The 112,684-nt window shown below is 75.3% G+C and carries 116 protein-coding genes (2 of these 116 cut by a window edge); 41 read left to right on the top strand and 75 right to left on the bottom strand.

The window, feature by feature from the left end; translation table 11 throughout:
• From nuoF to ACI782_RS08610, 8 genes are all read right to left on the bottom strand, one after another.
• A protein-coding gene (gene nuoF / locus ACI782_RS08645; protein WP_456908117.1) for an NADH-quinone oxidoreductase subunit NuoF crosses the window boundary here: on the bottom strand, positions 1-972 show its 5' portion. It extends 357 nt beyond the left edge of the window; the window shows 972 of its 1,329 coding nt (coding positions 1-972); it begins with the start codon at positions 970-972; the stop codon falls past the left edge of the window.
• A gap of 3 nt (positions 973-975) precedes the next feature.
• Positions 976-2,043 (bottom strand): NADH-quinone oxidoreductase subunit NuoE, encoded by a 1,068-nt coding sequence (gene nuoE / locus ACI782_RS08640; protein ID WP_456908115.1) that lies wholly within the window; start codon positions 2,041-2,043, stop codon positions 976-978.
• Entirely contained in the window at positions 2,040-3,359 is a 1,320-nt protein-coding gene (locus ACI782_RS08635; protein ID WP_456908113.1) for an NADH-quinone oxidoreductase subunit D, read from the bottom strand. The genes nuoE and ACI782_RS08635 overlap by 4 nt, the downstream gene beginning before the upstream one ends.
• Before the next feature lie 25 nt (positions 3,360-3,384).
• On the bottom strand, positions 3,385-4,122 hold the full coding sequence (locus ACI782_RS08630; protein ID WP_456908112.1) for an NADH-quinone oxidoreductase subunit C: 738 nt from the start codon (positions 4,120-4,122) through the stop codon (positions 3,385-3,387).
• Entirely contained in the window at positions 4,119-4,799 is a 681-nt protein-coding gene (locus ACI782_RS08625) for a NuoB/complex I 20 kDa subunit family protein (RefSeq protein ID WP_456908110.1), read from the bottom strand. The genes ACI782_RS08630 and ACI782_RS08625 overlap by 4 nt, the downstream gene beginning before the upstream one ends.
• Before the next feature lie 13 nt (positions 4,800-4,812).
• On the bottom strand, positions 4,813-5,175 hold the full coding sequence (locus ACI782_RS08620; protein WP_456908108.1) for an NADH-quinone oxidoreductase subunit A: 363 nt from the start codon (positions 5,173-5,175) through the stop codon (positions 4,813-4,815).
• Between the two features lie 49 nt (positions 5,176-5,224).
• On the bottom strand, positions 5,225-6,484 hold the full coding sequence (locus ACI782_RS08615) for a geranylgeranyl reductase family protein (protein WP_456908106.1): 1,260 nt from the start codon (positions 6,482-6,484) through the stop codon (positions 5,225-5,227).
• 202 nt (positions 6,485-6,686) lie between these two features.
• The gene (locus ACI782_RS08610) at positions 6,687-7,412 is read right to left on the bottom strand and encodes a demethylmenaquinone methyltransferase (RefSeq protein ID WP_456908104.1); all 726 of its coding nucleotides are present in this window, start codon (positions 7,410-7,412) and stop codon (positions 6,687-6,689) included.
• A 61-nt stretch (positions 7,413-7,473) separates the two neighbouring features.
• Here ACI782_RS08610 and ACI782_RS08605 point away from each other — a divergent pair, with 61 nt between their 5' ends.
• Positions 7,474-8,745, top strand: coding sequence for an isochorismate synthase (locus tag ACI782_RS08605; RefSeq protein ID WP_456908102.1), 1,272 nt, complete (start codon positions 7,474-7,476; stop codon positions 8,743-8,745).
• Between the two features lie 13 nt (positions 8,746-8,758).
• Here the strand turns inward: ACI782_RS08605 and ACI782_RS08600 are convergent, their stop codons facing one another.
• From ACI782_RS08600 to ACI782_RS08590, 3 genes are all read right to left on the bottom strand, one after another.
• Positions 8,759-9,307: a 2,4'-dihydroxyacetophenone dioxygenase family protein gene (locus ACI782_RS08600; protein WP_456908100.1), complete on the bottom strand. Its 549-nt coding sequence runs from the start codon at positions 9,305-9,307 to the stop codon at positions 8,759-8,761.
• A 565-nt stretch (positions 9,308-9,872) separates the two neighbouring features.
• Positions 9,873-11,582, bottom strand: a complete 1,710-nt coding sequence (menD, locus tag ACI782_RS08595) for a 2-succinyl-5-enolpyruvyl-6-hydroxy-3-cyclohexene-1-carboxylic-acid synthase (RefSeq protein WP_456908098.1) — start codon at positions 11,580-11,582, stop codon at positions 9,873-9,875.
• A complete protein-coding gene (locus ACI782_RS08590; RefSeq protein WP_456908096.1) occupies positions 11,579-12,526 on the bottom strand; it encodes an o-succinylbenzoate synthase in 948 nt (315 codons plus the stop codon). Before ACI782_RS08590 ends, menD begins: the two co-directional genes overlap by 4 nt.
• 40 nt (positions 12,527-12,566) lie before the next feature.
• On the opposite strand from ACI782_RS08590, the gene menE reads away from it, so the two are divergent.
• A complete protein-coding gene (gene menE / locus ACI782_RS08585; RefSeq protein ID WP_456908094.1) occupies positions 12,567-13,700 on the top strand; it encodes an o-succinylbenzoate--CoA ligase in 1,134 nt (377 codons plus the stop codon).
• A gap of 3 nt (positions 13,701-13,703) precedes the next feature.
• Positions 13,704-14,576 carry a 1,4-dihydroxy-2-naphthoate polyprenyltransferase gene (locus tag ACI782_RS08580; RefSeq protein ID WP_456908092.1) on the top strand — a complete coding sequence of 291 codons (873 nt, stop codon included), beginning with the start codon at positions 13,704-13,706 and terminating at the stop codon, positions 14,574-14,576.
• A gap of 61 nt (positions 14,577-14,637) precedes the next feature.
• Here the strand turns inward: ACI782_RS08580 and ACI782_RS08575 are convergent, their stop codons facing one another.
• Positions 14,638-14,955: a DUF4229 domain-containing protein gene (locus ACI782_RS08575; RefSeq protein WP_456908090.1), complete on the bottom strand. Its 318-nt coding sequence runs from the start codon at positions 14,953-14,955 to the stop codon at positions 14,638-14,640.
• The gene (locus tag ACI782_RS08570; RefSeq protein WP_456908088.1) at positions 14,939-15,454 is read right to left on the bottom strand and encodes an Lrp/AsnC family transcriptional regulator; all 516 of its coding nucleotides are present in this window, start codon (positions 15,452-15,454) and stop codon (positions 14,939-14,941) included. Before ACI782_RS08570 ends, ACI782_RS08575 begins: the two co-directional genes overlap by 17 nt.
• A gap of 57 nt (positions 15,455-15,511) precedes the next feature.
• Between ACI782_RS08570 and ACI782_RS08565 the strand changes: the two genes are divergently transcribed.
• On the top strand, positions 15,512-15,712 hold the full coding sequence (locus ACI782_RS08565; protein ID WP_456908086.1) for a hypothetical protein: 201 nt from the start codon (positions 15,512-15,514) through the stop codon (positions 15,710-15,712).
• A gap of 95 nt (positions 15,713-15,807) precedes the next feature.
• On the opposite strand, the gene ACI782_RS08560 is transcribed toward ACI782_RS08565, so the two are convergent.
• The 15 genes from ACI782_RS08560 to ACI782_RS08490 all read right to left on the bottom strand — a co-directional run bounded on the left by ACI782_RS08560 (position 15,808) and on the right by ACI782_RS08490 (position 30,528).
• Positions 15,808-16,089: a hypothetical protein gene (locus ACI782_RS08560; RefSeq protein ID WP_456908084.1), complete on the bottom strand. Its 282-nt coding sequence runs from the start codon at positions 16,087-16,089 to the stop codon at positions 15,808-15,810.
• A gap of 116 nt (positions 16,090-16,205) precedes the next feature.
• Positions 16,206-17,156: a c-type cytochrome biogenesis protein CcsB gene (ccsB, locus tag ACI782_RS08555; protein WP_456908082.1), complete on the bottom strand. Its 951-nt coding sequence runs from the start codon at positions 17,154-17,156 to the stop codon at positions 16,206-16,208.
• On the bottom strand, positions 17,146-18,690 hold the full coding sequence (gene resB / locus ACI782_RS08550; RefSeq protein ID WP_456908080.1) for a cytochrome c biogenesis protein ResB: 1,545 nt from the start codon (positions 18,688-18,690) through the stop codon (positions 17,146-17,148). The genes ccsB and resB overlap by 11 nt, the downstream gene beginning before the upstream one ends.
• A 266-nt stretch (positions 18,691-18,956) precedes the next feature.
• Positions 18,957-19,793, bottom strand: a complete 837-nt coding sequence (locus ACI782_RS08545) for a cytochrome c biogenesis CcdA family protein (RefSeq protein WP_456908079.1) — start codon at positions 19,791-19,793, stop codon at positions 18,957-18,959.
• Positions 19,793-20,368: a TlpA family protein disulfide reductase gene (locus ACI782_RS08540; RefSeq protein ID WP_456908077.1), complete on the bottom strand. Its 576-nt coding sequence runs from the start codon at positions 20,366-20,368 to the stop codon at positions 19,793-19,795. Before ACI782_RS08540 ends, ACI782_RS08545 begins: the two co-directional genes overlap by 1 nt.
• A complete protein-coding gene (locus tag ACI782_RS08535; RefSeq protein ID WP_456908075.1) occupies positions 20,365-21,012 on the bottom strand; it encodes a histidine phosphatase family protein in 648 nt (215 codons plus the stop codon). The genes ACI782_RS08540 and ACI782_RS08535 overlap by 4 nt, the downstream gene beginning before the upstream one ends.
• Positions 21,012-22,385, bottom strand: coding sequence for a glutamate-1-semialdehyde 2,1-aminomutase (gene hemL, locus ACI782_RS08530; RefSeq protein ID WP_456908073.1), 1,374 nt, complete (start codon positions 22,383-22,385; stop codon positions 21,012-21,014). Before hemL ends, ACI782_RS08535 begins: the two co-directional genes overlap by 1 nt.
• Positions 22,382-22,870 carry a hypothetical protein gene (locus ACI782_RS08525; protein WP_456908071.1) on the bottom strand — a complete coding sequence of 163 codons (489 nt, stop codon included), beginning with the start codon at positions 22,868-22,870 and terminating at the stop codon, positions 22,382-22,384. Before ACI782_RS08525 ends, hemL begins: the two co-directional genes overlap by 4 nt.
• Entirely contained in the window at positions 22,870-23,859 is a 990-nt protein-coding gene (hemB, locus tag ACI782_RS08520; protein ID WP_456908069.1) for a porphobilinogen synthase, read from the bottom strand. The genes ACI782_RS08525 and hemB overlap by 1 nt, the downstream gene beginning before the upstream one ends.
• Positions 23,860-23,932: 73 nt before the next feature.
• Positions 23,933-25,483 carry a uroporphyrinogen-III synthase gene (locus tag ACI782_RS08515; RefSeq protein ID WP_456908067.1) on the bottom strand — a complete coding sequence of 517 codons (1,551 nt, stop codon included), beginning with the start codon at positions 25,481-25,483 and terminating at the stop codon, positions 23,933-23,935.
• Between the two features lie 85 nt (positions 25,484-25,568).
• Positions 25,569-26,516, bottom strand: a complete 948-nt coding sequence (gene hemC / locus ACI782_RS08510) for a hydroxymethylbilane synthase (protein WP_456908065.1) — start codon at positions 26,514-26,516, stop codon at positions 25,569-25,571.
• Complete coding sequence (locus ACI782_RS08505; protein ID WP_456908063.1) at positions 26,513-27,877, bottom strand: glutamyl-tRNA reductase; 1,365 nt, start codon at positions 27,875-27,877, stop codon at positions 26,513-26,515. Before ACI782_RS08505 ends, hemC begins: the two co-directional genes overlap by 4 nt.
• The gene (locus ACI782_RS08500) at positions 27,874-28,539 is read right to left on the bottom strand and encodes a redox-sensing transcriptional repressor Rex (protein WP_456908061.1); all 666 of its coding nucleotides are present in this window, start codon (positions 28,537-28,539) and stop codon (positions 27,874-27,876) included. Before ACI782_RS08500 ends, ACI782_RS08505 begins: the two co-directional genes overlap by 4 nt.
• Positions 28,540-28,744: 205 nt before the next feature.
• Positions 28,745-28,990: a glutaredoxin family protein gene (locus ACI782_RS08495; protein WP_456908059.1), complete on the bottom strand. Its 246-nt coding sequence runs from the start codon at positions 28,988-28,990 to the stop codon at positions 28,745-28,747.
• The gene (locus ACI782_RS08490; RefSeq protein WP_456908057.1) at positions 28,987-30,528 is read right to left on the bottom strand and encodes an AMP-binding protein; all 1,542 of its coding nucleotides are present in this window, start codon (positions 30,526-30,528) and stop codon (positions 28,987-28,989) included. Before ACI782_RS08490 ends, ACI782_RS08495 begins: the two co-directional genes overlap by 4 nt.
• Positions 30,529-30,705: 177 nt before the next feature.
• Between ACI782_RS08490 and ACI782_RS08485 the strand changes: the two genes are divergently transcribed.
• The 3 genes from ACI782_RS08485 (at position 30,706) to ACI782_RS08475 (ending at position 33,763) form a co-directional block, all read left to right on the top strand.
• Positions 30,706-31,440, top strand: a complete 735-nt coding sequence (locus tag ACI782_RS08485; protein WP_456908055.1) for a sigma-70 family RNA polymerase sigma factor — start codon at positions 30,706-30,708, stop codon at positions 31,438-31,440.
• Positions 31,441-31,561: 121 nt separating this feature from the next.
• Complete coding sequence (locus ACI782_RS08480) at positions 31,562-32,752, top strand: DUF5667 domain-containing protein (RefSeq protein ID WP_456908053.1); 1,191 nt, start codon at positions 31,562-31,564, stop codon at positions 32,750-32,752.
• A gap of 96 nt (positions 32,753-32,848) precedes the next feature.
• Entirely contained in the window at positions 32,849-33,763 is a 915-nt protein-coding gene (locus tag ACI782_RS08475; RefSeq protein WP_456908051.1) for an HAD family hydrolase, read from the top strand.
• Positions 33,764-33,898: 135 nt separating this feature from the next.
• On the opposite strand, the gene ACI782_RS08470 is transcribed toward ACI782_RS08475, so the two are convergent.
• From ACI782_RS08470 to ACI782_RS08445, 6 genes are all read right to left on the bottom strand, one after another.
• Positions 33,899-34,807 carry a lysophospholipid acyltransferase family protein gene (locus ACI782_RS08470; protein WP_456908049.1) on the bottom strand — a complete coding sequence of 303 codons (909 nt, stop codon included), beginning with the start codon at positions 34,805-34,807 and terminating at the stop codon, positions 33,899-33,901.
• Complete coding sequence (locus tag ACI782_RS08465; RefSeq protein ID WP_456908047.1) at positions 34,800-35,906, bottom strand: NAD-dependent epimerase/dehydratase family protein; 1,107 nt, start codon at positions 35,904-35,906, stop codon at positions 34,800-34,802. Before ACI782_RS08465 ends, ACI782_RS08470 begins: the two co-directional genes overlap by 8 nt.
• Positions 35,907-35,916: 10 nt before the next feature.
• Positions 35,917-36,015, bottom strand: a complete 99-nt coding sequence (locus ACI782_RS08460; RefSeq protein ID WP_012854759.1) for a 30S ribosomal protein bS22 — start codon at positions 36,013-36,015, stop codon at positions 35,917-35,919.
• 304 nt (positions 36,016-36,319) lie between these two features.
• Positions 36,320-36,667: a helix-turn-helix domain-containing protein gene (locus ACI782_RS08455; RefSeq protein ID WP_456908045.1), complete on the bottom strand. Its 348-nt coding sequence runs from the start codon at positions 36,665-36,667 to the stop codon at positions 36,320-36,322.
• A gap of 251 nt (positions 36,668-36,918) precedes the next feature.
• Positions 36,919-37,752, bottom strand: coding sequence for a pyrroline-5-carboxylate reductase (gene proC, locus ACI782_RS08450; protein ID WP_456908043.1), 834 nt, complete (start codon positions 37,750-37,752; stop codon positions 36,919-36,921).
• On the bottom strand, positions 37,749-38,486 hold the full coding sequence (locus ACI782_RS08445; RefSeq protein ID WP_456908041.1) for a hypothetical protein: 738 nt from the start codon (positions 38,484-38,486) through the stop codon (positions 37,749-37,751). Before ACI782_RS08445 ends, proC begins: the two co-directional genes overlap by 4 nt.
• Positions 38,487-38,546: 60 nt before the next feature.
• Between ACI782_RS08445 and ACI782_RS08440 the strand changes: the two genes are divergently transcribed.
• Entirely contained in the window at positions 38,547-39,116 is a 570-nt protein-coding gene (locus ACI782_RS08440; RefSeq protein WP_456908039.1) for a type 1 glutamine amidotransferase domain-containing protein, read from the top strand.
• Between the two features lie 3 nt (positions 39,117-39,119).
• Here ACI782_RS08440 and ACI782_RS08435 read toward each other — a convergent pair whose 3' ends face one another.
• Together ACI782_RS08435 and ACI782_RS08430 are read right to left on the bottom strand one after the other, a co-directional pair.
• Positions 39,120-39,920 (bottom strand): hypothetical protein, encoded by an 801-nt coding sequence (locus ACI782_RS08435; protein WP_456908037.1) that lies wholly within the window; start codon positions 39,918-39,920, stop codon positions 39,120-39,122.
• The gene (locus ACI782_RS08430) at positions 39,917-40,864 is read right to left on the bottom strand and encodes a Ppx/GppA phosphatase family protein (RefSeq protein ID WP_456908035.1); all 948 of its coding nucleotides are present in this window, start codon (positions 40,862-40,864) and stop codon (positions 39,917-39,919) included. Before ACI782_RS08430 ends, ACI782_RS08435 begins: the two co-directional genes overlap by 4 nt.
• Positions 40,865-40,998: 134 nt before the next feature.
• Here ACI782_RS08430 and ACI782_RS08425 point away from each other — a divergent pair, with 134 nt between their 5' ends.
• From ACI782_RS08425 to ACI782_RS08415, 3 genes are all read left to right on the top strand, one after another.
• Positions 40,999-41,835, top strand: coding sequence for a hypothetical protein (locus tag ACI782_RS08425; RefSeq protein ID WP_456908033.1), 837 nt, complete (start codon positions 40,999-41,001; stop codon positions 41,833-41,835).
• 61 nt (positions 41,836-41,896) lie between these two features.
• Positions 41,897-44,077, top strand: coding sequence for a bifunctional MFS transporter/dTMP kinase (locus ACI782_RS08420; protein ID WP_456908031.1), 2,181 nt, complete (start codon positions 41,897-41,899; stop codon positions 44,075-44,077).
• Between the two features lie 5 nt (positions 44,078-44,082).
• On the top strand, positions 44,083-44,928 hold the full coding sequence (locus ACI782_RS08415; protein WP_456908029.1) for a class I SAM-dependent methyltransferase: 846 nt from the start codon (positions 44,083-44,085) through the stop codon (positions 44,926-44,928).
• On the opposite strand, the gene ACI782_RS08410 is transcribed toward ACI782_RS08415, so the two are convergent.
• A complete protein-coding gene (locus ACI782_RS08410; RefSeq protein WP_456908027.1) occupies positions 44,929-45,930 on the bottom strand; it encodes a helix-turn-helix domain-containing protein in 1,002 nt (333 codons plus the stop codon). It abuts the gene before it with no gap.
• An 81-nt stretch (positions 45,931-46,011) separates the two neighbouring features.
• On the opposite strand from ACI782_RS08410, the gene ACI782_RS08405 reads away from it, so the two are divergent.
• Together ACI782_RS08405 and ACI782_RS08400 are read left to right on the top strand one after the other, a co-directional pair.
• Positions 46,012-46,239 carry a hypothetical protein gene (locus tag ACI782_RS08405; RefSeq protein ID WP_456908025.1) on the top strand — a complete coding sequence of 76 codons (228 nt, stop codon included), beginning with the start codon at positions 46,012-46,014 and terminating at the stop codon, positions 46,237-46,239.
• Between the two features lie 43 nt (positions 46,240-46,282).
• A complete protein-coding gene (locus tag ACI782_RS08400) occupies positions 46,283-46,492 on the top strand; it encodes a DUF3072 domain-containing protein (RefSeq protein ID WP_456908023.1) in 210 nt (69 codons plus the stop codon).
• Between the two features lie 106 nt (positions 46,493-46,598).
• Here ACI782_RS08400 and ACI782_RS08395 read toward each other — a convergent pair whose 3' ends face one another.
• Together ACI782_RS08395 and ACI782_RS08390 are read right to left on the bottom strand one after the other, a co-directional pair.
• The gene (locus ACI782_RS08395) at positions 46,599-47,279 is read right to left on the bottom strand and encodes a winged helix-turn-helix domain-containing protein (protein WP_456908021.1); all 681 of its coding nucleotides are present in this window, start codon (positions 47,277-47,279) and stop codon (positions 46,599-46,601) included.
• Positions 47,276-48,532: a sensor histidine kinase gene (locus ACI782_RS08390; protein ID WP_456908019.1), complete on the bottom strand. Its 1,257-nt coding sequence runs from the start codon at positions 48,530-48,532 to the stop codon at positions 47,276-47,278. The genes ACI782_RS08395 and ACI782_RS08390 overlap by 4 nt, the downstream gene beginning before the upstream one ends.
• Before the next feature lie 230 nt (positions 48,533-48,762).
• On the opposite strand from ACI782_RS08390, the gene phoU reads away from it, so the two are divergent.
• Complete coding sequence (phoU, locus tag ACI782_RS08385) at positions 48,763-49,422, top strand: phosphate signaling complex protein PhoU (protein ID WP_456908017.1); 660 nt, start codon at positions 48,763-48,765, stop codon at positions 49,420-49,422.
• Positions 49,423-49,584: 162 nt separating this feature from the next.
• On the opposite strand, the gene ACI782_RS08380 is transcribed toward phoU, so the two are convergent.
• The gene (locus ACI782_RS08380; RefSeq protein WP_456908015.1) at positions 49,585-50,346 is read right to left on the bottom strand and encodes a phosphoglyceromutase; all 762 of its coding nucleotides are present in this window, start codon (positions 50,344-50,346) and stop codon (positions 49,585-49,587) included.
• Positions 50,347-50,381: 35 nt separating this feature from the next.
• Positions 50,382-50,681 (bottom strand): hypothetical protein, encoded by a 300-nt coding sequence (locus ACI782_RS08375; protein WP_456908013.1) that lies wholly within the window; start codon positions 50,679-50,681, stop codon positions 50,382-50,384.
• A gap of 147 nt (positions 50,682-50,828) precedes the next feature.
• Between ACI782_RS08375 and ACI782_RS08370 the strand changes: the two genes are divergently transcribed.
• Positions 50,829-51,587 carry a class I SAM-dependent methyltransferase gene (locus ACI782_RS08370; protein WP_456908011.1) on the top strand — a complete coding sequence of 253 codons (759 nt, stop codon included), beginning with the start codon at positions 50,829-50,831 and terminating at the stop codon, positions 51,585-51,587.
• Here ACI782_RS08370 and ACI782_RS08365 read toward each other — a convergent pair.
• From ACI782_RS08365 to mshA, 3 genes are read right to left on the bottom strand one after another with little or no spacing between them, the layout of a single operon-like run.
• Positions 51,560-53,155, bottom strand: a complete 1,596-nt coding sequence (locus tag ACI782_RS08365) for an MFS transporter (RefSeq protein WP_456908009.1) — start codon at positions 53,153-53,155, stop codon at positions 51,560-51,562. The genes ACI782_RS08370 and ACI782_RS08365 overlap by 28 nt on opposite strands.
• Positions 53,152-53,694, bottom strand: a complete 543-nt coding sequence (locus tag ACI782_RS08360) for a YbjN domain-containing protein (protein WP_456908007.1) — start codon at positions 53,692-53,694, stop codon at positions 53,152-53,154. Before ACI782_RS08360 ends, ACI782_RS08365 begins: the two co-directional genes overlap by 4 nt.
• The gene (mshA, locus tag ACI782_RS08355) at positions 53,691-55,040 is read right to left on the bottom strand and encodes a D-inositol-3-phosphate glycosyltransferase (protein ID WP_456908005.1); all 1,350 of its coding nucleotides are present in this window, start codon (positions 55,038-55,040) and stop codon (positions 53,691-53,693) included. Before mshA ends, ACI782_RS08360 begins: the two co-directional genes overlap by 4 nt.
• 80 nt (positions 55,041-55,120) lie before the next feature.
• Here mshA and ACI782_RS08350 point away from each other — a divergent pair, with 80 nt between their 5' ends.
• A complete protein-coding gene (locus ACI782_RS08350) occupies positions 55,121-55,903 on the top strand; it encodes an SDR family oxidoreductase (protein ID WP_456908003.1) in 783 nt (260 codons plus the stop codon).
• A gap of 76 nt (positions 55,904-55,979) precedes the next feature.
• On the opposite strand, the gene ACI782_RS08345 is transcribed toward ACI782_RS08350, so the two are convergent.
• Positions 55,980-56,987, bottom strand: coding sequence for a UDP-N-acetylmuramate dehydrogenase (locus ACI782_RS08345; protein ID WP_456908001.1), 1,008 nt, complete (start codon positions 56,985-56,987; stop codon positions 55,980-55,982).
• 33 nt (positions 56,988-57,020) lie between these two features.
• Here ACI782_RS08345 and ACI782_RS08340 point away from each other — a divergent pair, with 33 nt between their 5' ends.
• The 3 genes from ACI782_RS08340 to ACI782_RS08330 are packed head-to-tail and all read left to right on the top strand — an operon-like array spanning position 57,021 to position 59,570.
• Positions 57,021-57,926 carry a class I SAM-dependent methyltransferase gene (locus tag ACI782_RS08340; protein ID WP_456907999.1) on the top strand — a complete coding sequence of 302 codons (906 nt, stop codon included), beginning with the start codon at positions 57,021-57,023 and terminating at the stop codon, positions 57,924-57,926.
• A gap of 28 nt (positions 57,927-57,954) precedes the next feature.
• On the top strand, positions 57,955-58,713 hold the full coding sequence (locus ACI782_RS08335; protein WP_456907997.1) for a maleylpyruvate isomerase N-terminal domain-containing protein: 759 nt from the start codon (positions 57,955-57,957) through the stop codon (positions 58,711-58,713).
• Positions 58,710-59,570 (top strand): spermidine synthase, encoded by an 861-nt coding sequence (locus tag ACI782_RS08330; RefSeq protein ID WP_456907995.1) that lies wholly within the window; start codon positions 58,710-58,712, stop codon positions 59,568-59,570. Before ACI782_RS08335 ends, ACI782_RS08330 begins: the two co-directional genes overlap by 4 nt.
• Here the strand turns inward: ACI782_RS08330 and ACI782_RS08325 are convergent.
• Positions 59,560-60,087 carry an O-acetyl-ADP-ribose deacetylase gene (locus ACI782_RS08325; RefSeq protein ID WP_456907993.1) on the bottom strand — a complete coding sequence of 176 codons (528 nt, stop codon included), beginning with the start codon at positions 60,085-60,087 and terminating at the stop codon, positions 59,560-59,562. The genes ACI782_RS08330 and ACI782_RS08325 overlap by 11 nt on opposite strands.
• 23 nt (positions 60,088-60,110) lie before the next feature.
• On the opposite strand from ACI782_RS08325, the gene ACI782_RS08320 reads away from it, so the two are divergent.
• Positions 60,111-60,311, top strand: coding sequence for a PspC domain-containing protein (locus ACI782_RS08320; RefSeq protein WP_456907991.1), 201 nt, complete (start codon positions 60,111-60,113; stop codon positions 60,309-60,311).
• 4 nt (positions 60,312-60,315) lie between these two features.
• Here ACI782_RS08320 and ACI782_RS08315 read toward each other — a convergent pair whose 3' ends face one another.
• From ACI782_RS08315 to murD, 11 genes are all read right to left on the bottom strand, one after another.
• Positions 60,316-60,603: a DUF2516 family protein gene (locus ACI782_RS08315; RefSeq protein WP_456907989.1), complete on the bottom strand. Its 288-nt coding sequence runs from the start codon at positions 60,601-60,603 to the stop codon at positions 60,316-60,318.
• 207 nt (positions 60,604-60,810) lie between these two features.
• A complete protein-coding gene (locus ACI782_RS08310; RefSeq protein ID WP_456907987.1) occupies positions 60,811-61,578 on the bottom strand; it encodes a hypothetical protein in 768 nt (255 codons plus the stop codon).
• Complete coding sequence (locus ACI782_RS08305; protein ID WP_456907985.1) at positions 61,575-62,081, bottom strand: helix-turn-helix domain-containing protein; 507 nt, start codon at positions 62,079-62,081, stop codon at positions 61,575-61,577. The genes ACI782_RS08310 and ACI782_RS08305 overlap by 4 nt, the downstream gene beginning before the upstream one ends.
• A gap of 88 nt (positions 62,082-62,169) precedes the next feature.
• The gene (locus tag ACI782_RS08300; protein ID WP_456907982.1) at positions 62,170-63,114 is read right to left on the bottom strand and encodes an asparaginase; all 945 of its coding nucleotides are present in this window, start codon (positions 63,112-63,114) and stop codon (positions 62,170-62,172) included.
• Positions 63,115-63,194: 80 nt separating this feature from the next.
• Positions 63,195-63,752, bottom strand: a complete 558-nt coding sequence (locus ACI782_RS08295; protein WP_456907981.1) for an RsiG family protein — start codon at positions 63,750-63,752, stop codon at positions 63,195-63,197.
• Positions 63,749-64,609, bottom strand: coding sequence for a 3-keto-5-aminohexanoate cleavage protein (locus ACI782_RS08290; protein WP_456907979.1), 861 nt, complete (start codon positions 64,607-64,609; stop codon positions 63,749-63,751). The genes ACI782_RS08295 and ACI782_RS08290 overlap by 4 nt, the downstream gene beginning before the upstream one ends.
• Positions 64,606-65,715 carry a CAF17-like 4Fe-4S cluster assembly/insertion protein YgfZ gene (gene ygfZ, locus ACI782_RS08285; protein WP_456907977.1) on the bottom strand — a complete coding sequence of 370 codons (1,110 nt, stop codon included), beginning with the start codon at positions 65,713-65,715 and terminating at the stop codon, positions 64,606-64,608. Before ygfZ ends, ACI782_RS08290 begins: the two co-directional genes overlap by 4 nt.
• Complete coding sequence (locus ACI782_RS08280) at positions 65,712-66,179, bottom strand: Fur family transcriptional regulator (RefSeq protein WP_456907975.1); 468 nt, start codon at positions 66,177-66,179, stop codon at positions 65,712-65,714. Before ACI782_RS08280 ends, ygfZ begins: the two co-directional genes overlap by 4 nt.
• 10 nt (positions 66,180-66,189) lie before the next feature.
• A complete protein-coding gene (locus ACI782_RS08275) occupies positions 66,190-67,080 on the bottom strand; it encodes a glutamate cyclase domain-containing protein (RefSeq protein WP_456907973.1) in 891 nt (296 codons plus the stop codon).
• Positions 67,077-68,408 (bottom strand): hypothetical protein, encoded by a 1,332-nt coding sequence (locus ACI782_RS08270; protein WP_456907971.1) that lies wholly within the window; start codon positions 68,406-68,408, stop codon positions 67,077-67,079. The genes ACI782_RS08275 and ACI782_RS08270 overlap by 4 nt, the downstream gene beginning before the upstream one ends.
• Complete coding sequence (murD, locus tag ACI782_RS08265; protein ID WP_456907969.1) at positions 68,401-69,750, bottom strand: UDP-N-acetylmuramoyl-L-alanine--D-glutamate ligase; 1,350 nt, start codon at positions 69,748-69,750, stop codon at positions 68,401-68,403. Before murD ends, ACI782_RS08270 begins: the two co-directional genes overlap by 8 nt.
• Positions 69,751-69,964: 214 nt before the next feature.
• Here murD and nhaA point away from each other — a divergent pair, with 214 nt between their 5' ends.
• Together nhaA and ACI782_RS08255 are read left to right on the top strand one after the other, a co-directional pair.
• Positions 69,965-71,290 (top strand): Na+/H+ antiporter NhaA, encoded by a 1,326-nt coding sequence (gene nhaA, locus ACI782_RS08260; RefSeq protein WP_456907967.1) that lies wholly within the window; start codon positions 69,965-69,967, stop codon positions 71,288-71,290.
• A gap of 322 nt (positions 71,291-71,612) precedes the next feature.
• Positions 71,613-72,335: a hypothetical protein gene (locus ACI782_RS08255; RefSeq protein ID WP_456907965.1), complete on the top strand. Its 723-nt coding sequence runs from the start codon at positions 71,613-71,615 to the stop codon at positions 72,333-72,335.
• 60 nt (positions 72,336-72,395) lie between these two features.
• Here the strand turns inward: ACI782_RS08255 and ACI782_RS08250 are convergent, their stop codons facing one another.
• The 3 genes from ACI782_RS08250 to ACI782_RS08240 form a co-directional block, all read right to left on the bottom strand.
• On the bottom strand, positions 72,396-74,123 hold the full coding sequence (locus ACI782_RS08250; RefSeq protein ID WP_456907963.1) for a DUF885 domain-containing protein: 1,728 nt from the start codon (positions 74,121-74,123) through the stop codon (positions 72,396-72,398).
• Positions 74,120-74,653 carry an FABP family protein gene (locus ACI782_RS08245; protein ID WP_456907961.1) on the bottom strand — a complete coding sequence of 178 codons (534 nt, stop codon included), beginning with the start codon at positions 74,651-74,653 and terminating at the stop codon, positions 74,120-74,122. Before ACI782_RS08245 ends, ACI782_RS08250 begins: the two co-directional genes overlap by 4 nt.
• 211 nt (positions 74,654-74,864) lie before the next feature.
• On the bottom strand, positions 74,865-75,794 hold the full coding sequence (locus ACI782_RS08240) for an NAD-dependent epimerase/dehydratase family protein (protein ID WP_456907959.1): 930 nt from the start codon (positions 75,792-75,794) through the stop codon (positions 74,865-74,867).
• Positions 75,795-75,926: 132 nt separating this feature from the next.
• Here ACI782_RS08240 and ACI782_RS08235 point away from each other — a divergent pair, with 132 nt between their 5' ends.
• Positions 75,927-76,619: a TetR/AcrR family transcriptional regulator gene (locus tag ACI782_RS08235; protein ID WP_456907957.1), complete on the top strand. Its 693-nt coding sequence runs from the start codon at positions 75,927-75,929 to the stop codon at positions 76,617-76,619.
• 640 nt (positions 76,620-77,259) lie between these two features.
• On the opposite strand, the gene ACI782_RS08230 is transcribed toward ACI782_RS08235, so the two are convergent.
• The 6 genes from ACI782_RS08230 to ACI782_RS08205 all read right to left on the bottom strand — a co-directional run bounded on the left by ACI782_RS08230 (position 77,260) and on the right by ACI782_RS08205 (position 81,331).
• On the bottom strand, positions 77,260-77,553 hold the full coding sequence (locus ACI782_RS08230; RefSeq protein ID WP_456907955.1) for a DUF1416 domain-containing protein: 294 nt from the start codon (positions 77,551-77,553) through the stop codon (positions 77,260-77,262).
• Positions 77,554-77,555: 2 nt separating this feature from the next.
• Positions 77,556-78,389, bottom strand: coding sequence for a sulfurtransferase (locus ACI782_RS08225; RefSeq protein ID WP_456907953.1), 834 nt, complete (start codon positions 78,387-78,389; stop codon positions 77,556-77,558).
• Positions 78,390-78,660: 271 nt separating this feature from the next.
• Entirely contained in the window at positions 78,661-78,978 is a 318-nt protein-coding gene (locus ACI782_RS08220; RefSeq protein ID WP_456907951.1) for a thioredoxin family protein, read from the bottom strand.
• Positions 78,979-79,071: 93 nt separating this feature from the next.
• Positions 79,072-79,761, bottom strand: a complete 690-nt coding sequence (locus tag ACI782_RS08215) for an LmeA family phospholipid-binding protein (protein WP_456907949.1) — start codon at positions 79,759-79,761, stop codon at positions 79,072-79,074.
• Positions 79,761-80,582 (bottom strand): hypothetical protein, encoded by an 822-nt coding sequence (locus ACI782_RS08210; RefSeq protein WP_456907947.1) that lies wholly within the window; start codon positions 80,580-80,582, stop codon positions 79,761-79,763. The genes ACI782_RS08215 and ACI782_RS08210 overlap by 1 nt, the downstream gene beginning before the upstream one ends.
• Positions 80,579-81,331, bottom strand: coding sequence for an alpha/beta hydrolase (locus ACI782_RS08205; RefSeq protein ID WP_456907945.1), 753 nt, complete (start codon positions 81,329-81,331; stop codon positions 80,579-80,581). Before ACI782_RS08205 ends, ACI782_RS08210 begins: the two co-directional genes overlap by 4 nt.
• Before the next feature lie 128 nt (positions 81,332-81,459).
• On the opposite strand from ACI782_RS08205, the gene ACI782_RS08200 reads away from it, so the two are divergent.
• From ACI782_RS08200 to pstB, 6 genes are all read left to right on the top strand, one after another.
• Positions 81,460-82,203 carry a winged helix-turn-helix transcriptional regulator gene (locus ACI782_RS08200; protein WP_456907943.1) on the top strand — a complete coding sequence of 248 codons (744 nt, stop codon included), beginning with the start codon at positions 81,460-81,462 and terminating at the stop codon, positions 82,201-82,203.
• Positions 82,204-82,210: 7 nt separating this feature from the next.
• Positions 82,211-83,152 carry a mycothiol synthase gene (mshD, locus tag ACI782_RS08195; protein WP_456908182.1) on the top strand — a complete coding sequence of 314 codons (942 nt, stop codon included), beginning with the start codon at positions 82,211-82,213 and terminating at the stop codon, positions 83,150-83,152.
• 211 nt (positions 83,153-83,363) lie between these two features.
• Complete coding sequence (gene pstS / locus ACI782_RS08190; RefSeq protein WP_456907941.1) at positions 83,364-84,476, top strand: phosphate ABC transporter substrate-binding protein PstS; 1,113 nt, start codon at positions 83,364-83,366, stop codon at positions 84,474-84,476.
• A 107-nt stretch (positions 84,477-84,583) separates the two neighbouring features.
• A complete protein-coding gene (gene pstC, locus ACI782_RS08185) occupies positions 84,584-85,534 on the top strand; it encodes a phosphate ABC transporter permease subunit PstC (RefSeq protein WP_456907939.1) in 951 nt (316 codons plus the stop codon).
• Positions 85,534-86,607 (top strand): phosphate ABC transporter permease PstA, encoded by a 1,074-nt coding sequence (pstA, locus tag ACI782_RS08180; RefSeq protein ID WP_456907938.1) that lies wholly within the window; start codon positions 85,534-85,536, stop codon positions 86,605-86,607. Before pstC ends, pstA begins: the two co-directional genes overlap by 1 nt.
• Before the next feature lie 24 nt (positions 86,608-86,631).
• Entirely contained in the window at positions 86,632-87,411 is a 780-nt protein-coding gene (gene pstB / locus ACI782_RS08175) for a phosphate ABC transporter ATP-binding protein PstB (protein WP_456907936.1), read from the top strand.
• Between the two features lie 102 nt (positions 87,412-87,513).
• Here the strand turns inward: pstB and ACI782_RS08170 are convergent, their stop codons facing one another.
• Complete coding sequence (locus ACI782_RS08170) at positions 87,514-89,673, bottom strand: LytR C-terminal domain-containing protein (protein WP_456907934.1); 2,160 nt, start codon at positions 89,671-89,673, stop codon at positions 87,514-87,516.
• Positions 89,674-89,854: 181 nt separating this feature from the next.
• On the opposite strand from ACI782_RS08170, the gene ACI782_RS08165 reads away from it, so the two are divergent.
• Positions 89,855-90,820 carry a hypothetical protein gene (locus ACI782_RS08165; RefSeq protein ID WP_456907932.1) on the top strand — a complete coding sequence of 322 codons (966 nt, stop codon included), beginning with the start codon at positions 89,855-89,857 and terminating at the stop codon, positions 90,818-90,820.
• A 10-nt stretch (positions 90,821-90,830) separates the two neighbouring features.
• On the opposite strand, the gene ACI782_RS08160 is transcribed toward ACI782_RS08165, so the two are convergent.
• Entirely contained in the window at positions 90,831-91,262 is a 432-nt protein-coding gene (locus ACI782_RS08160) for a DUF2795 domain-containing protein (protein WP_456907930.1), read from the bottom strand.
• A gap of 22 nt (positions 91,263-91,284) precedes the next feature.
• Positions 91,285-91,494: a DUF2945 domain-containing protein gene (locus ACI782_RS08155; protein WP_456907928.1), complete on the bottom strand. Its 210-nt coding sequence runs from the start codon at positions 91,492-91,494 to the stop codon at positions 91,285-91,287.
• A gap of 277 nt (positions 91,495-91,771) precedes the next feature.
• Here ACI782_RS08155 and ACI782_RS08150 point away from each other — a divergent pair, with 277 nt between their 5' ends.
• The 7 genes from ACI782_RS08150 to ACI782_RS08120 all read left to right on the top strand — a co-directional run bounded on the left by ACI782_RS08150 (position 91,772) and on the right by ACI782_RS08120 (position 99,009).
• Positions 91,772-92,641, top strand: a complete 870-nt coding sequence (locus ACI782_RS08150) for a siderophore-interacting protein (protein ID WP_456907926.1) — start codon at positions 91,772-91,774, stop codon at positions 92,639-92,641.
• 100 nt (positions 92,642-92,741) lie between these two features.
• Positions 92,742-93,464 (top strand): response regulator transcription factor, encoded by a 723-nt coding sequence (locus tag ACI782_RS08145; RefSeq protein ID WP_456907924.1) that lies wholly within the window; start codon positions 92,742-92,744, stop codon positions 93,462-93,464.
• Positions 93,461-95,032 (top strand): sensor histidine kinase, encoded by a 1,572-nt coding sequence (locus tag ACI782_RS08140; RefSeq protein ID WP_456907922.1) that lies wholly within the window; start codon positions 93,461-93,463, stop codon positions 95,030-95,032. The genes ACI782_RS08145 and ACI782_RS08140 overlap by 4 nt, the downstream gene beginning before the upstream one ends.
• A 20-nt stretch (positions 95,033-95,052) precedes the next feature.
• Entirely contained in the window at positions 95,053-95,766 is a 714-nt protein-coding gene (locus ACI782_RS08135; RefSeq protein WP_456907920.1) for a PaaI family thioesterase, read from the top strand.
• Positions 95,763-96,509 (top strand): inositol monophosphatase family protein, encoded by a 747-nt coding sequence (locus tag ACI782_RS08130; RefSeq protein WP_456907918.1) that lies wholly within the window; start codon positions 95,763-95,765, stop codon positions 96,507-96,509. The genes ACI782_RS08135 and ACI782_RS08130 overlap by 4 nt, the downstream gene beginning before the upstream one ends.
• Before the next feature lie 248 nt (positions 96,510-96,757).
• On the top strand, positions 96,758-97,666 hold the full coding sequence (gene cysD, locus ACI782_RS08125) for a sulfate adenylyltransferase subunit CysD (protein ID WP_456907916.1): 909 nt from the start codon (positions 96,758-96,760) through the stop codon (positions 97,664-97,666).
• Positions 97,666-99,009, top strand: a complete 1,344-nt coding sequence (locus ACI782_RS08120; protein WP_456907915.1) for a sulfate adenylyltransferase subunit 1 — start codon at positions 97,666-97,668, stop codon at positions 99,007-99,009. The genes cysD and ACI782_RS08120 overlap by 1 nt, the downstream gene beginning before the upstream one ends.
• Positions 99,010-99,215: 206 nt before the next feature.
• On the opposite strand, the gene ACI782_RS08115 is transcribed toward ACI782_RS08120, so the two are convergent.
• The 5 genes from ACI782_RS08115 to ACI782_RS08095 form a co-directional block, all read right to left on the bottom strand.
• Positions 99,216-100,046 (bottom strand): FAD binding domain-containing protein, encoded by an 831-nt coding sequence (locus tag ACI782_RS08115; RefSeq protein WP_456907913.1) that lies wholly within the window; start codon positions 100,044-100,046, stop codon positions 99,216-99,218.
• A gap of 73 nt (positions 100,047-100,119) precedes the next feature.
• Positions 100,120-100,623, bottom strand: coding sequence for a (2Fe-2S)-binding protein (locus ACI782_RS08110; RefSeq protein ID WP_456907911.1), 504 nt, complete (start codon positions 100,621-100,623; stop codon positions 100,120-100,122).
• Complete coding sequence (locus tag ACI782_RS08105) at positions 100,620-102,905, bottom strand: xanthine dehydrogenase family protein molybdopterin-binding subunit (RefSeq protein ID WP_456907909.1); 2,286 nt, start codon at positions 102,903-102,905, stop codon at positions 100,620-100,622. The genes ACI782_RS08110 and ACI782_RS08105 overlap by 4 nt, the downstream gene beginning before the upstream one ends.
• A 166-nt stretch (positions 102,906-103,071) precedes the next feature.
• A complete protein-coding gene (locus ACI782_RS08100) occupies positions 103,072-104,445 on the bottom strand; it encodes a cytochrome P450 (protein ID WP_456907907.1) in 1,374 nt (457 codons plus the stop codon).
• Positions 104,446-104,526: 81 nt separating this feature from the next.
• Positions 104,527-104,691, bottom strand: a complete 165-nt coding sequence (locus ACI782_RS08095; protein ID WP_456907905.1) for a hypothetical protein — start codon at positions 104,689-104,691, stop codon at positions 104,527-104,529.
• A gap of 189 nt (positions 104,692-104,880) precedes the next feature.
• On the opposite strand from ACI782_RS08095, the gene ACI782_RS08090 reads away from it, so the two are divergent.
• The gene (locus ACI782_RS08090; RefSeq protein WP_456907903.1) at positions 104,881-105,246 is read left to right on the top strand and encodes a hypothetical protein; all 366 of its coding nucleotides are present in this window, start codon (positions 104,881-104,883) and stop codon (positions 105,244-105,246) included.
• A gap of 93 nt (positions 105,247-105,339) precedes the next feature.
• Here ACI782_RS08090 and hrpA read toward each other — a convergent pair whose 3' ends face one another.
• On the bottom strand, positions 105,340-109,383 hold the full coding sequence (hrpA, locus tag ACI782_RS08085; protein WP_456907901.1) for an ATP-dependent RNA helicase HrpA: 4,044 nt from the start codon (positions 109,381-109,383) through the stop codon (positions 105,340-105,342).
• Between the two features lie 217 nt (positions 109,384-109,600).
• Here hrpA and ACI782_RS08080 point away from each other — a divergent pair, with 217 nt between their 5' ends.
• From ACI782_RS08080 to ACI782_RS08070, 3 genes are all read left to right on the top strand, one after another.
• Positions 109,601-110,116, top strand: a complete 516-nt coding sequence (locus ACI782_RS08080) for a MarR family winged helix-turn-helix transcriptional regulator (RefSeq protein ID WP_456907899.1) — start codon at positions 109,601-109,603, stop codon at positions 110,114-110,116.
• A complete protein-coding gene (locus ACI782_RS08075) occupies positions 110,113-111,900 on the top strand; it encodes an MDR family MFS transporter (protein ID WP_456907897.1) in 1,788 nt (595 codons plus the stop codon). The genes ACI782_RS08080 and ACI782_RS08075 overlap by 4 nt, the downstream gene beginning before the upstream one ends.
• Before the next feature lie 103 nt (positions 111,901-112,003).
• Positions 112,004-112,684: the 5' end (the start) of an acyl-CoA dehydrogenase gene (locus ACI782_RS08070; RefSeq protein WP_456907895.1), read on the top strand. The gene runs 1,113 nt beyond the window's last position; only the first 681 of its 1,794 coding nucleotides appear in the window; its start codon is at positions 112,004-112,006; its stop codon lies off the right edge, out of view.

The following is a 112,684-nucleotide window of genomic DNA, read 5'->3' as shown; positions in this document are numbered from 1 at the left end:
CGCGGTGGTGCCCAGCATCGAGCCCGCGGCGGCCACCGAGTCGAAGTCGAGCGGGACGTCGAGGTGCTCGGGGGTGAAGTACGGCGTCGACGAGCCGCCCGGCGTCCAGAACTTCAGCTCGTGCCCGGGGCGGATGCCGCCGGCCATCTCCAGCAGCTCGCGCATCGTCGTCCCCATGGGCGCCTCGTACTGGCCCGGCCGGACGACGCGGCCCGACAGCGAGTAGATCTTCGGCCCGGGCGACTTCTCCGGACCGAACTCCTTGAACCAGTCCGACCCGCCGCGGACGACGAACGGCACGCTGGCCAGCGTCTCGACGTTGTTGATGACCGTGGGGGCGCCGTAGAGCCCGGCGACGGCCGGGAACGGCGGCTTGAGGCGCGGCTGCCCGCGGTAGCCCTCGAGGCTGTCGAGCAGCGCGGTCTCCTCGCCGCAGATGTAGGCACCCGCCCCGGCGTGGACGATCAGCTCGAGGTCGTAGCCGGAGCCGAGGACGTCCTCGCCCAGGTAGCCGGCCGCGTAGGCCTCCTCGACGGCGTTGACCAGCCGGCGGTGCGCGTGCACCGCCTCACCCCGCACGTAGATGACGGCGAGGTGCGAGCGGATGGCGTAGGCCGCGATGACCACGCCCTCGATGAGCGAGTGCGGGTCGGCCATCATCAGCGGGAGGTCCTTGCAGGTGCCCGGCTCGCCCTCGTCGGCGTTGACCACGAGGTACTTGGGCATCGCCGCCGGGCCGGTCGGCGTCTCGCCGGGCTTGGGCTGCGGGATGAAGCTCCACTTCATGCCGGTCGGGAAGCCGGCGCCGCCGCGGCCGCGCAGGCCGGAGTCCTTGACCAGCGAGACGAGCTCGTCGGGGCTCATGCCGAGCGCCGTGCGCAGCGCGGTGTAGCCGTCGAGCCGCTCGTAGGTCGACAGCCGCCAGGACTGCGGCTCGGCCCAGCGGGAGGTGAGGACGGGGGCGAGAGGCACGGGTCAGGCCTCCTTGCTCTCGGTGGGGGTGGTGCCGGTGGCCGGTTCGGCCGCAGGCGGGTTCTCCGTGCCGGCCCGCTGCCGCCCGCGCGGCTGCCCGTACTCGGCGCCCTCGTCGGGGTGGGCCTGCGCGGCGCCGGCCCGCTCGGCCGGCGTGTCGGCCGCGGCGACGCGGGCGTCGGCGGCCTCCTCCGCTGGGGTCTTCCCGGCCCCGCCCCGTCGGCCCTCCTGCAGGGTCCCGCCGCGCGCCGGCGAGTGGCGGGGGGCAGGAGGACCCTCCTGCTCGCGCGGCTCGCCGGTGTCGGCCGGCGGCTGCTCGGGACCGGGCATCGGCGGGGCGCTCTCCCCGCGCTCGGCGGCCAGCCGCAGCCCGGCCAGCGTCGGGCCGATCGCGCCCTCGGCGTCGATCGCGGCCCGCCGGGTCCGCTCGCTGCCGAACTGGTCGAAGCCGGCCAGCTGCCGGGAGACCCCGCGGAAGTCGGTGAGCGGCGCGCCCCGGGTGGGGTGCGGCTTCTCCCCGCGCCGCAGCGCCGCGACCAGCGCGCGGGCGCTCTCGACGTCCTGCTGGTCGTAGAACTCGTAGTCGACGGTGACCACGGGGGCGTAGTCGCAGGCGGCCAGGCACTCGGCGTGCTCGAGGGTGACCGAGCCGTCGGCGGCGGTCTCGTCGTGGTGGACGCCGAGGTCGGCGGCCAGGGCGTCGAAGATCCGCTGCCCGCCGAGGACGGCGCACAGCGTGTTCGTGCAGACGCTGACAAGGTGCCGACCGGTCGGGCGGCGCTTGTACATCGTGTAGAACGTGGCGACCGCGCCCACCTCGGCCTTGGTCAGCCCGAGCTCCTCCGCGCACAGCGCCACCCCCTCGGGCGTGACGTAGCCCTGGTAGCTCTGGACCAGGTGCAGCATCGGCAGCAGGGCCGAGCGCGGCTGCGGGTAGCGGGCGATGATCTCCCGCGCCTCGAGCCGGGTCTGCTCGGTCAGCGGCGGCAGGTCCGCGGGTGCGGGCTCGACCGGGGAGCTGTCGAAGCCGGTGACCGCCGTGCCCTCGGGAGAGCCGGGCAGTGCACTCACCGGTCCACACCTCCCATCACCGGGTCCAGGGAGGCGATCGCCGCGATGACGTCGGCGATCATGCCGCCCTCGCTCATCGCCGCCGTCGCCTGCAGGTTGACGAAGCTGGGGTCGCGCACGTGGACCCGCCACGGTCTGGTCCCGCCGTCGCTCACCACGTGGTAGCCGAGCTCGCCGCGCGGGGACTCGATCGGCACGTAGACCTGCCCGGCCGGCACCCGGAAGCCCTCGGTGACCAGCTTGAAGTGGTGGATCAGGGCCTCCATCGACTGGCCCATGATGTGCCGGACGTGGTCGAGGGAGTTGCCCATGCCGTCGGGGCCGAGGGACAGCTGGGCGGGCCAGGCGATCTTCTTGTCCTGGACCATCACCGGGCCCGGCTCCAGCCGGTCCAGGGCCTGCTCGATGATCTTCAGCGACTCGTTGATCTCGGCCATGCGGACCAGGTAGCGCCCCCACGCGTCGCAGGTGTCGGCGGTCGGCACATCGAAGTCGTAGGTCTCGTAGCCCAGGTAGGGCTCCACCTTGCGCAGGTCCCACGGCAGGCCCGTGGCCCGCAGCACCGGGCCGGTGATGCCCAGCGCGACGCACCCGGTGACGTCGAGGTACCCGGCGTCCTTGAGTCGGCGCTGCCAGATCGGCTGCCCGGTGAGCAGCTTGTGGAAGTCGGCCACCCGGGCGGGCATGACCTCGAGGAACTCGCGGATGTGCTCGACGGCGCCCTCCGGGAGGTCCTGGGCCAGACCGCCGGGTCGGATGTAGGCGTGGTTCATCCGCAGCCCGGTGATCTCCTCGAGCAGGTCGAGGACCAGCTCGCGCTCCCGGAAGCCGTTGGTCATCCCGGTGAGCGCGCCCATCTCCATGCCGAAGGTGGCCAGGGCGACCAGGTGCGAGGCGATCCGGTTGAGCTCCATCACCAGCACGCGGATGGTCTGCGCCCGCTGCGGCGCCTCGACGCCGAGCAGCTTCTCGACGGCCATGCAGTAGCCGGCCTCGTTGAACAGCGGGGACAGGTAGTCCATCCGCGTCACGAAGGTCGTGCCCTGCGTCCAGGTGCGGTACTCGGTGTTCTTCTCGATGCCCGTGTGCAGGTACCCGATCACCACCCGCGCCTTCGTGACCGTCTCGCCCTCGAGGTCGAGCACCAGGCGCAGGACGCCGTGGGTGGACGGGTGCTGCGGCCCCATGTTGACGACGAGCCGCTCCTCGCCGTACGCCTCGGTGCCGAGCGTCTGGTCCCAGTCGCCGCCGGTGACGGTGTAGACGCGTCCCTCGGTGGTCTCGTACGAGCCGGCGTACGGGTCGGTCGTGGTCATCGTCGGCCCCTCGTCCGTCGGGCGCTCATCGGTAGCTCCGTCGCGTGTCGGGCGGCGGGATGGTGGCGTCGTGGTACTCGACCGGGACACCGCCGAGCGGGTAGTCCTTGCGCTGGGGGTGGCCGTCCCAGTCGTCGGGCATGAGGATCCGGGTCAGCGCCGGGTGGCCGTCGAAGACGACGCCGAACATGTCCCAGGTCTCCCGCTCGTGCCAGTCCGCCGTCGGGTAGACCGGCACGACCGACGGGACGTGCGGGTCCTCGGCGGGGACGGCGACCTCCAGCCGGATGCGCCGGCGGTAGGTCATCGACGTCAGGTGGTGGACCACGTGCAGCCGCGGTCGCCCGGGGGCCACCGCGGGGCCGCCGCTGTCGAGGTAGTCGACCCCGGAGACGCTGCTGCACAGCTCGAAGCGCAGGGCCTCGTCGTCCCGCAGCGCCCGCACCAGCGTCAGCAGGTGCTCCCGGGCGACGAAGTAGGTGATCTCCCCGCGGTCGACCAGCACGCGCTGCACCGCCGCGTCGTAGGTCGCCTGGCCGACGGCCTCGATGAGCGCGTCGGTGACCTCGTCGAAGTAGCCGCCGTAGGGCCGCTCGGTCGAGTGCAGCGCGATCGCCCCGCCGGGCTCGACGCGGACCAGGCCACCGAAGCCGGAGGTGTCCCCGCTGCCGGAGACGCCGAAGGCGCCCTTGCGGAAGCCGCCCGAGGGAGCGCCCGCCCCCTGGCTCGCGTCCGTCCCGCTGCGGTCGCCCGGCCCCGTCACGACTTGCTCCTGACGTACGGCTCGGGCAGTAGCACCGCGTGGCCGCCGCGCTGCTCGATGGCGAACTGGCCGGTGCGCCGTTCGGCGGCGGCCCGCTCGTAGGCCGCCCGCGCCGCCTTGTCGACCCGCACCGTGGAGGGCATCTCGACGTGGAGGTCCTCGGCCCGGCCCTCGGCCCGCGCCTGCTCCAGCTCGCGGGCCCGCTTCTCGCCGAGCGGCTCGTTCATGATCTTGTGGTGCAGCTTGAGGATCGCGTCGGTGAGCATCTCCGGCCGCGGCGGACAGCCGGGGAGGTACATGTCCACCGGGACGATGTGGTCGACGCCCTGCACGATCGCGTAGTTGTTGAACATCCCGCCCGAGCTGGCGCAGACGCCCATCGCCAGCACCCAGCGGGGCTCGGGCATCTGGTCGTAGATCTGCCGCAGGACCGGCGCCATCTTCTGGCTCACCCGGCCGGCCACGATCATCAGGTCGGCCTGGCGCGGTGAGGCCCGGAAGACCTCCATGCCGAAGCGGGCCAGGTCGTAGCGGCCGGCGCCGGTGGCCATCATCTCGATGGCGCAGCAGGCCAGGCCGAAGGTGGCCGGCCACAGCGAGGACTTGCGCGTCCAGTTGACCAGCTTCTCGACCGTCGTCAGCAGGACGCCGCTCGGCAGCTTCTCCTCGAGTCCCATGGATCGGCTCCTGTCAGTCCCAGTCGAGCCCGCCGCGACGCCACACGTAGGCGTACGCGATGAAGACCGTGGCGATGAACACGACCATCTCGATCAGCCCGAAGACGCCGAGCGCGTCGTTGGCGACCGCCCACGGGTAGAGGAAGACGATCTCGATGTCGAAGACGATGAACAGCATCGCGACCAGGTAGTACTTCACCGGGAAGCGGCCGCCGGTCAGCGGCTGGTCCACCGGCTCGATGCCGCACTCGTAGGCGTCGAGCTTTGCCCGGTTGTAGCGGCGCGGGCCGACGTACGGCGCGACCGTCACCGAGAACAGCGCGAACGCAGCGGCCAGCGCGAACAGCCCCACGATGGGGACGTAGGTCGAGAGCATCAGCAGCGCCCTCCGGTGCGGGGGGTCTGGGGCGGTCCGGCGCGCACGGTCAGACCGCCGGTGCCAGTCGGGTGAGCACGGAGACGACCCGGTCGAACCGGTCGCCGTCCCGGCCGTCGGAGAGGTTGCCCATGAGGCGGAGCGCGGCCTCGACCATCGCGGGCCGCCTGAGGCCGTGCGCGGTGGCGAAGCGGACGAGCCCGGGCCGGTCGAGCAGCGCCAGGAAGGCCGTGCCGAGCCGGTGGTGGCGGCCGTAGTCCTCGCGCAGCCGGGCCGGGTAGGACCGCAGCGCCGCCTCCCGGGCGAGCCCCTCCGGGCGGGCGAGGGCCTCGACCGCCGCCTCCGCGGCCATCCGCCCCGTCTCCAGCGCGTAGCTGATGCCCTCGCCGTTGAACGGGTTGACGGTGCCGGCGGCGTCACCGGCCAGCAGCAGCCCCCGCGTGTAGGCCGGCCGGCGGTGCAGCGCCATCGGCAGCCCGGCGCCGCGCAGCGGGGTGACCGCGTGCTCGTCGCCGAACTGCCACTCCGGCGGCAGCGTCGCCAGCCACTCGCGCAGCACCGCGCGGGGCTCGGCACCGGTGCCCCGGCGCTGGTCGAGCAGGCCGAAGCCGACGTTGCTCGTGCCGTCACCCATGCCGAACGCCCAGCCGTAGCCGGGCATGGAGTCCGCGCTCGGGCCGGAGGCGGACAGGTCGAAGGAGATGTCGAGGTAGTCGTCGTCGGTCCGTGGGGAGCGGACGTACCGGCGGACGGCGACCCCGAGCGGACGGTCCTCGCGGCGGACGAGGCCCAGCGCCTTACCCAGCCGCCCGGACAGCCCCTCCGCCGAGACGACCAGTGCCGCCGTCCAGCGGACCGGCGTGCGGTCGGACCCCTCCGCCGCGTGCACGCCGGTCACGCGCCCGGCGTCGTCGAGCAGCGGGCCGGTGACGGTGACGTCCTGGACCACCCGGGCGCCGGCGGCCTCCGCGTGCGCGGCGAGTCGGGTGTCGAGGTCGCGGCGGTTGCGGACCAGGCTGTACGACGGCCAGGAGGCCAGCCGCGGCCAGTCCACCTCGACGACCTGCCCGCCGCCGGTGACCCGCAGCCCCTTGTGCCGCACCCACCCGGTGGTGTCGACGCCCATGTCGGCCAGCGCCTTCACGCCCCGGGGGGTGAGTCCGTCCCCGCAGACCTTCTCCCGCGGGAACCCGGCCTTCTCCAGCACGACGACGTCGCGGCCGGCCCGCGCCAGGTGCCAGGCCGCCGAGGAGCCCGCGGGACCGGCCCCGACGACGAGCACGTCAGCTCGCCGGTCGCCGTCGTCCACCTCGGCCTCCTCGCGTCGAGTCCGTGTGACTTTGTGAATTGCTTCACAAAGTCCTCGGTCCCTACCTTATGCCGGGGTGTGACATCGGTGACAAGTGGCCTTCCGTGAACCGCACGTCACGGTTCCATCAAGGACCCCGTCCTCCTCACCGCTCGCACGCTCGCGGCGAGCCTCCGGACGGGGCCGAGGTGCGCCCATGGCGTCAGGCCCGCGGCTTGCGCCCCCGGTGCAGGGCGACGACCCCGCCGGTGAGGTCCCGCCACGAGACGTCGGCCCACCCCGCCGCCTGCAGCCGGGCGGCCAGCGCCGGCTGGTCGGGCCAGGCCCGGATCGACTCGGCCAGGTAGACGTAGGCGTCCGGGTTGCTGCTCACCGCGCGGGCGATCCGCGGCAGGGCCCGCATGAGGTACTCGGTGTAGACGGTGCGGAACGGGCGCCAGGTGGGGCTGGAGAACTCGCAGACCACCAGCGTCCCCCCGGGCCGGGTCACCCGCGCGAACTCGCGCAGCGCCGCGTCGGGGTCGGCGACGTTGCGCAGGCCGAAGGAGATGACGACGCCGTCCACGCTCTCGTCGGCCAGCGGCAGGGCCATGGCGTCGCCGGCCACCTTGGGCACCGACCGGTCGGCCCCCGCGCGGAGCATGCCCTGGGAGAAGTCGCAGGCGACGGCGCGCACGCCGCCGGTGGCCAGCTCCACCGTGGACACCGCCGTCCCCGCGGCGACGTCGAGCACCGTCTGCCCCGGGCGGGCACCCAGGGCCTCGCGCGTGGCCCGGCGCCAGGCGGCGTCCCGGCCACCGGAGAGCACCGTGTTGGTGAGGTCGTAGCGCCGCGCGACCCGGTCGAACATGGCCGCGACGTCGGCCGGCTGCTTGTCCAGACCGGCCCGCCGCCCCGCGGTGTGTGCGCCCTCTCGCCGGTCTCCCACGGCGGCTGACGTTACAAGCCGTCTCCGGCGGCTGAGCCGGCGCGCCGCATACGCTGGGTCCGTGACCGCGGCAGCCGTGACCAGCACCGAGGCGGTCACCCCTGTCGTCACCACCCCGCTCCCCGACCCGCCCGCGCTGCTGGACCTCCTGCCGGGCGCCGGCGCCCTGTCCTGGGTGCGCGGCGGCGAGGGCCTGGTGGGCTGGGGAGAGGCCGCGCGGCTGGAGGTCTCCGGCCCGTCCGCGTTGGCCGAGGCCGCCGAGTGGTGGGCGGAGCACAGCGCCGGCCTCGACGTCGACGACCGGCTCGGCGTGCCCGGCTCGGGGCCGGTCGCGTTCGCCAGCATCGCCTTCGACCCGGCTGCCGGGACGTCGGTCTTCGTCGTCCCGGAGGTCGTCGTCGGACGGCGGGACGGCGTCGCGTGGGTGACCACCACCGGCGACGCCGACCCCCTCGACGCGCTGGCCGCCACCGCGGCGGCCGATCCCGCACCGCTGGGCCGGCTGCGGTACGCCGACGGCGCGATGGACCCGGCCTCGTGGTGCGCGACCGTGGCCGCCGCGGTGGAGCGGATCACCGCCGGTGAGCTGGCCAAGGTGGTGCTCGCCCGGGACCTGCTGGTCACCGCCGACGCGCCGCTGGACCCGCGGGCGCTGCTGGCCCGGCTGGCCGCCCGCTTCCCCGGCTGCTGGACCTTCGCCGTCGACGGGCTGCTGGGCGCCACTCCCGAGCTGCTGCTGCGCCGCACCGGCCGGGAGCTCTCCTCGCGGGTGCTCGCCGGGACGGCGCCGCGCGGGGCGGGCGCGGAGGACGAGCGGCTGGCCGCCGCGCTGCTCGGCTCGGCCAAGGACCGCGCGGAGCACGCGCTGGCCGTGGAGTCGCTGGTGCGCGCCCTCGGGCCGTACTGCTCGGCCCTCACCGCGCCGGAGGAGCCGGAGCTGCTCACGCTGGCCAACGTGCGGCACCTGGCCACCGACGTCACCGGCGTCCAGCGGCGCAACGGCGCCCGCGGCACCGCCGGCCTGCTGGAGCTGGTCGGCGCGGTGCACCCGACCGCCGCCGTCTGCGGCACGCCCACGGCGGCCGCCGCCGGACTGATCGGCGAGCTGGAGGGCATGGACCGCGGCCGCTACGCCGGGCCGGTCGGCTGGCTCGACGCCCGCGGCGACGGTGAGTTCGGCCTGGCCCTGCGCTGCGCCCAGTTGTGCGACGACGAGCCCGCGACCGCCCGGCTGTTCGCCGGCTGCGGCATCGTCGCCGGCTCCGACCCGGCAGCCGAGCTGGCCGAGACCCAGGCGAAGTTCGCCGCGTTCCAGGCCGCGCTGGAGAGCTAGCCGCGCCGGAGGGTCAGCGCAGCAGCTGCTCCACCGCGGCGGCGCCCAGGCCGACCTTCTCGTAGTGCTCACGCGCCAGCTCGAGGTAGTCGTAGGCGTCGAAGGTGCCCTCGGGCTCGCCGTTCTCGTCCAGCCAGATCAGCGGGCCGGTGACGTTGAAGTGCACCCGCATCGGCTCGTCGGACTCGTGGGCCACGAGGGTGTGCGCCTCCCCCGGCGTCTCGTAGACGAACGTGCCGCGGGTGGCCACCCAGTCGTGCTCGAGGTAGCTCCACTTCCCCGACAGCGTGTACCCGAAGACCTGGTGCGGGTGGTAGTGCCGGTTGACCAGCCCGGCCTGCTTGGCCCAGAGGACGTCGGCCCAGCGGTTCTGCGTCAGCGAGATCCACAGCGGCCGCGAGCCCACGGTCTCCGACAGCGGGATGAAGTACCGCTCGTCGTCGTCCAGCGTGTCGGGCAGGAAGATCTCGGGGGCGGCGTCCTTGCGGAAGACGTTCTCCAGGGGCTTGATGTCCCGCCAGAACTCGCGGCCGGCCTCGGGCTCGGGCTCGGGAGTGACCATCGCAGGCTCCTCTACCGGTGGGGGGAGTCCCAGCCTGCTCCGCCGGTCGGCAGGGGACCACTCGGAGGCGGCCCGGCAGCCCTGGTTCTGGACTGCCGGACCTGGGTGCGCGGAACTGCCGGCGGCTCCGCGCACCGTGCGCCTGCCCGTGCCCGGACGATCACCGGCTCAACCGGCGCCCGGCAGCGCCCCGGTGCGCGTGACCTCCTCGGCGACGTCGACCGGTTTGCCCGGCGGGCGAGCTCTCCGGTCGACACCCGCGGCTCGACCGTGCGGCGGCCGATGACGTGGCTGATGGCGCAGTCCGAGGCGCCGGGGACGGCGTCGACCGCCGTCGCGGTGATGACCAGCAGGGTGGCCTCGACGTCCCCGTGCTCCTCCTGCAGGGCCCGGGCGATCTGGCCCATGACCTCCCCGAGGGCGCCGGACGCACCTGGGGCACCCGGCCCGTCACCGGACGCCCGGGCCGGTCGCTGCTCCCGGGTGCTGTGCTCGGATCGACCCGCCCGGCGTGGCTCGCCGCGCTGCTCGGTCACCCCCGGCACGGTAGCCGCGGAGCGCCCCGTCAGGCGCCGTCGTGGCCCGGCTCGCCCAGGGCCTCGGCCACGGCGGTCCGCAGCGCCGCCGCCAGCTGCGCCTCGGCCCGCTGGTCGGTGCGGACGACGACCACCCGCGGACCGCCCGTCGCCAGGACCGCGGCCAGTTGCGCCGGGCCGTCCACCGCGGTCGCCGGCCACCCCAGCGCCTCGGCGACCGCCACGAGGTCACGGCCGTGCGGGGTGCCGAACACCCGCCGGTACCCGGCCGCGTACCGCGACTGCCCGGGTTCGAGCTGGGCGAAGATGCCGCCGCCGTCGTTGTCCGGCACGACGAGGGTGAGGTCGGGCAGCGCCTCGCCGTCGCCGGGGAGCAGGCCCTGCAGGTCGTGCAGGAAGGTGAGGTCGCCGAGCAGCGCCACCGCGGGACCGCCGCCGGCCCGCTGGTGGGCGAGCGCGGCACCGACGGCGGTGGAGACGGTGCCGTCGATCCCGGCGACGCCGCGGTTGGCCAGCACGGTGACCCCGTCGCGGGGGACGGCGAGCCGGTCGACGTCGCGCACCGGCGTCGAGGAGCCGAGGACCAGCAGCGCGCCGTCGGGCAGCGCGGCCACCAGGTCGCGGGCCAGCCGTCCCGCCGGCAGCCCCGGGACCGCGTCGAGCAACCCGTCGACCGCCGATCCCGCGCGGCCGGCCGCCGCGCACCAGGCGGCCCGCCAGTCCGGGTCGGCCGCCGGCCCGCCGATCGGCAGCGCGCCCACGGCCGCGGTCGAGCGGCCCGCGTCGGCCCAGCGGGGCGCGGCCGCGACCGTCTCCACCCGGACCGCGGGGTCGGCGAGCAGCGCCGACACCGGCCGGGACAGGGTCGGCCGGCCCACGACCAGCACCCGCTCCGGGCGGTGCGCGACCAGCCACGCCGACGCGCCGAGCAGCAGCGCGCCACCGCGCACCGACGCCGCCCACGCCCCGCTGGAGGGCTCGGCGGCGACCGGCCAGTTCCGCTCGCGGGCGAGCTCGGCCGCGGCCCGGCCCAGCGCCGGCGGCGCGTCGCCGACGACCACCAGCGTGCGCGCCGGGCCGCCGTCGGCCGGCGGCGGGACCCGGGGGACGGCGCCCTCGGTCCACGGGGCGCCGCCGGGTCGGCCGGCCCACGGTTCGGCGAGCTCGGGCGGCGCCGGGTCGTGGGGCAGCAGCGGCTCGCGGAACGGCAGGTTCAGGTGCACCGGTCCGGGGTCGGCCGACAGCGCGCCGCGGGCGGTGAGCAGGGCCTTGGCGACCAGCGAGCGCCAGTAGCGGTTCTGCGCCGCCTCCCGACCGGCCTCGGGCACGCCGACGTCCACCGCCGCGCGGACCGCCTGCCCGTAGAGCCCCGGCTGCGCGATGGTCTGGTTGGCCCCGGTGTCGCGCAGCTCCGGCGGGCGGTCGGCGGTGAGCGCCAGAAGCGGCACGCCCGCGGCGTCGGCCTCGAGGACGGCGGCGTGCAGGTGCGCGGTCGCCGTCCCGGAGGTGGTGAGCACCGGCACCGGGCGCCCCGAGGCCTTGGCCAGCCCGAGGGCGAGGAAGGCCGCCGTCCGCTCGTCGATGCGCACGTGCAGCGTGAGCCGGCCGGCGCGCTCGGCCTCGAACAGCGCCAGCGCGACCGGCGCGGACCGCGACCCGGGGGCGAGCACCGCGTCGGTGACGCCGCCCCGGACCAGCTCGTCGACCAGCACCCGGGCGCACGCGGTGGAGGGGTTCACGCGGCCACCGCGGCCAGCCGCGCCCGCCACCGCTGCGCCGTGCCGGCGTCGGCGGCGACCTCGGCCAGCCGGTCGGGGACCACGGCCCGCACGGGCAGGGCGCCGTCCACCGGCAGCAGCGGGTCGCCGGTGACGTCGGCGGTGAACAGCGCGACCGTGGCCAGCCCGCAGGCGAAGGGCAGCTCGGGCAGCGCCGCGGCGAGCGCCACCCCGGCGGCGATGCCCACCGAGGACTCCAGCGCCGAGGACACCACGCTCGGCAGGCCGTGCGCCTCGGCGACGCGCAGCGCCGCCCGCACGCCACCCAGCGGCTGCACCTTGAGCACGACGACGTCGCAGGCCTCGCGCAGGTCCACCCGCAGCGGGTCACCCGACCGGCGGACCACCTCGTCGGCCGCGACCCGGACGTCGATCCGGCGGCGCAGCGCGGTGAGCTCGGCGAGCGTGGCGCAGGGCTGCTCGACGTACTCGAGCCCCACCCGGTCCAGCTCCCGGATGCGGGCTGCCGCGGTGTCGACGTCCCACGCGGCGTTGACGTCGACCCGGATGGCGCCGCCCGGGCCCAGGGCGTCGCGCACCGCCTCCACACGGGCGAGGTCCTCGGCCGGCGTCTGCCCGGGCTCGGCGACCTTGACCTTCGCCGTGCGGCAGCCCGACGCCGCCACGACCGCGTGCGCCCGCTCCGCATCGACCGCCGGCACGGTGACGTTCACCGGGACCGTGTCCCGCACCGGCGCCGGCCAGCCCTCGCAGGCAGCCTCCACCGCTGCGGTCCACCACCGGCGGCTCTCCGCGACGTCGTAGTCCCAGAACGGCGAGAACTCGCCCCACCCGGCCGGGCCGCGCACGAGCACGCCGTCGCGCACGTCGATGCCCCGGAACCGGGTGCGCATCGGCACCGACCAGACGTGCGGCTCGAGCTGACCCCCGGCCGCGTCCGTCACACGAGCAGCCTAGATCGGCGCCGCAGTAGCCTCGGGACCCGTGTCCCGGCAGCTGACCCTCCTCCCCGCGCCGGCCGACCCCCTCGCCCTGCTGCCCCCGCTGCGCGCCGCCCTCGACGGCACGGCACCCCTCGCGGTGCTGCCCCCGGGGCCGCCGGCGGCCGTGGCGGCGGCCCGCGCGGTGCTGCGCCCCGAGGAGCCGCTCGAGCCCGGAGCGGACCTCGTCGTCGCCACCTCCGGCTCGACCGGCGGCGGCCGGGGCGTGCTGCTGCCGGCGGCCGCGGTGCGCGCCTCCGGGCAGGCCACGCTGGACCGGCTCGGCGGCCCCGGCGGCTGGCTGCTGGCGCTGCCGGTGTCGGCGGTCGCGGGGCTGCAGGTGCTCTGCCGGTCGGTCCTCGCCGGCACCCGGCCCACCGTGCTGGCCAGGGGCGAGCGGGTCGCCGACGCCCTCGCCCGCATGCCGGTCGGACGGCGGTACACCGCGCTCGTGCCCACCCAGCTGCGGCGGTACCTCGACGCCGAGCCCGGCGCGCTGCGGGCGTTCGAGGCGGTGCTCGTCGGCGGAGCGGCCACCGATCCGGCCCTGCTGGCACGGGCGCGGGAGGCCGGCGTGACCGTCGTGACCACCTACGGCATGACCGAGACGGCCGGCGGCTGCGTGTACGACGGGGAGCCGCTGGACGGCGTCCGCGTCCGCGTGACCGAGGGCGGCGTCGAGCTGGCCGGGCCGGTGCTGGCGCTCGGGTACCGCCTGGACCCCGAGGGCACCGCGGCCGCGTTCGCCGACGGCTGGTTCCGCACCCGCGACGCCGGGGCGCTCGACGCCGACGGCCGGCTGACCGTGCACGGCCGGCTGGACGACGTGGTGGTCACCGGCGGGGTCAACGTGGCGCCGCAGGCGGTGGAGGGGGTCCTGCGCGAGCACCCGGACGTCGCCGACGCGGTCGTCTTCGGGCGGCCGGACGCCGAGTGGGGGCAGCGGGTCGTCGCAGCCGTCGTCCCGGCCCCCGGCGCCGACCCCGACCTGGCTGCGCTGCGGCCGTGGGTCGCCGAGCGGCTCGGCGCTCCCGCAGCCCCCCGCGAACTGCACCGGATCGCCGCCGTGCCGACCCTGCACACCGGCAAGCCCGACCGCCGCGGCCTCGCCGCCGCGGTGACCGACGGGAGGAGCTGACCCGTGGCCACCCCCGCGCAGTGGCTGGCCGGCGCCCGCCCCCGCACGCTGCCCGCGGCCGTGGCACCGGTGCTCGTCGGCACCGGCGCGGCCGCGGCGCTCGACGGCTTCCGGCTCGTCCCGGCGCTGCTGGCGATGGTCGTCGCGCTGGCCCTGCAGGTGGCGGTCAACTACGCCAACGACTACTCCGACGGCACCCGCGGCACGGACGCGGCACGGGTGGGGCCCATGCGGCTGGTCGGCTCGGGAGCGGCGACGCCCCGCCAGGTGCTGCTGGCGGCGGTGCTGTCCTTCGCCGTCGCCGGGGTCGCCGGGCTGGCACTGGCGGCGCTGTCGAGCTGGTGGCTGGTCGCCGTCGGCGCGGTCTGCATCGTCGCGGCCTGGACCTACACCGGGGGCCCGCTCCCCTACGGCTACCGCGCGCTCGGCGAGGTCTTCGTCTTCGTCTTCTTCGGCCTGGTCGCCGTCGTGGGGACGACGTTCGCGCAGACCCGCACGGTCGAGGGGCTCGCGGTCGCCGCCTCCGTGCCCATCGGGCTGCTCATCGTGGCCCTGCTGGTCGTGAACAACCTCCGCGACATCGAGGGGGACGCCGCCGTCGGCAAGCGCACCCTGGCGGTGCTGGTCGGGGACCGGGGCACCCGCGTGCTGTTCACCGCGCTGCTGGGCGTCGCCTTCGCGGTGGTGATCGCCCTCGGCGTCGTCCGGCCGTGGGCGCTGCTGGGCCTGCTCGCCGTCCCGCTGGCCGTGCCGCCGGTGCGCACCGTGCTCTCCGGCGGGCGCGGGCGGGTGCTCATCGGCGCACTGCAGGGGACCGGGTTGCTCACCCTCGCCACCGGCGTCCTGTTCGGCGCGGGGCTGGCCCTGAGCGGCTGAGAGAGAGGACCCCCTCCTCCCCAGCCCTCGCGAGCTCGGGCCGGGACCCGGGAGGGGGCCGTCAGGCGCCGTCGCCGGTGAGCCGGGCGGCGATGTCCTGCTTGGCCTGCTTGCGGGCGACGCTTCGCGCGGCCAGCGCCTCGGTCAGCCGCTCGCGGGACGGCCGCAGCAGCAGGTAGGAGACGGGCATCGACAGCAGCAGGCCGAACAGGGCACCCGACCAGAAGTCCAGGCCCAGCCACCACAGCAGCAGCACCAGCGCGGCCGCGATCGCGAACCGGCCCACGGTGTAGATGACCAGCCAGGGGGCGATCCGCGGCCGCGCCGCCGGCCCCCCGGTCGGCGCCTGCGGCACCGTCGGTTCAGCGCTCTCGGCCATGGCGGCCCTCCCACTTGGTACTCAGCACGACCGTCGTCCGGGTGCGGGCGACGCCTCTGATCCGGTTCAACGCGCTGATGGTCGCCTCCAGTGCCGGGATGTCGGTCACGCGCACCTTGAGGACGTAGCCCTCCGCACCGGCCACCCGCCAGCAGTCCTCGACCTCCGGCATCGCGCGCAGCGCCTCCTCGATGCCGGTGTCGTCGACCGAGTCGCTCTCGATGACGCTCACCAGCGCGGTGACGTCGAGCCCGAGCGCGGCGGGGTGGACGATCGCCTCGTAGCCGAGGACGACGCCCGCGGCCTCGAGCTTGCCGACGCGCTCGTGCACCGCCGGGGAGGACAACCCCACCTGCCGGGCGAGTTCGGCATAGCTCGCCCGCCCGTTCGCGCGCAGCAGGTCGATCAGCTGCCGGTCGACGGCGTCGATGGCCCACTCCCCTCCCGCGCTGCTGCCTGCCGCGGTCGAGTATCGCCGCGGTCGTACTGTGGAGTGCACTCGGGCTCGACGGACGAGGGGGGAACAGGCGCGATGGCCTTCGTTGTGGTGTTGGTGGTGGCGGTTGCCGTGGTCGTGCTGGTCATGCGCGCCGCCGCGGCTGCGGGCGGTCCCGAAAGGGGTAACGGCGTGCGAGCCCCGCGCCGGCCGGGTCCCCGGCCGCAGCGCGACGTGCGCCCACTGGCCCCGGACGACGACCCCGACTTCCTGCGCGAGCTCGAGCGCCGCACCCGCCGGGACGACGGCTCCCCCGCCTGAGCGGGGAGCCCCTGCCGCCGCCACTCGCACGCTCGTGGCGGGCCCCTGCATGGGGCCGATGGCGGAGGCTCCCGGGGTCGCGCTCCTGGCCGCCGTCAGGCCGCGCGCGACCCGAAGAACCGGCGCCAGCCGCGGGGCCGCGCCGGTGGAGCGGGGGCCCGTTGCGGCGACTGCTCGGTCATGCCGCCCGGCCAGCCCGTCGGGTTGCCGGAGGACGGCTCCTCGTCGGTCCGCCCGGGCCAGCCGACGTTGGTGTGCGTGGTCTCGGCGCGCAGGTCCCCGTGCCGCCCCGAGGGCGACCCGGCCGCCCGCCGGGCGAGCGCCGCGGCGACGACGGGGTGCACGGCGGCGCCGTCGGCGGCCGCGTGCCTACCCACGGCGGACTGCCCCGTTTCGCGTCATGCGCGCATGGAAGCACGCGCGGTGCCCCGCGTCACGTCGCTCGGCCCCGAAACGGGGAACGTGTCACCCCGTCGCGCGGGACCGGGAACGGTCAGTTCACCCCGGCGTAGCTGTGCAGCCCGGTCGACACCATGTTCACGTAGAGCAGGTTGAAGACCATCACGACCAGGCCGACGACGTCGACCCACGCCGCGGGACGGCCCCGCCAGCCGGCCGTCGTCCGGGCGTGCAGGTAGCCGGCGTAGACGACCCAGGCGATGAAGGCCCAGGTCTCCTTGGGGTCCCAGCCCCAGAACCGGCCCCAGGCGCTCTCCGCCCAGATGGCGCCGGCGATGATCGCGAAGGTCCAGACCGGGAACCCGAAGACGACGGTGCGGTGGGCGACCCGGTCCAGCGCCGCCGCTGCGGGCAGCCTGGCCAGCACCGACGATCCTCCGTCGCCCCCGCGGGCGTCGTACCGGACGCGCAGCAGGTACAGGACGCTGGCGATGCCGCTGACGAAGAAGACGCCGAAGCCGATGATGGCCGTGCTCACGTGCACCGCCAGCCAGCTGGACCGCAGCGCGGCGACCAGCGGCCCGGCCTCGGCGTAGAGGAACAGCCCGATCGCGACGAGCGACAGCACCACGGGCGCGAGCACGAAGGCGCCCATGGTGCGCACCCCGGGCATGCGGACGGACAGCACCAGGAAGGCGGCCACGCCGATGAGGACAACGGCCGTGGCGAACTCGTACATGTTGCCCCACGGCAGCCGCCCGGCGGCCGTCCCGCGGGTGACCAGGACGGCGGCGTGCACGAGCGCACCCACCGCGGTGAGGCCGACGCCGACCAGGCCCCACCGGGCGCTGCGCTGCTGGGGAGCCGGCGCGTCGCCGTCCACTCGGGCCCCGCTCCCACCGACGCCGGCCGTGACCAGCTCGCGCGCCGGCCGGCGGCCGAAGGCCAGCTGGGCGGAGAAGGCCACGACGGCCACCGAGTAGATCGCGACGGTGATCGAGAAGAGGGTGTCCGACAGCTCGGCCAGCGACTGGTCAACGGGCACTCGGGGAGCCTCCGGTTCCGGTGCGGACCCCGCCGGACGACGGGGCAGGAGTGGTGGGGGCACGCTCGTCGAGCGCGGCCCGCAGCCGGCCGGTCAGTTCGGCGAACCGGGTGGCGCTCTCGCCGCCGCCCCTGGTCAGCGAGCCGACCGCCAGCACGGTACCGCCGCCGTCGGGAGCCGGCCCGACCCGGGCGAAGAACCGCTCCCGGCGCAGCAGGAGCAGGGCGAGCAGGCCGGTGAGCAGGCTGACGGCGGCGCCGAGCACCCACACCTGGCCGGGGTCGTGGGAGAACTGCAGCGCGGCGAACTGCGCGACGCCGTCGAAGGTGATCGCCGTCCCGTCGGGCAGGGTCAGGGTCTCCCCGACCGCGAGGTTGGCCCGGCCCACCTCGGTCAGCCGGCCGCGGTCGATCTGGCTCTGGTCGATCGAGTAGACCGACTGCGGCAGGCCGGAGTCGAGGCCCAGGTAGCCCTGGTAGGCCAGGATCGCCACCTGCGGGTCGAGCGGCCGCGGGTCGACCGAGGTCAGGATGCCGCCCTGCAGCACCCCGGTCGGCGCGAAGAAGCCCTGGATGGCCAGCTGGTCGTCCACCCCGGCGCCGAGGTCGGGCAGCTTGAGCGCGCCCTCGCTGGCCAGCGTCGACTGGTCGGTGGGCAGGAACGGCGCCGAGACGCCCTCGAACACCTGCCCGTCGGGCAGCGTGACGGTGAACCGGGGGCTGTAGCCGTGGCCGGTCACGTAGACCCGGTCGCCGTCGACCCGCAGCGGGTCGTTGACGCCGATCGTGTGCCGCTCGCCTTCCTCGCCGGGGGCGCCGGGGGCGCCGTGGGTGATGTCCGCGGTGTAGGAGGCCGCGGTCAGGTTCTCCTCGTACTCGGCGCGGAAGTCCTCGAGGTCGACGCACAGCGGCGTCAGGTCGGCGCCCTCCACCAGTGGGCCGGCGGAGTAGGTGTCGTACTGCTGGAAGCTGTTGCAGAACCCCTGGCCCTCGGTGACCAGGATGCTCCCCTCGTACCCCCAGAGCTTGCCGCCGGCCAGGCCGAGCAGCAGGGCGACCAGGGAGAGGTGGAACAGGATGTTCCCCGACTCCTTCCAGAAGCCCTTCTCGGCCGACAGCTCCTCACCGTCGCGACCGGAGCGGCGGACGACGCGGAACCGCTGCACCCGCAGCTCCTCCTCGACCACGTCGAGGGCGGCCGGCCCGGGCAGTGGGGTGGTCAGCTCGCCGGAGTCGGGCAGCCGCAGCAGCCGGCGGGGGGCCGGCGGCGGCGCCGCGCGCAGCGCGCGGACGTGCTCGACCAGCCGGGGGACGACGCAGCCGATGAGCGAGACGAACAGCAGCAGGTAGACCGCGGCGAACCACGGCGAGCTGAAGACGTCGAACAGGTACAGCCGGTCCAGCCACGGCGCGAGCGTCGGGTGGTCGGCGAAGTACTGCCGGACGTTGTTCTGGTTGAGCGACCGCTGCGGCAGCAGGGACCCGGGGATGGCGGCCAGCGCGAGCAGGAACAGCAGGATGATCGCCGTCCGCATGGCGGTGAGCCGGCGCCACCAGCGCAGCCACAGGCCCAGCGCGCGCCGGCCGAGCGAGGAGCGGGCAGGCGGCGGGGGCGGGGGGGGGGGGGGGGGGGGGGGGGGGGCGGGGGCGGGGGGGGGGGGGGGGGGGGCGCGTCCCCCCCCCGCCCCCCCCCCCCCCCCCCCCCCCCCCCCCCCCCCCCCCCCCCCCCCCCCCCCCCCCCCCCCCCCCCCCCCCCCCCGCCCCCCCCCCCCCCCCCCCCCCCCCCCCGGGGCGGTCACGGTCACAGCGAGGTCTCCGCGAGGCCGGTGGCCGCCAGCCACGACCGCAGCCAGCCCATCATCTCCGTCCACGCGCCGGTGACCAGCAGGACGCCGACGACGAGCAGCAGGGCGCCGCCGGCGCTGGTGACCGTGCGGGCGTGCCGGCGCAGGAACGACGTCGCACCGAGTGCCCACCGGGCGCCGAGGGCGACCAGGACGAACGGCACCCCGAGCCCCAGGCAGTAGGCGACGCCGAGGAGGGCGCCGCGCCCGGCGGTCGCCTCCACGTACGCCAGCGAGTTGACCGCGGCGAGCGTGGGGCCCAGGCACGGCGTCCAGCCGAGGCCGAAGACGACGCCCAGCAGCGGGGCGCCCGCGAGCCCGGCGACCGGGCGGGCCGAGAGCCGGGCGGTGCGCTGCAGGAACGGCAGCCAGCCGAGGAAGGCCAGGCCCATGACGATCGTGACGACGCCGAACACCCGGGTGAGGACGTCGGCGTGCTGCAACAGCAGGCGGCCCAGCCCGCCGAACGCCGCGCCGAAGGCGACGAAGACGACGGTGAAGCCGAGCACGAACAGGACCGCGCCGAGCACCATCCGGCCACGCGGGGACCGCTCGTCGACGTCGGGGCGCACCGCGGTCGCCGTCCCGCCGGTCGCCGGCGCGCCCTCGCCGGCCAGGGCCGGGGCGGTCGTCCGCACTCCGGTGCCGGCCAGGCCGGTGACGTAGGAGAGGTAGCCGGGCACCAGCGGGAGGACGCACGGCGAGGCGAAGCTGACCAGCCCGACCAGGGCCGCCACCGCGGCGGCGACGAGCAGCGGGCCGTCGGTGACCAGGCCACTGAAGGTCTCCCCCATCAGCCCTCCTCCGCCAGCCGGTCGAGCACCGCGCGCAGGTCGTCCTGCGACACCCCACCGGTGTAGACGGCCGCCACGCGTCCGTCGCGGTCGAGCACGATCGTGGACGGGATCGCGTTGGCCGGGTAGTCCCGGAACGCGAGCGCCACCTCGCCGCGCGGGTCGTAGAGCGAGGGGAACTCGATGCCCTCGCTGTCGACGAACGCCTGCGCGAACTGCTCGCTGGTCTCCTTGACGTTCAGGCCGAGGAAGGAGATCCCCCGGTCGCGGACGTCGGCGTAGACCTCCTGGAACTGCGGGGTCTCCACGCGGCAGGGCGGGCACCACGAGCCCCAGAAGTTGAGGACGGCGATGTCCCCGGCGAGCTCGGTCGAGGCGAACTCGCCGCCGCCCAGCAGCGTCCCGGAGAACTCGGGTGCGGCGGCCCGCTCGGCCTCGGGGATGACCTCCCCGGCCGGGGTGCCGGCGACGAACCGGAACTCGCCGCCGTTGTTGACGTCGACGGCGTTCGCCCCGGTGGAGCAGCCGGCAAGGAGCAGCGCCCCGGCCAGGGCCCCCAGCAGCCGCTCCCTCATGCGCCGGGGACCGCGTCGGGGTCGGTGGCACCGGCCGGCTCGGCGTAGGAGAGCCCCACGAACCGGTCGCCCTCGTAGGTCAGCGAGGTGACGCTGGCCAGGCCGCACTGCCGGCGGCGCGGGTCGTGCGCGTAGCGGCGCCCCTCCAGGTGCAGCCGCAGGGTCCAGATCGGCAGCTGGTGGCTGACGCACACGGCGGCCGCGCCGCGGGCGGCGTCGCGCGCGGCCTCGACCGCGGCGAGCATCCGCGCGGCGATCTCCACGTACGGCTCGCCCCAGGACGGCCGGAACGGGTTGCGCAGCTTCCACCAGTGCTGCGGCTGCCGCAGCGCGCCGTCGCCGACGCCGACCCGCAGCCCCTCGAAGGCGTTGCCCGCCTCGATCAGCCGGTCGTCGACCGTCACGGGCAGGTCGAGCGTCTTCGCGATCGGCGCGGCGGTCTGCTGCGCGCGCTCGAGCGGGCTGGACACCAGGTGGGTGACGTCCTTGTCCTCGAACCACTCGGCGGCGGCCAGCGCCATCGCCTCGCCGGTCTCCGAGAGCCGGTAGCCGGGCAGCCGCCCGTAGAGGACCTTCTCGGGGTTGTGGACCTCGCCGTGGCGCAGGACGTGGACGACGGTCGTCTGCTCCCGGGACGGAGCCATCAGGTGGTCACCTCGGTGGGGTCCTCGGCCGGCGGGGCGGTGGCGGGGTCGGCGGCCGCGGCAGCGCGGGCGGCGGCCGGCAGCGCCGCGAGCACTCGTTCCACGGCCTCGTCGTCCAGGGCCGCGCTGACGAACCACGCCTCGAAGGCCGACGGCGGCAGGTAGACCCCACGGGCCAGCATCGCGTGGAAGAAGGCGGTGTAGCGGGCGGCGTCCTGGGAGCGGGCGTCGTCGTAGTTCCGCACCTGCCGCTCGTCGGGCACGAAGAAGACCGAGAACATCGACCCGGCCTGCTGCACCCGGTGCGGGACGCCGGAGGCGAACAGGGCCGCGCTGGCCGCGCCGCGCAGGGTCACGGCGACCTCGTCGCAGCGGGCGTACACCTCGTCGGTGCAGTGCCGCAGCGTGGTCAGCCCGGCGGCGACGGCCACCGGGTTCCCCGACAGCGTGCCCGCCTGGTAGACCGGCCCGGCGGGCGCGAGGTGGTCCATGAGATCGGCGCGGCCCCCGAACGCGGCGGCGGGCAGGCCGCCACCCATGACCTTGCCGAAGGTGAACAGGTCGGCGTCGACCGGGTCCAGGCCGTACCAGCCGGAGCGGGAGACCCGGAAGCCGGTCATCACCTCGTCGAGGACGAGCAGCGCGCCGTGCTCGGCGGTGATCCGCCGCAGCTCGGCGTTGAACCCGTCCAGCGGCGGGACGACGCCCATGTTGCCGACCGCGGCCTCGCTGATGACGGCGGCGATCTGCGCGCCCCGCTCGGCGAAGACGGCCTCGACCGCGGCGACGTCGTTGTAGGGCAGGACGACGGTGTCGGCGGCCGCGCCGGTGGTGACCCCGGGGGTGTCGGGCAGGCCGAGGGTGGCCACGCCCGAGCCGGCAGCGGCGAGCAGGGCGTCGACGTGGCCGTGGTAGCAGCCGGCGAACTTGACCACGAGCGGGCGGCCGGTGACCCCGCGGGCCAGGCGGACCGCCGAGAGCACCGCTTCGGTGCCGGAGTTCACCAGCCGCACCCGCTGCACCGGGGGCATCCGGGCGATGATCTCCTCGGCCAGCTCCAACTCGCCCTCGGTGGGGGCGCCGAAGGTCAGTCCGCGGCGGGCGGTGGCCGTGACCGCCTCGACGACGGCGGGGTGGGCGTGGCCGAGGATCAGCGGCCCCCACGAGGCGACCAGGTCCACGTACCGGCGTCCGTCGGCGTCGGTGAGGTAGGCGCCCTGGCCGGACACCATGAACCGCGGGGTGCCCCCGACCGCGCGGAACGCACGCACCGGGCTGTTCACCCCACCCGGGGTGACCCGCTGCCCGCGGGCGAACAGGCCGGCCGACGTCGGGGCCTCGTAGGCGTAGGGATGGCTGTCCAGCGAGGTCACGAGCCCAGTGTCCCCTTCCTGTCCGGAGAGCCGTGCGGGGTGTCCGGGACGGCGGCGAGCAGGGCGGTGGTGAGCGCGGCCGGGTCGCGGGTGGGCACGAGGACGGTGCGGCCGTCGGTGAGCCGCAGCGGCAGCCCCGCCCGCCCGCGCGGCAGCGATCCCGTGCCGCCGAGCACCGCGGCACCGGCGTCCACCCCGGCGGTCCCGTCGGTCACCGCGCGCTGGTGGGCGGGATCGACGTCGGCGAGGAGCACCCGCTCCCGGCCGACCGTGAGCGCCTCGTCGTCCACCTGCACCGTCCAGGCGCGGCGGGCCAGCAGCGTGTGGCCGCCGAGCGCGGCCAGCACCCCGCCCGCGACCGCCCAGCCCGGCGCGTGGAGGACGGACGGCCCGACCGGCAACAGCTCCAGGACGACGAGGAGCCCGAGGGCCCCGGCGACCAGCCGGAACGGCCGTCCGGAGCCCCCGGGCTCGACGTACGACATCAGCGCAGCCAGCGGGCGGCCTCCACCGCCCAGTAGGTCAGCACGGTGCCGGCGCCGGCCCGGCGGATGGCGGTGAGCGTCTCGAGGACCGCCCGCTGCCGGTCCACCCAGCCATTGGCCGCGGCCGCCTCGACCATCGCGTACTCGCCGCTGACCTGGTACGCGCTGACGGGGACGTCGACGGCGTCGGCGACCCGGGCGACGACATCCAGGTAGGGCAGCGCCGGCTTGACCATGACCGCGTCCGCGCCCTCGGCGAGGTCCTGCGCGACCTCGCGCAGCGCCTCGTCGGCGTTGGGCGGGTCCATCTGGTAGGTCGAGCGGTCGCCGAACTGCGGCGCCCCCTCGGCGGCCTCGCGGAACGGGCCGTAGAAGCCCGAGGCGTACTTGGCGGCGTAGGCGAGGATCGGCGTCTCGGTGTGGCCGGCGCCGTCCAGACCCGCGCGGATCGCCGCGACCTGGCCGTCCATCATCCCGCTGGGCGCCACGAGGTGGGCCCCGGCCTGCGCCTGGGCGACCGCCACCGCGGCGTAGCGGTCCAGCGTCGGGTCGTTGTCGACCACGCCGGCCGGTGTCACGACGCCGCAGTGCCCGTGGTCGGTGTACTCGCACAGGCACAGGTCGGCCATGAGCACCAGCTCGTCGCCGAGGTCGGCGCGCAGCTGCTGCAGGGCGACGTTGACGATCCCGTCGGCGGCGTCGGCCTGCGAGCCGACCGGGTCCTTGTCCGAGGGGATGCCGAAGAGCATCAGCCCGGAGATGCCCGCGTCGGCCGCCTCGTGCGCGGCCTTGCGCAGCGAGTCCAGCGTGTGCTGGACGACGCCGGGCATCGAGGAGATCGGCACCGGCTCGCCGATGCCCTGCTTGACGAACACCGGCAGCACGAAGTCCGCCGGGGCCAGCCGCGTCTGGGCGGTGAGCCGGCGCAGCGCGGGCGTCGACCGCAGCCGGCGCCCGCGCGCGAACCCGGGAGTCGCGCCCCCGCTCACTTGCCCTCCTCGCTGGCGCTCGTCGGCCGCGTTCGCGGCGCTGCTGCGTCCATCGGTGAGCTCGCGAGCTCGCTCACCTGCCCTCGCCTTCCTCCTCGGCGCGGCGGGCCGCGGCGAACTCGGCCAGGGCGTCGATCAGCGGCGCGACGGCGGCGGTCTCGGGCTGGACGTCGACCCGCAGGCCGAACTCCTGCGCGGTCGCGGCCGTCTGCGGGCCGATCACCGCGACGACGGTCTTCGCGTGCGGCTTGCCGGCGATACCGACCAGGTTGCGCACGGTGCTCGACGAGGTGAAGCACACCGCGTCGAAGCCGCCGCCCTTGATCGCCTCGCGCACCGGCGCGGGCGGCGGCGCGGCCCGGACGGTCCGGTAGGCGGTGACGTCGTCGATCTCCCAGCCGCGCTCCTTGAGTCCCGCGGCGAGGGTCTCGGTGGCGATGTCGGCGCGCGGCAGCAGCACCCGGTTGATCGGGTCGAGCACGTCGTCGTACTCGGGGAAGTCGGCCAGCAGACCCTGGCTGGACTGCTCACCGGTGGGCACGAGCTCCGGCGCGATGCCGAAGGCCCGCACCGCCTCGGCGGTCTGCTCGCCGACGCAGGCAACCTTGACGCCGGCGAAGGCCCGCGCGTCCAGGCCCAGCTCGACGAACTTCTCGCGCACGGCCTTCACCGCGTTGACCGAGGTGAACACGATCCACCCGTAGCGGCCGGTGACCAGGCCCTTGATCGCGCGGTCCATCTGCGCGGGGCTGCGCGGCGGCTCGACTGCGATCGTCGGCACCTCGACGGGCACGGCCCCGTAGGCGCGCAGCCGGTCGCTCATCTCGCCGGCCTGGTCCTTGGTGCGCGGCACGAGCACCCGCCAGCCGAACAGCGGCCGGCTCTCCCACCAGGACAGCTTGCCGCGCTTGTCGACGGCCGACCCGACGGTGGCCACGACCGGCCCGGTGACGGCGTCCAGCCCGGCGGTCTTCTCCGCCACGGCGGTGAGCTTGGCGACGACGCTCTTCTGGCCGGTGCCCGACCCGCCGGTCGTCACCACGACGGGGGTGCTGCCGGCCAGCCCGCCCTCGACCAGCCGCGCCGCGGCGTCGGGGAGGTCCTCGGCGTTGCCCTGCAGGACCAGCGGGGCGTCCAGGCCCTTGGCCGCGGCCGCGAGCGCGGCCAGGTCGGCCTCGCCGCCGCGCAGGTCGGCGGTGACCGCGGTGCTGCCGACGGCGACGCCGGCGAACGCCGGGACGGCGGTGGCGGGCGCGACGCCGGGAACGACGTCGAAGCCGACCGAGGTGCGGCCCACGGCCAGCACCTCCTTGATCGCGGCGTCGGAGGTGAACGGGTCACCGGCGACGAGGCGGACGACGGTGCTGCCGTTCTTCGCCGTGGTGACGGCGGTCTTGGCGACCTCGGCCGGCTCACCGGTGACGGTGCTCAGCTCCAGCTCGGGGCGCTGCTCGCGGACGGCGTCCTGGAGGACCTGCGGGACCCCGGGGTCGACGAGGACGGTGTCGGCCTCGGCGAGCGCCGCGGTGGCCCGGGCGGTCAGCATCCCGGGGTCGCCCGGGCCGGCGCCGACGAAGACGACCGTGCCGGCCGTCCCGCCGTTCTGCTTGCGGAAGCGCGTCATCGCGTGCTCCTGTTCCTGGCCCGTGAGGGCTGGTGTGCGGGGGTTCGGGGGGCCGGGGTGTGCTGCCCGGCCAGGGGGGTGTGGCTCATCGGGGGGCCGCCATCAGCGCGGCCGCGCCGCGCTCGAGCAGCTCGGCGGCGAGCCCGCGGCCGAGCCGCTCGGCGTCGGCCGGCGGCCCGGTGATCGAGCCGCGGACGCCGTCGCTGCCGTCCAGCGCGGTCACCGAGGCGCGGAGGAACAGCTCGGGGCCGTCCTCGCCCTCGGCCAGCTCCGCGTAGGCGGCGACCGGCGCACTGCAGCCGGCCTCGAGCGCGGCGAGGGTGGTGCGCTCGGCGACCACGCAGGCCCGGGTGGCCGGGTCGTCGAGGGCGGCGAGCAGCTCGCGGGTGCGGACGTCGTCGGCCCGGCACTCCACCGCCAGCGCACCCTGCGCCGGCGCGGGGAGCACCTGCAGCGGGTCGAGGGTCTCGGTGACGGCGTCCAGCCGGCCCAGCCGGGTCAGGCCGGCGCGAGCCAGGACGACCGCGTCCAGGTCTGCGTCGGGATCCAGCCCACCCACCCGGCCCATGCGGGTGTCCACGTTGCCGCGGATCGGCACGACCTCCAGGCCCAGGCCGAGCGCGCGCAGCTGCGCGACCCGGCGCGGGGCGCCGGTTCCCACCCGCGAGCCGGGCGGGAGCTCGCCGAGGGTCAGCCCGTCGCGGGCGACCAGCGCGTCGCGCGGGTCCTCCCGGGGCGGGACGGCGGCCACGGCCAGGCCGGGCTCGGGCAGCGTGGGCAGGTCCTTGTAGCTGTGGACGGCGACGTCGACGGCGCCCTCCAGGAGCGCCTGGCGGATCGCCGCGACGAACACGCCGGTGCCGCCCAGCTGGGCGATCGCCGCCGAGGAGCGGTCGCCCTCGGTGCTGATGTGCACCAGCTCCACGGGGACGCCGCTGGCCGCGGTGATCGCGTCGGCGACCGCCTGGGACTGCGTGGTGGCCAGCCGGCTGGCCCGTGTGCCCAGCCGCAGGGTGCTCGTGGTGGTGGTCACCCGTGGCCACCGCCCTGCCGCAGCTCGTCGGGGTCGACGGTGACCGCCTCGGCGAGGTTGGCCCGCTCCGGGGCCAGCTCGGCGTCGATGCCGAGGCCGAACAGGGCCCGTAGCGCGTCGGCGTAGTCCACGCCGCCCGGGGCGCTGGCCAGCTCCTTGACCCGCACCGTCGGCTCGTGCAGCAGCTTGTCCACCACGCGGCGCACGGTGCGGGCGACCTCGTTGCGGGCGCGGGCGTCGAGGTCGGGCAGCCGGGTGGACAGTCGCAGCAGCTCGGCGTCGACGACCTCGGCGGCCTGGCTGCGCAGCGCGGACACCGTCGGGGCCACCGCGGCGGCCTGGCGCTCGGCGCGCAGCAGCGCCGTCTCGGCCTCGATGAGGGTGTGCGCCGCGGCGACGTCGTCGGCGGCCACCGCGCCGGCCCCCGCGGTGCCCGCGACGGTCCGCTCGCCCTGCAGGAGGGCCAGGTCGACGACGTGCACGCCCGGCACGGCGGCGACGCGGGGGTCGACGTCCCGCGGCAGGGCGAGGTCGATGACCACCAGCGGGCGGTGCACGCGGTCGGCCATCGCGGCGGCCACCAGCTCGGTGCCGATGACCAGGCCGCGCGCGCCGGTGCAGGTGACCAGCACGTCGGCCGCGGCGACCTCCTCGGGCAGCCGGGAGAGGTCGGCGGCGCGGCCCTCGACGGCCACGGCGAGCCGCTCGGCGTGCGCCGGCGTGCGGCTGCTGACGGTGACCGCGGCGCCGCGGCGGGCCAGCGTGGTCGCGGCCAGCGCCCCCATCGAGCCCGCCCCGACGACGAGCACCGGGCGGCCCTCCAGCGAGCCGATGCGGGCCTCGGCGCGGTCGAGGGAGACCGACACCAGTGAGGCGCCGGCCTTGTCGATGCCGGTCTCGGAGTGGACCCGCTTGCCGACGCGCAGCGCCCGCTGGGCGACCGGGTGCAGCGCTCGGCCGACGGCGTCCTGCTCGCGGGCGAGGGCGTAGGCGTTGCGGAGCTGCCCGAGCACCTGGGTCTCGCCGACGACCATCGAGTCCAGGCCCGCGGCCACGGTGAACAGGTGGGTGACCGCCTGGTCCTCGTAGTGGACCGTCACGTACGGCGAGAGCTCCTCGACCGTGGCGCCGGCCTGCCGGGCGAGCACCCGGCTGACGTCGGCGACGCCGCCGTGGAAGCGCTCCACCTCGGCGAAGACCTCGACCCGGTTGCAGGTCGCCAGCACGATCGCCTCGCTGACGTGGTCGCTGCCCAGCAGCTCGTGCAGCGCCTTGACCGTGTCGTCGTGGCCCATGGCGAACTGCTCCAACAGCGCGACGGGGGCCGTCTGGTGGCTGACGCCGACCGCCAGCAGACTCATGCGATCACCTCCACCGCCGGCGCGGCGGCACCACGCTGCTGACCGAGGAAGGCGAGGACCTGCAGCTCGACGGAGAGGTCGACCTGGCGGACGTCGACCCCCGCGGGCGCGGCCAGCGCCACCGGTGCGAAGTTCAAGATGCTCCTCACCCCGGCCGCGGTCAGCCGGTCGCAGACGGACTGGGCGACCTCGGCCGGTGTCGCGATGACCCCGATCGTGGCCGCCGTCGTGGCGACCACCTCGTCGAGCTCGGCCATGGGGCGGACCGGCTGACCGCCGATCCACTGCCCCACCCGGGCCGGGGCGGCGTCGAACAGGCCCACGAAGCGGAACCCGCGGCTGCCGAAGCCGGCGTAGTCGGCCAGCGCGGTGCCCAGGTTGCCGATCCCGACCAGGACGCAGGCGCGGGAGCGCTCGACGCCGAGCACTGCGGCGATGCGGTCGCGCAGGGTGGCCACGTCGTACCCGACCCCCCGCACGCCGCAGGGGCCGAGGTGGGAGAGGTCCTTGCGCAGCCCCGCGGGGTTCACGCCGGCCGCGGAGGCCAGCACGCCGGAGGAGACGGTGCTGCGACCGCCGTCGGCCAGGCCGGTGAGGACCCGCAGGTACACGGCCAGGCGGGCGACGGTGGCCTCCGGGATCCGGGGCCGCGGTTGGGGCACGGGTCTACTCCACAGCGGTCGCACCCGTACGTCCGGCGGGTGCCGGATGCGGTCGAACGACATCGGGAACCGGTCCGATTGCGGCCCGGCGTCAGCCACGGTAACCGCTTGTGAACGCAGGAACAAAGTCGCTGGGGGCCGGATCGGCCTCACTCCAGCGCGGACGGGGCCTGCTGTGGTGGAGACCATAGCAAGGACCCCCTCATCAGGGCAGCCCGAGGTCCCGCCGCAGCCGCGGCACGTCGACCGCGAAGTAGGAGTGCTCGCGCCCGTCGAGGAGGACCACCGGCACCCGGTCGCCGTACTCCGCCTGCAGGTCCGGGTCGGCGTCCACGTCGACCGACGTGGTCGTCAGGCCCGCCTCGGCGGCGATCTGCGCCAGGGTGGTCGCCGCGTCCTCGCACAGGTGACAGCCCTGCCGGCTGAGCAGCTGCAGCCGCGTCTGGCTCACCGATCGCCTCCCGTCCCGGCCGGCTCCACACCGGCGTCGCCCGGCCGCGTCAGACCGAGCTCGCGCAGCCGCGCCCGGCTGACCTTCCCGGTCAGCGAGTGCGGCAGGGCCGCGAGCACGTGCACCGACGTCGGCACCTTGTACCGCGCCAGGGACGCCGCGGCGTGGTCGCGCAGCTCGTCGAGGGTGACCTCCCGGCCCGGCCGCAGCGCCACCACCGCCCGCACCGCGTTCCCGGTGCGGGGGTCGGGGACGCCGATCACCGCGCTCTCCGCGACGGCGGGGTGGGTGTCGAGCACCCGCTCCACCTCCGCGGGGTAGACGGTGAAGCCGCTGACCAGGACCAGGTCGCTGCGCCGGTCGACCAGGTGCAGGTCGCCGTCCTCGTCGGCGTAGGCGAGGTCACCGGTGGCCAGCCAGCCCTCGGCGTCCGGGCCGTCGGCGCCGTCGGGCCAGTAGCCGGAGAACAGGTTGGGCCCGCGCACCCAGATCTCGCCCGGACCGTCCCCCGCCTCCTCCGGCTCGTGCAGGGCGGTGTCACGCAGCTGCAGCTCCACCCCCGGCAGCGGCCCGCCGATGCAGGCCGGCTTCGCCCGCCCGGTGGCCAGCGTGCTGGTCACCACCGGGCACGCCTCGGTCAGGCCGTAGCCCTCCCAGACGGTCACCGCGGCCCGCTCGCGCATCGCCGTCCACACCTCCGCCGGCAGGGGTGCGGCACCGGAGGAGGCCACCCGGACGGCGGCGAAGGCCCGGCGCAGGCCGGCGTCGGAACCCGCGGCGTCGGCGGCCGCCAGCCACGCCTGGTACACCGGCGGCGCGCCGGGGACGGCCGTGACCTCCTCGCGGGCCATCACGGCCAGGGACTCCGCCGGGTCGAAGCGCTCCAGGAGCACCGCGCAGGCGCCGGTCGCCGCGACCAGGCCGAAGCCGGCGTTGAGCCCGTAGACGTGGAACAGCGGCAGCAGACAGAGCACGCGGTCGTCGGGCCGGACGGGCGCGGGGTCCATCGCCAGGCACTGCCGCTGGTTGGCGCGCAGCGCGGCGGCGCTGAGGACCGCCCCGCGCGGCCGGCCGGTGGTGCCGCTGGTGTAGACGAGGAAGGACGGCGCGGCGACGTCCTCCGCCACCTCGGGCGGGTGCGCGTCGTCGGCCGGCGGACCGGCCGCGACCGGCACGCCGGCCACCGGCACCCGTCCGCCGGCGGCGACGAGCAGCGCGGCGCCGGAGTCGCGCAGCACGTACTCGAGCTCCGGGTCGGTGTAGCCGGTGTTCACCGGGACGACGACGAGCCCGGCCCGCAGGGCGCCGAGGCTCGCCCGCAGCCAGTCGGCGCCGTTGGGCAGCTGGACGGCGACCCGCTCCCCCGGCCGCAGGCCCCGGGCGGCGTAGCCCGCGGCCGCCCGGTCGACCTGCGCGTCCAGCTCCCCCCAGGTCAGCCGCTCGTCCCCCGCGGCCACCGCCGGGGCCTGCGGCCGCGCGCCGGCGGCGGCGCGCACGAGCGCGGCCAGGGACGAGCCCGCATCGGTCTCTCCGGTCACGCGCACCTCCTCCGTCTCCTCCGTCGGGCGCTTCTCCCGGGTGGCGTGGACGGGCTGCGACGATGTTGTCACCATGGGCTCAGCCCCGCAGCACTGCGCGACCGGCCGGCCCGGTCCGGCACCCCCGGATGGAGCCGACGACGCTCCGGCGGGCCGACGAGGAGGACCGACGCCCGCATGCCCCGGTCGCGCCGCGTGGACGAGCGCCCCGCGGTCGTCGGCGCCGGGCGGTCCGGGCCACCTCGCCCCACCCCGCATCCGCGCTCGGCCGCCGACCCGCTCCCCCCGGCACCGGACGCGGTCGCCGGGGACGAGGCCGAGGTCGCCGAGGAGCTCGCCAAGCTGGGGGGCACCGGTGCGCCGCCCGCGGTCGACGTCTGGGCGCTGGTCCGGCAGGCCCAGGAGGGCGACGCCGAGGCGTTCGGCCGGCTCTACGACCACTACGTGACGCCGGTCCACCGCTACCTCCTCCACCGGGTGGGCGATCGCGCGCTGGCCGAGGACTTCACCAGCGAGACGTTCGTGCGCGCGCTGCGCCGGATCGACTCGCTGTCCTTCCAGGGCCGCGACGTCGGCGCCTGGCTCGTGACGATCGCCCGCAACATCGTCCTGGACCACGTGAAGAGCAGCCGGTTCCGGCTGGAGGTCACCACCGCCGACATGCGCGACGCCGACCGCGTCACCGACGGCCCGGAGGACGCGGTCGTGCAGCAGCTGACCAACGAGCAGCTGCTCGCCTGCATCCGCCAGCTCGGCGGGGAGCAGCAGGAGTGCATCTCGCTGCGCTTCCTGCAGGGGCTGTCGGTGTCGGAGACCGCGGCGGTCATGGGCAAGAAGGAGGGCGCCATCAAGGCCCTCCAGCACCGCGCCGTCCGTCGGCTGGCCGCGCTGTTGCCGGAGGGGCTGCGGTGAGCACCACAGGAGTCGTCCGCCCGCACGCCGTATCGGCCGCACCCGTCGCGTCGTTGGACAACCGGGCGCGCCGCACCGGCCGGCACCCCGGCACTCCCGCCCGACCCTCCGGAGGCCCTCGGTGAGCACCCCCGACGGACCCGCGCCCACGCGGTCGCGTCGCGCCGCCGTCCGGGAGCCGGAGGACTCCGTCGTCGGGCGGCTGCAGGCCCTGGCCACCGCCCTGGACGACGGGCCCGACCCCGCCTTCCGCGCCGCGACCCGCGAGCGGCTGGTGGCCATGGCCGCCGTCCGCACCCCCGAGCCGGCTTCCCGCACGCGCCCACGGCGGCTGCTGGCCGCCCGGGCAGACGACGCCGTCGCCCGGCCGTGGCGCACCCGGCTGACCGCCGGTCTGGCGGGGGCGGCGCTGACCGTGACGGCGCTCGGCACGCTCGTGGCGGTGGCCACCGACTCCGGCCCCGGCGACGTGCTGTACGGGCTCAAGCGCGGCACCGAGCAGACCCAGCTCGCGCTGGCCGGCGACGACCGTGGCCTCACCCTGCTGCAGTTCGCCGCCACCCGGCTCGCCGAGCTCGAGGAGCTGCCGGGCGCCGGCCCGACGGACGTCGTCGTCGACCTGCTCGACACGATGGACGCGCAGACCGCCGAGGGCGCCGCCCTGCTCACCACCCGTGCCGTGGCCGCCCGGACCGCCGCCCCGCTCGACGAGCTGGCCGACTGGGCCGCGCGGCAGGCCACCGGCCTGGCCGCGCTGGAGGCGGGGGTGCCCGCCGGTGCCGCGACCGACGTCCGCGAGTCGTCGGACCTGCTCGCCGACGTGGGCGCGCGGGTCGAGGACCTGCGCGCGGCGCTCGCCTGCCCGGGCGGACCGGCCACCGACGGCACCGATCCGCTGGGTCCGGTGCCGGTCCCGTGCCCGGCCGAGGTCCCCGCACCGGCCCCGTCCGCTCCCGCGCCGGACGCCGGGCAGCCCGCGCCCGGCACCCGGGCCGGCGAGTCGCCCGACCGCGACGCCGGCACGGTCCCGTCGGCGACGCCCGCCCCGAGCGCACCGCCGGCGCAGGAGGCCCCGCCCGGGAGCACGGGGAACCCCGGGAGGAGCGGCGGGAACGCGGGCCGGAGCAGCGAACCGGCGCGCAGCACCCCGCCGCGGACGCCGGCTCCGCAGCGGCCCTCGGTCCCGTCCCTGCCGATCCCGCTGCCGCCGGTCGGGGGCGAGCCCGAGACGCCGACGACGTCCCCGTCGCCCACCCGTCCGCCCCTGATCGACACGCCGCTGCCCATCTGCATCCGGCCGCTGGTCTGCTGAGCCCGCGTCGGTCCCCGCCGCGGACGCCACTAGGGTCCAGGGACGGGCCAACCGCCCCAGCCGCGCAGGCTCGTGGGGCCGGACAGGGGAGGTCGAGTGCCGGGACTGCCCTTCCGCAGCCGCCGTGCACGGGAGGCGGCGGAACTGCCGGACGAGGAGACGCGGGCGCACGTCGCCGGTGCCGCGTCGGCCGCCGCCGCGGACGTCGAACCCGCACCGGCCGTCGTCCCGGACCTCGAGGCCGCGGCGTTCTTCGACGTCGACAACACGATGATGATGGGCGCCTCGCTGTTCTGGTTCGCCCGCGGCCTGGCCGCCCGCAAGTACTTCACCAGCCGCGACCTGACCCGGTTCGTGTGGCAGCAGGCGAAGTTCCGGATCGCCGGCAACGAGAGCGCCGACGACATGCACACGATCCGCGAGAACGCGCTGGCCTTCGTCGCCGGGCGGCCGGTCGCCGAGATCGTGCAGGCCGGCGAGGAGATCTACGACGAGCTCATGGCCGACCGGATCTGGGCCGGCACGCGGGTGCTCGCGCAGAAGCACCTCGACGCCGGCCAGCGGGTCTGGCTGGTCACCGCGACGCCGGTGGAGCTGGCGAGCATCATCGCCCACCGGCTGGGGCTCACCGGCGCGCTGGGCACGGTCGCGGAGGTCGTCGACGGCCACTACACGGGCCGGTTGGTCGGGGAGCTCATGCACGGCGAGGCCAAGGCCGAGGCGGTCCGCGCGCTGGCCGAGCGGGAGGGGCTGGACCTCCCCCGGTGCACGGCCTACAGCGACAGCTCCAACGACCTGCCGATGCTGACCCTCACCGGCACTGCGGTGGCGGTGAACCCCGACACCGAGCTGCGCGCGGTGGCCCGCTCCCGCGGGTGGGAGATCCGCGACTTCCGCACCGGTCGCAAGGCGGTGAAGATCGGCGTCCCCACCGTGGCCGCCGCCGCGGCCTCCGGCGGCCTCGTCGGTGGCGCGCTCGCCCTCCGCCGTCGCAACAAGTTCCCCTGGTGAGCGGGGCCGCAGCGCAACTGCGCGGTGCACCGGTCGCGGCGGCCGGAGGCTCCCCGACCGGGACACGAGCAGCGGCTCAGCGGCACCGAGGGACGGCACCGGGTCGCGGTGCCGGCCGGCAGGCCGACGGACGACTCAGCCGAAGACGGACTTGCGCTGCAGCAGGAGCTGGTAGAGCGACTGCTGGATGGTCTCGCGCACCTGGTCGGTCAGGTTGAACACCAGCATCGGGTCCTCGGCCGCGCCCGGGCCGTAGGACGCCGTCTCGATCGGCTCCCCGAAGGCGATGTGCCACTTCGACGGCAGCGGCAGGAGCCCGAGCGGGCCGAGCGCCGGGAACGTCGGCGTGATCGGGAAGTACGGGAGCCCGAACAGCCGCGCGAGGGTCTTCGCGTTGCCGATCATCGGGTAGATCTCCTCTGCCCCGACGATCGCGCACGGGACGATCGGCACACCGGTGCGCAGTGCCGCCGTGACGAAACCGCCCCGACCGAACCGCTGCAGGGTGTACCGCTCGCGGAACGGCTTGCCGATGCCCTTGAAGCCCTCGGGGAAGACACCGACCAGCTCGCCCTCGGTCAGCAGCCGCTCGGCGTCCTCGTTGCAGGCCAGGGTCGAGCCCATCTTCCGCGACAGCGACCCGACGACCGGCAGGTCGAAGACCAGGTCCGCGCCGAGCAGGCGCAGCCGCCGCCGGGCCGGGTGGTCGTCGTGCAGCGCCACCGTCGTCATCAGCGCGTCGACCGGGAGCGTGCCCGAGTGGTTCGCCACTACCAGCGCCCCGCCGGTGGACGGGACGTTCTCCGCGCCGTGGGTCTCCACCCGGAACCAGCGGTTGAACAGCGGCCGCAGCAGCGGGAGCAGCACGTGGTCGGTGAGGTCGGGGTCGAAGCCGAACTCGTCGGTGCCGTAGTCGCCGGTCATCCGGCGCCGCAGGAACTCCAGCCCGCCGGCGACCTGCTCCTCCCACGAGGGGGACGTCGTCCGGTGGACCCGCGGCTCGTCGTCCTCGGGTCGCAGCGGGATCACGCGGGCCTCAGGCATCGTGCACCGCCCGCAGGTCGGGGGCCGCGGGAGCCGGCCGCAGCCGCTGACCGACCGACCCGGCGGTCGCCCCCACCCGCTGCACCAGGGACCGGGCGGTGTCGGTCACGCCGCGCACGAGGTCCGGGGAGAGGACGGGGTGCACCGTCGCGGCGTAGTCGGCGAGCGCCTGCTCTGTCGTGTAGCGGGGGGTGTACCCGAACTCCTCGCGCAGGACGGTCGTGTCGACGACCCGGCCGAAGTTGAGGAAGCGCATCTGCTCCGGCGAGTAGTCGACGAAGCCGAAGCGCCGGCTGAGCCGGCCCACCGAGCCCAGGGCCGGCGAGGGCAGGGGCACCTGCAGCCGGCCGAGGCGGCGGATGACCTGCGACAGCAACAGAGTGCCCTCCCCGCCGACGTTGACCGTTCCGGCGAAGTCCCCGGTGGTGGCACGGGTCAGCACCGCGAGCGCGTCGTCCTCGTGCAGCAGTTGGACCCGGGCGTCGTAGCCCAGCGCCGTGGGGACCAGCGGCATGCGCAGGAAGTGCGTCAGCAGCGAGTCGATGCGCGGGCCGATGAAGTTGGTGAAGCGCAGCGCCGCCACGCCCACGTCGGGACGGCGGCGCGCGAAGGACCGGACGTAGCCCTCGATGTCGAGGCTGTCCTTGGCGAACCCGCCCGAGGGGACCCGCCGGGCCTGCATGGCCTCGGTGAAGACGGCGGGGTCGCGGGAGGAGGCGCCGTAGACGGCGCTGCTGGACTTGAGCACGAACCGGCGCACCGAGGGCGCCCGCTGGCAGGCCGCCAGGAGCTGCATCGTCCCGATGACGTTGAGCTCCTTCATCGGACCCCGGCCGCCGCTGCCGGCGGGCGTGGAGCTGATGTTCATGTGCACGACCGTGTCGACCGAGGCCGTGGCGATGACCTTGCCGATCAGCGGGTTGCGGATGTCGGCCCGCACGAACTCGGTGCGGCCGAGACGCCGGAGCACCTCCGGCGACGGGGGGACGGTGTCCACCCCGATGACCCGCTCGATGGAGCGGTCGCGAGCGAGCTCGGCCGCCAGCGCACCCCCCAACCACCGGCTCACACCGGTGACCAGGACGACAGCGGGCGGCACGAGCGTCAGCTCACTTCTTGTTGCGGCGCTGGACGCGCGTCTTCTTGAGCAGCTTGCGGTGCTTCTTCTTCGCCATCCGCTTGCGGCGCTTCTTGATGACCGAACCCATGGTCGTGCTCCCGACGTCGTCGCCGCGCAGCGTCCGTCGGTGACCGGGAGGTCGTGTCGGGCGCCGCGCGAGTGGTGATCAGCTCGCGTGCGACACCCGGACCGGCCCGGCGTCGCTCGGCGACCGAGCGTACCCGGCGCCCCCGCGGCGACGCTGCCGCGGGAGCGGGCCGGAGTGCGGTGTCACCCCGTGGGGCGGAGGAGGGGTGCCGATCGTCGTGCGATCGGTGGCCCCGTCCCGGGACGGCCTCCCTGCAGGGTCCCGCCCCGAGCCTGCGGGTGGCGGGGGGCAGGGAGGTCCTTCCTCAGGCGATGTCGGTGTAGGCCTCGCGCAGGTAGTCCTGGACGGCGCGCTCCGGGACGCGGAACGAACGGCCGACGCGGACGGCGGAGAGCTCGCCGGCGTGCACCAGGCGGTACACGGTCATCTTCGAGACCCGCATCATGCTGGCGACCTCGGCGACGGTCAGGAAGGTGACGGCCGAACGCGGGGCCGGCACGGTCGGGCGGCCGACCGGCATGGCGGCCGGGTGAGCCGGCGCGATCGGCCGGGCCATGGCGGCAGCGGGAACGGGACGGCCGACCGGCCGGGGGCCGGGGACGCCCGGGCGGGCGTAGGCGGCAGCGGTGGCGTTGCGCTGAGGCATGGTCATGACTTCATCTCCGGACCTAGCACGCGTCGGGCGTCGGCTTCCCCACCGACTACGGGACACGCACGTGCTGATACAGAGCGTAGGGGGACTGGCGTGACAGAAGCGATGGAAGAAACGAACATGCGGACCGGTCCGTCCTGGGCAGAACTACACCTATGTAGCCATGTCGATGTGTGTCTGGGCGCGTCGCAGACGACACGTCACCGTCCAGTCACGGAACGTCGACATGTCGTCGCCCGTTCGGGGTACGGTCAGCGGTCCTCGGCGCGCCGACCGAGCTCGACCGAGCGAGCGTGGGCGGCCTCGATGGCCGCGATGAGCGCCGCCCGGACGCCGTGCCGCTCGAGCTCCCGGATCGCGGCGATCGTCGTCCCGCCGGGGCTGGTGACCGCTTCCCGGAGCTGCACCGGGTGCTCGCCGGAGTCGCGCAGCATCACCGCCGAGCCGAGGGCGGTCTGGACGATCAGGTCCGCGGCCAGGTCCCGCTGCAGGCCCAGCAGGATGCCGGCGTCGATCATCGCCTCGACGAGGTAGAAGAAGTAGGCCGGACCGCTGCCGGACAGGGCGGTCACGGCGTCCTGCTGGTACTCCGGCACCCGCCGGACGCGGCCGACGGCGGCCAGCAGCGTCTCGGCCTCGTCCAGGTGTGCGTCGTCCGCGTGGGCACCGGCCGAGAGCACCGACATCCCCTCGTCCACCAGCGCCGGGGTGTTCGGCATGACCCGGACGACCGGGACGCCGTCGGACAGGGCCGCCTCGATGGTGGCCGTCGGCACCCCGGCGGCGACCGAGACGACCAGGTGCCCCGGGTCGACGAGGTCGGTGAGCCGGCCCAGCAGGGTCCCGATGTCCTGCGGCTTGACCGCCAGCAGCAGCACGCGGGCGCGGGCGGCCGCCTCCTCGAGCCCGACCGCGGGGACCCCGTACCGCTCCGCGAGCTCCGCGGCCCGCTCCGGGTGCCGCTCGCAGACGAGGATCCCGTCGGTGCCGCCGCGGCGGACCAGCCCCGACAGCAGCGCCTCGCCGATCTTCCCGCCGCCGATGATCGCCAGGCCCGAACGGCCGGCCCCCTCGCGCCCGCTCACGGACGGCCCACCAGGCGACGCACGGCCGCGACCGTGGCCCCATCGCCCGACGACAGGGCCACCCGCACCCCGTACCCGCCGGCTGCCAGCCGGCGCTGCTGCTCGGTGCGGACTCTCCACGGCATGACGTACTCCCAGCTGTCGGGTGCTCGTTCGTTCCAGGCGGCGCGCTCGCCGGCGATGGCGACCAGCCGCGGGTCGGTCGTGGCGACAGCCGGCCGCCCGGGCCCGGCCATCAGCACGTTCAGGCAGCGCACGAAGGCGAGGTCGGCGGCCGCGCCGCGCTGGTCGAGCAGCCGCACCCGGCCGGCGGCGTGCTCCCGGCAGCGCTCCTCGGCGCCGGGGCTGCCCGCCGGGACCACCACGGTGGCCGAGGGCAGCTCCGCGGCGAGGACGTCGACGGCGGCCGGGTCCCCGTCCAGCGCCACGCCGAGCCCGACCGCGACGGCGGCCCGCGCGACCCCACCCGCGTCGGCCCCGAGGCGGTCGACCGGAACGGTCAGCTCGCAGGCCGCGGCCGGCGCGGCCTCGGCCAGCCGGACGGCCAGGGTGCACAGCTCCGCGGCCGGGTCGGCGCCGGGCGCGGGCAGGTGCTCGAGGGCGACGGGGGATCCGGCGGCGGTCAGCTCCGCCGCCGTCCGCACCACGACGTCGACCGTCGGGGCGGCTCCCACCAGCGCGCCGAGGCGGCGACCGAGCAGGGTGAACACCGGAGGAGGCGGCTGCGCGGGCACGAGCCGAACCGTAGTGCGCGCGGCGTGTGCCGCCCGCGGGGCCGGGGTAGCGGCGGCCGCATGGCAGGAGAACTCGACGGGATGAAGGTGGCCGTCCTCGCGACCGACGGCGTGGAGCAGGTGGAGCTCGACCGGCCCTGGCAGGCGCTCGAGGAGGCCGGCGCCGAGCCGGAACTGGTCTCGCTGGAGGAGGGACGGATCACCGCCTACGACCACATCGACAAGGCCGACACCAAGGACGTCGACGTCACGGTCAGCGCGGCCGACCCCGACGACTACGCGGCCCTGGTGCTGCCCGGCGGGGTCATCAACGGCGACTTCGTGCGCGCCGACGCCGACGCGGTGGCCTTCGTGAAGGCGTTCTTCGAGGCGAACAAGCCGGTGGCCGCCATCTGCCACGCCCCCTGGGTGCTCGCCGAGGCCGACGTCGTCCGCGGCCGGCGGATGACCTCGTGGCCGTCCCTGCAGACCGACCTGCGCAACGCCGGGGCCAAGTGGGTCGACGAGGAGGTCGTCGTCGACGGCAACCTGGTCACCAGCCGCAAGCCCGACGACCTCGACACCTTCACCGCCGCCATGGTCGAGCAGTTCGCCGCCGGCCCCGACGAGGACGCCGACGAGGACGACTGAACCTCAGCCGGCGGTCAGCAGGCCGGCGGCCGGCGCGATGGTGAGAAGCGTCCCGGCGAAGACGAGGATGGCGAGCAGCCGCACGCCCACCTGCTCCTTGTCCTGGCGCTGGCGCCATGCGCCCACGCCGGCGACGAGCGCGGCCACGGCCAGCGGCGCCAGCACCACGGCCAGGTAGGGCAGCAGCTCCCACAGCACGGTGAACAGGAAGTAGATGCCGACACCGGCGGCGAGCGCGACGACGAGCTCGCCGCCGAACCGCAGCCAGGCCAGGGCGCCCTCCTTCGGCCCGAGCGCCTCGTCGTCGAGCAGCGGGGCGTCGTCGTCGGCCCGGACGACGGGGATCGGGCCGGTCGAGGGCCCCGTCGACGGCCCCGTGCTGCGGGCCGACGTGGCGCCGGACCGCGCCGCCGGGGACGTCGTCGTCCCCGGCACCCCGGGCTTGCGGGAGGGCCGCAGCCCGGGGATCGCGGCGGTGGAGGGGCCCCCGTCCCGCGGGCTCCGGCGGTCGGGCTGGGGGGACGGCGGCGCCGGGTCGCCGGTGCGGTCGCCCGCCCGGCGGCCGGAGGGCCGGCGCTCCCCCACCCGGCCGGTGTCCCCGGTGCGGGCGTCGGCCGCGCGCCGCCGGACGCCGGTGTCCGCTCCGGGGTCGCCTCCGCTGCCGCGCTGCCGGACGGCGGTGTCGGGCTCCTCGTCCCCCCGGCGCCGCCGGCCCCGCGGCGAGTCGAGGCCGGCCTCCCGCAGGATGTCGGCCAGCGGCCGGCCGGCGGTCTCCGGGTCCCGGCGGTCCCTCGGGGTGGTCATCGCTCGTCCCCCAACTGGTCCAGGCGCCGCAGGATGACCCCCTCCCGCAGTGCCCACGGGCAGATCCTGACGGACGGTACGTCCAGCGCCCGCAGCGCCGCGTGCGCCACGACGGCGCCGGCGGGCACCTGGTGGGCACGGTCGGGGGAGACGCCCTGCAGTTCGGCCAGCGCCGAGGACTCGATCCGCGACACGAAGCCGATCAGCTGCTCGAGCCCCTCGCGGGTCAGCTGCCGCGGCGCCCGCAGCCCGGCCGAGTACGGCGCGGCGCCGGTGAGCCGGGCGAGGGTGCGGAAGGTCTTGCTCGTGGCCGCGACCAGGTCGGGCGGACCGCCCGCCATCAGCTTCTTCGCCGCGGGCCGGAGGAGGTCGGCGGCGTGCCCGTCCAGCTTCGCCAGTGCCGCGAGGTCGGGACGGCCCCCGGTCGTGGCCTCGGGCAGGTGGTGGCGGGTCATCCGCCCCGCGCCCAACGGCAGCGAGAGGGCGACGTCCGGGTCCTCGTCCAGTCCACTGGCCAGCTCCAGCGAGCCGCCGCCGATGTCGAGGACCAGCAGCCGGCCGGCACTCCACCCGAACCACCGCCGGACGGCGAGGAAGGTCAGCCGGGCCTCCTCCTCGCCGCTGGTCACCTGGAGGTCGACGCCGGTCTTGTCGCGCACCCGCTCGAGGACCTCCACCCCGTTGACGGCCTCGCGGATGGCGGAGGTCACCAGGGCGAGCAGCTGCTCACAGCCCTGCTCCTCGGCCTGGTCGCACGCCTTGCGCACGGCCTTGACCAGCGCCTTCTCACCCTCCTTGGAGAGGACGTCGTCCGGGCCGACGTGCTCGGCGAGCCGCAGCACCTCCCGGTCGTCGTGCATCGGTGTGGGGTGCCCGCCGCGGTGGGCGTCGACCACGAGCAGGTGGACGGTGTTCGATCCGACGTCCAGAACCCCGAGCCGCATGGCGTCAGTCTGCCGGTCGCCCGCGGAACCGGCCGGTCACGGGGGGTGTGGGTCAGGTGACGGCGACCACGCGTGCCCCGTCGCGGGTCCCGCCTCGAGCGTGCGGAGCGACGCGGCCGCCTACCCTCGGCCGGGTGCAGGACGTCCCGCCCGAGGTGCCCCTGGACTTCGCCCGCGAGTGGGTCGAGTTCCCCGACCCGGCCGATCCGCGGCACGTCGTGCGTGCCGACCTGACGTGGCTGTCCTCCGCGTGGACCTGCGTGTTCGGCCGGGGTTGCGCCGGGGTGGTCGAGGGCCGGCCGGACGACGGCTGCTGCAGCCACGGCGCGTTCTTCACCGACGAGGACGACCTGGCCCGGGTCACCGCCGCGGTCGCCGACCTCTCCGACGAGGACTGGCAGCTGGCCCCGGTCGGTCGCGGCGCGTGGACCGAGGCCGACGCGGCCGACGACGACGAGCAGGGCGTGCGGGCCCTGCGCACCCGGCTGGTCCACGGCGCGTGCGTGTTCCTCAACCGTCCCGGCTTCCCCGGCGGCGCCGGCTGCGCGCTGCACCGCATGGCGCTGCGCGAGGACCTGCACCCGCTGCTGACCAAGCCCGACGTCTGCTGGCAGCTGCCGGTCCGGCGGGAGCAGGAGGAGGTCGAGCGGCCCGACGGCACGAAGGTGCTGGTCACGAGCATCGGCGAGTTCGACCGCCGCGGCTGGGGGCCGGGCGGGCACGACCTGCACTGGTGGTGCACCGGCTCGCCGGCGGCCCACGTGTCCGCCGAGCCCCTGGTGCTGACCTACGCCACCGAGCTGACCGCCCTGCTCGGCGCGCCTGCCTACGAGGAGCTGCGCCGGCTCACCGAGGCCCGGCTCGATCAGGGCCTGGTCGCCCCGCACCCGGCCAGCCCGCGCCCCGTGCCGGTCGTCCTGCACCGCCGCCGCCCGCAGACATCTCCCCCGTCAGGGGTGCAGCGACTCTGAGCCGCCACCCTGCGCCACTACCCTCGCGCTCGAACGGACGGACGAGCGGACGGCGGGGACTGTGACTGAGGAGCGCGCGGCGGCGGGCCCTCCCTCGGCCGGGGAGCGGTCCCGCGGTGACGATGCGCGCCCCGACAATGCCTTCGTCGCCCTGGTCCGCATCCCGGTGTTCCGCCGGCTGTGGGCGGCGATCGCCGTCTCGAGTCTGGGCGACTGGCTGGGTCTGCTGGCCACGACGGCGATGGCCCAGCAGCTGACCCGCGAGGAGTCCCTGGCCGTGCAGGGCGCGGCCATCTCCGGCGTGATCCTCACCCGCCTGCTGCCCGACCTGGTCCTGGGCCCGCTGGCCGGCGCGCTGGCCGACCGGCTGGACCGCCGCACCACCGTGGTGGTCGGCGAGCTGCTGGCGATGTCGCTGTACCTGTCCATCGCCTTCACCTACGAGCTGACCTGGCTCTACGTCGCCCAGTTCCTCGTCGAGGCGGTCGGGCTGTTCACCAACCCGGCCAAGCAGGCGATGTGGGTGGCGATCGTGCCCCGGGAACGGCTGGCGGTCGCCAACCAGATCTCGCTGTTCTCCGTCTACGGCGCGGTCCCGGTGGCCTCGCTGCTGTTCGCGCTGCTGTCGACGATCACCCGCGTGTTCCCCGGCGGCGGCGAGGGCGGTGAGGCCAGGACGGCGATCGTCGTCGCCCTCGTGGTCAACGCGGCCAGCTTCGGGCTCAGCGCGCTCACCGTGCTGCTCTCCCGTCGGCTCATCCCGGGGACACCGGCGGACCGGGACGGCGAGCAGCGCAACGTCTTCTCCCTCGTGGTGGAGGGCGTGTCGTTCCTCCGCGGCCGGCCGCTGATGCGCGCCCTCTACGTGGGCGTCATCGGCGCGTTCGGGGCCGGCGGGCTCACCATCGGCGTCGCCCAGCTTTACGTCGCCACGCTGGAGGCCGGCACCGCCGGGTACGGCGTGGTCTTCGGCGTGGTCTTCACCGGCCTGGCGATCGGCATGCTGGTGGGGCCGCGCGTCCTGCCGACCGTCCCGCGCCGCAGCGTCTTCGCCAACGCCATCGGCCTGGCGGGCCTGGCGCTGCTGGCCATGTCCGTCCTGCGGGACTTCGTGCTCGCCACCGGGGCGGCCTTCCTCGTCGGCCTGTTCGCCGGCGTGAGCTGGATCATCGGCTACACGCTGATCGGCTTCGAGGTGGAGGACCGGCTGCGCGGCCGGGTCTTCGCGTTCGTCGTCTCCTCGGTGCGGATCGTCCTGCTGCTGGCCGTGGCCGTGGGTCCGGGCCTCGCCGGGCTGCTCGGCGGCCACGACCTCCAGTTCGGGGACCTGCGGCTGACCGTCACCGGCCCCGGCCTGACCCTGCTCGTCGGCGGGCTGATCGCGCTGGTGGTGAGCGCCTACGCCCGCCGGCAGGTGGCGGCCGGGCGCTCGCGCACCCGCTTCCGCGACGTGCTCCGCCTGCTCTGGGGCAGCTCGGACATCCTGTCGGCGTCCTCGTCGGGCGTCGGGCTGTTCGTCGTCGTGGAGGGCGCCGACCGCGAGCTCACCCGCCGCTACACCGAGGACGTCGCCCGCGTGCTGCGCGACTGCGGCTGCCCCGTCGTCGTCACCTCCGAGCCCAGCGACACCCAGCTGGGCCGGCGGGTGCGCGGCGTGCTCTTCCCCCCTCCGCCGGGGTCGGGCACCGGCTTCCCGGCCTCCGAGCCGATGACGGACGACGACGGGCAGCCGGTCGGGGCGCACACCGCCGCACTGCTGGCGGCCGCGGACCGCGCCCAGCACGTCGCGACGGTCATCCGCCCGGCGCTCGAGCGCAACCAGGTGGTGGTGAACACCCACTACGTGGACACCTCGATCGCCTTCCACGGCGCCGGCCAGGGCCTCGACGCCGACCGCATCTTCCGGACGTCGCTGTGGGCGACCCGCGGCCTGCTGCCCGACCTCACCGTGGTCGTGGACTCCCCGGTCACGGCCGGGCCGGCGGACGCCGACCCCGAGGCGGTGCGGCGCGCCTTCCTGGCCCAGGCCGACGCCGCGCCGGACCGCTACGTCGTCGTCCCCGGTGAGCTGCTGGGCGCCGAGGACGGGGACGGCCTGGTGTCGCCCGTCGTCCGGCGCCGCATCGAGAGCCTGCTGGCACTGCGCTACCCGGCCGCCGCCGAGGGCACCGAGCAGACCGACCCGCCGGTCGCGGTCCGGTCTCCCGCTACCGGGGACACCGCCGAGGGCTCCGTAGGCTGACCTCCGTGACGGAGCGAGGACGCTGGACGGCCGAGGACACCGAGGAGGTCGTCTGCTGCCTGTGCGGCGTCCCCGGGACGCTGGTGCACGACGTCGCCCCGTTCGGGGTGGTGCGCTGTCCGCAGTGCGCGCTGGTGTTCATCAGCCCGCGGTTGCGGCCGGAGGCGCTCCAGCGGCTCTACGACGACGCCGGGTACTTCGAGGGCGGCGTGTACGGCAACGCGGTCTCCACCGACGTCGACGCCCCGGCGTCCAGAGGCCTCTCCCCCGCGATGCTGCTCCAGCGCACGTGGACGGCGGGCCGCCTGCGGCTGGTCGACCGCGCCCGGGACGGCGCACCGGCGGGCGGCCGGTTGCTGGAGGTCGGCGCCGGCTACGGCCTGTTCCTGGCCGCGGCGCGCGAGGCCGGCTGGACGACGTCCGGCGTGGAGCTCTCCCGCACCGGGGCCAAGCACGCGCAGGACACCCTCGGCCTGGACGTGTTCTGCGGCCAGCTCGAGGACGCCCCGCTGACCCCCGGCTTCGACGTCGTCTGCGCCTGGGACACCGTCGAGCACGTGCCCGACCCGCTGTCCTTCTGGCGCACGGTGCGTGCCCAGGTGGCCGACGACGGCGTCGTGGTCTTCTCGACCCCCTACTACTCGTCGCTGCCGGCCCGGCTGCTGGGCACCCTCTGGTGGACGCTCAAGCCCACCGAGCACATCTGGCACTTCACCCCGCGGACCCACGCGCTGCTGCTCGCCCGGGCCGGGCTGGCCCTGACCCGGGTGATCCGCAGCCCGCTGGCCCCGGCCAACGCCGGCCGGCTGGACTCCCTGGTCGGGATCGCCCGCCCGATCCCCGGCGCCTGATCAGGCGGCGGTCTCCTCGGCGGCCACCGCCGGGACCGCCTTGCGGAACGTCTGCCGGTAGGCGCGCGGCGACACCCCGCGGCGGCGGGTGAACTGCTCGCGCAGCCCGGCCGCGGTGCCGAAGCCGACCAGCCGGGCGATCTCCTCGACGGGCGCGTCGCTGTTCTCCAGGAGCTCCTCGGCGGCGGCCAGCCGCTGGCCGAGCAGCCAGGCGTGCGGCGTCGTCCCCGTGGTGGCCTTGAACCGGCGGGCGAAGCTGCGCGGACTCATCAGCGCCCGCCGCGCCAGCAGGTCGACGCTGATCTCCTCGGCCAGGTGCGCCGACGCCCACTCCAGGACGGCGCCGAGCAGGTCGTCCTCGCAGGCGGGGACGGGCGCGTCGATGAACTGGGCCTGGCCGCCGTCGCGGTGCGGCGGCACGACCATCTCCCGGGCCAGCGCGTTCGCCGCCGCCGCACCCCACTCCCGGCGGACGACGTGCAGCAGCGTGTCCACGCCCGCGGCGGTACCGGCCCCGGTGATGATCCGGCCGTTGTCGACGTAGAGCACCATCGGGTCGACCTGCACCCGCGGGTACCGGGCGGCCAGCTCGCCGGCGTACTTCCAGTGTGTGGTGGCCCGCTGGCCGTCCAGCAGGCCGGCCGCGGCGAGCACGAAGGCCCCGGTGCACTGGCTGACGATCAGGGCGCCGTTGTTGTGGGCGGCGCGGAAGGCGTCGAGCAGCTGCGGCGACGGGACGCGGTCGTACAGCTCCCAGGCGGTGATCGTCACGATGTCGGACGCCGCCAGCCGGTCCAGGCCGTGCTCCACGGTGATGGGGATGCCCGTGTCGGTGCGGACGACGCCGGGCTGCTCGGTGACCAGCCCGAAGTCGAACCGGGGCAACCCCATGGCGCGGCGGTCGTAGCCGAAGACCTCGGCCGCGACACCGAGGCCGAAACTGCCCACGAGCCCGTCGGCCACGACGGTGCTGACGACGAGCGGACGGCCCTCAGCGGTCATGCCGCCATCATGGCAGAGAACTTGCGATTGCGGTCAGTCCTGCCACTCGTGCGGGAGTGTGGCCGGGAGCACGCTCATCCCATGTTCCTGATCACCTGCCCCGTCACCCGGACCGACGAGCTCGTCGCCGACCGGCGCATCCGCTCCGTGGTCAACCACCCGACCCACATCGCGATGCACGTCGAGTGCCCGGCCTGCGGCGCGGTGCACGTGTACCGCACCGGGCGCCGCTGGGAGGAGACCCGGCGGCAGCGGACCGAGGAGCGCGCGGTCCCGGCCCGGCCGGCGCGCGAGCTGGCGCGGGCCTGAACTCGCCGTGCGGACGGGCGCGCATCGGCCTACGCTCGAACACATGAGCGAATCCACCGCGCACACCGAACGCACCACGGAGAAGGACCCGTCGGACTGGGTGACCGGGGACGAGCCGGCCACCGGCGCGCAGAAGAGCTACCTGAACACCCTCGCCCGCGAGGCGGGCGAGGAGGTCCCCGAGTACCTCACCAAGGCCGACGCCTCGCGCAGGATCGACGAGCTGCAGGAGGAGACCGGCCGGGGCCAGTAGGGGGCCCGTCCTCCTGACCGGAGGAGGACCCCGTTCTCGAGCTCAGGGTGACCCGGGGACGGGGCCGCGGCGAGCCCCTGGACGGGGCCGCCCCGGGACCGCGCCGTCAGGCCTCGAACTTGTAGCCCAGGCCGCGCACCGTGACCAGGTGCTTGGGGTTGGCCGGGTCCGGCTCGATCTTGGCCCGCAGCCGCTTGACGTGGACGTCGAGGGTCTTGGTGTCGCCCACGTAGTCCGACCCCCACACGCGGTCGATGAGCTGGCCGCGGGTCAGCACCCGGCCGGAGTTGCGCAGCAGCAGCTCCAGGAGGTCGAACTCCTTGAGCGGGAGCGCCACCGGCTCGCCGTCGACCGCGACCACGTGCCGCTCGACGTCCATGCGGACCGGTCCGGCCTCCAGCGTCGACTCGACCGGGGCCTCGACGTCGCCACGGCGGCGCAGCACCGCCCGGATCCGGGCCACCAGCTCGCGGGCGGAGTAGGGCTTGGTGACGTAGTCGTCGGCGCCCAGTTCGAGCCCGACGACCTTGTCGACCTCGGAGTCCTTGGCCGTCAGCATGATGATCGGCACGTTGCCGCGGGCGCGCAGCGCGCGGCACACCTCGGTGCCCGGCAGGCCGGGCAGCATCAGGTCGAGCAGGACGACGTCGGCGCCGCCCCGGTCGTACTCCGCCAGCGCCTCGGGGCCGGTCGCGGCCACGACCGCGTCGTAGCCCTCCCGCCGCAGCACGTAGGACAGCGCATCGGAGAAGGACTCCTCGTCCTCCACCACCAGCACTCGGGTCATGACCGTCCCTTCGGGGCGTCCTCAGCGACCGTGTCGCCGGGGATGGGGTGCTCGGCGACGACGTCGCCGGCGGGGTCGGGGGCGGCGACGTCGTCGCCGGTGGTGTGCTCGCCCGCGGTGCGGGCGGCGAGCGGGATCCGCAGGGTGAACGTGGAGCCGAGGCCCTCCTCGCTCCACACGCTCACCGAGCCGCCGTGGTTGCTGGCGACGTGCTTGACGATCGCCAGGCCCAGGCCGGTGCCGCCGGTGCTGCTCGCCCGCGACTGGTCGACCCGGTAGAAGCGCTCGAAGATCCGCGCGCGGTCCTGCCGGGGGATGCCGATGCCGCTGTCGGTCACCGTGATCTCGGCGAAGCCGGACCGCGCCCTGGCCCCGACGGCGATCCGCGTGCCGTCGGGGCTGTACGCGACGGCGTTGGCCAGCAGGTTGGTCACCGCGGTCGCCAGCTGCGCCTCCACCCCGCGCACGACCAGCCCGCGCTGGCCTCCGCTGGCGATGACGATGCGCTTGGCGGCGGCGGCCAGCTTGGTGCGGTCGACGGCCTCGGCGACGACCGTGTCGACGTCGACGGGCACCAGGTCCGGCAGCGGCTCGCCGCCCTGCAGCCGGGACAGGTCGATCAGCTCACGGACCAGCCGCGCCAGCCGGTCGGCCTCGTGCGTCATCCGGCTGGCGAAGCGCCGGACGGTCTCCGGGTCGTCCGAGGCGTCCTCCACGGCCTCGGCCAGCAGGGACAGCGCCCCCACCGGCGTCTTCAGCTCGTGCCCGACGTTGGCGACGAAGTCGCGGCGGACGGCCTCCACCCGGCGGGCCTCGGTGACGTCCTGCAGCACGAGCGCCACCGGGCCACCGGGCGTGGAACCCGGCTCGAGCCGCACGCCGTGGACCCCGACCAGCCGCGGCCCGCCACCCACCAGGGGCCCGGGGAGCGAGACGTCGGCCCGCCGCCGTCCGCCGTCGCGGACCTCGCGGGCCATCTCGAGCAGCTCGGGCACCAGCAGCCGGGTGTCCCGGACGATGCCCAGGGCGCGCGCCGCCGGGTTGGCCAGCACGACGACGTCGTCGGCGTCCAGCAGCAGCACCGCCGGGTCCATGAGGTCGAGCAGGCGGCGGGCGAACACCGCCTCCGCGATCGGCGGCGCCGGGGGCGGGGGCGAGCGGTCGAAGTCGGGACGGGCGTAGCGCAGCAGGACCGTGGCGACCAGGGCACCACCGATGACCAGGCCGACCACGAGGGCGACCGTGGGGCTCACGGCCTCGATGCTAGGCGGCCCGGCACGCCGGTCGTCCCTCGTCCGAGTGGCGGCTCGTCCCCGTACCGGGACTGTTCACGTTCCCGTGCCCAGTCGTTCACCCGGGAGGTCGGAGAGGGTGTGGATGCGGTCCTACGCTCGACGGAGACAGCGCCAGGGAGTCGAACACACCGGTACCCGGCGCGCGAGCCACGGTCCGGTCCGGCCGGCCGACGAGGAGGACGACGACGGTGCGCCAGCACTACCACGAGGAACTCGAGGACATCAACAGCTGCCTGGTCGACATGGCCAACTCGGTCGGCTCGGCGATGAGCAAGGCGACCACCGCCCTCCTGGACGCCGACATCGAGCTGGCCAACCTGGTCATCGAGGGTGACGACCGCATCGACGCCACCCGCGAGAGCATCGAGCAGCGCTGCTTCACCCTGCTCGCCCGTCAGGCGCCGGTCGCCACCGACCTGCGGACCATCACCGCGGCGATGCGGATGATCGCCGACCTCGAGCGCATGGGCGACCTCGCCGTCCACGTCGCCAAGCTGGCGCGGATGCGCTTCCCGGAGCCTGCCGTCCCGCAGGAGCTGCGCCCGATCTTCCTGGAGGCGGGCCACGTCGCCGAGAGCCTGGTCAGCCAGACCGCCACGGTGATCGCCAAGCTCGACGTCGAGGCCGCCGCCCACCTCGAGGCCGACGACGACCTCATGGACCAGCTGCACCGCCAGCTGTTCCGCGAGCTGCTCTCCAAGGACTGGCCGCACGGCATGGAGGCGGCCATCGACATCACCCTGCTGGGCCGCTACTACGAGCGGTTCGCCGACCACGCGGTCAGCGTCGCGCGCCGGGTGGTCTTCCTCGTCACCGGCGAGCGGGAGATGCACGCCACGGCGACGTGAGCTGTCGTCCTCCGGACGACGACCTCACGGGCGAGGCCGACTGATCGCCCTCCGGGCGATCGACCGCGGCCAGGTGCCGTGCCCCTGCTGTGTGGAGCCCTCCCCGACCCTCCTCGGGGAGGGCTCCAGCGCTTCCTCGCCGACCCCTCCCGGGCCGGCTCGTCAGCGCTTGCCCTGGTTCTTGACCGCCTCGATGGCGGCGGCGGCCGCCTCCGGGTCGAGGTACTCGCCGCCGGGCTTGACCGGCCGCAGGTCGTCGTCGAGGTCGTAGCGCAGAGGCACGCCGGTCGGGATGTTGAGGCCCACGACCTCGTCCTCGCCCATCCCGTCGAGGTGCTTCACCAGCGCTCGCAGGCTGTTGCCGTGGGCGGCGACGAGCACGGTCAGGCCCGCCCGCAGGTCCGGGACGATCGCGTCGTACCAGTACGGCAGCATCCGGACGACGACGTCGGCCAGGCACTCGGTCTGCGGCCGCACCTCCGGCGGCAGCATCGCGTAGCGCGGGTCGTCGTCCTGGGCGTACTCGCTGCCGGCCTCGATCGGCGGCGGCGGCGTGCTGTACGAGCGGCGCCAGATCGTGAACTGCTCCTCGCCGTACTCCGCGAGCGTCTGCGCCTTGTCCTTGCCCTGCAGCGCGCCGTAGTGCCGCTCGTTGAGCCGCCACGAGCGCTTCACCGGGATCCACTGCCGGTCGGCCGTGGCCAGCGCCAGCTCGGCGGTGGAGATGGCGCGCTTGAGCACCGAGGTGTGCGCGACCTCCGGCAGCAGGCCGTGCTCGGCGAGCAGCTCACCCCCGCGCGCGGCCTCGGCCCGACCCTTCTCCGACAGCGGCACGTCCACCCAGCCGGTGAACAGGTTGGCCTTGTTCCACTCGCTCTCGCCGTGGCGGAGCAGCACCAGCGTCCCGGGAGCAGTCGTCGTCACACCGGTCATCCTGCCCGACGCGGGGCGGTCCGGGCTCACGTGGTGAGCAGCGGCCACACCACCCACAGTTCGAACGCGGCCGGCGGCGCCAGCCCGGTGAGCAGCCACGGGCTGCGGACCGGCCGCTCGGCACCCCAGCGCAGCGCGGCCACCAGCGCGACGCTGCAGGTCACCGCCACGGCCAGCCACAGCACCACCGCGGGGACGTCGACGACGACAAGCTGGGCCAGCGCGAGCTCGACCGCGCACAGCAGCATCGGGTAGGCCAGCGCCGAGGCCGCCACCAGCCCCACGAGCGCCCGCACGAAGCGCTGCTGCCCGGGCTGGTCCTGCACCGCCGCCACGCTAGAAGGACCCCCTGCCCCCCACCACCCGCACGCTCGCGGCGGGACCCTGCAGGGGGCCAAGAGCCCAAGGGCGACCCTCCTGCCCCCCCACCACCCGCAGGCTCCCGGCGGGACCCTGCAGGGGACCATCGGCCGGTGACCGCAGTGCAGCGCTGGGCTGACGAACTCGCCGCGTGGACCATCGACCCCGCGATCCTGGCCGCCGCTCCGGAGTCGCCGTACGGGTTCCCGCCCGGCCTATTCGGCAGCACCCGCCGCCCGGGCCGCACCGTCGAGGTCGCGCGCGAGGCGGCACCCGCCAGCCTGCTCGACGTCGGCTGCGGCGGCGGCCGGGCCAGCATCCCCGTGGGCGCCGCCGAGCTGCTGGCGGTGGACTCCTCCCCCGAGATGCTCGAGAGGTACCGCGACTCGGCGGGCACGACGCCGGTGCGGACCTGGCTCGGCCGGTGGCCCGACGTCGCCGGGGAGGTGCCGCCCGCCGACGTCGTCGTCGCCGCGGACGTCGTCTACAACGTGCCCGAGCTCGCCGGGTTCGTCGCCGCGCTGACCGACCACGCCCGCCGCCGGGTGGTCGTCGAGCTCGGCGACCTGCACCCGTGGACCTCGATGCGGGCGCTGTGGCGTCACTTCCACGGGCAGGACCGCCCCACCGGGCCGAGCGCGGCGCTGTTCGGCGAGGTGCTCGCCGAGCTCGGCGTCGCCGCGGAGTCGGCCACCGAGTCGCGCCCCGACCCCTGGCAGGACGCCCCGGACGAGGTCGTCCTGGCCTTCACCCGGCGCCGGCTGTGCCTGCCCGTCGAGCGGGAGCCGGAGGTGGCCGAGGCGATGCAGCGGCTCCGCGACGACCGGCCGCGGACGTCGACGACCTACTGGTGGGCCGGGACCGCCTCCTGAGCGGCGGGCCGCCGGCGTCCGGGCAGCCAGACGAGGACGACGAGCGCGGCGACCAGGGTGGCCGTCGCCGTCCCGATCGCGGTGACGTGCATGGCCGAGACGAAGGCCTCCTGCGCGGGGTCGAGCAGGCCGGCGGCCGCGGCCGCGGCGTCGTCGTCCCCGCCGGCGCGGACCCCGGCCACCGCCTCCAGGGTCGCGACCAGCGAGGTGCTCGCCTCGGTGCGGGCACCGGGCGGGAGCACCTCGACGGCGTCCCCGAGCGTGCTCGCGTAGGACGAGGCCAGCAGCGAGCCGAGGATGGCCACGCCCAGGGCGCCGCCGACCTGGCGGACGGAGTTGTTCACCGCGGCCCCCGCGCCGGCCTTGTGCCGGGGGACGACGGACATGATCGACTCGGTCGTCGGCGCCATCACCGCGCCCATGCCGAGCCCCTGCACCGACAGGATCACCAGCAGCAGCCACAGCGGTGAGGTGCGGTCGAGCAACTGGAACCCGAGCACGGCCACCGTGATGAGGGTGAACCCGGTGGCGACGACGGTCTTGGCGCCGAACCGCTCGGCCAGGCGGGAGCTGCCCGGTGCCATGACGGCCATCCCGAGCGCCATGGGGATGAGCGCGGCGCCGCTGCCCAGCGGGCCGTAGCCGAGGACGCCCTGCAGGTAGTACACGAGGTAGAAGGTCGCGCCCATGAGGGCGAAGAAGTTCAGGCCCAGCGCGGCCGCGGCGGCGGAGAACGCCGGGTTGCGGAAGAGGGTGACGTCGAGCGCCGGGTGGGTCGAGCGCCGCTGCAGCCAGACGAACAGCGCCAGCAGGGCCAGCCCGCCGAGCAGGGGCACGAGCACCCCCGGGGAGGTCCAGCCCTCGCCCGAGCCGCCGTGGATGATGCCGTAGACCAGGCCGGCCAGCGCCACGATGGACAGCAGCACGCCGGGCACGTCCAGCCGGCCCGGCGACGGGTCGCGCGACTCTGGGACGACGAGCAGCGTCGCGACGATCCCGAGGACGGCGACCGGCACGGCGATGAGGAAGATGGCACCCCACCAGAAGTGCTCGAGGACCGCGCCGCTGGCCAGCGGGCCGCCGGCGACGGCCAGCCCCGCGGCCCCGGCCCAGATGCCGATGGCGCGCCCCCGCTCACCGGGCGGGAAGACGTTGGTGATGACCGCCAGCGTGGCCGGCTGGACCGCCGCGCCGCCGATGCCCATCACCGCCCGCCAGACGATCAGCTGGGTCGGGCTGTCGCTGAAGGCGCCGAACACCGACGCGACGGCGTAGATGGACAGGCCGAGCAGCAGCACGGTGCGGCGGCCGATGCGGTCGCCCACGACGCCCCAGGAGAACAGCAGGCCGGCGAAGACCAGGATGTAGGCGTCGATCGCCCACTGCAGCTGCCCCTGGCTGGCGCCGAGCTCCCGCTGGAGGGTGGGGATGGCGACGTTGAGCGTCGTGTTGCCCATGATCACCACGAGCAGGCAGACGGTCATCGTGGCCAGCACCCACCAGCGGCGGGCGTAGCCGGGACGGTCCTCGGCGGGGGACCCGGGCGCCGTCCGCTCGGTCTCCGTCACTCCTCGCCGTCCGTGCCGGACGGCGTCCCGGACCGCCGCTGGGGGTCGGCGAAGTCGGCGAACGCCTCCAGGTTGCGCAGGGACTCCCCCCGCTTCACCCGCCACTCCCACTCCCGGCGGATCGAGCTGCCGAACCCGATCTCGAGCATCGTGTTGAACGGCTCGTCGGCGTAGCTGAGCACGGCGCCGAGGAGGCGGTCCAGCTCCTCGGGGGTCAGCGCCGCGTGCGGCAGCCGGCCGGTCAGGTAGACGTCACCGACGCGGTCGATGGAGTAGGCCACGCCGTACATGCGGGCGTTGCGCTGCAGCAGGAAGGTCCACAGCTGCTCGCGGTTCTCGTCGGGCTGGCGGCAGACGAACGCCTCGATGCGCAGCGCGTGCTCGCCGACCACGAGGCCGCAGACGGTCTTGAGCTTCTTCGTGCCGGGCAGGTCGACCAGCCAGCGGCCCGGCGCAGGGTGCTCGAAGACCAGCTCGTCGTCGCGCAGGGTCTGCTCGATCACCGCGTCGAGCTCCGCGATGCTGCGCTCGCCGCTCACTGGGCCACCCCGGGGAGCGGCAGCACCGCCCCCAGCGCGCGAGCCGGGCGCAGCACCGGACCGGCCACCCGCCTGCGCGCGGCCGCGGCCATCTCCTCCGCCGCGGCGGTGTAGGCGGCGACCAGCGAGTCGACGGTGCGCTCCCAGGAGAAGGAGCCGGCGTGCCGCCGGGCGCCGGCCGACAGCAGCTCCCGGCGGGCGAGGACGGCGCGGATCGCGGCGGCGTAGTCGGCCGGGTCCCGGCCCTCGACGAGCACGCCGGAGACGCCGTCCCGGACGGCGGTGCGCAGCCCGCCCACGGCGGCGGCCACCACCGGCGTCCCGCAGGCCTGGGCCTCCAGCGCCACCAGGCCGAAGGACTCGTTGTGGCTCGGCACGACGGCGACGTCGGCGGCGCGGTAGTGCTGCGCGAGCCGCTCGGCGTGCTGGGGCGGGAGGAAGCGGACCAGGTCGGAGATGCCCAGCCCGGCGGCCAACTGCTCGAGCTGCCGGGGCGCCTCCAGGCCCGAGCCGCTGGGCGCACCGATGACGTGCACCTGGAGGCGGTCGCGCAGCGCGGGGTCGTCGGCGAGCATCCGCGCGGCGGCCTCCAGCAGCAGGTCGGGGGCCTTGAGCGGCTGGATGCGGCCCACGAAGAGCAGCACCACGGCGTCCTCGGGGACGCCCAGCTCGCGGCGGGCCGCCGTCCGGTCGCCGGGGGTGAACCGGTCGAGGTCCACGCCCGGCGGGACGACGAGGGTGCGGCGCGGGTCGGCGGCGTAGTGGTCGACCAGGTCGCGGGCCTCGTCGGCGGTGTTGGCGATCAGCCGGTCGGCCTCGGCGACCACCTGCTCCTCGCCGATCACCCGGGCCCGCGGCTCGGGCCGGTCACCGGCGGCCAGCGCGGCGTTCTTCACCTTGGCGAGGGTGTGCGCGGTGTGGATCAGCGGCACGCTCCACCGGTCGCGGGCGAGCCACCCCACCTGGCCCGACAGCCAGTAGTGGGAGTGGACGACGTCGAAGTGGCCCGGCTCGTGCTGCGCCTCCTCGCGGAGGACGGCGGCGGTGAAGGCGCACAGCTGCCCGGGCAGCTCCTCCTTGCCCAGCCCCTCGAACGGGCCGGCGCTGACGTGCCGCACGGTGACGCCCGGGCTCATCTCGACCACCGGCGGCAGGTCGCTGGAGGTGGCGCGCGTGAACACGTCGACCTCGATGCCGCGCGCGGCCAGCCGGCGGGAGACCTCGACGACGTAGACGTTCATGCCGCCCGCGTCACCGGCACCGGGCTGGTCGAGCGGGCTGGTGTGCACCGAGAGCGTCGCCACCCGCCGGGGCGCGGCCGAGCGGAGGCGACGGCGAGCGGCCACGTCCGACCTCCCGCCTCGGCTGAGGGCGCCGGACGGCACCCGCTCGACTCTCCATCCTGCAACAACGCCAGGATGGGCACATGCCCGACCCCTCGACCCAGTCTGCATCCGGTTCCCCGCGCCTGCCCGGTGCCGGCCGGACCGCCGTCGTGACCGGCGCCTCCAGCGGCATCGGGGCGGCGACCGCCGCGCGCCTGGCCGCCGAGGGGTTCGACGTCGTCCTGGGGGCACGGCGGCTGGACCGGCTGACCGAGCTGGCCGCCGGCATCGGCGGGCGGGCGCTGCCGCTGGACCTCACCGATCCGGCCTCGGTCGAGGAGTTCGCCGCCGCGCTGGACCGCGTCGACGTGCTGGTCAACAACGCCGGCGGGGCGTTCGACGCCGCCCCGGTCGCCGAGGCCGACCTCGACTCGTGGGAACGCACCTACGAGGTCAACGTGCTCGGCACCGTGCGGCTGACCAAGGCGCTGCTGCCCAAGCTCATCGCCTCCGGCGCTGGCGACCTGCTGTTCATGGGCTCCACCGCGGGGCTGATCTCTTACGAGGGCGGGGCGTCCTACACGGCGGCCAAGCACGCGGTGCACACCCTGGCCGAGACGCTGCGGCTGGAGCTGTACGACCAGCCGGTGCGGGTGGTCGAGATCGCGCCGGGGATGGTGAAGACCGAGGAGTTCACCGTCAACCGCGTGGGCGACCCGGAGAAGGCGGAGTCGGTCTACCGCGGGGTGCGCGAGCCGCTGGTGGCCGAGGACATCGCCGACTGCGTCGCGTGGACGCTCACCCGCCCGCACCACGTCAACGTCGACCTGCTCGTCGTCCGCCCGCGCGCCCAGGCCGCCCAGCACAAGGTGCACCGCGAGTAGAAGGAGCCCGCCCTCCTCACCGCTCGCAGGCCCGCGGCGAGCACCTGGACGCGGCCGGGTCCGGAGGACCGCAGTGTCACGGGCGGACGGCGGTGGGCTCCCGTTCCAGGGTGACGCCGAAGCGCTCCCGCACGGTGGCGGTGACCCTGTCGGAGAAGGCGAGCAGCTCGGCCGCGGTCGCGCCGTCGGCCGTGGTCAGGGCCAGGCTGTGGCGGGACGACGTCCCGACCCGGCCCTCGCGGAAGCCGCGGCCGAAGCCGGCGTGCTGCACCAGCCAGGCGGCGCTGAGCTTGACCCGGCCGTCGCCGGCGGGCCAGCTCGGGCAGCCCTCCACGGCCTGCCCGGCCGGGACGATCGGGTTGGTGAAGAACGAGCCGGCGCTGCGGCCGTCGGGGTCGGCGGGGTCCCAGACCATGCCCTTGCCCCGGCGCAGCTCCAGGACGGCGGCGCGGACGTCGGCCAGCGGCGCCCGCTCCCCCAGCTCCACGTCCAGCCGCCGGGCCAGCTCGGCGTACCCGACCGGCCGGGACAGCTGCCCCGGCTCCAGCAGGAAGGCGACCTCGAGGACGACGAACCGCCCCGGCTCGCGCTTGAGCCGGCTGTCGCGGTAGGCGAAGCCGCAGTCGTCGGGCGTCAGCGTGCGCTCGGCCTTCTCCGCGCGGTCCCAGACCCGGACGGCGGTGATGACCTGCGCGACCTCCTGGCCGTAGGCGCCGACGTTCTGCACCGGCGTCGCGCCCGTCGACCCGGGGATGCCCGACATCGCCTCCATGCCGGCCAGCCCCTGCGCGACGGTGGCGGCGACCAGGTCGTCCCACGGCTCGCCGGCCTGCACGACCAGCTGCCCGCCGTCGCGCTGCACGCCGCGGCTGCGGACGAGGACGACGTCCCCGGGCCAGCCGGCGTCGGGGGCGATGACGTTGGAGCCGCCGCCGAGCAGCAGCATCGGGCGACCGGCCTCGTCGGCCTCGCGCACGGCGGCGACCAGCTCGTCGGCGTCGGCGACCTCGACCAGCCGCTCCGCGGGACCACCCACCGCCAGCGTCGTCAGCTCCGCCAGGGGGGCGTTCCGTCGGACGTGCACGGCTCCACGCTAACCGCGACTACCCTTGGGACCGTGAGAGGACCCCGTCCTGCCCACCCCTCGCAAGCTGGGGGCGGGGCCCGGGACGGGGCCGCAGCAGGTGATCACAAGAGCCGGGCCAGCCTCCCCAGGAAGGCCAACCCCCGCCTGGCGGCCGGCCGGGCGCGCGCCCTCGGCCTGCCCACCCGCGGCACCACCAACGCCAACCGGTTGCGCCGGGTCGATCGCTGGCTGCTGGCCACGCAGGTCCCCCGGCTGCGGGACGCCGCCCGCCCGCTCGTGGTGGACCTCGGCTACGGGTCGTCGGCGGTGACCACCCTGGAGCTGGCCGACCGGCTGGGCCCGGAGGTGCACGGCGTCGAGGTGGTCGGCCTGGAGATCGACCCGGCGCGGGTGGCCGCGGTCGCCGCCGACCGGGACCCGCCGCGGGTGGACTTCCGCGTCGGCGGTTTCGAGCTGGCCGGGCTGCGGCCGGTGCTGGTCCGGGCGTTCAACGTGCTGCGCCAGTACGACGAGGAGTCCGCCGCCCGGGCCTGGGAGACCATGTGCGCCGCGCTGGGCCCCGGCGGCCTGCTGGTCGAGGGCACCTGCGACGAGTGGGGACGGCGGGCGGCCTGGGTGGCCCTGGACGCCGACGGTCCCCTCACCCTGACCCTCTCGGCGCGGGTGGCCGACCTGGACCGGCCCTCCGACCTCGCCGAGCGGCTGCCCAAGGCGCTCATCCACCACAACGTGCCGGGACAGCCGGTGCACGAGTTCCTCCGGGCCCTCGACGCGGCCTGGGCCGCCTCGGCGGGGCTGTCCACGTTCGGCCCGCGCCAGCGCTGGACCGCCGCCGTCGAGGCCCTCGCCGGCCAGGGCTGGCCGTTCGTCGGCTCCACCCGCCGGTGGCGGCAGGGCGAGGTCACCGTGCGCTGGTCGGCGGTCGCGCCGGGCTGAGCGCCGGCCGTCGGGCACGATGGCCTCCGTGGCGATCGACGAGGCGCTCCGGCAGCGGTGCGTCGAGGCCGTCGTCGAGGAGGGCGAGCGGTTCGGCGTCCTCGCCCAGGAGGTCGACGCCGGGCTGACCGCCGCGCCGGGTCTCGGCGCTCTCGTCCCGTGGGTCCCCGCCTGGACCGTGCGCGACCTGGTGGGTCACCTCGGCGCCGTCCACCGCTGGGCCACCGCGATCGTGCGGGCCGGCTCGACCGACGCCCCGGCCCCTCCGCCGCGCCCGCCGGACGACGGCCTGCTCGACTGGTACGCGGCCGGCCACGCCGACCTGGTGCGGACCCTGCGCGACGCCCTGCCGGACTCCCCCGCCTGGCACATGAGCCCCGCCGCCGAGAAGGTGGCCGCGTCCTGGGTCCGCCGCCAGGCCCACGAGCTCGCCGTCCACCGCATGGACCTCGAGGTCGCCGCCGGGGTCCCGGTCACCGCGGTCGACCCCGGGCTGGCCGAGGACGGCGTCGACGAGCTGCTGCGGGTCGTCGTCCCCCGGTGGGCGCACACCGAGCCGCTCACCACCGCCACGGCGACCGTGGCGGTGCGCTGTACCGACACCGGCCGCGGGTGGCGGGTGGCGGTCGACCGCGGCGCGGTGCGCGTCACCGACGTCCCGGACGGCGGCGCCGACGCCCGGCTCGAGGCGCCCGCCGACGTCCTGCTCCGCCGGCTCTGGGGCCGCCCGGCCGAGGTCACCCTCAGCGGGGACCCCGCGGCCGAGGCCCTCCTCCGCGGCCGGTGAGCCGGCGCTCCGTGCCCGAGGTCGTCCCCCCGGGCCCCACGCCCGTGGCCGGCGGGGTCGCCGAGCTGCTCGGCGACGCCGACCGGGACGGCTCCTGGGTGCTGCTGGTCAACGGGACGCCGCAGTCGCACGTCGACCTCGAGGACCCGTCCCACCTGGAGTTCGAGTACGTGCGCCGGATGGGGCACGTGCTGGACCTGGCCGCCGAGGAGGGGCGGCCGATCGACGTCGTCCACCTCGGCGGCGGCGCCCTGACCCTCCCCCGCTACGTGGCCGCGACCCGGCCCGGCTCCCGGCAGCGGGTGGTGGAGGTCGACCAGCCGCTGACCGACCTGGTGCGCGCCCACCTGCCACTGCCGCGCGGGGCACGGGTCCGGGTCCGCGCCGCCGACGCCCGCGCGGGGCTGGAGGCCCTTCCCCCGGCCGGCGCCGACGTCGTCGTGAGCGACGTCTTCGCGGGCGCGCGCACGCCGGCGCACCTGACCAGCGTCGAGTACGTGCGGCAGGCGCACCGGGTGCTGCGCTCGGGGGGCACGTTCGTCGCCAACGTCGCCGACGGCCCGCCGCTGCGCTTCGCCCGCGCCCAGGTGGCCACGCTGCGCTTGGTGTTCGCGCACGTCTGCCTGCTCGCCGAGCCGGGGACGCTCAAGGGACGGCGCTTCGGCAACCTGGTGGCCGTCGGTTCGGACGCCGACCTGCCGATCGCCGCCCTGGTCCGCCGCTGCACCTCCGACCCGATGCCGAGCAGGGTGGTCGAGGGCGCCGAGCTCGACCGCTTCGCCGGGCGGGCGCGGCCGGTGCACGACGTCGACGCGGTGGCCTCCCCCGAGCCACCGGAGGGCGTCTTCAGCCGGTGAGGCCGCGCTCGGCCAGCGCCGCCTCGAACGCCGCGAGCGCCTCCTCGCCGCGCAGCACGAAGCGGACCTCCTGCACGTGCTCGACCGTCGCCGCGGTCACCCCGGCGACGGCCTGGACGGCGGCGTCCGCCAGCGGCCAGCCGTAGACCCCCGCCGAGATCGCGGGGAAGGCCACCGAGCGCGCCCCGAGCCCGTCGGCCACCCGCAGACTCTCGGTGTAGCAGGAGCGCAGCACCGCGGAGTAGTCGCGCGTGGCCGACCAGATCGGCCCGGCGGTGTGCACCACCCAGCGGGCCGGGAGGCGGCCGGCGGTCGTGGCGACGGCCTGTCCACGCGGCAGCCGGCCCCCGGGCAGCCGGGCCTTGTGGGCACGGCACTCGGCGAGGATCTCCGGCCCGCCGGCCGCGTGGATCGCGCCGTCCACCCCGCCGCCGCCCAGCAGCCCGGGGTTGGCCGCGTTGACCACGACGTCGACGTCGGCCTCGGTGATGTCGCCGGCAACCGCCCGCAGGAGCACGCGACGACCGTAGGGTCGGGCGCATGACCTCGCCTGTCCGCCCGCCGCTGCGCCGCGACACCCGCAACAAGGTGATCGCGGGTGTCTGTTCGGGGATCGCGCGGCGCTACGGCCTGTCCGTCACCGGGCTGCGCGTGGCGTTCGTGCTCTCCTGCATCCTGCCCGGACCGCAGTTCGTCGCCTACCTGGTGCTCTGGATCGTCATGCCCGCGGACCGGGGCTGACGGGTCACCAGCTGCTGCCGCCCCGGCGCAGTCCGCGGACGGCGGGCCGGACGTCGACCAGGTAGACGATCGCCGCGATGATCGCCGGCAGCCCGAGGAAGCTCATCGGCCCCTGCCAGAAGACGACCAGCACGGCCAGCCCGGTGATGGCCGCCCAGGCGGGCTTGGTCAGCTTCCCCGCCGCCACGTACCCGGCGGCGGGCCGAACGAGGGCGTCGACGAGGGCGTACGCGGTGAGCGCCAGGGCTCCGTAGTACAGCCCGAGGTAGATGACCCCGTCGAAGGACAGCATGCCCGGAGGGTACCCCGCGGACGGGCCCTGCCAGGGAGCGCGCGACCCCGTCGGGGCGCCCGGACAGCACAGGGCCCCGGAGCGCGCGGTGCGGCTCCGGGGCCCTGTCAGCCCTCCGGGGCAGGCGGCCCCGTGCAGGGCACCGCCGCGGCCCCGTCCCGAGGCTCACCCCGAGCGTGCGAGGGGTGAGGAGGACGGGGTCCTCGCTCAGGCGTCGGTCTGGGCGGGCACGTCCGTCGGGTTGGCGCGCTTGGCGGTGCGAGCGCGCGTCACGCGGGCCGAGGTCTTGACCGGCGTGCTCGTGCGGGCGGCCGAGCTCTTCTTGGCCGGCGCGGGCGCCTCGTCGGTCTCCGCGAGGGCCTCCTTGGCTGAGTCGGCCGCCGCGGCGGTCTTCTCCTCGACGGCGTCCACGGCCTTGGCGGTCTTGGCGGCCGTCTTCTGCGCGACCGAGGTCACCTCGTCGGAGGCCGAGGACACGGCCTCGGAGGTCTCCTCGAGGACGTCCTCGAGACGGTCCTCGACGGCGTCGACGGCACGCTCGGCGCGGAAGACGATCTTCCGGACGGTGGGCTGACGGCGCAGCTCCTCGACGACCTTGCCGCCGCGGAGGGCGAGGGTCTCGATGGTGGCGACCGCCTGGGTGCGGGCGGTGCTGACCAGACCGGACAGGGTGTCGGCCACCGCGTCGGGGCGGACGGCGGAGGCGACGTGCTGGGCGGAGGTGCGGGCCGACTGCACGGCGTCCTTGGCGCGGTGGGCGGCCTCGGTGGCGCGGGTGCGGGCCTCCTTGGCGGCCAGGTCGGCCTGGACCTGGGCCTCGCCGGGCAGGGCCTCGGCCTTGGCGCGCAGGGTGGCGGCGGCGACGCGGGCCCGCTCGACGGCGAGGTCACCCGCGCCGACGGCGGCGAGCAGGGCGGTCTTCTGCTGGACCACGACGGTCCGGCTGGCCTTCTTCAGGTTCTCGGTGGCGGTCATGCCGACTCCTTCTTGGTTCGCGGGGTCTGGGGTGAGGTCGGTGCGGGGGACGCGCTGGCGGCGTGCTCGCGGACGTAGGTCTCGTAGAGCTCGAGCAGGACCGCCTTGTGCCGCTCGGAGAGCGACGGGTCGGACCGGATGGCCGCCACGGTGTCCGGGTTGCCGGACCGGCGGTCGAGGATCCCGGCCTGCTCGTAGAGCGTCTCGGCCGAGATCTTCAGGCCCTTGGCGATGGCGGCCAGGATCTCCGCCGACGGCTTGCGCAGCCCCCGCTCCACCTGGGAGAGGTACGGGTTGCTCACGCCGGCGCTGCGGGCGAGCTCGCGCAGGGACACCCGGGCGGCGCTGCGCTGCTCCCGGATGAAGTCGCCGACCTGCGAGCTGGTCGCCGAGACCTTGGACCGCTCCGCGGCCACCGTCTCCGCGACGCTGCCCGCGAGCTGGTCCACCTTCTCCCGGACGGTGGTCACCTGCTCGCGCACGAACTCGCCGGGCGTCTGCACGTCCACGACGCTAGCCAGCGGCGCTTGCTCCTGCAAGCGGTAGCGCTAGCACTCCTGTGTGAGCTGCCTCACAGCTCCGGCGTTCGGCTCAACGCCGCAGGACGGCGGCCGAGCGGACCTCACCGACCACGCCGTCCCCGCCGGTGACGGGGGTCAGCGCGAACGGGGCCAGTCGCTCGGCCGGGACGCCGAGCCGCAGCAGCCCCGCGCAGAGGGCGGGGGTGCGACCGCGCTCACCGCCGTCGTCGAGCTTCAGCGCCACCGCGCCGCGACCGGGCAGCGCGGCCACGTGCACGCCGTCCGCACCCACCTTGACCAGCAACCCGTCGACGGCCCGCATGAGCTCGGTGTCGTCGCGGCCGGTGCCGGCGACGAACCAGGGGTGGGTGCGCATGGCGTCGGCGACCGACCGCCCGTGGCTCTCGGGCGCGGCCTCGACCAGCGAGGCGACGCCGCGGGCGAGGCCGGTGAGCGGCAGTGCGTGCTGCGGGGCGCCGCAGCCGTCGACGACGACCGCGGTGACCGGTGTCCCCGCGGCCGCGCCCAGCCGCTCCTCGATCGCCTGCTGCAGCGGGTGGTCGCGCTCCAGGTAGCCCTCGGTCGGCCAGCCCGCCGCGACGCAGGCGGCGAGCATCGCCGCGTGCTTGCCCGAACAGTTCATCGCCAGCCGCTCCGGCTCCCGGCCGGCCGCGAGCCAGGCCGCCCGGGTGGCCTCGTCCGACGGCAGCGCCGGCGGGCAGCCGAGGTCGTCCGGGCCCAGACCGGCGGCGGCCAGCACCGCCGCGGCGAGCTCACGGTGGCCGTCCTCCCCGGTGTGCGAGCCGGCGCCGATCGCGAGCTCCTCGCCCGTGCGGGGCGTCCAGCCGGCGGCGAGCAGCGCGGCGGCCTGCACCGGCTTGTTCGCCGAGCGGGGCAGCACCGGCCGGTCGACGTCCCCGGCGGAGAACAGCACCTGCCCGTCCGGGCCGACGACGACCAGCGCGCCCCGGTGCACCGACTCCAGGAACCCCGAGCGCCACACCTCCGCGAGCACCGGGTTCTCCGGCCACGCGGCCCCGTCCAGGGGCCCGCCCTGAGCTTGCGGAGGGTGGGGAGGACGGGGTCCTTCTGCCTTCATCGGCCCTCGTCGGCCAGCAGGGCGGCGACGTCGGCCTCGCCGTTCTGGTACCGGCGGCCGAGTTCGGCGGCCAGCCCGTCCATGACCTGCTGCACGCCGCGACGGCGCTCCGACAGCGAGCTCTCGGCGGCGGCCAGCGCGCGGGCAGCCGTCTCGAGGTCGCCGTCGCTCAGCTCGGGGACCGCGGACAGGTCGACGCCGGGGGTCAGCGCGTTGACCCACGACTCGTACTCCTCCGGCGCGGCCGGCTGCACCGTCTGGTGCCGGCCCAGGCCGTGCGCCGGGCCCCGGCCCTTCTCGGCCAGGATCTCGGGGAGCAGGTCGACCAGCGACCGGCCGTCGTGCTCGGCGCGGCGCTGCAGCTCGCGGCGGACGATGTCGAGCCGACCCTGCAGCAGCCGGCGCGTGTAGGAGAGGTTGACCTCCTCCTGCTCGGCCTGGCGGCGCAGCCGGCGGACGTCGGCCATCGGCCGCTGCACCGCGGCCTCGAGGAAGCCGGGGTCGAGCAGCGCGTCGACGGCCGCGCCGCCGGCGGGCGAGGGTTCGGGGGTCACGAGGAGGCCTCCACGGGGATGGAACTGTGGGCGGGCGGGTCGATGGCAAGGAACGCGCGGGCGTCCCCCGTACTCATCGGCGGGCGCTGGGCGATCCGGGCGAGCCCTGCCGCCCGGGCCACCAACTGCGCGTTGTCGCGCACCGGCTCGCCGGGCGCGTAGGTGAGCGTGTCCTCCATGCCCACCCGCAGGTGGCCCCCGGCCGACAGGGCCGCGAGCATCACCGGCAGCGAGGTGCGCCCGACGCCGGTCGCGGCGAACGACGCACCCGGGGGCAGGTGCGGCAGGCAGGCGGCGAGGGCCTGCGTGGTGCCCGGCATGCCACCGGGGACCCCCATGACGAGGTCGACGTGCACGTGCCCGCCGTGCGGCGGGCCGTACCTGTCCAGCAGCCGGGTCAGCGTGGCCAGGTGGCCGAGGTCGAAGACCTCGTACTCGGGGACGATGCCGCGCTGCTGCATCTGGGTGTGCAGCTCGACGATCAGGTCCCAGGGGTTGCTGAACACGTCGCGGCCGAAGTTGACCGTGCCCAGCGACAGCGACGCGGCGTCGGGCTCGACGTCGAGGACGCCGAGGCGGGCGTCGAACGGGTCGGTCACCGCGCCACCCGTGGAGATCTGCACGACCAGGTCGGTGGCCTCCCGGACGGCGGCGACGACCTCGCGCACCCTGCCCAGCTCGAGCGTCGGCCGGGTCTCGGTGTCGCGGATGTGCAGGTGGATGACGGCGGCGCCGAGCGCCTGGCAGTCGCGCGCGGTGGCCACGACCTCGTCGACGGTCACCGGCAGCGCGGGGACGTCCGCCTTCGCCGACTCCGCCCCCGTGGGGGCGAGCGTGATGAGGGTGCCGGGGATCACCGGGGGATCGTCGCAGAACGGACCACCCGCACGCGCTCCCGCGCCGCGGTCCGGGCGTCGTCGAGTTCCGCCGGCACGTCGTCGGGGTCGATCGACGCCCGGGCGCCGCCCACGCTCAGCTCGGCATCCGCCTTCACCGACTGCTTCACCAGCGCCAGCGCCACCGCGCCGAGCTCGTGGTGGCGGACGACGGTGCCGGCCCGCCCGACCTCCCGGGTGCCGGCCAGCACCGGGGTGCCCGGCGCGGGGAGCTCCTCGCTGAGCCCGTCGAGGTGCAGGAGCACCAGCCGCCGCGGCGGCCGGCCCAGGTTGTGCACCCGCGCCACGGTCTCCTGGCCGCGGTAGCAGCCCTTGTCCAGGTGGACGGCGCTGGTCAGCCAGCCGGTCTCGTTGGGGATGGTGCGGTGGTCGGTGTCGACGCCGAACCGGGGACGGCGGGCCTCGACCCGCAGCGCCTCGAACGCGTCCAGCCCGGCCGGGGTCGCCCCCGCCGCGCCCAGCGCGTCGGCGCGGGCGGCCAGCTCGGCGCGGGGCACCAGCAGGTCCACCACGGGCGCGCCCTCACCGACCGGCGGCATCCGCCGCACCCAGCCGCCGCCGTCCAGAGCGCGCACCTCGTACGCCGCGGCCGGCACGGGCAGCCCGGCGGCGGCGAGGACGGCGTCGCCCCGCGGCCCGGCCAGCGACAGCAGCGCCCACTCCGCGGTGACCAGGGCCGGCTCGACGCGGAGCATGAACCGCATCCGGTCGAGGAAGGTCTGCAGCGCCGCGCCGGTGCCCGGCTCGACGTCGGCCCAGGTCGTGCCGGCCAGGTCGGCGAGCACGAGGTGGTGCTCAACGTGCCCGTTGGGCGACAGGACCAGCGCCTCGGCGCCGGCGCCGTCGGCCAGCCGGTCGAGGTGCTGCGTGGTGAGGCTGTGCAGCCAGGTCAGCCGGTCGGCGCCGGGGACGGCGAGGACGTCGCGGTCACTGCGGTCGACCAGGCCGGCCCCCTCGGCCAGCGCGCGCTGCTCGCGCAGCGGGTCCCCGTGGTGCGCGGCGACGGACCCGTCCGGTACGGCGACGGCGCCGGGGCGGGACAGCAGGGGGGACGGCGCGGTGCTCATGACTTCTCCTGGTCGGCTCGTTCGCGGCAGGCGCGACACGTCCCGGAGAGCGCGACGTGCCCCACGTCCAGCTGGAAACCCAGCTCGGCCGCGAGACGTTCCGCCGCGGAGTCCAGCAGCGCGGGGTCGGCCGAGAAGATCTCCCCGCACCCCTGGCACACGACGTGCACGTGCGGGTGCTCGGCGGCGTGGTAGACCGGCGCGCCCCTGCCGAGGTGGGTGTGCCACACCAGGCCGAGCCGCTCCAGCAGCTCGAGGGTGCGGTAGACGGTCGACGTGTCGGGGGCGGCGCCGTCCGGGCCGGCCTCCTCCCGCAGCCGCGCGCTGATCGCCTCGGGGGTGGCGTGCTCGATCGAGGCGACGGCGGCGAGCACCCGCTGGCGCTGGGTGGTCAGCCGCAGGCCGCGGGCCCGCAGGCGTTCGGCCAGCGGCGCGGCGAGCTCGGAGCGGGGCGAGTCGGCCACACCGAGGAGCCTATGCCCGGGCGAGGTGGCGGAGGTCGGCGAGCAGGTCGGCGTAGGCGGGCACCGGCACGCCGTCCACCGAGGCGCCCGGCGAGCCCGTCACGCCGTCGATGCCGCCGGCGGCGGTGGCCGCGTCGAGCACCGCGGCGTCCACCGCCGGGTCGAGCAGCGTGCGCAGCGCCGCCCCGTGCCGCGGCGCCAGGACCGCGAGCGCGGCGACCAGCGCGTAGCAGCCCCAGTTGGACGTGCCGGCCGTCACCAGCGCGCCCACCGGCACGCGGCAGGCGATCCGCTGGCCGTGCGCGACGCAGGCGGCGACCACCTCGACCGGCACGTTGCCCATGCCGATCTCGTTGCCGCCGTCACCGACCGCGCCGGTGACCAGCCCCGGCAGGGCGAACGCGGCGTGCAGCGGCGCGGTGGACGGCGTGATGTCCACCGCCCGCATCGTCAGCACCCGGCCCTCCGCGTTGGGCCCGAGCCGCTCCACGGCGACCAGGTGCGAGAGGGCGAGTCCTGCGACCCGGGCGGTCACCGCGGCGGCGTCGTCCCCCGTCGGGACGACCGTCAGGCGGCCCGCGCCGAGGACGCCCAGGCAGGCCGCGGTCACCTCGGCGCAGGGCTCGTCGGTGACGACGACCGGCTCGGCACCCAGGGCGGCCAGCGCCGCGGCGAGGACGGCGGTGCCGACCGGGCCGTCGGTCTCGGCCGCGGGGCGGGGCGCCCACGCGATGTGGACGCCGGTCACCAGGCCGACCCGCGTGCGGGCCCGGCCGGCGGCGGCGAGGTCCCCGGCCAGCCGGGCGAGCTGGCCGGCGACGGCCGCGCCGATCCCGGTGACGTCGCGGGCGCCGGGCCGCAGCGCCGCGCGTTCGATGGCCGCCAGCCGGGCGGCGCTCACCGCACCGGCGAGCGGGCCTCCGCGAGCACCCGGTGGAGTGCCGCGAGGTGCGTCTCGGGGATCGCGTGCTCCCCCCGCGGCTCGAGGAAGCCGGCGACCGTGGCGCCGGTGACCGCGGCGAAGGCCGCCGCCTCTCCACCGAGCGCGCGGACGACGGGGAACCCGCTCCACACCGTGCTGCCGGCCAGGTGCGCCATGGCCGCGGCGCTCTCCGCCCGCTCTCCCACGCAGTCGAACGGCTTCTCCGTCGCCCACAGCTTGCGGAAGCCGTCGACGAGGGAGAGGTCCTCCAGCGGGTTGCCCCCGAACACCTCCACCGCCTCGGCCGGCTCGAGGAACGCCGCGAAGCACAGGAAGGTGAACAGGCACTTGTCGCAGTGCAGGCACCACCGCTGGGTCGCCGTGCCGCCGTCCCCGAAGCCCATGTGCGCCTGCGTGTAGGAGCGGTTGCAGCTGAGGACGTGCCCGCGCAGGCCGGGCAGGGCGGCGACCGCGGCGACCGTGGCCAGCTCCGACAGCTGCCGGGTGAGGCTGAAGTAGCCGACGCCCACCTCGGCGGCGGCCGCGGCGAAGAACCGCTCGAACTCGTAGGACTTCGAGTACTGGTGGTTCACCCGGGCGCCGTCGATCTCCAGCGTCTCCTCGTCGGCCGACCGCTCGTTGGCGAACACCACCGGGTCGAAGCCGCCGAGCACCGCCACCAGCGTCGAGATCGCCGAGTTGATCGCGGTGACCGGCACGTGCCCGTTCAGCCCGCCGGCCGCCGTCCGCTCGCCCAGCAGCGGGTCCAGCCGCCGCCGGACGCCGAGCAGCGGCACCCCCGCGGCGCTCGTGACGTCACGCTGCGCGTCGGTCGGGTTGACCGCCAGCGCGGTGGCCGGGGTGACGACGACCAGCGCCAGCGCGGAGTCCTTGCCGCCGCCGACCGGGAGCAGCGCGCCGTGGCCCCCGGCGTCCGCCGGGACCGGGTCGGCCGACCGCAGCTCGACCTCCCACGCCACCTCGTGCGGCACGGGCAGGTGGTTGACCGCCGCGAACTCGCCCAGCCCGTGGGTGTACGCGGCCTCGGCCACGGCGAACTGGGCCTTGGTGACCGGCCGGCGCACGACGACCCGGCCCGGCGCGCGCAGCTTGTAGTAGCTGGTGCCCATGACCAGGTGCACCAGGTCGAGGGCGGCGTCGAGGCGGGCGGGGTTCGCGCCGGTCAGCAGCGCGGGGTCCAGGGTGAGCCGCTCGGTGAACTCGTCCTCGCCCAGCCGGTAGGTGAACGCCGCCTCACCCGTGGCGAGGTCCAGCGAGCGGTCGGCCACGACGAACGGCTCAGACACGCTGCGCTCCGGCGTCGAGGAGGATCTGCTCATAGGTCCGTGCCAACTCCTCGTAGTTGCGGTAGCGGTTGTAGCTGGGGGCGCCCGGTGAGAGCAGCACGACCCCGCCGCGGGGCGCCGTGCGCAGGGCCGCGGCCACGGCCTCGTCCAGGGACGCCGTCTCGGTGACCGGCGCGACGGCCCCCACGCGGGCCGCCTCCGTGCGGATGTCGGCGGCCAGCCGGGCCCCGGTGTCGGGGACGGTGAGCACCCGCACGGCACCGTCGCGGGCCACCACGGCGCGGGCCAGGCCGGTGTAGTCCAGGCCGCGGTCCTGCCCGCCGGCGAGCAGGGTCACGTGCTGCCCGGCGAACGCGTCGAGCGCGGCCAGCACCGACACCGGGGTGGTGCTCAGCGTGTCGTCGACGAACGTGACGCCGTCCCGGGTGGCGACCGGGGAGAGCCGGTGCGGCAGGGCCCGGAAGTCGGCCACCGCGGCCCGGACGGCGTCGCCGGATGCGGCGAGGTCGACCCCCATCTGCACGCAGGCGGCCAGCGCGACGTGCAGGTTGGCCACGTTGTGCAGCCCCGGCAGGTGCACGAGCCGGAAGCCGGCCAGCCGCTCCCCGGGGAGGACGTCGCCCGGGTCGACGAGCACCGCCGGGTCGAGGTACCGCTCGGCGGTGGCGCGCGCCTGCCCGCCGACGACCACGGTGCCCGGGCCGCACCGGGCGAACACGTGCAGCTTGTCGCGGTAGTAGGCGTCGACGGAGCGGTGCCAGTCGAGGTGCTCGGGCGCCAGCGAGGTGACCGCGCCCCAGCCGGAGAAGTCGTCGACCGCGGCCGCCTGGTAGCTCGACACCTCGACGACCAGCGAGGTGCCGGCGGGGGCCTCCCCTCCGGTGACCTGGCCGTCCAGCAGGACGTCGAGCAGCGGTGTGCCGATGTTCCCGGCGTGCACGGCGGGCCGCCCGGCGGCGCTGAGGACGGCGGCGGCCAGCGCGCTCGTGGTGCTCTTCCCCTTGGTGCCGGTGACGCAGAGGGTCGGCACCGACCGGGCGCCGAACTCGGCCAGCGCGATCCCGGTGCCCGACGCCATCGTCGTGCGGGCGGCGAGCGCCTGCGCGTCCTCGCGGTACGGGCTGATGCCCGGGGATCGCAGGACGACGTCGCAGGAGCCCAGCGCCGCGACGTCGGTGCCCGCCTCGACACCCGACGGCAGGGCGTCGGCGGCCGGCGCAACGGCGTCGATGACGACGATGCCGGCGGCTCCGGCCGCCTCCGCGGCGCGGACGGCGGCCCGCCCCTCGCGCCCGTGTCCCCACACGCCCACCCGGCGCCCGGCCAGCTCGGCGAGCCTCACCGGCTGCTCCGGGAACCGGTCGTGGAGCGGGCAGTCACGGCGCCCACTGTACGGAGCGCGCGCCCGCCCGCCGGTGCGCGCCAGGCCCCTGGAGGGTCTCGCCGCGAGCCTGCGAGCGGTGAGGGGGACGGGGTCCTTGTAGGGTTCGCGGCAGGTGCGCCGGGAAGTCTGGTCGGCAGGTCTCGACCCGACCCCTCCCCCCTGGAGCCGCCCCGTGACGACACCCTCCCGCCTCTTCGGACGAGGGTCCTGGCCCGAGGCCCGCCGGATCGCCGACGTCCTCCGCAAGGAGACCGTCGGCGGCGCCCTGCTGCTGGTCGCCGCCGCGATCGCGCTGGTCTGGGCCAACTCGCCGTGGGCGGAGGCGTACGAGACGCTCCGCGACACCACGGTGGGTCCGGCATCACTCCACCTGGACCTCACCCTCGGCACCTGGGCGGCCGACGGGCTGCTCGCGCTCTTCTTCTTCGTCGCCGGGCTGGAGCTCAAGCGCGAGTTCGTCGCGGGCGACCTGCGCGACCCGCGGCGTGCCGCGCTGCCGGTGGCCGCCGCCGTCGGTGGCATGGCCGTGCCGGCCCTCCTGTTCGTGCTGTTCAACCTCGGCCGGGACGACGGCGCCCTGCGCGGCTGGGCGATCCCGTCGGCGACCGACATCGCCTTCGCCCTCGCCGTCCTGGCGGTGATCAGCACCCACCTGCCCAGCGGGCTGCGGACCTTCCTGCTCACCCTGGCCGTCGTCGACGACCTGCTGGCGATCGTGGTGATCGCCGTCTTCTACACCGAGGACCTCTCGGTGGTCCCGCTGCTGCTGGCGCTCGTACCGCTCGCGGTGTTCGGTCTCCTCGTGCAACGGCGGGTGCGCGCGTGGTGGCTGCTCCTCCCGCTGGCGGCGCTCACCTGGGTGCTGGTGCACGAGTCCGGGGTGCACGCCACCGTGGCCGGGGTGCTCCTGGCGTTCACCGTGCCCGTGCCGCGGAGCGAGGCCGCCGGCGGCCCGGCGGCGGGGCCGGGTCTGGCCGAGCACTTCGAGCACCGGCTGCGGCCGCTGTCGGCGGGGGTCGCCGTCCCGGTGTTCGCGTTCTTCTCCGCCGGCGTGGCCGTCGGCGGGCTCTCCGGGCTCGGCGCCTCGGTGACCGACTCGGTCGCGCTCGGGATCGCCGTCGGCCTGGTGGCCGGGAAGGCGATCGGCATCACCGCCTCGACGTGGCTGGTGTCCCGCTTCACCCGGGCCGAGCTCGACGAGGACCTCGGCTGGCCGGACGTCGTCGGCCTGGCCCTGCTGGGTGGGATCGGCTTCACCGTGTCGCTGCTGATCACCGAGCTCGCCTACGGCCTCGGCTCCGCGGCCTACGACCACGCCAAGGTGGGCATCCTCACCGGCACGCTGACCGCGGCCCTGCTCGCCGCCGTCGTCCTGCGGCTGCGCAACCGCCGCTACCGGCGGATCGCCGAGGAGGAGCGGGCCGACCGCGACGCCGACGGGATCCCCGACGTCTACCAGCGGCGCGACGCCGCCCCGGGCCGTTCCGCTGACGGCTGAGAATCCGCGTTGCCGAGCCCCCCGGGAGCGACGTACCGTCGAGGTACACGAGAAGGGAGGTGGTCCGAACTTTGCATGCTTATCGGACTCGTGAGGTGGCTGTCCGCTAGCCGCCGTCCAGATGGGCCGCCCGTTCAGACGACAGTCTGAGCGACGGCAGATCGCCCGTCCGTCGTACGGCGGCGAGCGAGAACCGGACAGTCACCCGACCCCCGGGCCGCCGGCACTTGTCCAGCCGGCCCGCGTGCGACTCCCCTGCTCGTGCAGGGGCGGGCGCCGCGGAGCAGCCCGGGGGTTGTCCGTTCTCGGGGGAGGTCCGCGGGTGTTCGCCGGCCGCCGCGTCGAGACGGACCTCTCCCCGGCGGCCTGGGTCGAAGCGGCGCTGCGCGGCGCGGACCCCGCGACCGTGGCCGCGCTCGTCCCGCCCGTCTTCGCGGCGTACGCCCGGGTCTTCCACCCGGCCGTCCGGTACGACGGCCTCGTCGACGTCGACGTGTCCTGGACGGCGGTGGCCGCGGCCAACGGCACCGTGGCGCACCCCCTCATGCAGTGGGGCTCGGTCACCGGGTCGATGGACTACTTCGGCGAGGACAACCAGACCCCGCTGTGGGACGACGCCCCGGCGATGGGCCACCTGCCCGAGCACGTCGCCACCCGGCTGGCCGCCGTCCTCCGGGAGCACACCACCACACCCGGCGACTGCTGGTTCGGCCTGTCCACGCACTGGGCCGACACCTCGCCGGCGCCTCGCCTGGAGCTCGACCGCCGGGCGTACTGGCTGCTCCAGGGCCCCGTGGAGCTCGCGGCGGCCAACCTGCTGACCGAGCCGTCGAGCCAGAGCGCGAACCTGTGGTGGCCGGCCGACCGCGCGTGGTTCGTCGCCACCGACATCGACCTGGTGACCACCTACGTCGGGGGCAGCGCCGCCTGCGTCACCGACCTGCTCGACGCCTCCGAACTGGAGGTGGCGCAGGTGCTCCCCGGCCAGCGCGTCACCTGGGACGGCGACACGGTCAACCCGCTGCCCCCCGACGCGTCCGATTGACGACGGACCAGCCCGCCCCCACCGCTCGCACGCTCAAGGCGGGTCCCTGCAGCGCGGCCGCTAGAGGACGGCGAGCTCCGCGGCGAGGTCGTCGAGCCCGAGCGAGCCCTGCGACAGCGCGGCCATGTGCCAGGCCTTGCGGTCGAACGCGTCCCCGCGGGCCTTGCGCGCCTCCTCCCGGCCCTCCAGCCAGGCCCGCTCCCCGAGCTTGTAGCTGATCGCCTGGCCGGGGAGCCCCAGGTAGCGCACCAGCTCGCTGTCGAGGAAGGCCGGCGTGGCCCCGCTGTGCTCGCCGAAGAAGGCCCGCCCGAGCTCTGGCGTCCACGGCCGTCCGCGGTGCTCGGCCAGGACCCCCTCGGCGTCGTCCGGGACCGGCAGCCGCAGGTGCATGCCGATGTCGACGACGACACGCATGGCCCGCAGCTGCTGGGCGTCCAGGTAGCCCAGGCGCGTGCCGGGGTCGGGGAAGTAGCGGAGCTCGTCCATGAGCCGCTCGGCGTAGAGCGCCCAGCCCTCGACGTTCGAGCTCACCGAGCCCAGCGACGTCTGGTACGTCGACAGCTCGCCGGAGACCAGCGCCCACTGCGCCAGCTGCAGGTGGTGACCCGGGACGCCCTCGTGGTACCAGATCGAGGTGAGGTCCCACAGCGGGAAGCGCTCGCGGCCGAGGGTCGGCAACCAGGTGCGCCCCGGGCGGGAGAAGTCCTGCGCCGGGCGGGTGTAGTAGGGGGCGGCGGCGCTGCCCGGTGGCGCGATCATCGCCTCGACCCGGCGCACCGGCTCGGCCAGCTCGAAGTGCGTGCCGTCGAGGTCCGCGATCGCCTGGTCCATCATCGCCTGCAGGCGCTCCCGGATGGCCTCGACGCCCTCGACGGCCGGGCCGTGGACGTCCAGCCAACGCATCGCCTCCATGGGCGTGGCCCCCGGCACGACCTCCAGTGCGGCGGCGCGCTGCTCGGCGAGGATCCGCCGGTGCTCGGCCCAGCCCCAGGCGTAGGCCTCCTCCAGCCCGTTGCCCGCGCCGAGGTCGGAGCCGGTCCACCGGCGGGCGGCGAGGGCGTACCGGTCGCGGCCGACGGCGTCCGGCGTCCCCTCGGCCCGTGGGCCGTAGCCGTCGCGGAGGAAGTCCCGGACCTCGGCCACCGCCGCGTCGGCCGCGCTCGCCGCAGCCGCCAGCTCGCCGCGCAGCGACTCGGGGCCGCGGGCGGCGAAGCCCGCGAAGAACGACCCGGCCAGCCACTCGCCGAGCTGCCCGACCACGGTCGAGACCTGCCGCGGGGCGACGAACAGGCCGCGCCGGGCCCCCTCCTCCAGGGCGGCGCGGAAGCCCCGGAAGGCCTCCGGCACCCGCGCCATGCGGCGGGCGATCACCGCCCAGTCCTCGTCGGTGGCCGCGGGCATGAGCAGGAAGACCTGCCGGACCGAGTGCACCGGGCTGGTCAGGTTCGACAGCGCCCGCAGACCCTCCCCGGCCTCGTGCGGGGCCAGCTCCGCGCCGAGCCGCTCGCGCAGCAGCCGGGCGCAGCGCCGCTCCACCGGGTCGTCGGCCAGCGCAGGGTTCGCGGCGAGCACGCGGTCGAGCTCAGCGAGCGTGTCGCGGGCCAGCTGCGCCTCGGCCTCGAGTCCGGCCGGGCTGGGGTCGGGCAGCCGGTCGTCACCGGGCCGGGTGCCCAGCGAGGTGGCGACGATCGGGTCGAGGTCGCAGACGGCGTCGACGTAGCGGTCGGCGACGTGTCTCGGGGTGGCGGGGAGGGTGGGCGACGGCGGGGCCACGGCGGCGTCGCTCATCGGATCCGTTCCAGGCGGGCGGACATGGTGGGCGCCAGCGGGCGGTCGGTGCCCGCACGGTCGATGGCGTACATGAGCGCGCCCTCGACGATGCCGTAGAGCCGCACGGCCCGGGCCACGTCCGGCGCATCCGGGGTGCGGGCGACGACGTCGCTGGCCAGCTCCCAGCTGGTCGTCGTCCGGGCGTGGCCGACGTAGATCTCCACCAGCCCGTCGGGGCTGGCCACGAGCAGCTCGACATCGTCCCGGCCGCGGGGCCGCCAGAAGCCGGACTCGCGGTAATCGGGACCGACGATCCGGCCGTCGTCGGTGAGCCGCCAGCTGCGCGACTCGTAGGCGAGGAAACCCCGCCCGTCGTGGCTGAACCGGATCCACTGACCGAACCGGTGGTCGCCCTCGGCGCCGGCGGCCTGCCCCTCCCCGTGCCACTCGCCGAGCAGCGGCAGCAGGGCGAGCAGCTCCTCGGAGACCTCCGGCCCGGAGCGGACGTCGGCGGTGTCGGGGACCGGCAGCTCGGTCGCGTCCGTCATCGACGCGCCTCCTCGGGCCGGCGGGCGAGCCGGGCGGCGCCGTACCCGCAGCCGAGGGCGGCGAGCGCCGCCAGCGTGACGAGGACCCACGCAGAGACCATGCGCTCCACCGTAGGACCGGCTGGTGACGAGCCGGCACGGCCCCGTCCAGGCGGCCCCGTCCAGAGGCTCGCAGCGAGCCTGCGAGCGGTGAGGAGGACGGGGTGCTTCGTCAGGTGGTCGCCGGCTGCACGCCCGCGGTCGCGGCGACGACCTCGGCCCACGGCGTCGCGGTCAGCCCGAAGGTCGCGGTGGTGGCCTCGGCGTCGATGACGTACTCCTGGTCGAACTGGTGCCGGACGTCGACGACCTCGCGCATGACCGGCGAGACGAGCCCGATGCCGCGGAGGACCGTCCACGGGATCCGGGAGACGCGGGCGGCGGGTGCGCCCATCGCGGCGGCGAGGTCGGTCAGCGCCTGGCGCTGCGACCGAGGCGGCGCGCTGGGGACGTGCCAGGCCCGGCCGAGCGCCCGCTCGTCGGTGCCGAGGGTGGCCAGCGTGGCGGCGACGTCGGGCAGGTGGGCCCAGCTGCGCGGCGCGTCGGGGTCCCCGACCACCCAGGCGCGCCGACCGCGCCGCAGGGCGGGCAGCTGGCGGACCAGGTGCGACTGCCCTGGCGGCACCTGCGGGCCGACGAAGTCCGCGGCGCGGGCCTCGGTCACCCGCACCCGGCCGGCCTCGTGCGCGGCCAGCGCCTCCGCCCACATGCGCCGCCGCACCACGCCCTTGAGGTCGGTGGCGGCCAGCGGACTGCCGGGTGACATGGGGCCGGGCGGGCGGCCGTAGACGTAGAGGTTGGCCATCGTGACCAGCACCGAGCCGGTGCGCTCGGCGGCGGTCAGCAGCGCCGCGGCCACCGGCGGCCAGTCGATCGCCCAGCGGTGGTACGCGGGGTTCACTGCGTTGTAGAGGGCGCTCGCGCCCTGGGTCGCCGCGGTGAGCGCGTCGGCGTCGGCGGCGTCGACGCGCCGGTGCTCGACCGTGTCGGTGGACGTCCCGCCGCTGCGGGACAAGACCCGGACACGGTGCCCCTGGGCGGCGAGCAGCTCGGCGGTCGCCGTCCCGACCGGGCCCTTCCCGACGATGACGTGCAGTGCCATGGCGGACTCCTTCACGGTCAATGAGAGAGCGGTGCTCTCGGATGCGGTCGACGCTCGCACGGCGTTCGGGATGCCGTCAAGAGCAGCGCTCTCGATTGCGTGCGATGATCTCCACCTGACAGGATGGCCGACGTGCCGCCCACCGCCCGCGAGCGTGTCCGCGCCGAGCTGACCGCAGAGATCACCGACGCCGCGCGCCGGCAGCTGGCCGAGGTGGGGGCTGCCGCGCTCTCGCTGCGGGCCGTGGCGCGGGAGCTCGGCATGGCCTCGTCGGCGCTGTACCGCTACTTCCCCAGCCGGGACGACCTGCTGACCCGGCTGATCATCGACGGCTACGACGCCCTCGGGGCTGCCGCGGAGGCCGCGGACGACCCGGGCGCCGCCCCTGGGGAGCGGTGGCTGGCCGTCTGCCGCGCGGTCCGGCAGTGGGCGCGGGCCCACCCGCACGAGTACGCGCTGCTCTACGGCTCGCCGGTCCCCGGCTACGCGGCGCCGCGCGACACCGTGCCCGCGGCCAGCCGCGTCGGCGTCGTCCTGGGCCGGGTCCTGGAGGACGCCGCCCGCAGAGGCGCGCTGCCTCCGGCCGTGGGGGTCGGACGGGACCCGGCCCTGATCAGCGACGACGCGGTCACGGTGCTCGGCGGCGAGCACCCGGCTCTCGACGACACCGTCCGACTGCGGGCACTGCTCGCCTGGAGCTCGCTCTACGGGACGATCAGCTTCGAGCTGTTCGGGCACTTCGTCGGCTCGGTGCAGGACGCCGACCGCTACTTCGACCGGGCGATGGACGAACTCGCCGCGCTCATCGGCCTGCACGGCGGATGACGGTCGGCACCCGGCCGCTGGCGGTCGCGCGCGTCGCGGCCGACCCGAGGCGGATGGGGGCGTCGTCCTCGTCTTCGCCCCCAGGAGGGCGACGCGGTGCCTTGCGACGACGGGAGGACGCTCCCGACGGCGGCTGCTCCTGCGCCCGTTCTGTCACGGCCGCCTTCGTGCCGAGGAGCAGCAACAGTCACCACGACCGCACCTGTGCTGTCTCTGCCGCAGTCACCACCGGCTGAGTCACCACTGGCTGAAGACCTTCGCCCGAGGCTGGCACTTCGCCATGACCGACGACCGTGGCCTGCACGTGACCACCCCGTCCGGGATCACCCGCACCACCCGCCCCCCCCGCCTCCGGCCACCGGTACCGGGACCACGGCCGGCCGATGAGCCTCAGCCACAGCCGCTGCCGCCCGACGACGACCCGCCACCGTTCTGACCGGCGCCGTTCCACCTCGAGAGCTGACAGCACCTGGACAGCGGCGTCGGGCGAGCCCGACATCCCGGACGTCGCGAGGCGCGACGCCGCCGTCCACCAGCCACCGGGGCGGCACGCCGCGCAGCGGCGGTGAGCTCCGGTTGTCCGGGAACGCGACAGCGCCCGCCCCGGCAGGTGCCGGGACGGGCGCCGTGGAGGCTGTCCTCAGCCGATCGCGACCGTGGTCTCGTTCAGGCCCACGTCCGCGGTGAGCACGCGCTCACCCTTGCCGACCGGCGCGAGGGAGCGGAGCTTCCAGTCGCCGGGAGCGGCGAAGAACCGGAACTCGCCCTCGGGGCTGGTGACGACCTCGGCGGTGAACTCGTCGGTGGAGTCGAGCAGTCGCACGTAGGCGCCCGCGACCGGGGAGCCGTCGTGCCACACCGAGCCCTGGATGACCGTCTGGGTCGTCAGGTCCACGCCCGCCAGGGCACCGCCCTGCTTGGGAGCGCCGCACATGCTCAGGCCCCCTTCTCGATCGGGACGCCGACGAGGGAGCCGTACTCGGTCCAGGAGCCGTCGTAGTTCTTGACGTTCTGGTGGCCGAGCAGCTCACGCAGCACGAACCAGGTGTGGCTCGAGCGCTCGCCGATCCGGCAGTAGGCGATGGTGTCCTTGGAGGTGTCGAGGCCGGCGTCGGCGTAGAGCTTGGCCAGCTCGTCGTCGCTCTTGAAGGTGCCGTCCTCGTTGGCCGCCTTGCTCCACGGCACGTTCACCGCGCTCGGGATGTGGCCCGGACGCTGCGCGCCCTCCTGCGGGAGGTGGGCCGGGGCGACCAGCTTGCCGGTGAACTCGTCGGGCGAGCGGACGTCGACCAGGTTCTTCTGGCCGATCGCGGCCACGACCTCGTCGCGGAACGCGCGGATGGAGGTGTCGGGCTCCTGCGCCTGGTACTGCGTGGCCGGCCGCGAGACCGCGTCGGTCGACAGCGGGCGGCTATCGAGCTCCCACTTCTTGCGGCCGCCGTCGATCAGCTTGACGTCCTGGTGGCCGTAGAGCTTGAAGTACCAGTAGGCGTACGCGGCGAACCAGTTGTTGTTGCCGCCGTACAGGACGACGGTGTCGTCGTTGCTGATGCCACGCTCGGAGAGCAGCTGCTCGAACTGCTCCTTGCTGACGAAGTCACGGCGCAGCGGGTCCTGGAGGTCCTTCTTCCAGTCCAGCTTGACCGCGCCCTCGATGTGGCCCTTGTCGTAGGCGCTGGTGTCCTCGTCGACCTCGACGAAGACGAAGCCGGACTGGCCGAGGTGCTCCTGGGCCCAGTCGGCGGAGACGAGCACGTCGCTGCGACTCATGGGGGGTGTTCCTCCCTGTGGTGGGTGCGGGGGTCGGACGGAGCGGGCCGGTACGACCCGCCGGGCGGTTCAGCTGTGCTGAGAGAGCGGGCCGCTGCCGGGCGGAGCCGCGCGGGCCGGGCGAGCGGCCGGGTCACCCCGTGTCGGTCGGGGCAGGTGGGGACGTGCCGGAGCGGCCCTCAGCGGACCGGACACAGGCAACTGCCGACGCGGCACAGGTCCACCGTGCGGCGCGAGGTCAGCAGGAAGCCCACAGCGCGAGGGTAACGGATCACACCTCCCGCCCGTCCTGGGCACCGGGCCGTGCACCGAGGTGCCCGTCCACCAGGGTGGTCAGCTCCCTGGCCCGCGGTGCCGCGTCGGTGCGCCCGACCAGGCGGCCGCCGCGGTCGAGGAACAGCAGGGTCGGGGTCCGACGGACGTCGAGCGCACGGACGGCCTCGAGGTGCCGCTCCGCGTCGACGTCCACGACCGACAACCCCGGCCGGGTCGCGGCCAGCTGCCTCAGCCGGGCACGCGTGGCCCGGCACGGCGCGCAGAACGCCGTGGAGAACTGCACGACGGTCAGGTCGGCGTCGCCGGGACGCACACCCAGCTCCTCGAGGACCGTCGCCGCACCCACTCCCCGGGCAACCCGACCGGATCGACGGCTGTTCCCGGCGTCAGCCCGGCCGCCCCGGCGTCAGCCCCGCAGCACGGTGTCGGTCGCCTCGACCGTGACCACGACGCCGTCGTCGCCGGGGGTGACGCCGGTCAGCTGCAGACCGAACGGGAGCGCCGGGACGGGGTAGCGCAGGTCCAGCAGGTCGCCGGCCTCGTCCACGACGGAGGCCGGCAGGTCGACGCCCGCACCGGAGGCCTCCGCGACGTCGACGACGAGGTCGTTCCCGTCGAGGCTCACCGTGCCCACGGCGGTCAGCGGCACGGTGAGGCCGGCCACCTCCACCGTCCGCTCGACGCGCAGCCCCTCGCCCTCGCGGGTGAGCGTAGTGCCCGAGCCGAGCTGCTCGGACAGCAACGCGTAGGACAGCGTCGCCGTCCCGTCGATCCGGTCGACGGGGACCTCCTGCACGGACCCGGACAGCACGTCGGACAGCGGGACGTGCACGCCGAGCAGCGAGACGTCGGCCCGCGTGCCCTCCGGCTGCGCCAGGTCGGCCGCGGTCAGCGAGATGCGCACGTCCTCGTAGTCGCCCTGCACCGCCTGGGTGAGGAACGGGAACCCGCCGATCTCGACCTCCGGCTGCCCGGCGAGTTGCCCGCGCTCGGCGATGGCCTGCCCGACCCGGTCCTCGGCGATCCCGACGCCCACCCGGTCCGCGACGACGGCCAGCCCCACCAGCAGCAGGAGGACGACGAGCAGGGCGCGCATCAGAACGCGTCCTGGAGGACCAGCGAGAACGCGACCGGCGCGCAGGCCGCGAACGGCAGCACCACCTGGAGCAGCAGCGCCGCCCACGCCCGCCGCGGCCCTTCCGCCGTCACGTACTGCGCGGCCAGCCCGACCAGCGCGGCGACGCCGCCGAGCCCGAGGCCGAAGGTGAGGACGGCGAGCACCTGGAACAGATCCGTCGAGCCGTGCCGGACCAGCGCCACGGCCGCGCCGGCGAGCACCGACAGCACCAGGCCGGGCACGCCGCGGGGCACGCCGGCGGCGACCCGGGGGCGGGGCAGCAGCACGTCGACCAGGTGCCCGACGACCAGCGTCGCGCCGACCACCAGCAGGGCCGTCGTCGCGGCCGCGCCGTCGTCCCCGTCGCCGGCCAGGAGCAGCAGCACCGCCAGGGCGGAGACCGCGCACACGAGCAGGACGACGCCGGCCAGCGAGCCGACGACGTCCCGGCGCGGCGCCGGGCGGAACATCTGGTGCAGCACGGCCGCGAGGAAGCCCAGCCCCGGGACCGCCAGCAGCGACCCGAGCTCCGGCCGCTCCGGGACGACGAGCAGCACGTCGGCGCCGGCGGCCGCCGCCAGCCCGAGCAGCGGCGCACCCACCCGCCCGGGGATGCCCGTGGCCGGCACCCACGCCGCCACGAGGGCCACCTGCAGGGCGGCGACCGCGGCCACGCGACCGGGCTCGCCCGCGACCTCGGTGGGCACCACGAGCAGCGCGGTGGCCAGGGCCGCCAGGGCGGCCGCCGGCAGGTGGCGTCCACGGGTCGACGCCCCTGTCCCCAGTGCGGCCGCGGTCACGGGTTGATCGTCGCAGACGCCCAGCGGCCGATCCGCTCGACGAGCGGTCCGGTGACCCCGCTCTCGGCGTGTCCGAACCCCGGGACCACCCACGCGGTGGCCGCCGGGCCCGCCGCCCGCGCCAGGGCGCGGAAGTGCTCCAGCGGAAAGTAGCTGTCCCGGTCGCCGTGCACGAGCAGCAGCGGCGTGGGCGCGATCCGGCCCACCACCTCCAGCGGCGCCTGCGGCGGGGTGACCCATGGCGTGTCCAGCCGCAGCCGCACCACCCGGCTGCCGATCCGCCGTCCGGCCGTGGTCTCCAGCAGCCAGTGCACACGCCGCATGGGCGCGGTGTCGCGCACGTACCAGCGGCTCACCGCGCTCACGGCGACCACCGCGTCCGGCCGGTGCCGGCCGAGAGCCGCCTGGCGCAGCGCCACGCCGCCGCCCATGGACATCCCCACGGTCACGACGGCGTCGGCGCCGTCGTGCCTCGCCGCGGCGACGGCGGCGTCGAGGTCCCGCAGCTCCGCCTCACCCCCGACCCCGGACCCGCCCTCGGAGCACCCGTGCCCGCGGAAGTCCAGCCCGCGGACCTCGCCGAAGCGGCGCAGCCAGCCGGCCAGCCGCAGGAAGTGCGGCCGCGACACCGAGTTCGTGAAGCCGTGCGCGACGACGAAGGTCAGCGCCCGCGCCCCCGGCGGCACCGGCTCCGGCAGCGCGGCGGGGACGACGACACCCGACAGTCGGACCCCGTCGTCCGTGTGCACGGTCACTCGTTGCAGATCGGACACGACGGAGGGCTTCGGCAACACGTCGGCTATCCTGCTGTCTCGCGACAGTGCCGTCGTGGGCCCCCGGACGACGTCGTCGTCCCCGGCTCCCCTGAGGAGACGACATGCGACTCGTGCTCATGACCTCTGCGCGCCAGGCCACGACCGAGGTGCTGCCGGCTCTCGGACTGCTGGGTCACCAGGTCCGCGTGGTGGCGCCCGAGCTGTCCAGCCTGCTCGACGGCGACTCCGGTGACGTCGTCCTCGTCGACGCCCGCCACGACCTGATCGGCGCCCGCACGCTGTGCGGGCTGCTGTCCTCCACCGGCGTCGCCTCCGCGCTGGTCGCGGTGCTCTCCGAGGGCGGCCTGGTCGCGCTCTCGGCCGACTGGGGCATCGACGACGTCCTGCTCGACACCGCCGGCCCCGCCGAGGTCGACGCGCGGCTGAAGTGGGCCACCGCGCGGCGCATGGCCGCCGCCACGCCGGTCGACGGCGGGGACAGTGGCGTGACGACCGCCGGCGAACTGGTCATCGACGAGCACAGCTACTCGGCCAAGCTGCGCGGCCGCCCGCTCGACCTCACCTACAAGGAGTTCGAGCTGCTCAAGTACCTGGCCCAGCACCCCGGCCGGGTCTTCTCCCGCGCGCAGCTCCTGCAGGAGATCTGGGGCTACGACTACTTCGGCGGCACCCGCACCGTCGACGTCCACGTGCGCCGGCTGCGGGCCAAGCTCGGCACCGAGCACGAGGCGCTGATCGGCACCGTCCGCAACGTCGGCTACAAGCTCGACCAGCAGGTCGCCGACGCGACCGCCGCGGCCGCCCGCGCCGAGACCGGGACCACCTCCGACGCCGAGCTGGTCTGAGGTCCCCCTGTCCTCCACCCCCTCGGTCCGGGACGTCGCGCGCCTGACGCCCGCGGACGTCTCCGCGGTCCTCGGGCTGCTGCGCGCCGCGGCGGCGGCCGACGGCGTCCGCCCGCTCTCGGAGGAGGCGGAACTGCGGCTGCAGCACGGCGGTCCGGACGGCGGGCGCGACGTGCTGGTCGAGGCACCGGACGGCACGCTGACCGGCTACGCCCGGCTCGAGGGCGGCGACGGCACCGGGGACGCCGAGGCCGAGCTGGTCGTCGCGCCGGCCGCCCGCCGACAGGGGGTCGGCCGCACCCTGCTGACCCGGCTCGAGCAGCTCGCCGGCGACCGGCCGCTGCGGGTGTGGGCGCACGGCGACCTGCCCGGGTCGGCGCAACTGGCCGCCGAGCGCGGGTACACGCGGGCGCGCGTGCTGCTGCAGATGCGCCGCGACCTGGCGGAGGTCGACCCCCATCCGGCCCGCCGGCTCCCCGAGGGCGTGACGGTGCGGCCCTTCCGGCCCGGCCGGGACGAGCAGGCCTGGCTGCGCGTCAACGCCCGCGCCTTCGCCACCCACCCCGAGCAGGGCAGCTGGACCGAGACCGACCTGCTGCTCCGTGAGGCCGAGCCGTGGTTCGACCCGGCCGGCTTCTTCCTGGCGTGGCGGGGCGAGCCCGACGACGGCGGCACGCTGCTCGGCTCGCACTGGACCAAGGTGCACCCGCCCGGCGACGAGGGGCCGGAGGCGGTGGGCGAGGTCTACGTCCTCGGCATCGACCCCGACGCCCAGGGCATGGGCCTCGGCCGCGCCCTGACCGGCCTCGGCCTGGCGCACCTGCGCGCCCGGGGCCTGGCGCAGGTCCTCCTCTACGTCGAGGAGGACAACACCGCCGCGGTGACGCTCTACGAGCGCAGCGGCTTCACCCGGCACGCCGTCGACGTCTCGTGGCGGCGGGCCGTCTAGTACCGGACGATCACGTCCGCAAGGAGGCCACGGCCTCGTTCACCTGCTCGCCGTGACCTGGTTCTCACCCGGTCGGGAAACGCTCCGCCGCCGTTCACCGGTCGTTCACCGAGGGACCCGGATGCGTCCACCTCGGCTACCTAACTTCGCCTTCGTTGGTCCTCCGCTGCCCGGCATCGAGGTCCGGGCACACCAGTCGAAAGGCACTGCGTTGAAGCTCAGCACCAGGTCGCGCGCCGTCGCTCTCACCGCGGCGCTGGCCGGCACCCTCGCGCTCGCCGCGTGTGGTGCCGCCAACGAGCAGGACGCCTCGGGAGGTGGCAGCGCCCCGACCGGCGCCGCCGAGCTGAGCGGCGACCTCGTCGGCGCCGGCGCGAGCAGCCAGCAGGCGGCGATGGAGGCCTGGCAGGCCGGCTTCCAGGGCGAGTACCCGGACGTGAACTTCTCGTACGACCCGGTCGGCTCGGGCGGTGGCCGCGAGCAGTTCCTGGCCGGCGCCACGGACTTCGCCGGCTCCGACGCCGCCCTGGACGACGAGGAGCTCGCCCAGGCCCAGGAGCGCTGCGCCGGCGGGGAGGTCTTCGAGCTGCCGAACTACGTCTCGCCGATCGCGGTCATCTACAACCTCGAGGGTGTCGACGAGCTGAACCTGCAGCCGGCCACGATCGCCCGCATCTTCAGCGGCCAGATCACCACCTGGAACGACCCGGCGATCGCCGCGGACAACCCGGACGCCACGCTGCCCGACCAGGCCATCACCCCGGTCCACCGCGCCGACGACTCGGGCACCACCGAGAACTTCACCGACTACCTGTTCCAGACCGCCGGTGACGTCTGGACCTCCGAGCCCGACGGCGTGTGGCCGCTGCAGGGCGGCGAGGCCGCCAACGGCACCTCCGGTGTCGTGGGCGTCGTCGAGAGCACCGCCGGCGCGATCACGTACGCGGATGCCAGCCGGGCCGGCGATCTGGGCGTGGTCAACGTCGGCGTCGGGAGCGAGTTCGTCGCCCCGTCGGCCGAGGCGGCGTCGGCCGTCGTCGAGAACTCCCCGGCCGTCGAGGGCCGCGGCCAGTACGACTTCGCCATCGAGGTCAACCGGCAGACCGAGGGCTCGGGCGAGTACCCGATCGTGCTGGTCAGCTACCACATCGGCTGCGTGGCCTACGACGACCAGGAGGCGGCGGCCAACGTCAGGGCCTTCATGGAGTACGTGATCAGCGAGGACGGGCAGCAGGCCGCCGCCGACAACGCCGGCAACGCCCCGATCTCCGACACGCTGCGCGAGCAGGCGCAGGGCGCGGTCGAGGCCATCAACGCCGGCTGACATCCCCTCACCGTGGTGGCCCGGTCGGCGTCGGACGACGCCCCGGGCCACCACGCCGCCCGGGAACGGGCTCCCCACACCCACCTGATCGATCCCACGGAGCAACGGTGAGCGCCACGAAGGCCCCGTCCGAGCCCACGCCGCAGCGGGCCGTCCGCCGGCCGGGCGACCGCCTCTTCGCCGGCAGCGCCAAGGGCTCCGGCATCTTCATCCTGCTGGTCCTCGCCGGCGTGGCCGCCTTCCTCATCAGCGAGGCGGTCCCCGCACTCACCGCTCCGGCCGAGGACATCCCCGGCGGCGACGGGCTGGGCAGCTACGTCGCCCCCCTCGTCCTCGGCACCCTGCTCGGCGCGGTGCTCGCCCTGCTGGTCGCCACGCCCCTCGCCGTCGCGATCGCCCTCTACACCACGTACTACGCCCCCCGGCGCCTCGCGGCCGGCATGGGCTACGTCATCGACCTGCTGGCCGCCATCCCCAGCGTCGTCTACGGCTTCTGGGGCCTGGCGGTCCTGGCGCCGGCCCTCGTGCCCTTCCACGTGTGGGCGGCAGACTCCCTCGGCTTCCTCCCCTTCTTCGCCGGCCCGGCCTCCACGAGCGGCCGCACGATGTTCACCGTCGGCCTGGTCCTCGCGGTGATGATCCTGCCGATCATCTCGGCCATCTCCCGTGAGGTGTTCAGCCAGGCGCCGGCGCTGCACCGCGAGGCGGCGCTGGCGCTCGGTGCGACCCGGTGGGAGATGATCCGGATGGCGGTCCTCCCCTACGGCAAGTCCGGCGTCATCGGCGGGGCGATGCTGGGGCTGGGCCGCGCCCTGGGCGAGACGATGGCGGTCGCGATCGTGCTCTCGGGCGGTGCCGGCGCCACGCTGAACCTGATCAGCAACTCCAACCCCTCGACGATCGCGTCGAACATCGCCCTGCGGTTCCCCGAGGCCACCGGCCTGGGGATCAACACGCTGATCGCCAGTGGCCTGGTGCTGTTCGTCATCACGCTCGCGGTCAACATGCTCGCCCGCTGGATCGTCAACCGGCGTGCCGACTTCTCCGGAGCCAACTGATGAGCACCGACACCCAGACCGCTCCGCGGACCACCGCGCGGGGGCCCGTCCGCGTCGAGCGCCGGCTGCCCCGCTTCGCCCCGGTCGGGCTCTACGTCGCCGGCATCGCCCTCGGGGCCGCGGTGTCCGCCCTGACCGGCTTCAGCGTCACCTCCACCGTCGTCTACGGGGTCGTGCTCGGCACGCTGGCGGTCTTCCTCGCCTCCCGCCTCGTCGAGGGCCGCCGCAAGGCCACCGACCGCCTGGTGACGTCGCTGGTGACCACCGCGTTCGCGGTCGCGATGGTCCCGCTGGTGTCGCTGGTCTACACCGTGCTCGACAACGGCCTGGCGCGCTTCGACAGCACCTTCTTCACCAACTCGATGTTCCGGGTGGTCGGCGAGGGCGGCGGCGCCTACCACGCCATCCTCGGCACGCTGGTCATCACGCTGCTGGCGACGGTGATCTCCGTGCCGATCGGGCTGATGACCGCCGTCTACCTGGTCGAGTACGGCTCCGGGCGGTTGAAGCGGGCCATCACCTTCTTCGTCGACGTCATGACCGGCATCCCGTCGATCGTGGCCGGGCTGTTCGCCTTCGCCCTGTTCACCCTGCTGTTCGGCAACGACGTCCGGCTCGGCGTGATGGGCGCCGTGGCGCTCTCCGTGCTGATGATCCCGGTCGTCGTCCGTTCCTGCGAAGAGGTCCTCAAGCTCGTCCCGAACGAGCTGCGGGAGGCCAGCTACGCGCTCGGCGTCCCGAAGTGGCGCACGATCGTCAAGGTCGTCCTGCCGACCGCGATCGCCGGCCTGGGCACCGGCGTCACCCTGGCGGTCGCCCGTGTCGTCGGGGAGACCGCGCCACTGCTGGTGACCGTGGGCCTCATCACCGGCACCAACCTCAACCCGTTCGACGGACGCATGGCGACGCTGCCGGTGTTCGCCTACTACCAGCTGACGCAGCCCGGGACCGCCACCCAGGCGTTCCTCGACCGGGCCTGGACGGCGGCGCTGGTCCTCATCATCCTGGTCATGGCGCTCAACGTCGTCGCCCGCCTGATCAGCCGCTTCTTCGCTCCCAAGACCGGTCGTTGACCGACTGACACGGAGGACACGCACGTGGCCAAGCGCATCGAGGTCTCCGACCTCAACATCTACTACGGCAACTTCCTGGCCGTCGAGGGCGTCAACGTCGCCATCGAGCCGCGGAGCATCACCGCGCTGATCGGGCCCTCGGGCTGTGGGAAGTCGACCTTCCTGCGCTCGCTCAACCGGATGCACGAGGTCCTCCCCGGTGCCCGGGTCGAGGGCAAGGTCGTCATGGACGGCCAGGACCTCTACGGCGCCGACGTCGACCCGGTCGACGTCCGCCGGCAGATCGGCATGGTCTTCCAGCGGCCCAACCCGTTCCCGACGATGTCGATCTACGAGAACGTCCTCGCCGGCAACCGGCTGAACAACAAGCGGATGAAGAAGTCCGAGGCCGACGAGGTCGTCGAGCGTTCACTTCGCGGCGCGAACCTCTGGAACGAGGTGAAGGACCGCCTCGACCGGCCCGGGTCGAGCCTGTCAGGTGGTCAGCAGCAGCGGCTGTGCATCGCCCGCGCGATCGCCGTCGAGCCCGAGGTGCTGCTCATGGACGAGCCCTGCTCGGCCCTGGACCCGATCTCGACCCTCGCGATCGAGGACCTGATGACGGAGCTCAAGGAGCGTTTCACCATCGTCATCGTCACCCACAACATGCAGCAGGCGGCGCGGGTCAGCGAGTCCACCGGCTTCTTCAACCTCAACGGCGTGGGTCAGCCCGGACGCCTCATCGAGTTCAACCCGACCGAGAAGATCTTCAGCAACCCCGACCAGAGGGCCACCGAGGACTACATCTCCGGCCGCTTCGGGTGAGCTGCCTGCGCTGACAGAGGGGGTCGCCGCGTTTGACGCGGTGGCCCCCTCTCGCGTTGTCGTCCGGTGGGACGACTGATCACACAGCCCCCTCTCGCTGTCTCAGCAGGAGACGGGGGCCTCGCTCGCGGCGGGTTCGGTGGCGGGCGCGGCGAGGGTGTCGCCGGCCGGCTGCTCGGCGGCCGTCTCAGGCTGCGGCTGGGCCGGGACCTCGACGGGGACGACGTCGGCGAGGTCGGGACCGAGCACCAGCTGCACGCGGTCGCCGATCGTGTCGCTCGCCTGCAGGACCGACCCCGGGACGGCGGCCGCGACGGTGCGCGCCTGCTCCCCGGCGCCCGGACCGAACCGGACGAGCGTCTCGTTGACCGTACCCGGCTCGTTGCCGACCTGGCCGACGCCGAAGCCCTGGGTCCGCAGCTGGTCGGCGACCGTGGCGGCCAGCCCGCTGGTGCCGGTGCCGTTGAGCACGTCGACGGTGATGCCGGCGGGCGCCACCGTCAGCGGCTGGGGCGGGGGGGCGGCGGCCGGCTGCTCGGCCTCGGCGGTGGGCGTCGCGGACGGGGCGGCCTCGGCGGCGGGCGCGGCCTCAGCGGCGTCGTCCGCCGCCTGCTGGGCGACGACCTCCTCCGGCAGCCGGCCCTCCTCGATGACCTCGTCGAACAGCGAGCGGGTGACCCCGGCGTCGAGCACCACGCCGGCCTGGTCGGTACCGGCCGGCACGTAGCCGACCTGGGACACCGGCAGGCCAGTGCGCTGCACCGCGTCGTCGGGGAGGTCGCCCAGCGTGCCGGCCAGCGTGCGCAGGTCGCCGAGGGTCGTCCCCTCGTCGACGGTCAGGGCGTCGGACGCGCGGGTGAGGAACCGCGTGAGGGTGAGGGGGTCGCCGAGGGTGCTCCAGGTCATCGCCGTCCGCAGGGTGGCGGTGAGCAGCAGCTGCGCCCGCTCGGCCACCGCGGCCCCGGTGACGTCGGAACCGGCGTCCCCGGGCGTGAGGAAGCCGGTGGCCTGCTCCCCGGACAGCTCGCTGCTGCCGGCCGCGAGCGGGCCGGCCGCGGCGGCCACGGCGTCGGACACGGTGGGGAGGCACACGCCGACCCCGCCCAGGGCGTCGACCATGCCGGGGAGGCGGCCGAGGTCCACGCCGAGGTAGTGGTCGACCCGGAGCCCGGTCAGCTGCTGCACGACGCGGACCGTGCAGGCGGGCCCACCGTCGAGCAGGGAGACGGCGAAGGCCTCGCTGGTCGGCTCGCGCAGCTCGCCGTCGGTGCCGACGCAGGCCGGGGTGTCGACCAGGGCGGTCGGCGGGACGCTGAGCAGGACCGCGCGCTGTTCGTCGGCGGTCACGTGCACGAGCAGGGTGGCGACGGCGGCCGGGCCCTCGGCGCCGGGGAGGCCCGTGCCGGTGACCAGGTAGGTGACCGCGCCCTCCTGCAGGCCGGGAGCGAGCACCTCGGGGCCCTCGGGCGCCAGCGCGGCGACCCGCTGGATGCTCTGGTCGACGTAGAAGTACAGGCCCAGGTGGTAGCCGACGACGACGCCCACGACGACCAGCAGGCCGAGCGCCGCCCGGATGAGCCGGCGCCGGCCCGGGCTGCGGGACGCGCGCCGGGCCGCCCGGCGCTCGCGCGGACTCGGGGGAGCCAGCCGGGTCGCCCCCGCCAGGGGGACGTCGCGGCCCGGGATCGGCGGCAGGGGGGCGATCGGCCGGGACGGCCGGTGGCCGGGCGGCTGGTCGCCCAGCGGCGGGAACAGCGGCGTGGAGGCCCGCACGGGGGACGGCGGCACCGGGGGCAGGCCACTGCGGGGCGCCCCGTCCTCCTGCGCCGGCTCGGCGGCGGGCGCTCCACCGGACTGCCCGGCGGGGTCGGGACCGGCGGGGGCGCCCGGCACCGGTGGCAGCCCGCGCCGGGGAGGCGGGGTCTCGTCGGCGATGCGCGGGGCAGCGGGGGACTCGCTGCCGGAGGGAGGCGCCTCGTCGCGCGGCGAGCGCGGCTCGTCGGCCGGAACCGGCGGGAGGCCGCGCCGGTGCGGCGGCGTCTGCTCGCCTACGATCAGCGGCAACGGGATCTCGCCGGTGCGGGCGGCGCGCCGGCGACCGACTCCCCCGCCCTGCCGGGCGATCAGCTGCTCGACGGTGATCGGCTCGGGCGCCGGCCCGGCGGGGGCGGACGGTGACTCCTCGGCCGGACGGCGCCGGCCGAGGAAACGCCCGGACGTCCGACCGTCCCCCGCGTCGTCGCGCGTCCGCTTGTCCCCCACGTGTGCAGACTTCCCATCATCGAGGTGTCGCCCTGGCCGGCCGCGTCTCCGCACGGGCGCAGGCGGCACTGCCCGCGCCCGGTCGCGGCAACTGTCCACGATACGGGCGGATCGCCGCCGTCCCCGCCGACGCGCGGAGATCGCCGCGCGGTCCCCCACCCGCGGCCGTAGCGTCCACCGGGTGAGGCTGCCGTTCGTCCCTGGACCGTCCGAGGTGATCTCCGCCGTGGAGGGGCTCCGCGACGGTCTCACCGAGGCGCTGGCCCTGGTCCCCAGGCTCGGGACGATCGTGGGCCGGGTCGAGACCCTGCTGGACCGGGTGAGCGGGGTGGTGGACCGCGTCGAGGGACTGCTCGACCGGGTCGATGGCGAGGTCACCGCGGTGGACGCGACCCGCAGCCGGGCCGACCAGCTCATCAGCGTGGTCGGCGCGACCCGCAGCCGGGCCGACGACGCCATCACCGCCGTGGGCGCGACCCAGCGACGAGCCGATGCGGCGATCACGGCGGTGGAGGGCACCCAGCGGCGGGCCGACGACGCCATCACCGCCGTCGGCGCGACCCAGCAGAAGGCCGACGACGCCATCACCGCCGTCGGCGCGACCCAGCAGAAGGCCGACGACGCCATCACCGCCGTCGGCGCGACCCAGCGACGAGCCGATGCGGCGATCACGGCGGTGGAGGGCACCCAGCGGCGGGCCGACGACGCCGTCGTCGCGGTGGGCAGCACCATCGCCCGGGCGGACTGCGCGGTCACCGGCGCCGACGGCCTGATCGGGCGGGTCGACCCGTTGATGACCACCTTCGAGGAGCCGCTGCTGGCGCTCGCGCCGGCGGTGCGGCGGCTGGCGGCCAGCATCGACCCGGCGGAGGTCGAGGCGGTCGTGACCTTCATCGACCGGCTGCCGCAGCTCATGCGGCACCTGGACGAGGACATCCTGCCGGTCGTGGCGTCCCTGGGGAACGTGGGCACCGACGTCCACGACCTGCTCGACACCATGCAGGACCTGCGGCACGTGGTGAAGGGCTTCCCCGGGTCACGGTTGTTCCGGCGGCGCGGCGCCGACGAGGTCGCCGAGGACGAGGAGCGCGAGGCCGCCGAGCGGGCTGTCGGGGACGGTCAGGAGCCGGGGGCGACCGGCTCCTGACCGTCCCCGGTCAGGTCTCGGTCGGGTAGCCGAGGGCCCGGACGACGTCGCCGATCCGCTCGTAGGTCTGCCCCTCGGGCAGCCGTCGCAGCTCGTCGACGACCGCGTCGGGCGCCCGGTGGTCGAGGGCCGCCTCGACCAGCGCCGGGCCGTCGCTCGGGAAGTCCGCGCGGTCCAGCCAGCGGGCGAGCTCGGCGCGGCGGACGACGGCATCGGCGTCCATGCCGACCGGCGTGCCCCCGACGAGCGTGCCCTGCGGGTCGGCGGTCAGATCGGGGTCGCCCTCCGCGACCGGCTCGACCTCGCGCCACTCCTCGGCGCGGGTCGCCCGCTCGGCCCGGAGCATCCCCTGGGTCTCGTGCTCGAGCTCCTCGTCGAGCCGCGGGCTGTGCTTGGTGTTGCGTTCCGACACTCCGGCGAACTGGTCCCCGGTCTCGCTCACGGTCGCCCTCCTCCTGGTCCGGTCACTTCTCGTGCAGTGCGCCGGGCTTGTGCACCGCCGTCTTTCCGCTCTTGTCGCTCTCGACCTCGTACTGCGGCTCCTCCGGACTGGCCTTCACCTTGCGCCCAGACGCCTCGGTCTCCTTGGTGATCTTGCGCTTGACGGTGCCCTCGGCCGTGCTGCCGTGGCTGTTCCAGGTGACGTGGTCGCCCTTGCTGAACTCGTCTGCCATCTGTGACTCCCGGCGCTCGACGCTGTCCCCTGCCCCTGCCCCCCACGCCCCGGGGGCACACATCACCCGTTCGGAACCTCGCATCACCCGTGCGAGCAGTGGCAAACGCCGGGTAGTCACGTAGCGTTGTCGCCGACGGGAGACGCTCCTCCATCGGTGCAGTTGGAGCGAGGTGGAGCGACTACCCACGGTGACGTGGGCCGTCCTCGATCGCCGGCCCGGTCGACTCCATTCCCCCGGGGTCGGCCGGGTCGGCCCGTTCTAGGCTGGGTCCGTCATGTCTCCCAGCAGCCCCGTGTCCACCAGCAGCCCCGTGTCCACCAGCAGCCCCGTGTCCACCAGCACCCCCGTGTCCACCAGCACCCCCGCTCCGACCGCACCCGACCCGACCCGGCCCGTCGACGTCCTCACCGTCGTGTCGGTCACGGACGTCACCCCCTCGGTGCGCCGGGTGGTGCTGTCGGGGACGCCGGCGGCGGTGGCCGCCGCCGGACCGACCATCTCGCTGCTGGTACCCCGCGTCGGCGACCCCGCGCTGCGCTGGCCGGCCGTCGCCCGGGACGGCCGGATCGTCTGGCCCGCCGGGTCGCACGGGGTGAGCCTGCGCAGCTACACCGCCCGCCGGCAGGACCTCGAGCGCGGGGAGGTCGAGATCGACTTCGTGCTGCACGGTGACGGCCCGGCCGCCGCGTGGGCGGCGGCCGCGGTCCCCGGGGCGTCGATCGCCGTCGCCGGGGGCGGGCCGCTGGGCGAGCGCCCGGCCGGGTGGCTGCTGCTGGTGGGGGACGAGACCGCCCTGCCGGCGATCACCCGGATCCTCGCCGAGGCGTCACCGGCGACCCGCGGGGTCGCGCTGGTCGAGGTCGCCGACGCCGCGGAGGAGCAGCCGCTGCCCGCGCCGGACGGCGTGGACGTGCGCTGGCTGCACCGCGGCGGCACGCCGCCCGGGGAGAGCACGGTGCTCGCCGACGCGGTCGCCGCGATGGACCGGCCGGAGGGCGACGAGGTCTTCGCGTGGGTGGCGGCCGAGTCCGGCGTCGTCCGGACCGTCCGGGCCGACCTGCGCGGGCGGTGGGGACTCGGCCGCGCCCAGCACCACGCGATCGGGTACTGGCGGCGGGGGCGCGCCATGTCACCCGCCACCTGACCGGCGTCCAGACACCTCACAGGTACCGCCCAGGGGGGGCCAAGCCCCCGCTGCCACCCTGGGGACCATGACGACGGCTGCACGTTCGACGGGAGGTGCTGTGAGCGGCACCGGTAGGAGCTCGGCACCCGAGGCGCGCCTCCTGGTGGTGGACGACGAGCCCAACATCCGCGAGCTGCTGTCCGCCAGCCTCCGCTACGCCGGGTTCGAGGTGGCCACCGCCGCCGACGGGCAGCAGGCCCTGGCGATGGCGGCGTCCTTCCGCCCCGACCTGCTCGTGCTCGACGTCATGATGCCGGGGCTGGACGGCTTCGGCGTCGTGCGTCGGCTGCGGGAGAGCGGCCGCCACACCCCCGTCCTCTTCCTCACCGCCCGCGACGCCAACGAGGACAAGGTCTCCGGCCTCACCCTCGGCGGCGACGACTACGTGACCAAGCCGTTCAGCCTGGACGAGGTCCTCGCCCGGATCCGGGCGGTGCTGCGCCGCAGCACCGGCCAGCAGCGCGCCGTGGAGGCGCCGCGACTGTCCTTCGCCGACATCGAGCTCGACGAGGAGTCGCACGAGGTGATCAAGGCCGGCCAGGTGGTCAGCCTGTCGCCGACGGAGTTCAAGCTGCTGCGCTACCTCATGGCCAACGCCGGGCGCGTGCTGTCGAAGGCGCAGATCCTGGACCACGTCTGGAACTACGACTTCAACGGTGAGGCCAACGTGGTGGAGTCCTACATCTCCTACCTGCGGCGCAAGGTCGACACGACCGAGCCGCGGCTGCTGCACACCATCCGGGGCGTGGGGTACACGCTGCGGCTCCCCCGCGGTACGTGAGCGGACAACCCGAGGCCCGTGCCCGCGGCGGGCGTGCCCCAACGCCGCGCTTCCCGCTGCGGATCACCCTCGTCGCCCTCCTCGTCGCGCTGGTCACGGTGGCCCTGGCGGCCACCGGACTGGCCGCGACGTCGCTGCTGCGCGGCTACCTCACCGGGCAGCAGGACGCCCAGCTGCGCCTGAGCGCCGAGAGCGTCGCCCGCGACCCCTGGCGGGTGCTCGACCAGTGCACCGAGGGGGGTCCCGGCTACCCCTCGCCGGACTACCTGGGCTGCCTGGCGCCGGACGAGGACCACCTCGTCCTCGTGCTCGGCCCGGTCAACGACCCGGGACGGCGGCCCGACCTCGACGTCCTGTCCCACAAGATCGACCACGAGCACGACGACCACGAGGACGACGGCCCCGGGGAGCCGCGCACCTTCACCGTGCCCGCCGAGGACGACAACACGGCCTGGCGCATCACCGCCGTCGACCTCCCCGACGGGTGGACCGCCCTGGTCGGCACCGACCTCGCCGGCGACGAGCGGGTGATCGGCCGCCTGGTCCGGATCCAGGTCGTCGTCGGGCTCGTCGTACTGGTGCTGCTCGGGACGGCCGGCTACCTGCTGGTCCGCAACAGCCTGCGGCCGCTCGCCGAGGTGGAGGGGACGGCGCGGGCGATCGCCGCCGGGGACCTCTCGCAGCGCGTCCCGGAGGGCGACGAGCGGACCGAGGTCGGCCGGCTGACCACCGCGCTCAACGGCATGCTCAGCCGGATCGAGCGGGCCTTCCGCGCCCAGCAGGCCTCCGAGGAGCAGGCCCGCGCCTCGGAGGGCCGGATGCGACGCTTCGTCGCCGATGCCAGCCACGAGCTGCGCACCCCGCTCACCTCCATCCGCGGGTTCGCCGAGCTGTACCGGCAGGGGGCGGTGGGCACGCCCGAGGAGACCGCGCGGCTGATGCAGCGGATCGAGTCCGAGGGCGCCCGGATGGGGGTCCTGGTGGAGGACCTGCTGCAGCTGGCCCGGCTCGACCAGCAGCGCCCGCTGTCGATCGCGCCGGTCGACCTGGCCGAGGTGGCCGGGGACGCGGTGCACGACGCCCGCGCCGTCCAGCCGGACCGGCCGATCACCCTGCACCTCGACGAGGGGCTCAGCGAGCTGCCCGTCGTCCTCGGCGACGAGGCGCGGCTGCGCCAGGTGGTGGGCAACCTGCTCACCAATGCGCTGGTGCACACGCCGCCGACCGCGCCGGTGACCCTCAGCCTCTCCGACGAGGCGGCGGACGGCGAGGACGGCGGGGTCGTCGTCCTCCGCGTGGCGGACGAGGGCCCGGGCATGGCCCCCGAGGACGCCGCGCGGGTGTTCGAGCGGTTCTACCGCGCCGATCCCTCGCGGGCGCGGACGGCGGGCGGCACCGGTCTCGGGCTGGCGATCGTCTCCGCGCTCGTGGCCGCCCACGGCGGGACGGTCCACCTGGACACCGCTCCGGGCCGCGGGGCGGTGTTCACCGTGCGGTTGCCGCGCTCGGGGCCGGGCGGACCGCACAGCGCGCCGGGCGGGGACGCCCCGGGGCCCGCGCCGCAGTAGGGGCTCGTTACCGTCCGCCCGTGGACTCCGACACGGGCGGCCCGCCCTACGACGCGGACCTGATGGCGGCGGTGAGCGAGCTCGGCGGTGCGCTGCGGGAGCTGGTGGACGCCTCGGTGTGCACGACGGTGCCCGTCGCGGACCTGCGCGCCGCGGCCGCCGAGGCCCGGGCCACGGCCGCCCGCCTGGCGGTCTCCCGGCGCCCGCCGACGCAGCTGCCGGCGCTCGACGACCCGCTGGTCTTCCGGCGCGTCTACAACCCGGTGAGCGGTGTCGGCAGCGCGCTGGCCCCGCCGCTGACCATCCGCCGCACCGAGGACGGCGTCGTGGCCGAGGCGACGCTCGGCATGGCCTACGAGGGGCCACCCGGCTACGTGCACGGCGGGATGAGCAGCCTGCTGATGGACCAGCTGCTCGGCTCCGCGGCCATCGCCGCGGGCCTGTGGGGGATGACCGTGCGGCTGGAGGTCGACTACCGGCGGCCGGTGCCGCTGTCGACGCCCCTGGTCCTGCGTGCCCGCGTGGTGGAGGCGGCCGGTCGCAAGTGCGTCGTGACCGGGACCATCGCGACGGCCGAGGCCCCCGACCGGGTGCTGGTGGAGGCCGCCGGGGTCTTCGTCATGCCCCGTGAGGAGCGGCACGCCGACTACTTCGGTGCGATCACCGACGCCTCGGGCCGGCACGCGCCGCCCGGACGGCCCACGGACGCGACGGCGCTGGCGGACCGGGCATGAGCGACGTCGAGGTGGCGGCGGCCGCCGCCCGTGCCGCGGCGGCGGTCCTGCTGGAGCTGCGCGGGGAGGGGCGGCTGTCCGGCCGCGAGCTCGGGAACGCCGGTGACGCCGCGGCCCAGGTCGCGATCACCGGCCTGCTCGCCGACCAGCGCCCGGACGACGTCGTCTTCAGCGAGGAGGCGGTCGACGACCGCCGGCGGCTGTCGGCGGACCGGGTGTGGATCGTCGACCCCCTCGACGGGACCCGGGAGTACGGCGAGGGCCGGCCGGACTGGGCGGTGCACGTCGCCCTGTGGGCGGACGGCGACCTGGCGGCGGCCGCGGTGGCGCTGCCGGGCGTGGACGAGCTCCTGGTCACCGCGCCGGCACCGGCCCCGCCCGGTCCCGGGGACGGCCGGCTGCGGATCGCGGTGAGCCGCACGCGCCCGCCCGCGGAGGCCGGCACCGCCGCGGCCGCCCTCGACGCCGAGGTCGTGCCGATGGGGTCGGCCGGGTACAAGGTCACCGCCGTCGTGCGCGGCGAGGTGGACGCCTACGTGCACGCCGGCGGGATGTACCAGTGGGACTCGGCCGCGCCGGTCGCCGTCGCCCTCGCGGCGGGGCTGACCGCCGTCCGGCTGGACGGCTCGCCGCTGCGCTACAACGGGCCCGACCCCTACCTCCCCGACCTGCTGGTCTGTCGCCCGGAGCTCACCGACCGGCTCCTGGCCGCGGTGCGAGCGGGGTCACAGCCGCCGCGATGAGCCCATGGCGGACACTGGTGTCGGGAATCTCCCCCGGGCCGGTGCGGTTGGTGCTGGTTCGAGCTCTGTCCCCGACGCCCCGGAGTCCTGCCACGTGAGCGAGCTTGCGAGCTCACCCAGTAATCGAGAACCACTGGGCACGCGCCCGACGAGCGTCAGCGAGGAGGACACGTGAGCGAGCTCGCGAGCTCACCCAGGAGCGGAGCACCGCTGGGCACGCGCCCGACCAGCGTCAGCGAGGAGGACGCGTGAGCACTCCCGACTACCGGCTCTCCCAACTGGAGACGCTGGAGGCCGAGTCCATCCACGTGGTCCGTGAGGTGGCCGCCGAGCTCGAGCGGCCGGTGCTGCTGTTCTCCGGCGGCAAGGACTCGATCGTGATGCTGGAGCTGGCGCGCAAGGCTTTCGCCCCGGCGCGCATCCCGTTCCCCGTGATGCACGTCGACACCGGCCTGAACTTCCCCGACGTCCTGGAGTTCCGGGACAAGCGGGTGGCCGAGCTCGGCGTCCAGCTGATCGTCGCCTCGGTCCCCGACGCGATGGCCAAGGGGCTGGTCAAGGAGGAGCCCAACGGCTCCCGCAACCGGATCCAGACGCCGGTGCTGCTGGACGCGGTGGAGGAGCACGGCTTCACCGCGCTGTTCGGGGGTGCCCGCCGCGACGAGGACAAGGCGCGCGCCAAGGAGCGGGTCTTCTCCTTCCGCGACGAGTTCGGTCAGTGGGACCCGAAGAACCAGCGCCCCGAGCTGTGGGACCTCTACAACGGCCGGATCCACCTCGGCGAGTCGATCCGCGTCTTCCCGCTGTCCAACTGGACCGAGCTCGACATCTGGCAGTACATCGCCCGTGAGCAGATCGCCATCCCGCCGCTGTACCTCGCCCAGGAGCGGGAGGTGGTCGAGCGCCAGGGGATGCTCTACGCGGTCAACGAGTTCATCCGGCCGAGGGACGGCGAGCAGCCGTTCCGCGCGACGGTCCGCTACCGCACCGTCGGCGACGCCAACCTGACGGCCGCGGTGCGCTCGGAGGCCACGACGGTCGAGGAGGTCATCGCCGAGATCGCGGTGACCCGGATGACCGAGCGGGGCGCGACCCGCGGCGACGACAAGGTCAGCGACGCCGCCATGGAGGACCGGAAGAAGGAGGGCTACTTCTGATGGCTCCCGTTGACGAGACCACCGTGCCCCTCGACGCGGACGGCGCGGTCGACGTCCACTCGGCCCTCGCCGAGCACGCCGTCGAGCTGGCGACGTCCCGCAAGGACATCCTGCGCATCGCCACCGCCGGGTCGGTGGACGACGGGAAGAGCACGCTGATCGGCCGGCTGCTGTTCGACAGCAAGGCGATCTTCGAGGACCAGTACGAGGCGGTCGCCCGCGCCAGCAAGGGCGACTTCGTCGACCTCGCGCTGCTCACCGACGGGCTGCGGGCCGAGCGCGAGCAGGGCATCACCATCGACGTCGCCTACCGCTACTTCGCCACCCCGCGGCGCACCTTCATCCTCGCCGACACGCCGGGCCACGTGCAGTACACGCGGAACATGGTCACCGGCGCCTCCACCGCCGACCTGGCCATCGTGCTGGTCGACGCCCGCAAGGGGATGGTGGAGCAGAGCCGCCGGCACGCGTTCCTCGCCTCACTGCTGCGGGTGCCGCACCTGGTCGTCGCGGTCAACAAGATGGACCTCGTCGACTGGTCGCAGCAGACCTTCGACGCCATCGCCGACGAGTTCAGCGCCTTCGCGGCCAAGCTGAGCGTGCCTGACCTCACGGTCATCCCGATCTCGGCCCTCCACGGCGACAACGTGGTGAAGCACTCCCCCAACACGCCGTGGTACGAGGGGCCGACGCTGATCCACCACCTCGAGCACGTGCACGTGGCCAGCGACCGCAACCTCACCGACGCCCGCTTCCCGGTGCAGTACGTGATCCGGCCGCAGTCCGACGCCCACCACGACTACCGCGGCTACGCCGGCACGGTGGCCAGCGGGGTGCTGCGCCCGGGCGACGAGGTGCAGGTGCTGCCGAGCGGCCTGACGACGACGATCGCCGGCATCGACGGCCCGCGCGGCCCCGTGGACGAGGCGTTCCCGCCCATGTCGGTGACCGTGCGGCTCACCGACGACCTCGACGTCTCCCGCGGCGACCTGCTCTGCCGGACGGAGAACTCCCCGACCGCCACGCAGGACCTCGACGCGCTGGTCTGCTGGATGGCCGAGGAGCCGCTGCGCCCCCGGCAGCGGATCGCGGTCAAGCACACGACCCGCACGGTCCGCGCGATGGTGAAGGACCTCGCCTACCGGCTGGACGTCAACACGCTGCACCGCGACACCGACGCGGCCGAGCTGGGCCTCAACGACATCGGCCGGGTGCGGCTGCGGGCCACCCAGCCGCTGTTCGTCGACGACTACACCCGCAACCGGGTGACCGGCCGGTTCATCTTGGTCGACGAGGCCACGAACGCCACCGTCGGCGCGGGGATGCTCACGCCGGCCGGCTGAGGGAAGGGCCCCCTACCGGGGCCGCACGACGCACCGAGGCCCGGCCCCTCCACGAGGGGCCGGGCCTCGGTGCGCATCGCGGGTGTTCCTCGTGCTGCGCCGGTCCTGCAGGACCGGCAACGGGCGAGGAAGACCCCCAGTGCGGCCTCCCCGGACATGACGACGCCGCCGGGAGCAGGCAGCTCTCGGCGGCGTCGTGGTGGGCCTCAGGCGGCGGCTGCGGGGGCTCCGGCGGCCTTCTCCAGCGCCCGGCGGGTGAGCAGCCGCGCGAGGTGCCGGCGGTACTCCTGGTCGGCGTGCATGTCCGCGCCCGGCGAGGTGCCCTCGTCGGCCAGCGCCGCGGCCTCCTCGATGGAGGCGCCCCGCGCGAGGGCCTGCTCCGTCGCGGTGGCCCGCACGACCGTGCCGGCCATGTTGGCCAGCGCCACCCGGCCGTCCACCGCGGCGGCGGCGACGATCGGCCAGTCGTTGGCCCGGCGGGTGAACTTCTCGTAGGCCCAGCCGGCCGACCCGGTGCGCGGCACGCGGATCTCGACGATCAGCTCGTCCTCGGCCAGCGCCGTCTCGAAGAAGCCCAGCCAGAACTCGGTCAGCGGGATGTTGCGGCGCCCGTTGGGGCCCTGCACGACCGCGGTGCCCCCCAGCGCGAGCAGCGCCGTGGGCAGGTCGGACGCCGGGTCGCTGTGCGCGACCGTGCCGCCGATCGTGCCGCGGTGGCGCACCTGCGGGTCACCGACCTGGCTGGCGGTGTACGGCAGGATCGGCACCTCGGCCTTCGCGACCTCGTCCTTCTCCAGCTCGTGGTGCCGGGTGCCCGCGCCGATGGCCACCTCGTCGCCGTCGACCCGGACGTAGGACAACCCCGGGATCCGGCTGATGTCGATGACCACCGCGGGCATGGCCAGCCGGAGCTTCATGATGGGCAGCAGCGAGTGCCCGCCGGCCATGATCTTGGCGTCGTCCCCGTGCTCGACGAGGGAGGCGATCGCCTCCTCGACCGACGTCGCCCGCACGTACTCGAACGGCCCCGGGATCATGCCCACTCCTCGCCGGCGCTCGTCGGGTGCACGACCCGGGATGCTGTGTCCTCGGATGCCCTCGCTCGCTCGGTCATCGAGCGACCTCCTGCGACTGCGGCACCTGACCGGCCGCGGGGCCGGCCTTGGCCGCGGTCCGGACCGCCCGGACGATGTTGTGGTAGCCGGTGCAGCGGCAGAGGTTGCCCTCCAGCCCCTCCCGGACCTCCCGGTCGCTGGGGTCGGGGTTGTCGGCCAGGACGCCGATCGCCGCCATCACCATGCCGGGGGTGCAGAACCCGCACTGCAGGCCGTGCTCCTCGCGGAACGCCTTCTGCATCGGGTGCAGCTCGCCGTCCGGACCGGCCAGTCCCTCCAGCGTGGTCACCTGCGCGCCCTCGGTCTGCGCCGCGAGCACGGTGCACGACTTCACCGAGAGCCCGTCCACGATGACGGTGCACGCGCCGCACGAGGTGGTGTCGCAGCCGATGTTGGTGGCCTTGAGCCCGCAGGTCTCACGCAGGTAGTGCGCCAGCAGCAGACGGGGTTCCACCTCGTCGGTGCGCTGCTGACCGTTGACGGTCATCGAGACCTTCATGCGTTGCTGCCTCCCTGCTGGGCCTGCTGGATCGCCCGCCACACCTTCATCGGGGTGGTGGGCATGTCGATGTGCCGGACGCCGAGGTGCGAGACGGCGTCGATGACGGCGTTGTGGACGGCGGGCGTGGACCCGATGGTCCCCGCCTCCCCGATGCCCTTGGCACCCAGGGGGTTGATGGGCGTGGGCGTGGCCATGTCGACCAGCTCGAAGCTCGGCAGCTCGGTCGCCGAGACGAACGGGTAGTCGGCCAGCGTGGAGGTCTGCGGGTTGCCGTCGGCGTCGTAGAGGACCTCCTCCAGCAGCGCCTGCGCCACCCCCTGCGCGAAGCCGCCGTGCCGCTGGCCCTCGGCCAGCAGCGGGTTCACGATGATCCCCGCGTCGTCCACGGCCACCAGCCGCTGCAGCTCGGCCTTGCCCGACTCGGTGTCGACCTCGACGACGGCCACGTGGGCGCCGAACGGGAAGGTCGGCGCCGCCGCCTCGAACCGGGTCTGCACGACCAGTGGCTCGGACTCGGCCAGCTGCGCGAACGTGACGCCCGCGCCCGGGGTGCCCCGCACCGCCAGCCCGGCGGAGGAGAGGTCCACCTCGAGGTCGGCCGGATCGGCCTCCAGCTGCTCGGCGGCCCGCTGCTTGGCCAGCTCGATCAGCTCGGTGGCCGCCTGGTGCACCGCGGCACCGCCCTGCTGGAGGCTGCGCGAGCCCATCGTGCCGCCGCCGCGCGGGATCCGGTCGGTGTCGCCGTGCAGCACGGTGATCTTCTCCACCGGGATGCCCAGCTGGTCGCTGGCGAGCATCGCCCACGCGGTGGCGTGGCCCTGGCCGTGCGGTGAGGTGCCGGTCAGCACGGTCGCCGTCCCGTCCGGGTGCACCTCGAGCTCGGCGGACTCCGCCGCGCCCAGGCCGGTGTCGGCACCGGTGATCTCGACGTACGTCGACAGGCCGATGCCCAGCTGCCGGACGTCGCCGCGCTCCCGCCGGCGGGCCTGCTCGGCACGCAGCTCCTGGTAGCCGGCCGCCTCGAGCGCCTTCTCCAGCGCCGCCACGTACTCGCCGGAGTCGTAGGTCGCTCCCGACGGCGTGGTGTGCGGCTCGTGGAAGGGCGGGACGAGGTTCTTCCGGCGCACCTCCGCCGGGTCCATCCCGATCTCGGCGGCGAACAGGTCGATCGCCCGCTCGACGGCGGCGGTCGCCTCGGGACGGCCGGCCCCGCGGTAGGCGCCGATCGAGGTCGCGTTGTTGACCAGCGCCCGCGCCGAGGCGTGCACCTTCGGGAAGGCGTAGGTCGCCGCGGCCATCAGCATGGTGAGGGTCGGCAGGATGATCCCGACCCGCGGGTAGGCGCCGGCCTCCTGGTCGGCGTGGATGGCGTAGGCCTCGATCGTGCCGTCGCGGCGACCGCCGATGGTGACCTGCTGGTCCTGGCCGCGGCCGTGCAGCATGCCGAGCATGTTCTCGGAGCGGTTCTCCGTCCACCGCACCGGCCGCCCGACCTTCTGCGCCAGCCAGGCCACGAAGGCGTACTCCGGGTCGGCGCCGATCTTGGCGCCGAAGCCGCCGCCGACGTCCGGGGTGACCAGGTGCACCCGTGCCGGGTCGACGCCGAGCCAGCCGGCGATCTCCCCCTTGGCCTGCTGGGCGCCCTGGTTGGTGCACCAGATGGTGACCCGGCCGTCCTCGCCCCACGCCGCGGCGGCCGCGCGGGTCTCCAGCGGCACCGGCGCCACCCGCTGGTTCTTGACCGCCTGCCGGACGACGACCTCGCAGCCGGCGAAGAAGTCCTCCGGCGGCGGGCCGCCGAACTCGGCCGCGACGTTGGTCCCGGCCTCCTCGAACAGCAGCACCTCGTTGCGTCCGGCGTCGGCGGTGCTGACGACGGCCGGCAGCGGGTCGATGTCGACCGAGACCATCTCCGCGGCGTCCTCGCCCTGGTAGCGGTCCTCGGTGAGGACGACGGCGATGATGTCGCCCACGAAGCGGACCTTCTCCGTGGCCAGCCAGGGGCGCTGCATCGCCGGCGGGACCATCGGCAGGCCGGCCGGGATCGGGGCGAGGTCGGTGCAGTCCTCGGCCGTGTAGACGGCGACGACGCCGGGCGCCTCGCGTGCGGCGGAGGCGTCGACGGACAGGATCCGTCCGTGCGCGACCTGGGAACGGACGAAGGTCACGTGCAGCGCACCGGTGAGCCGGTCGTCGACCAGGTCGTCGGTGTAGGTCGCACCACGCGTGAGGAACAGCGGGTCCTCCGTGCGGACCACGCGGGTACCGAGGATGCTCATGCGCTCACTTTCCGTCGGGCGAGAGACCGCGGTCACTATCGCCGCCCGGGCCCCGTCCCGCCAACCCCCTCCCGTCCTGCGGAATCGCCGGTCCCGGATCCGCCGGCTGACGGCCGGTGTGGCGAGCTGACCAGGAGGGACGCCGGCAACCCGGCCCGGCCGGGGTTCACCGCAGGGTCACCGGCAGGTGCTCGAAACCGCGCAGGGTCTGCAGGTCCCGCCGGACCGGCCGACCGGCCACCCGCAGCCCCGGGAAGCGCTCGTGGAGGGCGCGCAGCGCCACGGCGGCCTCCATCCGGGCCAGGCCCGCCCCGAGGCAGTAGTGGATGCCGGCGGAGAAGGCGAGGTGGTCGCGGGCGTTGGCGCGGGTGACGTCGAATCGGTCGGGGTCGGGGAAGACGGCGGGGTCGCGGTTGGCCGCGCCGAGCAGGAGCGTGACCCGGGAGCCGGCGGGCAGGGCGACCCCGGCCACCACCGCGTCGGACCGGACCGAGCGGCCGGTGATCTGCACCGGGCTGTCGTAGCGGAGGACCTCCTCGACGGCGGCGGACCAGCCCGACGGGTCGGCCAGCAGCGCCGCCCGCTGGTCGGGGTGGGCGTCCAGCAGCGCGACCGCGTTGCCCAGCAGGTTCACCGTCGTCTCGAAGCCGGCGCCGAGCAGCAGCATCACGGTGGCGTGCAGTTCCCGGTCGGTGAGCCGCTCCCCCTCGGGGGCGGTGACCAGTCGGCTGACCAGGTCCTCGCCGGGGTCGCGGCGCAGGCGGGCGAAGTGCTCGCCGAGGAAGCCGTGCAGCGCCCGCGTGGCGCGGTCGGCGGCGAGGAAGCGGCGCAACGGCAGCCCGGGGTCGAGGGTCGCGGCCACGCCGGCGCCCCAGCGCAGGAAGTCCTCCCGGCGATCGGCAGGCACGCCGAGCAGGTCGGCGATGACCAGCACCGGCAGCGGCGCGGCGTAGGCGGCGACGAGGTCGACGGTGCCGCCGGCCGCCGGCTCCACCGCGTCCAGGAGGGCCTCGGCGGTCCGCTGCACCATCGGCTCGGCCGCCGCCGTGGCCCGCGGGGTGAAGGCGCGGCTGACCAGCCGGCGGTAGCGGGTGTGGTCGGGCGGGTCCACGACGAGCATCGAGGGCGGCTCGCCGACGCCGGTGGCGGCCGGGTCGTCGCCGAAGTCGAGGGCCCAGCGGAGGAACCGCGGCGCACCCGACCAGTCGAAGCCGACGCCGAAGCGCTCCGACCGCAGCACCTCCGAGGTCACCGCGTGCGAGGTCGTGACCGGCCCGAGCACGCTCGGCGCGAGCGGTCCCCTCACCCGCAGTTGCTCGTAGACCTCGTACGGCTCGGTGCGCACCGCGGGGTCCCGCAGCAGGCGCCCGACGGGGTCCCCGCGGCGCGCCGCACGGGCCAGGTAGACCGCGGGCATCCCGTGCGCCACCGCCCAGCGGGCCGCCGTTCGGGCGGGGCGCAGGACGGCGGGACGGCGACGCGCGAGCGTCGTCCCCGGGACGGTGCGGTGCTCCTCGACAGGTGCCTGCCTCGTGTCCACGCGCGCCCTCCCGGTGTCCTGCGCAGTGTGGCAGGCGGCGCCCGCCCGGACCGGTCGGGAACGGACGGGCGCCGGTGCGGGTCAGCTGTTCGGGTCCGGGGCCGCGCTCGGGTCGCCGTCCCAGTCCTTGCCCGCCACGTCGGCGTGCTCGGACGCGCTGTCGGTCTGCTCGGCGACGGTGCGCACCATCTCCTCGTCGGAGAGCCCCTCGCCCGCCTGCTCCGTGTGGCCGGTCGGCTCGCTCATGCCCACTCCTCCTCGCTGGGTCGGTCCCTCCGCCGTCCCCGGCGGCCTCCGGCGGCAAACCACCCGCCGCTCGATGCGTGGCCCAGGGCACCGGGCGTTGCACGGGACGGCCGTTACGTGCAACTCGGGTTGAGACGGGTAGTGTCCCATGCAGTTGTGCACGACCCGGGCGCACAGGAGGGGGTCCTCGTGGCGGGGGAAGAGGACGGCGGGCGACCGCGGGACACCGCGGTCGAGGCGCTCAGCGCCCTGGTCACCGCGCTGGACTCGTGCATCGTCCAGTTGAGCTCGGCCCGGGAGCGGGCCGAGCAGCTCCTCGAGGAGCGGCGGAGCGGACGGCGGTGGCTCGACATCGTCACCGAGGAGCGCAGGCCGCTGGTCGTCGAGCAGATCAGCTCGGTGATGGCGACCCTGGCCACGGCCGGCGGGACGTGGCGCCGCGAGCAGGCCGCCGCCCTCCAGTCCGAGCAGGTCAGCATCAACCGGATCGCCGCGCTGTTCGGCGTCACCCGTCAGCGGATCTCCGCGCTGCTGCGCGACCGCGTCGCCGGCTGAGGGAGGCCCCCGGCCAGGGCGCCTCCAGGCGGCGCCCACGGCGTGACTCCGCGCCGCCGTCCGCTCCTCGCTGCGATGCTCTGGCGGCTGTCGTCACGCGGTGAGGGCGTCGATCGCCTTGTAGACCCGCTGCTCGGACACCGGCCGCGGCGTGCCGATCGTCTGGGCGAACAGCCCGACCCGCAGCTCCTCGATCATCCAGCGCACCCGCGCGACCGGGTCGTCGGGCGCCCCCGTCGGCGGCACCCGGCGGCGCAGCTGCTCGTACTCCTCGGTCACCGCCGCGACCTGCGCCATCCACAGCTCGTCGCGGACGGCGTTGGCCGGCAGCTTCTCCAGCCGGTGGGCCATCGCCCTCAGGTAGCGGACCAGGTCGGGCAGCCGGCGCCGCCCGGCGGTGGCGACGAAGCCCCGGTGCAGCAGGCCGCCCATCTGGCGGCGCAGGTCGGCGATCGCGGCGTCGGGCACCCGGCGTCCCGGCGCGGCCCCGATCGCCACGGCGACCTCGCGGGCCTGGGTCAGCACCGCCTCGACCCGGCGCACGGTGTCGGTCGTCAGCGGCAGGAGCTGGGCGCGCGCGGTCTCCACCAGCGCGGCGAAGGCGGCCTCGTCCCGCGGCGGCCCGGGCGCGGCGGGGTGGCTGGCACTGGCCGCGAGCAGCTCGTCGGCGGCGGCGTCGACGCAGTCGTCGACCAGGGCCGGGATCTCCCCGTCCGGGTTGAACTGCAGTGCCAGCCGGGTCGTGGGCGACAGGCCCTTCGTCACCTGCCGGGTGGGGGACCCGGCGACCAGCACGAGCAGCCTGCGGGCGCCGCGCCAGGACAGCCGGGTCGCCTCCGCCTCGGTCGCGACCACCCGCACGCCCACGGTGGCGCCCTCGTCCACCAGGGCCGGGTAGGCGGTGACGACGTGCCCGCCGCGCCGGACGTCGACGGTGCGCGGCAGGGTGCCGAACGTCCACGCCGTCTGCCCGGTGCGCTCCACGTCGGCGGCCGCGGCCGCCAGGCTCGCCCGCGCCTGGGGCGCCACCTCCCGGCGCAGCGCCTGCAGGTCCTTGCCGGTGGCCAGGGCGCGCTTGCGGTCGTCGACGACCCGGAACGTGGCCCGCAGGTGGTCGGGCACCTGGTCGGGCTGCCAGGCGTCCGGCGGGACCACGACCCCGGCCGCACGCCGCAGCTCGCGCTCCAGCGCCGGCAGCAGCGGCTCGGACGGCGCGACGTGCGGCAGGACCTCGCGCACCCGGTCCGGGATGGGGACCAGCGCCCGCCGGAACTGCTTGGGCAGCGTCCGCAGCAGCGCGGTGACCAGCTCCTCGCGCAGTCCGGGCACCGTGAAGGCCAGCGACTCCCCCGACGTCCGCTCGGCGACGGTGTCGAGCACCGCCAGCGGGACGTCGACGGTGACGCCGTCCTGCGGGGTCCCCGGCGCGAACGCGTAGGACAGCGGCAGGGTGAGCCCCTGCGTCAGCGGCACCTCGTCCGGGAAGTCCTCGACCCGCACCGAGCCGGCCGCCGCGGCGTTGGTGAGCAGTTCCGGGGTGAAGGTGAGCAGGTCCGGCGTCTGCCGACGGGCGGTCTTCCACCACTTGTCGAAGTGCCGGGTGGAGACGACCTCGGCCGGGAGGCGCTCGTCGTAGAGCTCGAACAGCGTCTCGTCGTCGACCCGGATGTCGCGGCGCCGGGCCCGCTCCTCCAGCTCGGCGACCCGCTGCATCGCCTTCTGGTTGTCGTGCCAGAACCGGTGGTGGGTCGTCCACTCGCCCTGCACGAGCGCGTGCCGGATGAACAGCTCGCGGGAGACGACGGGGTCGATCGAGCCGTACTGCACGCGGCGGCCGACGACCAGCGGGATGCCGTAGAGGGTGACCCGCTCGGTGGCCACGACCGAGCCGCGCCTGGCGTCCCACCGGGGCTCGGAGTACTGCCGCTTGACCAGGTGGTCGGCCAGCCGCTCCACGACCTCGGGGTCGATGCGGGCGACGGTGCGGGCGTACAGCCGGCTGGTCTCCACCAGCTCGGCGGCGACCACCCAGCGCGGCGGCTTCCTCGCCAGCGGGGTGCCCGGAGCGATGACGAAGCGGGCGTTGCGGGCGCCGAGGTACTCCCTGCCCCTCCGGGAGGGGCCATTGTGGCCATTTCGGCCCTTCGTGTCCTCCACCTGGACGCCGACGTGCGACAGCAGACCGGCGAGCAGCGCGGTGTGGATGCCGCGCTCGTCGGGCTCGGCGGCGAGCTCGCCGACGCCCATGCCCAGCCGGCGGGCGGTGCTGCGCAGCTGGCCGTAGAGGTCCTGCCACTCGCGGATGCGCAGGTAGTGCAGGAACTCCCGCTTGATGGTCCGGCGGAACTGGCTGCCGGAGAGCGCCTCCTGCTGCTCGCCCAGGTACCGCCACAGGTTGAGCAGCGCGAGGAAGTCGGAGTTCTCGTCGGCGAACCGGGCGTGCTGCTGGTCGGCGGCCTGCTGGTGCTCGGTGGGCCGCTCACGGGGGTCCTGGATGGTCAGCCCCGCGGCGATGACCAGGACCTCCTCCAGCACGCCCCGCCGGTCGGCCTCGACGACCATGCGCGCCATCCGCGGGTCCAGCGGCAGCGCGGCCAGCGCGCGGCCGGTGGGGGTCAGCCGGCCCTCCCCGTCCAGGGCGCCGAGCTCCTCGAGCAGGGCCAGGCCGTCGGCGACGGCGCGCCGGTCCGGCGGGTCGATGAACGGGAAGTCGGCGACGTCGCCGAGGTCGAGGGCGGCCATCTGCAGCAGCACCGAGGCCAGGCTGGTGCGCAGGATTTCCGGGTCGGTGTACTCCGGCCGGCTCTCGAAGTCCTCCTCGGTGTACAGCCGGACGGCGATGCCCTCGGAGGTGCGCCCGCAGCGACCGGAGCGCTGCCGCGCCGACGCCTGGCTGATCGGCTCGATCGGCAGCCGCTGCACCTTCAGCCGCGAGCTGTACCGGGAGATGCGGGCGACGCCGGTGTCGACGACGTAGCGGATGCCGGGCACCGTCAGGGAGGTCTCGGCGACGTTGGTGGCCAGCACGATCCGCCGCCCGGTGTGCGGGGCGAAGACCCGGTGCTGGTCGGCCGCGGACAGCCGGGAGTAGAGCGGCACGACCTCGGCCGACGGGAAGCGCTCGGTGAGGACGTCGGCGGTGTCGCGGATCTCCCGCTCGCCGGCGAGGAAGACCAGGACGTCGCCCGGCCCCTCGGCGACCAGCTCGTCGACCGCGTCGGCGATCGCGCTCACCTGGTCGCGGTCGGGGTCGGCGGCCGGGTCGCCCTCGGGTGCGTCGGGGTCGACCACGGGCCGGTAGCGGACCTCCACCGGGTAGGTGCGGCCACTGACCTCGACGACCGGCACCTCGGCGCCGCCCGGGGGGCCATCGTGGCCACTATGGCCGCTCAGGCCGGTGCGCTGCTCCTCGTCACCGAGTCCTGTGAAGTGCTTGGCGATCCGCTCGACGTCGATGGTCGCCGAGGTGATGACCAGCTTGAGGTCCGGCCGCTGCGGCAGCAGCTGCGCGAGGTAGCCGAGCAGGAAGTCGATGTTGAGGCTGCGCTCGTGCGCCTCGTCGATGATCAGCGTGTCGTACTGGCGCAGTAGCCGGTCGCGGGCGATCTCGGCGAGCAGCACGCCGTCGGTCATGACCTTGACCAGCGTGGTGTCGCTGACCTGGTCGGTGAAGCGCACCTTCCAGCCGACGACCTCGCCCAGCGGCGTCCCCAGCTCCTCGGCGATCCGCTCGGCGACGGTGCGGGTGGCGATCCGCCGGGGCTGGGTGTGGCCGATCCGGCCGCGGACCCCGCGCCCGATCTCGAGGGCGACCTTGGGCAGCTGGGTGGTCTTGCCCGACCCGGTCTCGCCGGCGACGACCACCACCTGGGAGTCGCGGAGGGCGGCGGCGATGTCGTCCCGGCGGGCGCTGACCGGCAGCTCGGCGGGGTAGCTGACGACCGGGACGGCGGCCCGCCGGCGGGCGATGCGCTCCTCGGCCGCGGCGACGTCGGTGGCGATCGCGGCCCGCTGACGGGCGCGCGCGCCGGCGTCCTTCGTGCGGCGGGTGCCGTCCAGCCGGCGGCGCAGTCGGTGCTCGTCCTCGAGGGTGAGCCCGGCCAGCCGGCTGCGCAGGTCGTCGGGCGCGGGCGTCACGGGGTTCTCCAGGTCTGGCGAGGGCACGGTCTGCGGGAGCCGGCGCGGTCGGCGGATGACCGGGCCGTCGGCGGGTACCCCGTCCAGAATCCCACCGGTCCCGGGCCCGCGGTCGTGGCCCACCTCACTTGCATGTGCCGTGCAACTGATTGCTTGCTACGCACAACCGGTTGTAGCGTGCACGTGTTCCCCCGCACGCCCGTCCTCCGGAGTTCCCGTGTCCCCTGGTGCGCCCGACCCCGCCGGGCTCGACGACGAGCGGCTCGCCGAGCTGCGCACGCTGGGCGAGCAGCTGCCGCGGTTCATGCGGCTGGTGCACGCCCTCAAGTCCGCGCAGGTCACCGACCGCCGCGACCGCGCGGCGCTGGTCCTGCTGTTCCCGCTCGTCCGGCTCGGCCCCCTGCGGCAGGGCGCCCTCGCCGACCTCGTGCACGCCGACCCGTCGACGGTCAGCCGGCACGTCGCCGCGCTGATCGAGCAGGGTCTGGTGCAGCGGGTCGCCGACGAGAGCGACGGCCGCGCCAGCCGCCTGGTCGTCACCGACGCCGGCCGGGCCGCGCTGGAACAGCTGCGCAGCGAGCGGGAGGCCCACCTGGCGCGGGTCACCGCCGACTGGTCGGCCGCCGACCTGGCCGCCTTCACCACGCTCTTCGGCCGCCTGCTGGACGACCTGGCCTCGTCCCTGCCCACCGAGCCGACCGCGCCCGTCCCGTCCCCGAGAGAGCAGTCATGACCCGAAGCACCCGCACCACCTCGGCCGAGCGGAGGGACGCCCGCGCGGCGGCCGCCGCGCCCGGCACGGACGGCGCCTTCACGCACCGGCAGATCGTCACGATCCTCGTCGGGCTGATGGTGGCGATGTTCCTCGCAGCCCTCGACCAGACGGTCGTGTCCACCGCCATCCGCACCATCGCCGACGACCTGCAGGGCTACGACCTGCAGGCGTGGGCGACCACGGCCTTCCTCATCACCTCGACGATCGCCACCCCGCTGTACGGGAAGCTCTCCGACATCTACGGGCGGCGGCCGTTCTACCTGTTCGCCATCGGCATCTTCGTCGTCGGCTCGGTGCTGTGCGGCATCGCGGACTCGATGTACCAGCTGGCCGCGTTCCGGGCGATCCAGGGCATCGGCGCCGGTGGCCTGATGTCGCTGGCCCTGGCGATCATCGGTGACATCGTCCCGCCGCGGGAGCGGTCCCGGTACCAGGGCTACTTCATGGCCGTCTTCGGGACCTCCAGCGTGCTCGGCCCGGTCATCGGCGGCTTCTTCGCCGGCCAGTCCTCGCTGCTGGCCCTCGACGGCTGGCGCTGGATCTTCTTCATCAACGTCCCGCTGGGCCTGGTCGCGTTCGTCGCGGTCTTCCGGGTGCTGCACCTGCCGCACGAGCGCCGTGACCACCGCATCGACTGGCCCGGCGCGCTGGCGCTGATCACCTTCCTCGTGCCGCTGCTGATCGTCGCCGAGCAGGGCCGGATCTGGGGCTGGGAGTCGGGCCGCTCGCTGCTCTGCTACGCCATCGGCGCCGTCGGCTTCGTGCTGTTCCTGCTGGCCGAGCGGTCCTACCAGGACGAGGCGCTGCTGCCCCTGCGGCTGTTCCGCAACCGCAGCTTCGCCGTCAGCGGCATCGGCAGCGTCGTCATGGGCGCGGGCATGTTCGGCGGGCTGCTGCTCCTCCCGCAGTACCTGCAGATCGTGCACGGCTCCAGCGCCACGGTCGCCGGCCTGCAGATGATCCCGCTGGTCGCCGGGATCATGGTCGGTGCGATGAGCTCCGGCATCGCGATCGGCAAGACCGGCAAGTACAAGGTCTTCCCGCTGGTCGGCATCGCGCTGATGACCGTCGCCCTGGTCAGCATGTCCTTCGTCGTCGACGCCGACACGTCGGTGTGGACGCTGGTGCCCTTCATGGTCCTCATGGGCCTGGGGCTGGGCTTCAACTTCCAGCCGGTCATCCTCGCCGTGCAGAACGCCGTCTCCCCGCGGGAGATGGGTGTGGCCACCTCGTCGGTGACCTTCTTCCGCCAGATGGGCGGCACGATCGGCACCGCAGCGTTCCTGTCGGTGCTGTTCAGCCGCCTGCCGGTGGACATCGAGGAGGCCGTGACCTCGGCCGCGGCGGCCGACCCCCGCGTCGCCGAGGCGCTGCAGAGTGGTCAGCTGCAGGGCGGGGCCGACCTGTCGGACACGTCGTTCATCCAGCAGCTGCCGTCGTTCCTCGCGCTGCCGTTCAAGACCGGGTTCTCCGACTCCATCGACCTGGTGTTCCTCATCGCCGCGTGCGTGGTGGCGCTCGGGTTCTTCGTGTTCCTGTTCCTGCCCCAGCTGGCGCTGAGCAACAAGTCCGGCATCCAGGCCCGCCAGGCGGCCCAGCAGACCGCCGGCGCCGGTCCCGTGGCCGACGGTGGCGAGCAGGCCGTGCAGGGGGTCGGCGCCGCGGCTCCGACGTCCACCGCACCGCCGGTCGGCCGGCCCGGGGACGCCGAGGTCGCCGAGGGCGGGCGGCACCGCGCCTGACCCCGGCGCACGAGGCCCCTCCCCGCACCCCGCGGGGAGGGGCCTCGTGCGTGTCCGGGCCTACTGTGACGGGACTCTCCGCAGCACGCTCCTGGAGGCCCCCGTGCGCTCGTCGCTGATCCTGTCCCGCCGCGACCTGGACTTCCTGCTCCACGAGTGGCTCGACGTCGAGAGCCTGACCAAGCGGCCGCGGTTCGCCGAGCACTCGCGCGAGACGTTCGACGCCGTCCTGGAGCTGGCCGAGCAGATCGCCACCGACCACTTCGCGCCGCACAACCGCACGGCCGACGAGCACGAGCCGCGGTTCGTCGACGGCCGGGTCGAGATGATCCCCGAGGTCGGGCGCGCCCTGGAGGTCTTCGCCGAGGCCGGGCTGATGGCCAGCGAGTTCGACGAGCGCTTCGGCGGGATGCAGCTGCCGCACACCGTCGGGCAGGCGGTGTTCGCCTGGTTCAAGGCGGCCAACATCGGCACCTCGGCCTATCCGTTCCTCACGATGGCCAACGCCCGGCTGCTCATCGCCCACGGCAGCCAGGAGCAGGTCGACACCTACGTCGGTCCGATGGTCGAGGGCCGGTGGTTCGGGACGATGGCGCTGTCCGAGCCGCAGGCCGGCTCCTCGCTCGCCGACATCACCACGCGCGCGGAGCGGCAGGACGACGGCACCTACCGGCTCACCGGCAACAAGATGTGGATCTCCGCCGGCGACCACGAGCTGAGCGAGAACATCGTCCACCTGGTGCTGGCGAAGGTCCCCGGCGGGCCGCCCGGCGTGAAGGGCATC

The sequence above is a fragment of the Geodermatophilus sp. SYSU D00703 genome, assembly GCF_054050155.1.
Note: the sequence above shows the minus strand (reverse complement) of the source record. Positions and strands in the feature narration are given on the sequence as shown.

Coding starts and splice junctions, on each gene's coding strand:
- ACI782_RS08635 (WP_456908113.1), bottom strand. CDS start 3,359: ATGACCACGACCGACCCGTACGCCGGCTCGTACGAGACCACCGAGGGA.
- ACI782_RS08625 (WP_456908110.1), bottom strand. CDS start 4,799: ATGGGACTCGAGGAGAAGCTGCCGAGCGGCGTCCTGCTGACGACGGTC.
- ACI782_RS08620 (WP_456908108.1), bottom strand. CDS start 5,175: ATGCTCTCGACCTACGTCCCCATCGTGGGGCTGTTCGCGCTGGCCGCT.
- ACI782_RS08600 (WP_456908100.1), bottom strand. CDS start 9,307: ATGGTCACTCCCGAGCCCGAGCCCGAGGCCGGCCGCGAGTTCTGGCGG.
- ACI782_RS08575 (WP_456908090.1), bottom strand. CDS start 14,955: ATGGCCGAGAGCGCTGAACCGACGGTGCCGCAGGCGCCGACCGGGGGG.
- resB (WP_456908080.1), bottom strand. CDS start 18,690: ATGCGGACGGCGATCATCCTGCTGTTCCTGCTCGCGCTGGCCGCCATC.
- ACI782_RS08545 (WP_456908079.1), bottom strand. CDS start 19,793: ATGGGGGAGACCTTCAGTGGCCTGGTCACCGACGGCCCGCTGCTCGTC.
- ACI782_RS08540 (WP_456908077.1), bottom strand. CDS start 20,368: ATGAGGGAGCGGCTGCTGGGGGCCCTGGCCGGGGCGCTGCTCCTTGCC.
- ACI782_RS08535 (WP_456908075.1), bottom strand. CDS start 21,012: ATGGCTCCGTCCCGGGAGCAGACGACCGTCGTCCACGTCCTGCGCCAC.
- ACI782_RS08525 (WP_456908071.1), bottom strand. CDS start 22,870: ATGTCGTACGTCGAGCCCGGGGGCTCCGGACGGCCGTTCCGGCTGGTC.
- ACI782_RS08515 (WP_456908067.1), bottom strand. CDS start 25,483: ATGACGCGCTTCCGCAAGCAGAACGGCGGGACGGCCGGCACGGTCGTC.
- ACI782_RS08505 (WP_456908063.1), bottom strand. CDS start 27,877: ATGAGTCTGCTGGCGGTCGGCGTCAGCCACCAGACGGCCCCCGTCGCG.
- ACI782_RS08485 (WP_456908055.1), top strand. CDS start 30,706: ATGCCCCGGTCGCGCCGCGTGGACGAGCGCCCCGCGGTCGTCGGCGCC.
- ACI782_RS08470 (WP_456908049.1), bottom strand. CDS start 34,807: ATGCCTGAGGCCCGCGTGATCCCGCTGCGACCCGAGGACGACGAGCCG.
- ACI782_RS08460 (WP_012854759.1), bottom strand. CDS start 36,015: ATGGGTTCGGTCATCAAGAAGCGCCGCAAGCGGATGGCGAAGAAGAAG.
- ACI782_RS08455 (WP_456908045.1), bottom strand. CDS start 36,667: ATGACCATGCCTCAGCGCAACGCCACCGCTGCCGCCTACGCCCGCCCG.
- ACI782_RS08440 (WP_456908039.1), top strand. CDS start 38,547: ATGGCAGGAGAACTCGACGGGATGAAGGTGGCCGTCCTCGCGACCGAC.
- ACI782_RS08435 (WP_456908037.1), bottom strand. CDS start 39,920: ATGACCACCCCGAGGGACCGCCGGGACCCGGAGACCGCCGGCCGGCCG.
- ACI782_RS08430 (WP_456908035.1), bottom strand. CDS start 40,864: ATGCGGCTCGGGGTTCTGGACGTCGGATCGAACACCGTCCACCTGCTC.
- ACI782_RS08410 (WP_456908027.1), bottom strand. CDS start 45,930: ATGACCGCTGAGGGCCGTCCGCTCGTCGTCAGCACCGTCGTGGCCGAC.
- ACI782_RS08405 (WP_456908025.1), top strand. CDS start 46,012: ATGTTCCTGATCACCTGCCCCGTCACCCGGACCGACGAGCTCGTCGCC.
- ACI782_RS08400 (WP_456908023.1), top strand. CDS start 46,283: ATGAGCGAATCCACCGCGCACACCGAACGCACCACGGAGAAGGACCCG.
- ACI782_RS08395 (WP_456908021.1), bottom strand. CDS start 47,279: ATGACCCGAGTGCTGGTGGTGGAGGACGAGGAGTCCTTCTCCGATGCG.
- ACI782_RS08350 (WP_456908003.1), top strand. CDS start 55,121: ATGCCCGACCCCTCGACCCAGTCTGCATCCGGTTCCCCGCGCCTGCCC.
- ACI782_RS08320 (WP_456907991.1), top strand. CDS start 60,111: ATGACCTCGCCTGTCCGCCCGCCGCTGCGCCGCGACACCCGCAACAAG.
- ACI782_RS08315 (WP_456907989.1), bottom strand. CDS start 60,603: ATGCTGTCCTTCGACGGGGTCATCTACCTCGGGCTGTACTACGGAGCC.
- ACI782_RS08310 (WP_456907987.1), bottom strand. CDS start 61,578: ATGACCGCCACCGAGAACCTGAAGAAGGCCAGCCGGACCGTCGTGGTC.
- ygfZ (WP_456907977.1), bottom strand. CDS start 65,715: ATGAGCACCGCGCCGTCCCCCCTGCTGTCCCGCCCCGGCGCCGTCGCC.
- ACI782_RS08250 (WP_456907963.1), bottom strand. CDS start 74,123: ATGAGCGACGCCGCCGTGGCCCCGCCGTCGCCCACCCTCCCCGCCACC.
- ACI782_RS08245 (WP_456907961.1), bottom strand. CDS start 74,653: ATGACGGACGCGACCGAGCTGCCGGTCCCCGACACCGCCGACGTCCGC.
- ACI782_RS08240 (WP_456907959.1), bottom strand. CDS start 75,794: ATGGCACTGCACGTCATCGTCGGGAAGGGCCCGGTCGGGACGGCGACC.
- ACI782_RS08230 (WP_456907955.1), bottom strand. CDS start 77,553: ATGTGCGGCGCTCCCAAGCAGGGCGGTGCCCTGGCGGGCGTGGACCTG.
- ACI782_RS08225 (WP_456907953.1), bottom strand. CDS start 78,389: ATGAGTCGCAGCGACGTGCTCGTCTCCGCCGACTGGGCCCAGGAGCAC.
- ACI782_RS08215 (WP_456907949.1), bottom strand. CDS start 79,761: ATGCGCGCCCTGCTCGTCGTCCTCCTGCTGCTGGTGGGGCTGGCCGTC.
- ACI782_RS08200 (WP_456907943.1), top strand. CDS start 81,460: ATGCGACTCGTGCTCATGACCTCTGCGCGCCAGGCCACGACCGAGGTG.
- pstA (WP_456907938.1), top strand. CDS start 85,534: ATGAGCACCGACACCCAGACCGCTCCGCGGACCACCGCGCGGGGGCCC.
- ACI782_RS08155 (WP_456907928.1), bottom strand. CDS start 91,494: ATGGCAGACGAGTTCAGCAAGGGCGACCACGTCACCTGGAACAGCCAC.
- ACI782_RS08150 (WP_456907926.1), top strand. CDS start 91,772: ATGTCTCCCAGCAGCCCCGTGTCCACCAGCAGCCCCGTGTCCACCAGC.
- ACI782_RS08130 (WP_456907918.1), top strand. CDS start 95,763: ATGAGCGACGTCGAGGTGGCGGCGGCCGCCGCCCGTGCCGCGGCGGCG.
- ACI782_RS08120 (WP_456907915.1), top strand. CDS start 97,666: ATGGCTCCCGTTGACGAGACCACCGTGCCCCTCGACGCGGACGGCGCG.
- ACI782_RS08115 (WP_456907913.1), bottom strand. CDS start 100,046: ATGATCCCGGGGCCGTTCGAGTACGTGCGGGCGACGTCGGTCGAGGAG.
- ACI782_RS08110 (WP_456907911.1), bottom strand. CDS start 100,623: ATGAAGGTCTCGATGACCGTCAACGGTCAGCAGCGCACCGACGAGGTG.
- ACI782_RS08105 (WP_456907909.1), bottom strand. CDS start 102,905: ATGAGCATCCTCGGTACCCGCGTGGTCCGCACGGAGGACCCGCTGTTC.
- ACI782_RS08095 (WP_456907905.1), bottom strand. CDS start 104,691: ATGAGCGAGCCGACCGGCCACACGGAGCAGGCGGGCGAGGGGCTCTCC.
- ACI782_RS08075 (WP_456907897.1), top strand. CDS start 110,113: ATGACCCGAAGCACCCGCACCACCTCGGCCGAGCGGAGGGACGCCCGC.